This window comes from Hyphomonas sp. CY54-11-8 (assembly GCF_000682735.1).
In the GTDB taxonomy this organism is placed as follows: Bacteria; Pseudomonadota; Alphaproteobacteria; order Caulobacterales; family Hyphomonadaceae; genus Hyphomonas.
The window spans coordinates 164,404-273,932 of record NZ_AWFD01000001.1; the positions used below are offsets into that span (position 1 = coordinate 164,404).

Genomic DNA, 109,529 nt, shown 5'->3' on the forward strand with positions numbered 1-109,529 from the left:
TCAACGTGCCCATCGGGCCTTAACTCCACTCTGTTCTCCGCGTATGTACGCGGTGCGTTAGCACTCCCCAGACGCCACACCTATATGGCGAGCGTTAACGAAAAGAGGAGTCTTCATGGCCAGCGATGACAAAGCTGTAATCCCTGCGCTGACGGACGCGGAAATCGAGCGCCGCAAGGCGCTGCCTGAGGCCGCGCGCCGTGCGCTGGAAGAAGCCGATGCCCGCAAGGCCAAAGAGGCCGCCGATGCGGCCGCCCTGCCGGAAGACGAGCATGGCGGGCCAAGAAGCATCGAGCCGACCCGGTATGGGGATTGGGAACGCAAAGGCATCGCCTACGATTTCTGAACCCTTCAGAGCCCCAGCACTTTCCGTGCAATGATCGTTCGCTGGATTTCGTTCGTGCCGCCATAGATCGACTGTGCACGCCCCGCAAAATAGGTCGCCATGTCGCGCCCCGGCGAGCCGCCCGGTTCGTTCTGGCCGGCCCAGAAACTGAAATGCGGCTGGGCATAGGCGCCCGCCGCATCCACCATCAGTTCGGTGATCTGCTGGTGGGTCGTCGTGGCGAGGATCTTGACCGTCGAGGCCGCATCGCCCGGGGAGCCGCCCTGCGCGGCCGCCGACAGGACGCGGAACACCGTCATCTCAAGCCCATCGACCGCCATCTCCGCTTCGGTCAGGCGGCGGGCAAAGCTTTCATCGTCGATCAGGCGGTCGCCACCGCCATCCGGCGTGGACATGGCCACGTCGCGGATATGGCGCAGCATGGCGCGCTTGCCGCCGATACGGGCATAGGAGGTGCGCTCGAAGCCGAGCAGGTATTGCGAATAGGTCCAGCCCTTGCCGGCCTCGCCGATCCGGTTCTCCTCCGGCACTTTCACATCCTCGAAGAACACTTCGTTCAGCGCATGCGCCCCGTCGATGGAGATGATCGGCCGCACCGTGACGCCCGGCGCATTGATCGGGCAGCAGATGAAACTGATACCCTGCTGCTTCTTCTCTTCATGGGATGTGCGGGCCAGCAGGAAGATCCAGTCGGCATGCTGGGCTGCGGACGTCCAGATCTTGTGGCCGTTCAGCGTATAGGTGCTGTTTTCCAGAGTCGCGCTGAACTGGAGGGAGGCGAGGTCCGAGCCTGCGCCGCGCTCCGAATAGCCCTGCGCCCAGCCGACGGAGCCGTCCCGGATGCCGGGCAGCCAGCGCGCTTTCTGCTCCTCCGAGCCGAACGTGTAGATCACCGGGCCGACATAGATGACGCCCATGGGCGTGACCGTCGGCACACCGGCGCGTTCAAGCTCTTCGTCGAAAACGTATTGTTCCTCGATCCCCCAGCCGGGGCCGCCATATTCTTCCGGCCAGGCCGTGGCGAGCCAGCCCTTCTTGCCGAGGGCCATTTCCGAGCGGCGCACTTCCGCCGTCGTCAGGGGCAGGCCGGCCTTGTATTTCCGGATGATGTCTTCCGGGAATTCGGTTTCGAACCAAGTCCGCACTTTTTTGCGGAAGGCTTCGATCTCAGGGCTGAAGGCGAGGTCCATCTTTGGCTCCGTAGCGATCACCCCAAAAGCGTAGGGCAGGGCCTGTCCATGACAAGCCCTGCCCCGACGTCGCCTTGTTGGCGAATATTTGCTGGCCTTAAGGGGCCTTCACTTCCTCGATCCACTGGTCGACGCGGCGCTCCAGCAGTTCCAGCGGCATAGCGCCGCCGCCGAGCACGGTGTCGTGGAAGGCGCGGATGTCGAACTTGTCGCCCAGCTCTTCCTCTGCGTGCTTGCGCAGGTCCTGGATCTTGATCATGCCGATCTTGTAGGCAGTCGCCTGGCCCGGCATCACGATGTAACGCTGGATCTCCGAGCGGGCCTGGCCTTCGGTGATGGCCGAATTGTCCAGGAAGTACTGGACGGCCTGTTCCTCGGTCCAGCCTTTGGAGTGCAGGCCGGTGTCCACAACGAGGCGGATGGCGCGCCAGATCTCGGAGCCGAGACGGCCGAAGTCGGAATAGGGATCCTCATAGGTGCCCGGGAATTCCGTGGCGAGCCATTCGGAATAGAGGCCCCAGCCTTCGGCATAGGCGGTGAAGTTGATCTGGGTCCGGAACTTCGGCACGCCGGTCAGCTCCTGCGCGATCGAAATCTGCATGTGGTGGCCGGGAATGCCTTCGTGATAGGCGATCACTTCCAGCTCGCCCTTTGGCATGGATTTCATGTCCGAGAGGTGGGCGTAGTAGACGCCGGGGCGCGAGCCGTCCGGCGTGCCCGGGAAGTAGTGCTGGGCTGCGCCTGGCTGTTCGCGGAAGGCCTCGACGCGTTTCACGACGAGGTCTGCCTTGGGCAGGATGCCGAAGAATTCCGGCAGCTTGGCCTTGATGTTCTCGATCTTCGCCGTGGCGTCGTCGATATAGGCCTGGCGGCCCTCATCCGTGTCCGGATAGTAGAAGCGCTCATCGTCCTTGGAATCGCGCTGGAAAGCAAAGAATTCCTTCAGCGTGCCTTCGAAGCCGACCTTGTCCTTGATGGCCTCCATCTCTCCATGCAGGCGGTCAACTTCGGCGAGACCGATCTGGTGGATCTCGTCAGCGGTCATCGACGTGGTCGTATTGTTGGCGAGGCGCTCATTGTAATAGGCCTCCCCATCCGGCTGAAGGAAGGCGCCGACGGGCTGGGAGGAATCCGGCGAGTTCGCCATGTCCTCGGTCGCGAAGGCGATGATGTTCTCGAACGCAGTCTTGAACTCGTTCGCCATCGCATCGGTGGCATCGGCGAGGATCGCGTCGGACTCTTCCTGGGTCAGCTCGCCATTCTCGACCAGCGTGGCGAGTTCGGATTTCACGTCCGCCATCAGGTCACTGTCTTCGCCGTCGGTGAACGGCGCGCCGGTGATGACTTTCTTCGACTGGTCGATCACGCCTTCATAAGCGAACTTCGGCGCGTGGGTGCCGTGTTCGGCGCTCTCGCGGGCCACGTCCGTCGCCTCGTTCAGCGCGCGGGCGGATTCGCGGATCCGAGACACATAGGCGCGCATGTCGTCGGCGTTCTCGACATTGTGGAAGCTGATCAGGAATTGCGGGATGAAGCCCTGCGGGCCGTTCATCTGGTCATAGACGAAGCCATTGTAGCGGAACTTAGCGGCTTCGGCAGCCTGCTTGTACTGGTATTCGAAGAGGTCCCAGGACAGTTTGTCGGCATCCGACAGGTCGTCATAGTTGAACTTCGTCTTCATCTCTTCGACGGCGGCCTTCTGGCGGGCCAGCTGTTCATCGGCGCAGGCGAAGGTGAAACAGTCGATCTGGTCGTTCAGGTCCTTCCGGCCGAGGAAGGTCATGGTGATCGGGCTTTCCTGCAGCGCCTCCTCGAACTTCACATCGAACCACTCGTTCAGTTCCTTGCTGATCTCGGCCTTCTGGTCGGCGGTCAGCTCAGTGGCGGCGGGCGGAGCGGTCGTTTCGGCGGGGTTTCCGCAGGCAGCGAGCGCGAGAGCCAGCGCAAGCGCTGACACGGCAGGTTTGATCATGGGGGTCTCCGAATAGGAATTTGTCGATAAACGATAAAGCGTGGTAGCCGCTTCCGCGTCGCTCTGTCAATTGGCAAGCGGCACGCCCGGCGCTAGGGGAGGGAGATGACTGAAACAAATACCCCCAGAACGCTCCGGATCGGGACACGTGGTTCGCCGCTGGCCCTGATTCAGGCAAATCAGATCGCAGCCGGAATCGAAGCCGCCTCGGATGGCGTCATGAAGGGCGAGATTGTCACCTTCACCACTTCGGGTGACCAGCTGACGACCGAGCGCCTGATCAATTCCGGCGGCAAGGGCCTGTTCACCCGCGAACTGGATGCGGCGCTGACCCGCGGCGAGGTGGACCTGACTGTCCATAGCCTGAAGGATGTGCCGTCCGTTCTGGAGCTCGGCCAGGTGTTTGCGGCCTTCCCGGAACGAGAAGACCCGCGCGAGGGCTTCCTCTCTCCGCACGCCAAGAGCCTGATGGACCTGCCGCAGGGCGCGAAGGTCGGCACGGCGTCGCTGCGCCGTGAAGCGCAGACCCGCGCGCTGCGGCCGGACCTCGAAATTGTCACCTTCCGCGGCAATGTCGCGACCCGCATGCGCAAGCTGGATGAAGGGCTGGCGGACGCGACCTATCTCGCCATGGCGGGCCTGACGCGCCTGGGCCAGCCGGAGGTTGCAACGCCGATCCCGCTGACCGAAATGCTGCCGGCGGCGGCCCAGGGCATTGTCGGTGTGGTCATGCGCGAGGATGCCGACACGGACACAGCGGCGGTGCTGCACAAGCTGAACCACGTGCCGACGGCCGCCGCTGCGATGATCGAGCGGGCGTTCCTGCTGGCACTCGACGGGTCCTGCCGCACGCCAATCGCGGCGCACACTTTCGACAAGGGCGAGGAATGGCACCTTGTCGGCGAAGTCCTCGCCATGGATGGCAGCGCCCGCTGGCGCGCCGAGGGCACCTGCCGCAAAGGCGCAACCGAGCTGCAGCTGCAGGCCCTTGGCAAGGACATCGCAAACGAGATCCGCCAGCAGGCAGGCGGCAGTCTGCCGGCCTTCGAGGGGGACTGGTGAGCCTCTCAAAAAGCCTGCCGGTCATCGTCACCCGGGCCGAACCCGGCGCCTCCGAAACCATGGCCCGGCTGGCGGCAATGGATGTAACGCCGATTGCGTCTCCCATGCTGTCGCTTGCCCGGCTGGACGTGGACATGCCGGATCTCTCAGGCGTGCAGCATCTCGTCTTTACCAGCGCCAATGGCGTCCGCTTCTTCTCTGAGGCAAGCTCCCTGCGGGCCGCCAAGGCGTGGTGCGTCGGCCCGTCCACAGCCGCCGCCGCGCGGGAGGCGGGGTTCGCGGCGGTCTATGAAGGCGCAGGCGATGCGGCGGCTCTGGCCGCGGATATCCTGGTCGCCCTGCCGGAAGGAACGGAAGGCGTCCTGCATGTCGCGAACGAGGCGGCCGCAGGCGATCTCGTCGCCCGGCTGAAAGAGGGCGGTCTCCCGGCGGAGTTCCTCGCTCTCTACGAAACCCGGCCCTCCGAAGACCTGGCGCCTGAGGCAGAGGCAGCGCTGGCAGCCGGTCCAGCCTGCGTGCTGATCCATTCTGCGAAAGGCGCTGCGGCTTTTGCCTGGGCAGCCGGCGACCTGGATCAGGCCATTGTCGTGGCCATCTCCGAGGCTGCCGCCCGTCCGCTGCAGGGCCGCGAAGTCGCGGCGATCCATGTTGCCGAGGCGCCGAACGAAGACGCGCTGCTCGCCACGCTCGCTGCTGTGGCCGACGGCCTTTAAGCAGCCGGAATCCTGTGCGAGTGTGCGCAGATAGAAACCGGATTCGATATGACAGACGATTCTATCCCTGAAAGCTCCGTCGACCCGGGTGAACCGATCGACGCGGATTTCGAACTGGCCCCGGAAGAGGGGAAATCGCCAAAGACGGGCAGCGGCCCCGGCTGGCTGGGCGCTGGCGTGATGAGCATGATGGCGGCCGGGATCGGCGGCCTGATCGGTATCGGCGCCCATATGGTGCTTCCCAGCGGTCTCGGCGATGCAAGTGAGGAAGTCGCCGCGCTGAACGACCGGATCGGCAAGCTGGAACAGTCTGCGCCGGACGACCGCGCCGCCCTCAAGGCCGGGATCGATGCGCTGGCAAACCGGCTCGATAACCTCCCCACAGACGGGGGCACCAGCCAGCCAGTCGATCTGACCGGCATCATTGCCCGGCTGGATGCCCTCGAATCTGTGGAAGCCGGCGACACGGTTGCCCCGGAAGACCTGGCCCGTGCGCTGGGTGCCCTGTCTGACCGGCTGGACGCGCTGGAAGCCCGGCCCTTGCCGGTAGACCTCAGCGCCCGCGTTGTGGCGCTGGAGCGCGAGATCGAGACCCTGCGCGATTCCACGCTCGAACAGACGAAACAGGGCCGGTCGCTCGCCGACATGCTGGCCCGCGTGCAGACCGAGCAGAGCGATGCCCGCGCAGAGGCGGCCTCTGCCAGTTCGGTGGCCGAAGCGGCGCTGGCGCTGTCCGCCATCGAGGCCGCTTCCCGCAGGGGAGAGCCGTTTGAGTCGGACTACCGTTCGCTGCGCTCTGCCTTGCCGACTGTGGACGATGTCCGCACGCTTGGCCCTCTTGCGACGGCGGGTGTGCCGACATTGGCTGAGTTGAAAGACAGCTTCAGCGCGGCTGCCGATGCCGCGCGGCGCACCGTGCCCACCGAAGACTCCGGGCGCTGGGGCTGGATCAACAAATTCTTTGGCGGCGCGGTCACCGTGCGCAAGGCCGACGGGACGGATGCCGACCCGTTCGCGCTTCTCTCGCGTGCCGCAGAGGCCCTTGAAAAGGGTGACCTCGAAGAGGCCGTATCCTATACAAGCCGGCTGGACGGACCGGCGGGCACGGCAATGTCCGGATGGACCGACGATGCGAAACGCCGCATCACACTGGAAAACTCGCTGGAGGCCGTGCGCCTCGCCCTGGCGGATGGGGGCGCCAAGACACCATGAACCGGATCATCGTGTTCCTCGTGCTTCTGATCGTGCTGATCGCGGCCCTCGCTTTCGGCTGGTGGGCCTATACGCTGCCCGGCAAGGTGACCGTGCCGATCGGGACGGAAGAGATCTCCATCAAGTCCGGCGCTGCCGTGGCGCTGATGCTGGCCCTGTCGGGAATCATGGCCGCTGCCTGGTGGATCATTTCCGGTATCTTCGTGCTGCCGGGCCGGATCGCCCGGTCGCGCCGTCAGTCGAAATCGCGCAAAGCAAATGCCGCGTTGACCGAAGGCCTGCTGGCCGCAGAGGCTGGCGACGCGGAAGCCGCGCTGAAGCTCGCCCGCAAGGCGGCAAAGCATGCCGAAGACGAACGCCTGAAACTGCTGCTGGAAGCGCGCGCGGCTGAAGCCAATGATGACTGGGCCGGGGCTGAACGGGCCTGGAGCCAGCTGACCCGCCTGCCGGGCGGCCAGCTTGCTGGCTTGCGCGGCTCTGCCATGGCAGCCTCCGAACGCGGCGACCAGCTGACGGCAGAGACGCGCGCCCGCGAGGCCCTCGGCCTCAAATCCTCCGCCGACTGGCCATTCAATTCCCTGTTCGACCTGCAGGTCTCGAAAGGGGAGTGGGAGAAGGCGCTCGATACGCTGACCACCGGCGAACGCCGGGGCATGATCGAGGGCGACAGTTTGCGCCGCCGCCGCGCCGTCCTGCTGACGGCCCACGCCGTCGGTATGTCGCATGACCAGAAGAGCGAAGCCCAGAAGGCGCTCGCCGAAGCGATCCGCTCCGCGCCGGGCTTTCCGCCGGCCGCCTTCCACGGCGCGAAGGCGCTGATGGTGGATGGCAAGGCGAAGGCGGCGCAAGGCGTGCTGGAACTTGGCTGGAAAGCGCGCCCGCACCCGGCGCTGGCGCAGCTCTCCCGCCGTCTCGTGCCGCAGGATAGCCAGGCGAACATCGCCGCTCGCCTGCAGGCGCTTATTTCTGCCCAGCCGAACCATCGCGAAAGCAAGATCCTGATGGCCGAGATCGCCATGGACAAGGGCGACTGGGTCGGTGCCATCCGCTCGCTGGCGCTGCTGGTGGAAGAGAACCCGACCGCGCGGCTCTGCCTGCTGATGGAACGGGCGCTGAAAGGTTATGGCGACCAGTCGGAAGCCGCCCGCTGGGGCCGCATGGCCGTGTCCGCCTCGCGGGAACCGGACTGGTCCGACATCGACCCGAAGGGCAATGCGTTCGATTTCGACAAGCAGGGCTGGGCACGCCTCGTCTATGCCTTCGGCGATGTCGGCGACCTCGTGCACCCGCGCTACGAATCCTACGGCCGCGAACTGGAAGCGGGCCGTGTGCCCGCGCTGCCGGGCCCGGAACTGGAAGAGGACGCGCGGCTCGATGCACCAAAGGCGCCGGACCGTCCGCTCAGCCCGCCGCTGGATTACGCCTCCGACGACGACTGACCGCGCCTGCATCCTGGCTGTCCGGGGTGGCAAAAGCGTCTTGCGAAACAGGGCATCTGCCGGTAATAGGCGGGCCTTCAGAATGGTCTAGGCCGCTATAGCTCAGCTGGTAGAGCATCGCATTCGTAATGCGGGGGTCAGGTGTTCAAGTCACCTTAGCGGCACCATTTCTTTTTCAACTCCTTTTTCAACGCCCTCAACACCCGTATTGCAACGCTGATTTGGCTTGCCCGTGGGCTGTCCGGCGCGGCGCCCGCTCATTCGCTGAGCAGGATGCCAGCTTCCGCCAGGGCCTGAACTTCCTCTGTCTGGAGCCCCAGCCAGTCACTCAGCGCGTCCTGATTGTGCTCGCCGCGCTTCGGCGGACGCGCACCGGGGTCGATCCCGCTCCGTGAGGCGGAGAACCGGTAGGGCGACTGAACGGTGCGGCGGGGGTTGCCCTTGTCGTCGATGACATCGACCAGCACGCCATTATGCCGGACACTCTGCTGGGCATAGGACTCTTCCCCGAATTTCCGCACGAGCCCCCACGCGAGGTTCATTCGGTCGAGCGCTTTGGTCAGGGATTCGAAATCGGGATAGGAAGCGATGTGTTCCACAATGGCTTTGCGGCGATTGGCGAGCTTTGTTTCAAGGTCAGCGCCTTTGGGGGTCGGATCCACGAGACCGCCTTTGGTCGACAAGACGAGCCAAAGCCATTTCATGTCTGAGGATATCAGGATCTGCTTGCCTTCCGGCGCGTCCCAAACAAGATTTTCCGACGGCTTGGGCCAGTTATTGTCCAGCGCCCAATGGGCATAGTCATCGGTTGCGTGCAGGACGTTTATCATGGCGATGTCGATTTGCTGGCCGATACCGGTCTGCTCCGCGACGCGCAGGGCGGCGAGCAAACCGACCAGTCCGTGCAAGGAACTGTAGGAGTCTGCCAGCGAGTATTGGAGGTCATAGGCTGGGCCTTCGCTCATCTCAGCCTGGCGGGCGATCAGGCCGGCTTCGGCATGGACAACCGGTGCATAGGCAGCCCGGCCGCTTTCAGGGCCCGTTTGACCGAAACCGGAAATGGACAGCATGACGAGCTTCGGGTTGACCGCGTGAACACTCTCCCAGTCGAGCCCAAACCGTTTCATCACACCGGGCCGGAAGTTTTCAACGAGCACATCCGCCTTCCGGCAAAGATCCAGTACAAGGTCCGTGGAGCCTTCGGCCTTCAGGTCGATGCAGACATTTCGCTTGCCGATATTCTGCTGCAGGTAAAACCCTGCGACGCCGTTGTCCGTCTTGCCAAAATTCCGGGTCACGTCACCCTCTGGCGGCTCGATCTTGATCACATCCGCACCGAGGTCGGAGAGCATGCGCGTGGCAAATGGTCCGGCCAGAACACGCGACAAGTCGAGCACCTTCAATCCGGCGAGCGGATAACCAGAAATGTCCATGAATTCCTCCCGGTGATTTTTTTTGTTGGGTGTACCTTATCGTGGCCGCTGCGGGCTTTACAGCCTGACCCAGCGTCGCCTGACGCGTTTTCCCGGCCCGGGATCGGACGCGATGAATGCGCAATGGGAATTTTCAGGCCAGCTCGCCTAATCAGGTCGTTTTTCCCGCTGAACGTGCTTGCTGGCCTGTCTGCCGCGAGGGTAGGTTTTGTATGTTCAGGGCGACGTAGCGGGATATGGAAAAAGGAATATCCATGAATATGCAGACTGCGCGGAAGCGGAATGATGGCTTGTTCGGAGCCGTTCTTCTCAGGCCACTCAAAGCCATTGCTGCAGGATCGGCGCTGGGCCTCGTGGCCTTTGGCGCAGCCGCGGAAGAGGCGGCGCCTGCGCCTGCTTTCCCGGTGGAGGTGACCGACCGGATTGACCAACTCTTCACCAGCTACCAGACCGACAAGCACGTGCCGGGCCTTGTCTGGGGGATCGTGAAGGATGGGGAACTCGTCTATTTCAAAAGCTCCGGTGTGGGGAGCCTCGAAACCGATGCGCCCGTCACAGCAGATTCCCTGTTCTCCATCGCTTCGATGAGCAAGGCCTTCACCGCGCTCGGCATCCTGAAGCTGCGCGATGAGGGCAAGCTCTATCTCGACGCGCCGGCCGAATATTACGTGCCGGAGCTGAGGGATTGGACCTATCCGACCACGGACTCCCCGCGCATTCGCGTGCGCGACCTGCTCGCCCATGTCAGCGGCCTTGTCACCGATAATCCCTGGGGCGACCGCCAGCAGGACATGCCGGAGGACGTCTTCACTGAAGTGCTGAAAGAGGGCGTTCCGTTCAGCCGGGCGCCGCAGATGGAATATGAATACTCCAATTTCGGCTATGCCCTGCTTGGCCGGATCATCACCAATGTCTCCGGCATGCCGTATGAAGATTATATTCGCACCGAGATCATGCTGCCGCTCGGCATGACCTCGACCGGTTATGATGTCTATGCCGTCGATCAGGACCGCCGCGCGCTCGGCTATCGCTGGGAAGAGGGGGAGTTTTCTGACGAACCTGCTCTCGGCCCGGGTGTTTTCGGGGCCATGGGCGGCGTGATGACCAATGCCGATGACTATAAGAAATGGGTCGCCTTCCTACTGGACGCCTGGCCGCCGCGGGATGGCCCGGAAACCGGCCCCGTGAAGCGCTCCTCCGTGCGGGAACTGTCGCAAGGTCTGAATTTTCCGCGCGTCTATATGCGCGAAGACCAGCCAAACGGCGACCCTTGCGCGGTGGCGGTCACTTACGCCATGGGCTTTTCCGTCGTGCAGGAGTGCGAGCTTGGCTTCACGATGACGCATTCCGGTGGATATCCGGGCTATGGCTCTAATGTACTTCTCCTGCCGGAGGCCGGGATGGGTGTGTTCGCCTTCGCGAACCGGACCTATGCGGCCCCGTCGCGAAGTGTGCGCGATGCGGCCATCGAGCTCGCCCGGGCTGGCGAATTGCCCGCCCGCGAATGGCCGGTCAGCGCAGTGCTTGCGGATGCCTATGCGGCTGCAGGCGCGGTGTACGATCAGGGCAGCTTCATGCCGGTAGAAGGCAAGCTCGCCATGAACTTCACCCTGGATGCGTCCATCCCGGTGCGTGAGCGCGTTCTGGCGGACCTCAAGGAAGAGGCGGGTGCCTGCGAAACCGGTGCGCCGTTCAAGGCGAACGGCCGGATGAGCGGCACCTTCACCTGGACCTGCGAAAACGGAAAGATGGAAGGCTGGCTGCTCATGTCGCCCAACCATCCGCCGCTTATCCAGGAACTGGACCTACGCTTCGCTCCGGCGAGTTGATCGGCTACTCCAGCACATAGTCCGCCTCAGCCTCGTAACGGCTGGGGCGGCCTTTGGCGGAGTGGCTGGAATAGAGGTGGAACCGGTCTGCCGTGAACGGGCCGCTGCGATAGGCGTGGTGGGCCTCTACCCAGCGTCGCGTGTCTTCCAGCGTGGCATTGTGCAGGTAGGCCAATGTGACGTGCGGGGTGAAGGGGCGCCGGTCCGGTTCGAAGCCGAGACGCCGGGCCGCCTGTTCGCACTGGGCCGACAAGCTGCGCAGTTCGTCGCTTTCCCGCACCCGTGCCCAGACGGCGGAGGGTTCGCGGCGTCCGAACCAGCCGGTGCCTTCCATCGAGACGTCAAAAGGCGGGCAGCGGATGTCCCCCAGCAGGTCGTCGAGGTCCCGGGCCTGGGCGTGGGTGAGGTCCCCGAAGAAGCGCAGGGTGATGTGGAAGTTCTCTTCCGGACGCCAGCTCGCGCCATCCAGCCCGTCCTGAAGGGCGGAGAGGCCGTCCCACAATTCTTCGGGCACGGGCAGGGCGGCGAACAGTCTGTACATGGCCTGTTGTCTGCCTCCACCCGCGGCAAAAGAAAACCCGGCCAGATGAGGCCGGGTTTTTCCGTTGTCTTGTCAACCTGGATCAGCTGCCCAGTTCCGGGAGCTTTCCGAAATGCTCTGCCAGAAGGTAGTAGAAGGTTACCCGCGATTTCTGCCCGCCTTCAGCGCTCATGCGATCGCAAATCGTCTTGATGGCTGCGTCCAGTTCTCCCTGCTTCTCGGCGAGTCCCAGTTTTCCCCGGCACCATTTTTCCCGCACGCGGTCCAATTCGCCGGAGTCGCTGCAGGCGACGATGGAGCTGTCCTTGTTGCGGAGGGCTATGCCGAGATGTCCCACGATCTTCTCGGCGGCTGCCTGGTTGTACCCACCATTTGCGTATTTCTTGATATTCTCGGCGTAAGCCGATGCGTCTGCCATAATTGTATCCCCTAGTGCTTTGGCGGCTCCACTGCTGGAGCTACGCCAGATTACAAAGATTATATCTGAGCATAGGTTAGTCAATCCACTTCCGGATATGCGTGCATTCGCTTCGGAAAACAGGGCCAATAATTTGCGAATACTTATACGTCATCTGAATATTTGAAGTATATGAAGTGCCGGCTCCAAGTAAAAATTCGTGTTGCTTGAAGTGTTTTTCCAGAGTGGGTGGCCCCGGGCCCATGAACAAGCTGAAGGAATGTCCGGTTTTGCTTGCACAATGGGGCAAGCCCTCCCATATTTCGCGCATGTTCCGGGAAAATCACCCACCTGGTTAAGAGAAAGGGCTTGAAACCTATGAATGATTTCAATCGTGCTTATTCGCCGTCCGCCGGCGCAGGCTCGATGGACATGTCGGTCAATGAGGGCCTGCGTGCCTTCATGCTGGGCGTTTATCAGAAGCTCGCCTACGGCATCGCGCTGGCAGGCGGCCTGGCATTCCTGGTCGGATCCAACTCCGTCCCGGCTCTGACCGAGTTCGTGCTGTTCTCGCCGTTCCGCCTTGTCGTGCAGTTCGGCCCGATTGCGCTGATCCTGATTTCTGCCTTCGCCATGAAGCGGCCATCGCCTCTGGGCACGGCAGTCCTTTACTGGACAATCGTCACGCTGCTCGGCCTCAGCCTGTCGGTCTGGGTGCTCATGGCCACGATGAACACCGAAGCGGCCAGCCGCGCGGGCATCGTTTACAGCACTACATTCATCACCATCGCCAAAGCCTTCTTCCTGACGGCCACGGCCTTTGGTGCCCTGTCGCTGTACGGCTACACGACCAAGCGTGACCTGCAGCCGATCGGCGTGATCGCCATCTTTGCCCTCTGGGGCATCGTGGGCATGGCGCTGCTCAGCTTCCTGTTCCCGCCGTCGGGTTTCTTCGAAACCGCGATCACGGTTGGCGTTCTGGCGATTTCGGGCGTGCTGGTCGCGTTCGATACGCAGAACCTGAAGCGCTCTTACTTTGCGCTTGAAGGGGACCAGCGTGGCCTCGCCGTGATGACGAACTGGGGTGCGCTGAACTTCTTCATCCTGTTCTACAACATCTTCACGACGATCCTGTCGCTGCTGTCGCGCGATTAAACCGGATCATGTCGGACTAATAAAAGCCCCGCCCGGACCGGCGGGGCTTTTTCTTTGCGGGAAGGGTAGAATCCGGTGACATCGGCGGAAGTTCATCGCCAGTCCGGAGCGGTCCCCATGCGCAATATCGGTCCCACCATCGAAACCGAACGTCTGATCCTGCGCCCGCCGCAGGCGGAAGATTTCGAACCCATGTGCGCCATGATGGCGGATGAGGAAACGGCCCGCTTCATCGGTGGCGTGATGGCGCCATCCACCGTCTGGCGGTCGCTGTGTACGCTGGCCGGGGCATGGACGATTCGCGGCTATTCCATGTTCTCCGTGATCGAGAAGTCGACCGGCACATGGATCGGCCGCCTCGGCCCGTGGCAGCCGGAAGGCTGGCCAGGTACCGAGATCGCCTATGGTCTGACCAAAGCGGCGCAGGGCAGGGGCTATGCGCTGGAAGGCGTCTCTGCAGCCATCGATTATGCGGTCGATATCCTCGGCTGGGACGAGGTGATCCATTGCATCGATGCGAAGAACACGGCGTCCCTGAAGGTCGCGGCTCGGCTCGGTGCACGGAAGCTGCGGGAGGCGCAGGCGCCTGCGCCCTTCGAAGATATCCTCTGGGATGTGTATGGCCAGAGCGCGGATGAGTGGCGGGTCAGGCGGTAACGCCTGCGTGAGCTCACGCGCTCGTGCATCGCAAGGCAGGCAGGGCCCGGTTAGGGCTTGGAGGCAAGAAAAGGAAATGCCCATGATCCGAACTGCCTCCCTCGCTTCAATCCTCGCGCTCCTGCCGGCTGCGGCCACAGCCCAGCAAACTTCCAACGCCCCGATGGCGGCAAAATCCGCCGAAGCAGAACGCGCGGCCATGGCCGAGGAGATGCGCGTCGGCCCCGTCGTTGGCCAGCCGGCTCCGGCGGTCTCTGTCACCGGGCCGAAGGGTGAGGTTCGCTTCACCGATCTGGCGGGGGAGAAGGGGACGGTCGTCGCCTTTTTCCGGTCTGCCGACTGGTGCCCTTACTGCAAGAAGCAACTGATCGACCTGAAAGAAGCGGCTGCCCCGCTGGCCGACGATGGCTGGACGCTGATCGGCGTGTCCTATGATCCGCCCGAAACCCTCGCGGACTTCAAGGCTGCGAAGGACCTGCCATATGGCCTCTATTCCGATGTCGGGTCTGCCGCCATCGATGCTTTCGACCTGCGCAATCCGGACGTCCCGGCGGGGTCGCGCTATGACGGTATTCCGCATCCGGCCATCATCTTCATCGCGGCCGATGGCACGGTGAAGGCCGTCATGCGGGAAGAAGGCTACAAGGACCGTCCGGCCGTCGATGCGATCATGGAACTCGCTGCGGTGCTCTGATCTTTCGCAGCGGGTTTCAAGTCTCACCGGAATGGCCTAGCGTCCGCGCAAGCCATTCCGGAGAGACCTGATGAGACTGATCGCCATTGCCGCCCTCGGGGCGCTCGCCGCCAGCCACACATTTGTCGCGACCGCCGAGGAGACTGCCGACCGCGAGGCGCAGGTCCTGGAAACCGCGACATCACTGGCGAATGCCGGCACGTGGGACAATGTCGGCCTGCAATTCGTCGAGGACCTGACGACGGAAATCGGCCCGCGCCTTGCCGGGTCTCCGGATGAGAAACGTGCGCGCGACTGGGCTGTCGCGCAGCTTACCGGAATGGGTTTCTCGAATGTCCATGTCGAAGATTTCACCGTACCGTACTGGAAACGCACGCATGAGACTGCGCATGTGGTGGGGACGAGCGCCCAGCCGCTGATCATCACGGCACTCGGCGGCAGTGCACCGACACCGGAAGGCGGCCTGGAAGCCGACATTGTCCGGTTCGAATTGCTGGCCGACATGCAAGCCGCCGATGATGCGGACGTTGCCGGCAAGATCGTTTTCATCGACGAATACATGACCCGCACCCAGACGGGCGCGGGCTACGGCCTGGCCGTTGCGAAACGCGCAGCCTGTCCGAAAGCGGCAGCGGCAAAGGGCGCTGTAGCCTGCCTGATCCGCTCTGTCGGCACCGACCATTTCCGGCGTCCCCACACGGGCGGGATTGACCGGCGCGGACCGGACGGCGTGGCCAAACCAATGGGCCCAATCCCGGCAGCGGCTCTGTCCGCACCGGATGCCGACCAACTGGCCCGCCTGCTGGAGCGGGGACCGGTGACGGTCAATCTCGACATCGGTGTTGAGACGGCGGATGCTGCGCCTTCCGGAAATGTGATTGCGGAAGTCGAGGGCGGTGCAAACAAGGACGAGATCGTGCTGATCAGCTGCCACCTCGATTCCTGGGACCTTGGCACCGGCGCCATTGATGACGGGGCTGGATGCGGCATTGTGGTCGGCGCTGCCAAGCTGATCGACCAGTTGCCCGGCAAGCCGGACCGGACGATCCGCGTCGTGCTTTACGGGTCTGAAGAGATTGGCCTGTTCGGCGGTGATGCCTATGCCCGTCAGCATGCGGATGAGCTGGACAAGCATGTCCTCGCCGCCGAGAGCGATCATGGCGCGAGCTATATCTGGCAGTTCCAGACGAAGTTCGGCGAAGGCGCGCTGGACTATGCCAAGAAGATCCAGGGCGTTCTTGCCCGGTATGGCGTGGCACCGGGGGACAATCTGGCAGGCGGCGGTCCGGATATCGGCGTGCTCGCCCGCTCCGGTGTGCCGGTCGTGACCCCTGCGCAGGATGGCTGGGACTATTTCGACTACCACCACACGCCGGACGACACGTTCGACAAGATCGATCCGGATGCCTTCCGCCAGAATGTCAGCGTCTATGCGGCGTTCGCCTATATCGCGGCAGACGCCGGCTGGGATTTCCGCAAGCCGGCCGAAACCGAAGAATAGTCGCCCATGGTGCCGCGTGAGCGGATCGGCCCGGCCCTCATGGCGGTGCAGGAAGGGTTGAAGCTGGCCCGGCGGGAACTGGCCGGGAGCCAGACCGATCCGCCCCGCCGTCGGTGGGTGCCCGTTGCGCTCGTCTCGGCGCTTCAGGCCGGTCTGGTTGCGGCCCTTTCCGGCTATGAAAGTGCGGGGGAGGGGGATGTCACAGACCCCGCCCAGCCGGACCGGTTTGCCCCGATCGCGCTTTTGCTGCGCCGGGCCCGGTCAACGAAGTATCTCAATCCACCGGAATTGCTGGAACTGCCCCGACGCGTGGTGCGGGATATCGAAACGGTCGTGACCGCCCGTAACATCGTGCTGCATGGCCCGGATAGGGTGAAGATTCCGGAAGTGAACGATGCGTTCCGTTCTGTCCTGCAGGTGTTGCAACAGATCTGCCTGACCCACCCCTCCTTTCCAGTGGAAGGGCATGGGGTGATCCTCTCTCTCATCCGGGATGAAATTTGCGCACTTGAAAGACTGCTGGCCCCGACTGGTTAATGTGCAGGTCATGATCTTTCGGCAAGACTGGACGGATGATGCCCGATTCCCGCGCATACAGCTTCGGCGCCCGTGTTTTCCGGGCCATGGCACCGGCGGTCTCGCTGTTGCTGCTGGCAGCGGCTGCGCCGGACACATTCTCGCGTGAAGAGCTGGAAGCGCTTGAGTTGGAAAAGCGGGTGGCGGAGCAGAAACTCGCCGCACTCCAGGCCAGCGGCGAGGATGCCCGGAAAGACATCGACAATGTCGATGCGGAGCTGATCGCCGCGGCGATGGAAACGCGCCGGCGCGAAGAGCAGGCGGCGGAAGCCGAAAAGAGCCTCGCCGATCTCGGCACGCGGCGCATCACCGCCCAGATGCGCCTGCTGGAGGATCAGCAGGCGCTCGAAGACCTTCTCGCAGCACTTGCGGCCTCGAACCGGCGCAAACCGCCGGCCCTGGTCATCTCGCCCGGCAAGGCGAACACCGCTGTGCGCCGTGCCATCCTGATGAGCGAAACCACGCCGCGCCTCGCGGCACGAACGGAAACCGTGCGCGCTGAAATCGACGAACTGAACGCGCTGGAACGCCGGATTCGCGGCGAAAAGGCCCGTCTGGAGGCCGCTGAGGCGACGCTTGCGCTCAAACAGGTCGAGATTGAACGCCTCGCCGCCGCCAAGCGGGGCGCCTTTGAAGACCTGTCTGGCGACATTGCGCGGCTGAGGTCCCGCACGGCGGAACTGGGCGCGCAGGCAGATACGCTGCGCGGCCTGCTGAGCGCACTCGAATCCGCCGCCCCGTCGGCGCCGGGCGTGAAACCGGCGCTCCGGCCGCGGCTTGTGGCTGCCTCGCCGAGTTCGCCGAAACCGAAGCCGATTTCCCCGTCCACCCGGCCGCTTGGCAAGGCCGCTCTCGGCGCGCTGCAACAGCCTGTCGCGGGCAATGTGCTGCATTCCTTCGGCGACAGGCTTCCCGCGGGCGGAAAGGCGGAATGGGTCACGTTTTCAACGCGGAGCGAGGCGCAGGTCACCGCGCCGATCTCCGGAACGGTGGAATATGCCCGCCCGTTCCGCTCCTACGGCATGATGCTAATTTTGCGGACGAGTGACGGATACCATGTTATCCTTTCCGGAATGAGCCGAATTTACGTCACCGAAGGCCAGAATGTTGCCACGGGCGAGCCAGTTGGCCGCATGCCGGTCCGGTCTGACCCGCCTCCGGAACTCAATATGGAATTGAGACTTGGCGATACGGTGATGAATCCGGCAGACTGGTTACCGCGCCGTGGATAAGGTCGCGTAAGAGGAGAGGTTTGGGACATGCGTTCATTGCTGATTGGCACCGGGGTAGGTTTGATACTCGGAGCAACCGCCGTCGGTCTGTCCGCTATTGCCGCTCCTCAGGAACCCGCCCCGCAAAGCGATCCGCGTACCGTTACCTACCAGCAACTCGAACTTTTTGCTGAAATCCTCGCCCGCGCCCGCCAGGACTATGTGACCGAAATCGACGAGCCGGAAGCGATGGAAGCCGCCATTAACGGCATGCTGACCTCACTGGACCCGCATTCGGGCTATCTCAATGCCGAAGATTTCAAGTCCATGCAGGTCCAGACCTCGGGCGAATATGGCGGCCTCGGCATCGAAGTGATGATGGAAGATGGCTTCGTGAAAGTCATCTCGCCGATGGACGACACGCCGGCAAGCCGGGCCGGCCTGCAGCCGGGCGACCTGATCACTGCCATCGACAGCAAGCCGATCATCGGCCTGACGCTGAATGAAGCCGTCAAGCAGATGCGCGGCGAGAAGGGCACCCAGATCGAGATCACGGTGCTGCGCGAAGGGGAAGACCCATTCGATGTGACGCTGACCCGTGAAGTGATTGAGCAGAAGTCCGTGACTTGGCAGCTCGATGACAACGACATCGGCTATATCCGTATTTCGACTTTCAACGAACGCACCACGCCGCTGCTGGAAGCGGCCGTGAACGGCATTTCCGAGGAAACTGGCGGCCGGCCGCGTGGCATTATCCTGGACCTGCGCAACAATGGCGGCGGTTTGCTGGATCAGGCCGTGTCGGTCAGCGACGTGTTCCTGTCGGGCGGCGAGGTCGTCTCCACGCAGGGGCGCCGCTCGGTCGATATGGAAAGCTATATGGCGCACAATGGCGAAGTGTTCAAAGGCGTGCCGATGATCGTACTGATCAATGGCGGGTCGGCTTCGGCATCCGAAATCGTAGCTGGCGCCCTGCAGGATCGCCGCCGTGCGACCATCGTCGGCACGACCAGCTTCGGCAAAGGCTCGGTCCAGACGGTCATCCCGCTGGGCGCTGATCGCGGTGCGCTGCGTCTGACCACGGCGCGTTACTACACCCCATCCGGCCATTCGATCCAGGCGCTGGGAATCGAGCCGGATGTCACGATCTCTCAGGCCCGCCTGACGGAGGAGGAGCTTGCGAAGATCAAGCGCTTCTCAGAGGCAGACCTGCCGCATGCGCTGCAAAACGAGGAAGGCGCTGCGCGCCGGGCCCTTGCCATGCCGGACGAGCAACCGCCTGAAGATTACAAGGGCGAGGACTTCCAGCTGGACCGCGCAAAGCAGATGCTGAAGGACGGCACGATCACGGCCAGCACCGGCCTGAAGCGGGCTGGATAACAGCAATCGGTTAACCTTCGTTTGCAACCTGTTAACCGGAATGATGCAAATCTGGTCGTTCAGAGTCGACTGGATTTGATTACGAGGTTGCCACATGGCAAATCGCCGGGATGCTGAGCCATCACCGCTGCGCGCAGGCGCTGTGCATACGGGTCTCAGCCTGTTGGTGTTTGGCGGAATTGCAGGTGCGCTGGGCGCCGCCATTATCCTGATGGGCGATCCGTCCGAAGCGAGCCCGAAGCAGACGCTCGCCCTGTTCGACACGCATGATTCTGCTGCCCCGCCACTCAAGACCCGTTTGAAAACCAATATCGCCACGGCGAGCCTGGCGATCGAAACGCCGGACTATAGCGACGCGGATGGATCCGGCGATCTGCCGGACTTTGGCCCCGACCTTGGCGTCGAGTCGCCGGATGACATGCTCGTTGCGGCTGCGGACGCTGCGCCGGTCGGGGAAGGGGATGCCGACACGGCCGGCGTGCGCATCAATGGCAAGCTGGTGAAGCCCGGCGAATCCTATGGCGATGTCACCAGCATCGTTTCACTGGACCGCGCACCGATTGCGGGCATGACCGAACGCCTGAACGGCATGACCCTGCCGCGCATTTCCCCGGATGGCCGCGCCCCGGCGGATGCCTATGCCCGGCCGTTTATCAATCCGGGTAACAAACCGGTTGTTGCGATTGTGGTCGGCGGGCTCGGCATCAACGCGACACACACCAAATCCGCCATCGACGAATTGCCGCCGGAAGTGACCCTGTCCTTCGCGCCGGATGCGACCAGCCTGCAGACATGGATCAACCGCGCCCGGGCGGCCGGACATGAAGTGCTGATCGAGACGCCGATGGAAGCTTATGATTACGGCCGGATGAAAATGCATCCGCTGACCCTGCTGGCCAGTGAGAACGAAGCGCGCAATCAGGCGCGTCTCGAACGGATTCTCAGCCGCTCCACGGGCTATTTTGGCCTGATCAATTCGCAGGGCTCCAAGATCGGTGATGATGATGCCGCCATGAAGCCGGTCCTAAAGGCCGTGTCGGACCGTGGTCTCGCCTTCATCGACGATGGCAGCCTCGATGCCGGGAACATGCAGCAGCTGAGCGGCGAAGCAGGCCTGCGTTATGTGCGTGCGGATTCGGCGATTGACGCGAAACTGTCGGCCGAGGACATCTCGTCTGAATTCATGGAACTGGAAAGCCAGGCGCTGGAGCATGGCGCCGCCCTCGGCGCTGGCTATGCGTTCCCGATCACGATCGAGATGGTGAAAACCTGGACGGCAAGCCTTGAGCAGAAGGGCATAGTCCTGGCGCCGGCGTCCGCGCTGGCGGCGAAGTCCGCAAAGGCAGAAAATCCCGCCGATGATACGGTGCGCACTGGCAGTCTTGAGCCGGCTCCTGTAAATCCTCACGGGTGACACAAGTTAAGCAAGACCCCGAACGCTATCGCGCGAATGTCGGCCTGGCCCTCTTTTCGAAGGCCGGGCACGTCTTCATTGGCCGGCGTATCAATGGGCGCGGATCCTTCCAGTGGCAGATGCCGCAAGGCGGCGTGGACAAGGGCGAAGCGCCCGACGTCGCAGCGCTGAGGGAGCTGGAAGAAGAGGTCGGCGTTCCTGCCAAGCTGGTCGATACGCTGGAGGAAACCGAAGACTGGCTGTATTACGATTTCCCGCCGGACCTGAAGAAACGCCTGCCGGGGCCATACCTTGGCCAGCGGCAGAAATGGTTCGCCTTCCGCTTCAAGGGCTCTGACAGCGATGTGCGGCTGGACCGGCACACGCCCGAATTCGATGCGTGGCGCTGGGCCCGGCTCGAAGAGACGCCTTCGCTGGTGGTGCCGTTCAAGCGGGCGGTTTATGCGGAAGTGGCTGAACGCTTCGTGCGCTGGACGGAGCCGGTCCTCGGCGGCAAGGTACCACAGGGCTGAACCCGAAAGAGGGGAGACGTGGCATGGCGAAGACCCTGCTGATGATTCATGGTGTCGGATGCGGCGGCGATGTGTGGGACCGAATGATCCCCTTCTTCGAAGCCGACGGGTGGACCTGCGAGGCGCCGACGCTGTTTCCAGCCAGACGCGTAAAAGACAACCCGCCTGCCTCGCTCAGCGAGCTTGGCATTGATGACTACATCTCTGCCATGTCGAAAAAGGCGCAAGAGATAGAAAAGGCGACCGGTAAGAAGCCCGCGGTGATCGGCCATTCCATGGGCGGCCTGATCGCGCAGGTGCTGGCGGAGAAGGGGGACGTATCGCAGGCGGTTTTCCTTACGCCCGCCCAGCCAAAGGGCTGCGCCGTGATCGGGCCGAGCGTGGCGATTACCTTCCTGAACATCCTGATCCAGCAGAACCGCAAGAAGTCCTACAAGGTGTGGCGGACAGGTTTCGATTTCGGTGTCACCAATTGCGTGCCGAAGCGCCTCCGGGAAGAGATCTATTCCCACGCGCTCTACGATTCCGGCAAGGTCTATGGCGACCTGACCGATGGGGTGGAGATCGACGAGTCAAAGATCAGGATCCCCACCCTGACGATTGCTGCCGGAAAGGACCGCGCAACGCTGGCCTCGGCGGTTCGCAAGGTGGGCGAAAAGTACAAGAACGCGGCGGTCGCCGGAGACTTCATGGAATATCCGAAGAATGGGCACTGGATTGTCGATGAGCCGGGTACGGACAAGGTCGCAGCAGACATTGCCGGCTGGCTTGCCCGCACGCGCGTGAAAGAAGACGCATGATGGAAGACGACGCGCACGGCGTACACGACTACCTCACCGATCCGCGTAATGCGGACATACTGATTTCGGTGAATGGCGAACTGAAAAAACGGGACGAGGCGGTCGTCTCCGTCTTCGACAGTGGCTACATCTTGGGCGATGGCGTGTGGGAAGGGCTGCGCGTCATGAATGGTGGGATCGCCTTCCTGCCGGAACATTTGAAACGCCTCTGGGCCGGCGCCAAGACGCTCGATATGGATATCGGCCTGACGAAGGAGGAATTGACGGCGCGGCTGGTCGATTGCCTCAAGGCCAATGGCATGGAGGACGGTGTCCACATCCGTCTGATGGTCACCCGCGGCATCAAGAAAACGCCCTATCAGGGGCCGCGCTTCACGATCACCAAGCCGACCATCGTCATCATACCGGAATACAAGACGCCGGTGCCGGAAATCGTGGAAACCGGGGTCACCCTGTTCACGGTACATGTGCGCCGCACGGGGCCTGCGGAACAGGACCAGAAACTGAATTCCCACTCGAAGCTCAACTGTATCCTGGCCTGTATCCAGGCCGACAAGGCTGGCGCCGACGAAGCGCTGATGCTGGACCCGCTGGGCTTTGTGGCGACCTGCAACTCCACCCATTTCTTCATCGTTTGCGGCGGGGAAGTGTGGACCAGCCCGCCGGAATACTGCCTCGGCGGCATCACACGCGGAAACATCATCAAGACCTGCCGCGAGATTGGCATCCCGGTGTTCGAGAAGCGGTTTTCCCTGTTCGATGTCTATTCGGCGGACGAAGCGTTCATCACCGGCACGTTTGCCGGTGTGACGCCGGTGCGAGAGGTGGACGGACGCTCCATCGGCGCGATAGACGGGCCAATCTCTCGGAAAATCCGTGAGGCTTACAAGGCTATGCAAGCGCGCAGTCTGACCCCGATCGCATGAGCGTGGACATGACACAGACGATCCGCATCGCCATGTGGTCTGGCCCGCGCAACATGTCGACAACTATGATGCGCAGTTTCGGTGCCCGGCCCGAAGCGGTCTGCGTCGATGAGCCATTCTATGCCGCCTGGCTGACAGCCAGCGGCGAAGTTCATCCGATGCAGGAAGAGACGCTGGCATCGCAATCATCGGATCCGGCCGTCGTTGCAGGAGAAATGCTCGCGCCACTGCCGCCCGGCAAGACGCTGCATTACCAGAAGCAGATGACCCACCACATGCTGGAAAGCTTTCCACTGGATTGGGTCAGCGACGTGCGTCACGCCTTTCTGGTGCGTCATCCCGGCCGGGTGATTGCGTCCTACACGAAGAAAATGAGCGATGTGAGCCTTGAGGCCATCGGCGTGCCCCAGCAGGAAAGATTGTACCGGGAGATTACGGAGCGGACGGGCAAGGCGCCGCCGGTGGTGGATTCCGACCGATTGCTGGCCGACCCGCCGGAGGTTCTGCCGCGCCTTTGCGATGCACTCGGGATTGACTGGGACCCGGCCATGCTGGGCTGGGCACCGGGTGCCAAACCGGAAGACGGGGCCTGGGCACCGCACTGGTATGATGCGGTCTGGAAGTCATCCGGTTTCGGTCCGCCGCCAGGCGAAAGGCCAGCGCTGCAGGGCAGGTCGGCAGACATCGAAAAAGAGGCGCTCGAAAGTTATGAACGCCTTCTCCGGAATCACGTGTAGAGCATGTACCCGACCCTTGGACATAACCGGCCAAGCGTGCAGCAGGTCAGGTTCAATATCTGCGGGTGACCAGCAGGTGCCCGGCAGAGCTGTCGAACTTGAACCCCTCGTGCCCGTGATGATGAAAGAATTCATCCGCAGCCTTCCGGCATCCGGACCAGTCAAAATAGGCGTGCAGCGCAACCGAGCCGCCCGGAATCAGGTTCGGGACGACCTGCTCCAAAGCGACGCGAACCGGTTCGTACCAATCCACATCCACATGAGCGAGTGCGACGGGCTGGGATATTTTCAGTGTCTTTGTGACATCGCCTTTGATCAGTTCCACGGAATGGTCCTGAACCGGGTATCCGTAGCGTTTGAAGTTGTCTTCGACGACGGCTTTCAGGTCGCTTTCGTATAAATAGTATTTGCCGCCATCAATGCCGGTTGCCTGTCCGGATGCTATTTCCTGGTAGCGGGCTTTCATATCCGCGCCGTCATGATCCGAGGGCGGAGGGATCATCTCGAACATGTCGTAGACTTTCAGCGGACGGTCAGGCGCTTTCGCTGCGCACATGAGGATTGCCGAACCACCGCGGGCGCAGCCTGCTTCGATGATCAATGCATTGCTGTGGGCCGTCCGCCTGACTTCCTGCACAAGCTGGTCCAGTTGTGCGTCTGACGTGTAGGACAGACTTTCAGAGCGGATCCGCGTCCAGACGGACTTGATGGGCTTTGGCTGCTTCCAGCGGCGAATTTCGTTCCGGGCAGCGTCAGCTCTCCAGCGAACACCATCTACCACTTTCCTGGTCAAATTCATGTCCCACTCACTCCTGTCAGAACGGCCACTGAGTTCCCTGAATTGGGGAATCCGATGGAGCACTGTCGGGGTGGTCTGGCTCTTTATGTCGCTCCGTTTTTTGAGTTTTTTTGAATTGCGATATCTGATTTATGGCGAGCCACCCACACCATCACAATACTACCACATTAACCATACCTTGAGACCGGTTTTTCGAAAAGTCTGTTCCCTTGTCTGGTGAATCACCAATATCCGGGTGCGGCACGTGGAAATCTGAATATCCTAAAGTGGTAAAGTGCGTGGACAGAGAACATTCTGGATTTGTGTTCTGCCCAGACAGAAAAAACCCCGGCCTTTCCGGGGCCGGGGGTATAGTCAAATCCGGCGATAATCATCAGCTCATCGTAATTGCTGACGGATCCTCCGTTGCAGGCGACGGATTGAGCTCGAGACAACCCATATGGCGTAGTGATCGGTCGATTCGATTTTACCTCTGTTTGTTATCGACTTTTGCACCCCGTACCGGATAGGTTGTAATATTCACGCCTATTCGTTGAAGGGAAAAGCCGTTGGCCGATAAGCACTCCGCAGCGGATTCATACCTAGGTTACCTGTATCAAGGTCGCTACGCACTCCTTCGAGCTCTGCTAGAATCGAGACAGCATCCCACTCGCTCGGTATCGATTGAAAAATTTGACGATGTGGCCTTCCAGGATGGTGGTGATCCCATCGAGCTCATCCAGCTGAAGCATCACGGAACCCCAGGGGAAATTACGGACTTCAGCGTAGACCTTTGGAGGACGCTAAGTATATGGATGGACCGCATTGAGGCGGACCCGAACTCAGCCTCTGAAACACGGTGCATATTACTTACAACGGCATCCGCAGCTGAAGGTAGTGTGCTCGCTTGTCTACGTGAACACAGCGAAGATAGAGATGAGGTTGCGGCTTTGTCCAAGTTGATTTCTGCAGCCGAAAGTTCAACAAACAAAACGACCAAAGCAAGCCGAGAAAAATTCCTTGCACTCACTGAACCACAACGGGTTCTATTGGTATCAATGATCTGGGTGTTCGATAATGCTCCCAACATTATTGATGTTAGAACTGAAATCGAGGAACTACTGCACTATTCTGCGTCCGGTCATGCAGGCACATTAGTGGCGTATTTGGAAGGATGGTGGTTCAATCGGATCGTCCTTGCGCTGACGGGTGAAGCGGAAAATTCTATACCCTTGGCCTCGATTGAGCAGATGGTGTTCGAAATTTCTGATGGCTTCAAAGTCGGCGCACTTCCGCTAGACAATGCTATTGAAACAACCGCACCCCCTTCTGGTTTTGGAGACGATCGTGTTTTTACCAAGCAGCTAGGCTTCATTGCCGTCTCCAACACGACCCGCACGGCAGCTATTAGAGATTTTTATAGAGCCTACTCACAACGGTCGCGTTGGGTACGCGAAAGTCTATTGCTCGACGAAGAGGCTGAAAAATACGATCGAACCCTACAAGAAGCTTGGGCTCATGAATACGCGGCGATCTGTGAAGATGTTGATGGAACTGATGAACCAACGAAGTGCCAGAAAGGCCGCGATCTTTTGAGGTGGGCGAATCGCTACATCCGTCCCCTCCGAGGACGAGACGAGCCGTGGATCTCGAGCGGTACATTCCAGATGCTCTCCGACGTCAAAAAAGTCGGCTGGCACCCAGACTACCAATCCAAACTCGATGAGAGCAAGGGAGAGTAGAAATGCATCTGGCTGCTTGGGATAAAAGAACACAAGAGCACGCATTCATATTCAATCCCGCGTATCTCGGGAGTATGTTGTTTGAGTTTGTGAGCTCTTACGAAAAGTCGGCAAAGAAGACGACACCTTACGTTTTGCCATTTTGCGCTTTGCCACTGGTTTTGTATCCGGACAGCCGAAGAATGTTGCCAACCTCGATTAGAACCGGTCTTTATTCCTGGCTCGAACGCACTCCGGAAGTTCTTGTCGGTTATGCAGATCGTTCACGGCTTCTCGTACCCTACATCAAAGAAGCGTTGATTTATGCCACGCATCGCCACGTGCTTGAATTCAAGCAAGGCAAGATTGCGTGTGGAAGCCGAAAGGCAGCCTTCTCCGCATCAAGATTGGACTTAGTCACACCCGATATTCGAGATACGATTCGATCTACTCGAATGACTGGAAAGTGGTTTGCTGCGGCAGGTGAAGAGCAGACTATCCTTGCTTCTCTGGGAGTGCGCCCGTGAGTATGATAATTAGTTCACTGACGATATATTCTTTCGATGGTGAAAGCCGCACTATTCGCTTTAGGGAGAGCGGACTTAACATCATTACAGGTAAATCAAAGACCGGGAAGTCATCAATAATCGACATCATCGATTACTGCCTCGGTCGAGGGGAGTGTTACATTGCCGATGGCGTAATCCGCCAATTCGTTTCTTGGTTTGGACTTCACCTAAAAAACGGCAGCGATCAAATCTTTATTGCGCGACGTAACCCACCAAGAAACAGAACCACTGATCCGGACGTCTTCATACGCAGAGGCGTGATTGACGATATACCCAACTATCCCGACCTGAGATCAAACATACCTGTGAATGAACTAGAACGTTTGGTTACAAGATTTGCAGGGATATCTGAAAATGAGCACCGCCCTGAGACAGGCTCGCGGAGACCACTAAAAGCAAACATAAGCCACGCTCTATTTCTGTGCTTTCAAAAGCAAGATGAAATAGCTAGCCGAGAACGTCTGTTTCACCGCCAGGGTGATCCATTCATTCCACAAGCTATAAAAGATACGCTTCCGTATTTTCTGGGTGCAGTCGATCAAGAGTTCTTCCTTTGGCAAAGGGAACTTGATGTCGCTCAATCGGAGTTGAGAGCACTGGAGGCTCAACGAGATAGTTTGGCGGTTAGTACTCAACGGGCTCTATCAAAGGCCCGGCAATTCTTGGCAGACGGCAAACGAGTGGGGCTTGTTGAAGATACCTTCGACACTAGTGATCCTCAAATCGCGTTAGATCGACTCGTTCAAGTATCTCAAACGTCGGCAATCGCTGATCCGTCCCTTCCACAAGGACAGGACCTTATTTCCAGTTTGAGGGATGAACTTCAGAGCCTTAGGAGCTCGCTTTCCGATGTGCAGAATGACGTTCGAGCTACTCGACATTTCTTTTTCGAGCAGTCTGCATTTTCTCGGGAGGTAACCGAACAAAGAGATCGGCTGGCTTCAATAGAACTGTATAAGGACGGTGCCTGCGAAGATACCCTCTGTCCGCTTTGCGAGAACAAGCTCTCAACTCGAGTTCCAGCGGCAACCGATTTGGCGAACGCACTTGAACAATTGAACCGACAACTCAATGCGGTAACAAACGAAAGCCCTCACCTTCAGACGCGCCTCAGTGAATTAAATGAGAAGCAAAGCGAATTGCAGAGTAACATTGTTCAAGCGCAAAGAGCGATAAATCAGGCTTACATTGAAGACGAAAAAGCCCGCTCTCTCAGAGATCTAGCAATTGACCGCGCTAAGGTGATCGGAAGAATTAGTGCGTTCATAGAACAAACCTCTTCAGTGAACGAATCAGCTGATTTAGAGAAGCGAATTGAGGACGCACGACGCAAAGTATCTGTGCTGGCAGAACGTGTTAATAGCGAGGAAGTCGCTGATCGAGTGCAATCAACATTGAACTTGATATCGGATAAAATGACAGAGTACGCAGCCGACTTGAATTTGGAGCATACCGGGGGACGCATCCGACTTGATATCAAGAAGCTAACAGTCATTGCTGACACCAATACGGGGCCGGTTCAACTTAACAGAATGGGCAGTGGCGAAAATTGGGTTGGGTATCATGTAGCCACTCTACTCGCACTGCACTATTGGTTCCGCACGACAGATCGGCCGGTTCCAGGGTTCATGATTTTTGATCAGCCAACTCAAGCTCATTATCCTCCTGAGGCGGACAGAGATGGTAGAGTAGACGAGTTGCTGGATGAGGATCGCCGAGCGGTGAGAAACCTATTTGAGACAATGGCGGATGTCGCCACGGAAATTGGTTCTGGCTTTCAATTGATAGTTCTGGATCATGCCCATCTGGATGACTCTTGGTTCGAAGAGGCGATAATCGAAGAGTGGAGAGGTGCTGATGCGCTGGTTCCGCTTTCTTGGGTAGACTCTGCGCGATAGGTGGAGTTTTGAGGTCCGGCTCCTTCAATGGAGAGCTGATATTCGGACCGATCGGTTGAGAGGTGTTCAAGCCTGTGTGGCGGATCTAAATCTGTCCATGGAGTTAGAGAGTCAGCTGAAAACCTAACGCTCCAAAATATCTGCCGTCCTAGGCGCTCCGCATAGATCGAGGCACTTTTCACAGAGAACGCTGAGTGGTCCGAAAACTGGTACCTTACCCAGCTTACTCCTTTCTCCATACCGGAGACGTCCAGAGCTAATTAAGTCAGATACAATCTCCAAAATTTCTTCATCCAAATTTTCAACCTCAGCCCCCAACCCCTTGCACATCGTCCAGCAAGCCGACAAATTATGACTGAGTTTTCGGACAGCGTCCTCTTCTATGTCACGGTCAAGTAGATATGCTTTCAAAGATAGTTCTATAGAATGAGCGCACAGGGTCATTACTGGAGGTGGAGCTGCAATTTCATAGCCGGGCCAACGCCCTACACGTTCATCAGCTGACAGCGCTGCTTCGAAGTTCAGCCTCGCTAAATATTTATAATAGTTTGGACGGTTTGCTTCATTAACTGAGAACATACCACTCTCCGATTTATCTGGCATATTGAAGTGTTTGGAGCGGGATATCTGATGCTTTCTGGAAGGCTTGTTCAAGCATTTCCAACCAAGCTCCGGATCAACTCAGTATTTATCCGCACCACCCCGTTGTGTTGCAAATCAAAATCCGCACCTGACAAGTTCTCAGTTCGGACCAGTTCCAGAAGCTTTCGATCTGCATCCGGCCGCATTGGCTCCATCTGATCAAACACAAAGGCGTGCCGATCGAAGTTGGAATTGTCATGCGTTATCCCAACACTCGGATCATACCCATCCGCGATGACTTTGATACGGACCTCACTCTCGAGAAGGGCGTAGGCATAATTCAACATTGCATTTACCGGATGTGTTGCGCTCTTATTCCGAACACGGCTCTCCCCCCACTTCAGGGATGATCTTGAAAAGTATCTCTTCCACTCATCCGGTACGGGATAGCGCTTAGTTGCTTTCCATTTGATGTCGAGGGCGCGCCAGGCAAAGAAGTATCCTTGAGCCACAGTTCCTTCAATTGCACTTAGCTTTGCGATCGTGTCCGGAGGCGACTGCTTAAGTTCCGCTAATGCGCTCTTTGCCGCTTCGATCGCTTTCTCTCTGGACCGACTTTCAGGAAGCAAGTTCTCTAGATTGTAGAGTGTGCCGAGGATTTTCTGCTGAATTAGAGGAACAGCGTATTTCACGCGGGCTGGTTCGCTAGCTCGCGTTTTCCTTTGCCATGCAACTTTCTTCGGATCAGCCGCATAGCCACTCGCGGAAACAACGAATTGAACCCGACCATCAAACCGTAGCCGGATAAGGTCAATCGATTGCTCTTGCAGCCAGTCTATCGCATCCAGTGTGATGTTGCCTTTGCCATCTACGATCACAATGCGAGGCGGCAGATCCAAGCTTCCCTTAAAGAAAGTCGTCTCTGCAGGTTTTGATGGGAAGTGGGTGAGCCCGTCCTTGATGACCAGGCGACCTTTGTCGACGCGGATAGACAGGCCGTAGCCCGTCAAAATCAGTGGGTTTGATTGGCGCTCGCGGCGTTTGCGTTTTGGTAGGTTGGAATTGTATTCGGAGTGCCAATACTGGCTTCTGACAGCCCACTCGTCATATGCGTTTTCATCCGAAGCGCTTTGCGTTTGAAGTGTCATTTTGTTCCCGATTTCTGCTGCTAGTTTATAGCAGAAATCTCATCAGAATTCGACGTTGGATCGGCAATTGTAATCAACAAACTCAGCATCAGCGGCAGCCAATTCGGATCGGCAAATGCGCTCATCAGGATAGTTGGAGTTGGCTCTGGGAAAGCTTGAGCAAACGCCCCCAAAATTTCGATCACCTGTTTCAGCTCGCGAAACATTTCGACGGCGCCAAGCAGTTGGGCATCGGTCGCATTCCGAACGCGATTGGCCAACGCCAGATCTGTTTCATCCTCGATGCCAAGCATGCCCGCCATCAAATTCGGGATAATGTGTAGAGGCAGTTGCGTAGGATCAAACGGCAATCCGCCTGGAATGACCTTATTCAAATGACGTTCGACATCTGTTTGATATTCAGTCGTCTGTAGTGGATTTTCGCTAGTTCCACCGATTGCAGAATTGATCGCCGCAAACATCAGGTCTTGGGGCAACACAAACCCGGTCTCATTCAGTAACGGATCAACTTTGGATGTCAGTCGTCTTTGCGCAGTCGATAAGTTCGCGAATTCTTCTGGGTGGTCACTCGGCACATAGTTTCGAAGACCGTCACGACGCATGCGCTTGATGGACCGAACTGCCTCAACTTCCAGACTCTCTCTTAATTGCGTAGGATCAATATCGAAGCCTTCAGCAGCCAGACCCAATCGCAATTGATTTGTGCGCTTAAATCCTCTCGCCTCCATGGCCACTAAAGCGAGGCAGCGTTCGACGCTGTCGTCTGAATAAGACCAATCAGGTGCCACCGCACGCTTCTGACCTTTGGGCTTAGCGCCGGTCACAAGTTTTTTGCTCACCCAGCTTTCAAGCTTGGCCTCGCTTGGCGGCTCAACGCCATGCTCGGCTGCTTTCACAGCCAGTTCGTCCAGAAGCTCGGCCTTATTCACAGCGAAACCCAGTTTACAAATCCTACGCAAATTGGATGCAAGTCGCAGACCAAGGCCTCGCTGCGATTGGCTTTCTGTCTCCTATCCGAATTGGATGAAGAGTCCCCGTCTTAGGAGTCATGCCGGTCTTCAGTTGTTTGAACTGGAGGCCGGCCAATGGCCAAGAAGAGAGACTACAAGGCCGAATACGCCCGCCGCATTGCGCGCGGAAAGGCCCGTGGTCTGTCCAGGTCGCAGGCTCGCGGGCACCCCCGACAGGGTGAAGTGCCGATCAAGCCGGCCGCTCTTCGCCCTATAAACGAAGAAAAGATCTCGCAAGCGCTTCAGGCGATGTACGCCGGAACGTCGCTTACGGCAGCGGCGAAGTCAGCTCATGTTTCTCCGGACAGGCTAAAGCGTGCACTGGTCGCGAAGAAGCTCGGAATCAAAGAGGGGCGGCGTTGGATTGTGACCGACGCCCGTCCACGCCGCGTACAGATCATTGTCGACGCAAAGTCAAAGGCAATCATCGTTCCGACTTTTGCAGACGCAAGCCGCGTCGGAGTTTATCGCAACCGGGTTCGCCGGTTCCTGGACACGCACGACCTTACTTATCTTGAAGAGTTCGAGGGTGAGACCGTCACAGACATCAACGGCAAATCCTGGCTGCTTGAGACCGATCCCAACGTGCTGATCCGGTTCGCGCTCAAAGATGAGCCCGCATTCCACGAAATCTACCAGATCGTTGAACCATAACAGGAAAGGAACATCTTATGGACGATATCATAAACCCCAAGGAGCTGCGCAAAGAAGCGCACTTCCGACGCCTGAAAAGTCGCAATCCGATTTGCTTAAGATGCGGATACAACACATGTCCTGCTGCGCTTGAATACGCTCATGTCATACCCCGCAAATTTGGTGTTGGAGATGGAGGTGCGCTGTGTCGCAATTGTCATCGCGAGATCACTGAAGCCGAAGTCGGTCTTGGATTTACTCCTCAAGCAGAAGATCGGGAGCTTGAACAAGCCGGGCGCTATGTCCTTGCACTGGGTGAGTGGCTCGAGATCATCGCACGTACCCTCAAACACTTCGGCGCGTCCCTTTTGCAGCGAGTTGAAACCATTCCGGCACAGTCGGAGGGCGAACAATGAAACGGTCTCCATTCCGAGCCCCGATCGCCGTGCGTGTTTTTACGAAGCCGAACGGAAAGCCCCTCGCCCAGAAGAGGGCGGGTGGCTCCGATAATCTGGTATCCGAGTTCCATGTTGTGTTCGACACGGAAACAACTTTGTGCCCCGCTCAGAAATTGCGGGTCGGTTGCGCCCAAGTGCGTAAGGCAAACCATCTCGTTCGCGAACTCTTGTTCTATGCGGATGACCTGCCGACCTCCGACATCAATACGGTTCGAGAATATGCTTTCGCGAACGGACTTGATGTTTGTACAGTTGCCGAGTTTCGTACCAAAGTTTTGCTGACCCTTTGTTATGAGGCGCACGGTACTTTGGTAGGATTTAACCTACCGTTCGATATCTCCCGGATTGCTCTCGACAAAGTCATTGCTCGAGGCAACATGCGCGGCGGCTTCAGCTTTCCCCTCACACCATGGAAAAGCGATCCGCACATACGTGTGAAGCATCTTAGCTCTTCGGCCTCTTTGATTGATTGGGCGGCTCCCGGCAAACAATACACCGGACGGGGTATGCGCAATCGCGATCAGAAAGTGCCCGTCAATCGCGGTTCCTTTGTCGATGTGAAAACTCTGGCAAGCGCGATGCTGACGGGACGCTATTCTCTGAAGACTCTGGCAGAGAAGCTGAACGTTCCGACCCAGAAGCTCGAAACTTCAGAGCATGGCGGCCCAATTACGTTCGAGTATCTCGATTACCTGCGCGCAGACGTGCAGACGACTTGGGAATGCTTTGAAGTTCTGGCTGAACGTTATGCGGAATTCGAACTCACCACGCCCATCAGCCGGATTCTCAGCGAAGCTAGCCTTGGTAAAGCACTACTTGAGAAGATGGGCATTGAGCCTCTTCTGGCGGGTGGCTGGGAAAAAGTAGACGTCTCCGCTTTCGGGCATTTGCTGCCCACATATTTTGGCGGACGTGCGGAGGTCCGCATTCGACGGCAGGCGGTGGGGGTCATCCATACCGACTTCAAATCCATGTACCCAACTGTGAATGCCCTTCAGGGATTGCATGAATTCCTGGTGGCAGATGGGTTCGAAACCTACGACGCGACTGATGAGGCAAATGCCTTTTTGAAAGAGCTTTGCCTGGAAGTTCTCCAGAACAAGGCAACCTGGCGAAACCTGCATGTCATTGTCGAAATCGTACCGGATGGGGACCTGCTGCCGGTGCGGGCACCCTATGCCGGTCCCAGCAAGCCATACACAATTGGGCTCAACTACATGAAGGCTGAGTTTTCGTGTTGGTACGCACTCGCTGATTTGGCGGCCTCGAAAATCCTTACGGGTAAAATCCCTCGCATTCGTCGCGCGATCGGGTTCCGCCCCGGTCCTAAGCAAGTTGGATTGCAGCCCGTCAATCTGATGGGGCGGGAAGACTGCCTGCTGGATCCGAACGCCAGCGATTTGTTTTCAGCGATCATCAACATGCGCGACAAAGCCAAAGCGGCCAAAGACCCAATTGAGAAACATCTGAAGATCCTCGCGAACTCCACCGGCTATGGTGTCTATGCGGAAATCATCCGTGATGATGCGCCGAAGCCGGAGCCACTCACGATCGTTGGGATGGATGGTCAGGAAACTGCGTGTCAGTCAAAAGCCCTTGAAGAGCCGGGGCGGTACTTTCATCCCCTCCTGGCGACCATGATAACAAGCGGTGCACGATTGATGTTGGCCTGCGCAGAGGCCGTGGCTGAGCGGCAAGGTCTTGGATGGGCGTTCTGCGATACGGATAGTCTTGCGATTGCCCGCCCCAATGCGATGGACCGGGATGTGTTTGAAGCCTGTGTTCAGAATGTGATTGATTGGTTTGTGCCTCTCAATCCCTATGAGAAGCCGGGTTCGATCTTGCAGATCGAAGACGTGAACTACGCACCGGACACCAAAGAACATGTCCGTCTGTATTGCTGGGCCATATCAGCGAAGCGCTATGCACTGTTCAACATCGATGCGGATGGAACCCCAATCATCCGCAAAGCTTCCGCACATGGCTTGGGGCATTTGATGGAGCCTTACGGCGAAGATGATCCAGCTCCAAATGTACCGCCCCCCATATGTGACCTTCCCAAGGTCGGGGTCAAACGCTGGCAGTATGATCTCTGGTTTCACATAATAAAAGCAGCACGTAGTGGGCAACCCAATCAGGTTGGGCTCGACTATCACTCAGCGCTCTCAAAGCCGGCCCTGATGCGATACGGGGCGACGAGTCCTGCCCTCTTGAGATGGGTGAAGGCTTTCAATGAGGGCAAGCCATTCTCCGAACAGATCAAGCCGTTTGGGTTTATGGTCGCGCCTGTCGCGAAGGGAGCATCCGACCTGGAGCCGGAGGCGGAACTGATGAGCAATAGTCCTCGCGGCAGACCGCAGACGTATTTACGTCCGAAGCCGGTTGCGCCGTTCGAGCGTGATCCTGCCAAAGCTGCCGCTTGTACGTTTGATCGTGAGACCGGAGAGCCGGTTCCGCTTGAGTTGCTGAAAACCTATGCTGAAGTATTGCGACTTTATCATCTGAGTTCTGAAGACAAATTCGAGAATGGCGGACCGTGGGATACCGGACTGACAGCGCGTCGCTATATCTGCGCAGCCGAAGTCGTATTGATCGGGAAGGAAGCGAATAAGGTTGGGGATTTTGGCGAGATTGATCCTGAGAGAAAAGCAGTTGCGAAATTTTGAACCTTCGTACTTCGCTTCAGTGAAAGCTGCTAGCTATTGGACATAGCTTTGAGTACGCGCGCCATTTGCATCAACTTTTTGCGCGAGCGAGTTCGATTGATCCAGGAGCGACACTCCTCGCGTGCGGCTTCAACTGCGCCGTTTTTCTTTCTCTTTAATCGCTGCGTATCGTTGAAGAGGTCGTCTACGGTAACGCCTAACGCATCAACAATTTCCACAATCTTGGATGCGCTAACGCGGCTTTGACCGACTTCGTACTTTTGGACCTGTTGCTGACTGACGCCAATACTGGCCCCAAGTTCGGCGATGGTAAGGCCACGCTCATTTCGTAGGATTCTAATATTCCGGCCAACTTGCTCGTCGACACTTGTTGGTGCTCGAGAACCGGCGTCCTCTTTTCGACGGCTTTTTTTCATGGCTTCCATCCGCTTTCTGGAACCAAGTTAGCATTATAGTTGAAAACAACTATAAAGAGTTGGTTGCCAGATTTCTGAATGGAAGCCGTCGATAAAGAGTGCGTCTCTTCGCCGGTTGCGAAGACAGCTACGAATGACTTCGACTAAGAAATGGAAAAGCTTGTCGCCCCGTTGGTGGTTATTGCTTCTTAGATCTTAGGTGGTTGGACGCAGCATCCTTGGCGTCCTCAAGCAACTTCTGCTGATCAATCGGCTCAAGTTGTCGATAAGCTTCAAGCAATTGCTTTTCTTGGATATTTTTGGTGCGGAGATCCGAACTGATTAAGTCCAACGGATCACATTCAAACACTTCGGACAACTTCTGCAACCATGGGATTGATAGTCTTCGACGCCCATTTTCTAAGTGGCTTATTTGCTGGTTGCTCGCACCAACAGCCTCTGCAACTTCGTTCAAAGTCATTCCGCGCGCATTGCGGAACTCTTTAATTCGATTAGCCAGCGTCAATACAAGAGCCCCGCGCCCTGAAGGTACGATTCTACAAAAGTAAGATTTGATGAGGATGGCAATGAATCAAAGGCATTAGACTCCGAGCGGATTTCCTACTATATGTAGGAACTCTGTTTAGTTTGCTGTCGGCGTTCGAGAAGTGCGATGAGCGATCGGGACCAACCGCGTACGCGCCAGGAATTGTCCGGATTAGGTGCCCCTAAGGACAATAAGCTGCCAGTTGCGCAGTATTCTCGCATGTCGACGGAGCATCAGCGTTACTCGATTGAGAACCAACAAGCCGCAATTAAGAGGTATGCTGATAAACACAATATGGAAATTGTTCAGAACTACGCCGATGCTGGAAAAAGTGGTCTAAGCATTGATGGGAGAAGCGGCTTAAAGAAGTTGATCGTTGATGTCACAACCCAGAACGTTGGCTTTAAAGCAATTCTGGTTTTTGACGTTAGCCGCTGGGGGCGCTTTCAGGACGCCGACGAAGCTGCCTACTATGAATATATATGCAAGAAGGCGGGTATATCCGTTCATTATTGCGCTGAGCAATTTGATAATGATGGCAGTCCAGTTTCGACAATTGTCAAAGGCGTAAAGAGAGCAATGGCCGGTGAATATAGCCGGGAGTTGTCGTCAAAAGTATTTGCTGGGCAATGCCGCCTGATTGAGAAGGGCTTTCGACAGGGAGGCTCTGCCGGATACGGCCTAAGACGAATGCTTGTCGATGAGCAAGGCACGGAAAAGGGTGTTCTCACTCGAGGACAACAAAAGAGCCTACAGACGGACCGGGTCATACTAGTACCAGGCCCCAAGGAAGAAACTCAGACGGTAAAACGCATCTATGACATGTTCGTAGAGCAAGGCATGAGCGAAGCCGAAATTGCTGCTTCGCTGAACGCTGAGAATATCAAAACTGACCTTGATCGCGATTGGTCCAGGGGAACAATTCATCAGATCCTGACAAACGAAAAATACATCGGGAACAACCTATTCAACAGAACCTCCTTCAAACTAAAGCAACGACGTGTGAAGAACACACCGGATATGTGGATCCGTGCAGAAAATGCTTTTGAACCGATCGTTTCAGCTGAACTGTTCCATACTGCGAAGGGCATCATTCGAGAAAGGGCCCGGCGGTTTTCCGAACAGGAGATGCTGGACCGCCTAAAATCCCTGTACGATCAATATGGATACATTTCGGGAATAATTATCGACGAAGCCCCAAACACACCATCCAGCAGCGCGTATTCACACAGATTTGGTAGTCTTATCCGAGCGTATTCGCTAATTGGCTTCGAACCTGACCGGGACTATCGCTATATTGAGATCAATCGCACATTGCGGTCCTATCACGCTGAAACGGTTGCGAGTATCGTTCGTGCGATAGAGCTATTAGGGGCAACGGTTGAGTCTGACCCTGCCACGCAACTGCTGACGATAAACTCTGAATTCTCAGTGTCGATTTGTATCGCCCGGCACCTGTTCACGAATGCGGGCTCATCCAGATGGAAGGTTCGTTTCGACTCCAAGCTCCGCCCTGATGTCACTATTGGTGTACGAATGGATCAAGAAAATGAGGCGGCTCTGGACTACTATTTGCTTCCCCGTCTTGATTTTCAATCATCGTCCGTACGTCTTGCGCTACACAATGAGCTGGCATTGGACGTCTATAGATTTGAATCGATCGAACCCTTGCTGAGAATGTCGGATCGCACGCCGATTGCAGAGGTTGCATGATGCCGAGAAGCTCTGCCGACTCGGTCACGGAGATCAAAATAGAAGACATCTACGTCTTGAATCCACGCGACCGAAATCGAGCCAAGTTTCGAAAAATTGTTGAGAGTATCTCGGCAATTGGTTTGAAGCGTCCAATCAAAGTAAGCCTTTCAACAGGAAAGGCGAAGTCCAAGCCTTATGTGCTCATATGTGGTCAAGGTAGGCTCGAAGCGTTCAAGGCTTTAGGTGAAACTCGAATACCTGCAATCGTTGTCTCTCTTTCGGAAGAAGAATGCTACGTTCAAAGCCTGATCGAAAACTTGGCCCGACGATCACCCACCTCACTGGAAACCGTGCACGAAATTGGAGTGCTGTCTGACAGAGGCTTCACCTCTTCTGATATTGCGGCAAAGACAGGCCTTAGTCCGGATTATGTGTCCGGACTGTTGAAGCTGATCAATGACGGCGAACAACGTTTGTACGCAGCCGTCGAACGCGGCGATATTCCGATCAGTATTGCCGTCGAGATCGCTCGAACTGGCAGCCATGAAACGCAAGCGGCTTTAAACGAGGCTTACACACGAAAGGAGCTGAGGGGTAAGAAGCTCAAAGCTGCAATTAAGCTTGTGAGAGATCGCGAAAGGTGGGGCAAAGCTATAACGAGGGCAAAATCCGGATCGAGTAGGCCTGTAACGGCACACGCTATGGTGCGGCACTACAAAAATGAAACTGAACGACAGCGCAGTTTGATTAGGCGAGCCAACCTGACCGACGCACGCCTTGCTGTCGTCAAAAGTGCTTTAGGCGCGCTATTCCACGACGAACACTTTGTTACCCTGCTTCGGGCGGAGGGATTAGAAACCCTGCCTACACAGATTGTGGACTTTCTGGACGATGAGGTCGGCGATAATGCAGTCTGAGATAGTTCGAGCTTTCGAAGATGAGTGCCTGATGCTGAAGTTGGATGACTTGGTGCCCTCCAAGCTCGTCTCCAAACCTACTAAAGCCACGAAGAAATTCGAGCAGATCTGCTGCTCCATTGCGGAAGTTGGTCTGGTAGAGCCGATTGTTGTGCACCGAATAAAGAACGGAAAAGGCAAATACCTAATCCTGGACGGCCATATGAGGGTCGAAGCTTTACAGGACGCTGGAGAAACGGAAGTCACGTGCCTGGTATCAAGCGACGACGAAGGGTACACCTACAACAAAAGAGTAAATCGCCTTTCGACCGTACAAGAACATTTCATGGTCCTACGGGCTATCGATAATGGAGTCTCAGAGAAAAAGATCGCGAAAGCGCTTGGCCTAAACATCGAGTCCATTCGCAGAAAGAGAGACCTTCTCAAAGGCATCTGTTCAGAGGCCGTTGATATTCTCAAGGACGCCAAGTTTGCAATGGATACTGCGGGAATCCTGAGAAGGATGACCCCAATAAGGCAGATTGAAGTTGCAGAGCTTATGGTTGCAACAAACAACTATTCCAGTTCTTACGCCAAAGCATTGCTGGTTGCCACAAAGTCAGACCAGTTGCTTGACCCGACCGGCAATCGTTCGATTCGAGGGGTGTCTGACGACGACCGGCGCAAGATGGAAAGAGAAGTTGAGGAACTAAGAAGAGACATCAAGTCGGTCGAAGACCACTATGGAACCAACATGCTCAAACTTGTTGTTGCAAGCGGGTACATTTCTCGACTTCTCGATAACGGCAATGTTTCAAAATATCTGGATCGACACCATCAGGAACTACGGGATCAGCTGTATTCGTTACAGGAAAGTATTGATGCCGACCTTGGGGCAAACGCCTGATTTAGGTCATTTCCCGCGTCATACATCGCAAACCCACTAATCCAATGAGCCGAAATGTAATTTATCGCCGGAGATGACTATACCCCCGGCCTTTCCGGGGCCGGGGTTCGTTGTTCGGTTAGGCTCGAGATCAGCCGCGGCCGGTCATCCGCAGGAAGCGGTTGCGCAGGTCAGCGTCCGATTTGAAGACACCGGTAAACTGCGTCGTGATCGTGGACACGTCCTTGTGGTGCACGCCGCGGGTGGACATGCACTCATGCACGGCGTCGATAAGGACGGCCGTGCCCATCGGGGCGAGGCTTTCGGTGATGGCGTCGCAGATCTGGGACGTCATGGTTTCCTGCGTTTGCAGGCGCTTGGAGAAGATCTCCACCACGCGGGCCAGCTTGGAGATGCCGACAACGGCTTCGGTCGGCATGTAGGCGACATAGGCCTTGCCGAGGAAGGGTGCCATATGGTGCTCGCAATGGCTTTCCACGTCGATGTCGCGCAGCATGACAATGTCGTCATAGCCCTGCACATCCTCGAAGGTGCGGGAGAGGTATTTCACCGGGTCTTCGGTATAGCCGGAGAACCATTCCTTGTAGGCATTGACGACGCGCTTCGGCGTGTCGATCAGGCCTTCACGGGCCGGGTCGTCGCCAGCCCACGCGATCAGCGTGCGAACCGCTTCTTCAGCTTCTTCCTGGGATGGGCGTTTCACGGGTTCCGCGCGCGCAATTTCATTCTTTGGTGTGATGGCGTCCATTGCCATGTGTGGAGTCCTTCGACTGAGGGACGGGGGTCGAGCCGGGGCGTCCCTTGGAGGTCTTTCTTGCCTCCTGCCCGGACTTAACGCCCGCCCGGAGTTGATACCCTCAGGGCGATAATGAGGAACATAAGGGGCCAAAGCCCCGGTTTCCAGCGGATTCTACGGTGACGACGCGTCATCGGATCAGTCCCGATTGCGTTTCGCTGCGTCAACTGGTAAGGCCCGGCCCATGTTCGCGCCTGCTTTTCCCTTCTGTCGCCGCTGCTGTTGTTGCCGCTGAGGCCACAACGCGCCATTAGGGCTGCCAGAAACTGACCCTGCCGGCATTTCCCGAACAAACCCGATCCAGAGACACAAATGACCATCCGCCTTTACGACACCGCTGCGCGTGAAAAACGCGTTTTCGAGCCGCAGGACCCCAAACGCGTGACGATGTATGTCTGCGGCCCCACGGTCTATAACTACGCCCATATCGGCAATGCCCGTCCGCCCATCGTGTTCGATGTGCTGCGGCGCCTCTTGAACCGCACTTATGGTGCGGACGCCGTCGTATATGCCCGCAACATCACCGACATCGAGGACAAGATCATCAAGGCCTCGCTGGAGACCGGTGCGCCGATTGCCGAGATCACCAAGAAATATGCCGGCATCTACAATGCCGACACGGCCGCGCTGAACGTGCTGCCGCCGAGCATCGAGCCCTGGGCGACGAACCACGTTGCCGAGATGATCGAAATGATCGAAAAGCTCGTCCGCCGCGGCTATGCCTATGTCGGCAATGAAGGCGTCTGGTTCGCCGTCAAGCAGATGCCGGATTATGGCAAGCTGTCCGGCCGCAAGCTGGAAGACAATGAGGCGGGCGCCCGCGTCGAAATCGACGCGGACAAGCGCGACCCCGCCGACTTTGCCCTCTGGAAGTTCGCCAAGCCGGGCGAGCCGGAAGCCGCGATCTGGGACAGCCCGTGGGGCAGGGGCCGCCCTGGCTGGCACATCGAATGCTCCGCCATGGCGGCCAAGCATCTCGGCAAGACGATCGACATTCACGGCGGCGGGATCGACCTTCAATTCCCCCACCACGAGAACGAGATCGCCCAATCCGAATGCGCGCACGGCGAAGTCATGGCGAACTACTGGCTGCACAATGGTTTCCTCGACATGGGCGGGGAGAAGATGTCGAAATCCCTCGGCAATGTCGTGCTGGTGCATGACCTGCTGAAGGCCTGGCCGGGCGAAGTGCTGCGCCTTGCCATGCTGAGCGGGCATTACCGCGCGCCGCTCGACTGGACGGAAGACCTGCTGAAACAGGCGAAGGCGACGCTCGATCGTATCTATGGCGCCCTGCGCCGCGTATGGGACGCCGACGGCGGTGAGGCCCGCGACACTGGCGTGCTGCGCGCGCTGGAGGACGACCTCAACACGCCGGAAGCGCTCGCCGAGCTTTCCCGTCTGGCCGGTGAAGCCAACACAGCTGCCGACCAGAAAGACGAAGCGGCGATGGCAAATGCGAAAGCGAACCTGCTCGGCGCCGGCAAGTTGCTCGGCCTGCTGACGCTGACCCCGAAAGACTGGGAGCAGGGCGGGGACAATGACGAAAACGCCCGGATCGATGCCCGCGTTCAGGCGCGGGTCGATGCCCGCGCCGCCAAGGACTGGGCTGAGGCCGACCGGATCCGCAATGAACTCGCCGCCGAAGGCATCGAGATCATGGACGGGGCGGGCGGTTCGACCTGGCGCCGGGTCTAGGGAGGCTTCCGGCCCTTTCGCCGCCTTGCACTGGCGGAAGGGCAGGGCCATCTTGCCGGCGATGAGCGAGCTTTACCACAACCGCATTCTCGAACTGGCTGCAGAGATCCCGAATGTCGGGCGGCTCGGCGATGCCGAAGGCTCTGTGACCAAGGTCTCCCGCGTCTGCGGTTCGATCGTGCATGTCGATCTGAAGCTGGACGAAGCGGGTGAGACTGTCACGGAAATCGCTGTCGATCCAAAGGCTTGCGCCCTCGGGCAGGCCGCGACGTCGATCCTCGCAGAGCACGCCGTCGGGGCGCCGGTCTCCGAGATCATCGCTGCGCGTGACGCTCTCAAAGCCATGCTGAAAGACGGCGGCCCGCCGCCCGAAGGTCGCTTCTGGGAGCTGCGCCACCTGGAGCCCGTGGCCGACTATCCGCCCCGCCACACCTCCACCATGCTCGCCTTTGAAGCCGCCGTAGCCGCCATCGAGGAAGCGCTGCAGAAGCGCGCCGCCGCTCGTGCAGCCGCCGAGTAAGAGTCTGCGCCACCGGGCCGCCTACGGGCTGCTCTGGGTCTACAAGCATGGGCCGAGCCAGGTGATGTGGGCGTTCGGCGCACGGTGCCAGCACACGCCAACCTGTAGTGAGTACGGGGCTGAATGCATCTCCCGCTTTGGCTGGTGGCCGGGCTTCTGGATGACGCTGGCGCGGTTCCTGCGCTGCCGCCCGGGCGGCACGATGGGATGCGACCCGCCGCCGGACGTGAAACCGCAAGTGCCGGTCTGGCAGCCCTGGCGCTATGGCGACTGGACGGGCAGGGGCATGAAGCAGGCCTGCAAGCCAGTTGAAAAACCTCCGGAGGCATGACATATCGCCGCGATGCATTTTCGTCTGATCACCGCGCTGACCACACGAACCCGCCGGGGTGCCTGACGCGCCTTCGGCCCGCACACCCGTGCGCGCCCGCTTCATGCACCCGCCAAAAGCCCTGAAACCGAGCCACGAATGGTGCGGCCTGAACAGTGTGTCTGATCTGGCCCGAACACCATGAAGAACACCATGTATGGACCATTTAGAGCTCGGCCCATTCCCGGAAGCCGCCTGACTGCAGACCGCCCGATTTGAGGGTGGGAAAAGCGGTAAAGAAGCGCTAAGCAAGCCGCCGCATAAGGCTTTTACAACAGGCTTTCCGGGCCCTTGGAATTTGCGCCCCCTGCGGGCGACCGAAATCGAAGAAGACGACCGATGATCAAAGTAACGCTGCCCGACGGCTCAGAGCGAGAATATGCCGACGGCGCCTCGCCGCTGGACGTAGCCGAGAGCATTTCCAAATCCCTGGCCAAGAAGGCCCTCGCCGCCAAAGTGGACGGCGAGATGTGGGACCTTGTCCGCCCCCTCGAAGGCGATGCGAATGTCGCCATCATCACCGACCGCGACCCGGAAGGCCTTGAGCTGATCCGCCACGATGCCGCCCACGTGCTGGCGCAGGCGGTGCAGGAACTCTATCCGGACTCCCAGGTCACGATCGGCCCGGTCATCGATGATGGCTTCTACTACGACTTTGCCCGCGAGGAGCCGTTCTCCACGGACGATTTCGAGAAGATCGAAAAGAAGATGTCCGAGATCATCGACGCCGATTACCCGATCGTGCGCGAAGTCTGGGACAAGGACGAAGCGATCGCGACGTTCAAGAAGATCGGCGAGGACTACAAGGCCCAGATCATCGACGACATCATCCCGCCGGGCGAGGCCATCACGGTCTATCGCCAGGGCGACTGGTTCGACCTCTGCCGCGGCCCGCACCTGCCATCGACGGGCAAGCTGCCGAAGGCGTTCAAGCTGATGAAGCTGGCAGGCGCCTATTGGCGTGGCGACTCCAAGAACGAGATGCTGCAGCGCATGTACGGCACGGCCTGGGCGAACGAGAAGGACCTGAAGGCCCATCTTCACCGTCTGGAAGAAGCCGAGAAGCGCGACCACCGGAAGCTTGGCCAGCAGCTGGACCTGTTCCACCTGCAGCCCGAAGCGCAGGGCTCTGTCTTCTGGCACCCGAAAGGTTTCATGATCTGGCGCCAGCTGGAGGCCTATATCCGTCGCCGGCAGGATGAGGACGGCTACACGGAAGTGAAAACGCCGCAGCTGCTCGATTCCGTGTTCTGGGAAAAATCCGGCCACTGGGACAAGTTCCGCGAGAACATGTTTGTGGTGCCGGACTTCATTCCGAACACGGATGAAGACGAGGTGAAGATACCGGCCGAGACGAGCCTGATGGCACTGAAGCCGATGAACTGCCCGGCGCACGTGCAGATCTTCAAGCATGCCCAGCGGTCCTACCGCGACCTGCCAATCCGCATGGCGGAGTTCGGCTGCTGTCACCGGAACGAGGCCCATGGCGCGCTGCACGGCCTGATGCGCGTGCGCCAGATGACGCAGGACGATGCGCACATCTTCTGCCGGGAAGACCAGATCGGTGAAGAGACGCTGCGCTTCCTGAACCTCTTCTCCCGCGTCTACAATGATTTCGGCCTGACGGAGATTTCCTACAAGCTGGCCACGCGACCGGACGTGCGCGGCGGGACGGACGAGAACTGGGACCGTGCCGAAAAGGCGCTGGCCGACGCCCTGGCGGAAGCCGGTCTCGAATTCGAGATCGCGGAAGGCGAGGGCGCGTTCTATGGCCCGAAACTCGAATTCCACCTGACGGACGCCATCGGGCGGACGTGGCAGTGCGGCACGTTCCAGCTGGACTATGTGCTGCCGGAACGTCTCGATGCGGAGTATACAGGCTCCGATGGCGGCAAGCACCGTCCGGTCATGCTGCATCGCGCCGTGTTCGGCACGTTCGAACGGTTCATGGGCATCCTGATCGAGAACTATGCCGGGGCCTTCCCGATGTGGCTCTCGCCGGTTCAGGTTGTCGTGGCTGCCATTACGGACGCTGCGAACGAATATGCCGAGGAGGCGGCGGCTGCCCTTCGCAAGGCGGGTCTGCGCGTGGAGACGGATCTTCGCAATGAGAAGATCAACTACAAGGTCCGCGAGCATTCGCTGCAGAAAGTACCGGTGATTGCCGTCGTCGGCGGGCGTGAGGCGGAAGAGCGGACGCTGGCGCTGCGCCGGCTCGGCTCGAACGGCCAGCAGATCATTGCGCTGGACGAAGCAGCCACGCTCTTGTCGCAGGAAGGCCTTGCGCCGGACCTGAAGGCCTGAGACGATTCTGAACGGCTGGATCTGGGCAGCTGACAAACGGGGCGAGTAGAAGAAGAGTGCGACTCATGTCCTACGCGCCCGTGCTTGCAGCTGCCTTTGTGCTCTGGCCGGTCATGGGCCTGCTCGGCGGGCAGGGTTATGCCCCGCTTCTGGGGCTGGCCGCCCTTCCGGCCCTGGCGCTCGCCCGGCCGAAATGGCCGCCGGCCATTTATGCCATACCGGCCATCCTGTTCGTGATCTGGGTCGTGGTCGGGGAGGCGTGGTCGCCTGTCTCTACCGGATTTACCAGCGGCAGCCTGCTGGAAGGCAATTTTGCAGTGAAGGCGACCAGTGTGCGGGTTTTCCTCGCCGCGGCCTTCGCCTTGCTGGCCATCGGCGGGGCCATGCGCATTGCGGATGGCAGCGCGCAGGTATCGACCCGCGTCATGCTGGGCGCCTTTGCGACGCAGGGCCTGATCCTGGCGGTAACGGTGATTTTCTCAGGCCCGTTGCTGAAGGCGGTCTACGGCACCGATCCGAATGAGGTCATGTCGGGCGTCCAGAATCTGGGGCGCAACGCAAATGCCTTTGCGCTGATCCTGCCGATCCTGATCGCTTATCTCTCCGCCCGCCCGCAATTCTTCTGGAAGCCTGTGGTGGCCCTTCTGGTCGTGGCGAGCCTTCTATTCTTCACGCGGGTCGACTCGCAGAGCGCCGTGATCGGCATGGTGTTCATGATGCTGGCGATCGGCCTGGTACAGGCCCTGCCGAAGCTCGGCTTCCGGATCCTGTTCACCGGCATCGGTGCCTATGTTGCCTCAGCCCCCATGCTGATCGGCACGGTGCTGCGGCTGCTGGAAGCCTACAATCTCCACCTGCCTGGCTCGTTCCAGTCGCGGGCCTGGGCCTGGCACGTGGTGATCGAAAAGATTGCCGAACGGCCCTTCATCGGACACGGTATCTCCGCCTCGAAGACCTGGGAGGAGACCTATGCCGACCATCCGGACTGGCTGGCGCACCTGCCGGACTTCTGGGCCTATTACAAAGTCGTGCCGGGGCATCCGCACAATATGCCGCTGCAGATCTGGGCCGAGACGGGGATGATCGGGGCGATTCTGCTCGCCTTTTCGCTGGTCCTGCTGGGCTTCCGCCTGCCGGAACCGGGCAAGCTGCGCGAGGATGTCCGCTTCGCCATTGCCGGTGTCACGGGCGTCGCCTTCAGCCTGTTCAACTTCGCCTACAATATGTGGAACGAGGCATTCTGGTCGAGCGTGGCGCTGGCCGCGATCGCGATCATCCTGCTGGCAAAACGCCGCCGGGAGTCGCTGTGAGTGCGCTGCCGACCATCAGCGCGCTGGTCGTGTCCTACCGGACCGGGCCGCGCCTGCATGAATGCCTCTACGCCCTGAAAGGCGATCCGGACATCACCGAGATCGTCATTGTGGACAATGGAAACCCGCCCGCCGACGAAGCCTGGATCGATCAGTTCGTGGCCGATTGCCCGAAAGCGTTCCTGATCCGCAAGGGCGGCAATCCGGGCTTCGGCACGGCGATGAACCGGGCGGCGGAAAAGGCCGGCGGCGACTTGCTGCTCGCCTGCAATCCGGACTGCGTGATCAAGCGCGGTGCGATGGGACCGATGGTGGAGGCGCTGCAGGATGCGCCCCGGCCCGCCATCGTCGGGGGACGGATCTTCGACCTGAAAGGGCGGGAAGAGCGCGGCGCGCGCCGCAACACGCTCACCCTGTGGAACGCGATTGGCCTTGGCCAATGGGCGCTGGACGGGACGCCGGAACCGGATGGCCCGGTGTGCGTCGGCGCGATCACGGGTGCCTTCTTCCTGATCCGCCGGGACGATTACGAAGCGCTCGGCGGGTTTGATGAAGCCTATTTCCTGCATGTTGAGGATGTAGACCTGTGCCGCCGGGCGATTGAGGCAGGCGGCTCGGTCACTTACCAGCCTAAGGCAGGGGCGCTGCATTACTCGTCCACGTCAGATGCGCCTTCGGCATTTGTGCAGGGTCACAAGGTGAAGAGCCTGAAGCGCTATTTCCGGAAATTCGCAAAGACGCCGGGAGAGAAGTTCGCGACAGCTCTGATGGTGCCGCTGATCGGGCTTGCCATGCGTCTGCGCGGCTAGGCTTTCGGGCGCCAGTTTTCCGGCGCGAGTTCAAAGCCTGCAAAGTCAAAGCCCGGCGCCACGACGCAGGAGAGCAGCGTCCATGCGCCCAATGTTTCGGCGGCCTGCCAGTGATGCGCCAGTACGATACCTTGCAGCGACTGTCCCGACCGAAGGTCAGGCCCGAGCGTGACGGCACGCGGCGCTGTGCCCTCCGGGGTCGCGGTGGTCAGCACCAGCGGCCCGCCTGCCTGCCACAGCCAGATCTCGTCGGCATCCACCCGGTGCCAGGCCGAGACTTCGTCTGCCTGCAGCAGGAAATGGATCAGCGTGGAAGCCGGGCGTTGCCCCTTTGGGGCTGAGGCGCGGAACGTCTCCACATAGTGCCCGCCCTCCGGATGCGGCGCCATGTTCAGGAGGCGGATCACCTCCCGCGCACCGAGATCGCCGGAGATGGCCTGCATCAAAACCGGTCCTTGCGGCCACGGATTTCGGCGAAGGTGGCGACGGCGTCGCCGGGGTGGCCCATGGCGGCCTGGAGTTCCGGCACGTCGGCGCGCAGGAAGGGGTTGGTGGCGAGTTCCAGGTTGAGCCTCGTCGGCACCGTTGGCAGGCCCCTGGCGCGGCGGTCGTCGATCTCTTTCACATAGTCGGTCAGTTTCGCATTGCCGGTCTCGATCGTCTCGGCAAAGCGGGCATTGGCCTGCGTGTATTCATGCGCGCAATAGATCAGCGTTTCCGGCGGCAGGGCTTTCAGCTTGGAGAGGCTGTTCCACATCATCTCCATCGTGCCTTCGAAGACGCGTCCGCAGCCGAGGGCGAAGAGGGCGTCGCCGACAAAGGCCGTCTCCTGCTCCGCGAAGTGATAGGCGATGTGGCCCAGCGTGTGGCCCGGTACATCCAGCACGCGGGCGGTGGCGCGGCCAAACTCCACCGTGTCGCCTTCCTTAAGCTTCACATCGATGCCGGGGATCTTTTCCGCTTCGCCCGCCGGGCCGTAGATCGTGCAGTCCGTCGCGTCCTTGATCTTCAGATTGCCGCCGGCATGATCGGGGTGCCAGTGGGTGTTGAAGATGTGGGTGATGTGCCAGCCCATCCGCTTCGCCTCGGCCAGGTACTTGTCGGCGTCGGGCGTGTCGATGGCGGCTGTCTCGCCGGAATAGGCTTCATGCACGAGATAGCCGTAATTATCGTTCAGGCAGGGAAATCGGTGTACGTCGAGGGTGATCTTGGTCATCTTTGTCTCCTGAAGACTGGCCTAGCACAGGGAAACCCATGCGTCAGGATGCTGTCACGCTCGAACGCTTTTACTCCGCCCCGCTGGGGCAAGCGGCGACGCGCATCCTGTCCGGCAAGCTGACGGATCTGTGGGGTGAGGCGCGGGGCCTGTCTCTGCTGGGGCTCGGCTTTGCCATTCCCGTGCTGGACGCGTTCGGCGACGCGCCGTCGCGGATCGTCGCTGCCGTGCCGCTCGAACATGGGCCCGTGAAGTGGGATTATTCCGGTCGCGGCAATGCCAGCGTCGGTGTGGGCGACGACCGGCTGCCCTTTCCGGACGGCATGTTCGACCGGGTGATTGTGCTGCACGGGCTGGAGGAGACGGGCAATCCGCGCACCTATCTGCGTGAGATCTGGCGCATCACAGCGCCGGAAGGCCGTATCGTGCTGGCGGCGGCGAACCGGGGCGGGCTGTGGTCACGGGCGACGCGCACACCGTTCGGCCAGGGCCGGCCGTGGACCCGGTCGCAGCTGATGAACCTGTTGTCGTCTGGCCTGTTTCAGGTCACCGCCTCGACCAGTGCGCTCTACATGCCGCCTGTGTCGGCAGGGCTCGTCACCTCGGCGGCTGAGGGCTGGGAAGCGATTGGCAGTCTGATCACGCCCGGCTTTGGCGGGGTCGTCCTGGTTGAAGCGGTCAAGCGGCTCTATGCCCAACCGGGCGGCGGGGCGCCCGCACCTGTTACCGAAAAGGTACGGATTCCCCGTCCTGTGCCTTCTCCAAAACGCGAAAGTCATTGACGTGTCATATAAGCGGCAGATACTTCGCAACTGCAGCAACTGTTAGGGGAAGCGCCATGAAGCTTGTCACAGCCATTTTCAAGCCCAGCCGGCTCGACGCGGTGATCGACGCGCTTTCCGAAGTCGGGGCCACCGGACTGACCGTTTCAGAGGTCCGTGGTTATGGCCGCCAGCTCGGCAAAACCGAGGTGTATCGCGGTGCCGAATACGAGGTTCGCCTGCTTCCGAAAGTGAAGGTCGAGGTTGCCTGTCCGGACGATGCCGCCGAACGGTTTGCCGATGCCATCACCCAGGCAGCCAACACCGGCACGATCGGCGACGGGAAGATCTTCATCCTGGATCTCGGGTCTGTCATCCGCATCCGCACGGGCGAACGCGACGAACTGGCCGTTTCAGGCTAGGGCAAACGCCTCAGGAAGCGTTTGCATCCGCGTCGACATCGCTTGCTTTGACATCTGTCGCTTTAACCTCGGTCGCGCCGTGGTGCAGCTGCAGATTCAGCAGGATCGCCTTGGCGATGGGCAGTAGCGCCAGGATCAGGCCGATCATGATTGCGGACATCACGAGAAAGGCCAGGATCTTGAGGCCCAGCGGCATCGGAATCAGGGGCACGATGAACATGAATGGCGCGGCCAGGATCAGCACGCCGAACCCGACGAAGAAGGCCGGGCCATCAGCGGTGTCGTCATTGCTCATTTCCCGTCCGCAGACAGGGCAGGCGTCGTTCAGCTTCAGATAGCTTTTAAACAGCTTGCCTTCGCCGCAATTGCCGCATTTCAGCTTCAGGCCGGACAGGATGGGGGACGGTTTGGACATGGGCGGTCTCCGGGGGGCTCGGCCGACACATCGTGCCCAGAGGCGCAGACTTCAATGCGACAGATGGCACGCGGGCGCCGGGCGGCACTTGACGGGCGGGGCCCGATTGCCCACCAGAGCGAGCTGTAATTCGCAAGATGGAATACCCCCTGATGTCTGACCCCATTTTCGAGCGGATCGCCATTGTCGGCGTTGGCCTTATTGGTTCTTCCATCGCGCGGGCCGCAACGGCTTATGACGCCGCCGGGGCCGTCTCGCTCTATGATGTCAGTGACGATGTGCGGGCCAGCGCAGAGGGGCTCGATCTCGGAAATGTGACCGGAACGCTCGCCGAAGCGGTGAAGGATGCAGATTGCGTGATCCTGTGTGTGCCGGTCGGCGCGCTGGCACCGGTGGCGCAGGCCGCTGTGCCGCATATGAAGGCAGGCGCGATCCTGTCGGATGTGGGCTCGGTGAAGAAGCAGGCTGCCGAGGCGTTGGCATCTGCCGATGATGGGCGGGTGTTCGTCATTCCAGGCCACCCCGTGGCGGGCACGGAGCAATCGGGGCCGGAAGCCGGCTTCCCCACCTTGTTCCGCAATGCCTGGTACATCCTCACGCCGCAGAGCGGGAAAGGGGAGGCCTATGAGGCCGCGGCCGAACAGCTGAAAGCCTTTTGGCGGGCGCTGGGCTCGAAGGTGGAAACCATGGATGCCGGCCGCCATGACCGTGTGCTGGCCATCACCTCCCACCTGCCGCACCTGATCGCGTTCAATATTGTCTCCACGGCCTTCGACATGGAGACGGTTGAGCAGGGCGAAGTGGTGAAATTCTCCGCTGGCGGTTTCCGGGACTTCACCCGTATCGCGGCGTCGGATCCGGTGATGTGGCGCGACGTGTTCCTGAATAACAAGGAAGCCGTGCTGGAATGCCTCGGGCGATTTTCCGAAGACCTTGCCGCCCTGCAGCGGGCGATCCGCTGGGGCGATGGCGATTTCCTGATGCAGGAGTTCACCCGTGCCCGGACGATCCGCAAGGCCGTCATCGATGCCGGGCAGGATTCCGGCGCGGTGAATTTCGGCCGGAACCAGAATGGTGCTAAACCGGACGCATGAAACCGCTGACCCTCTCGGATGACCGGCGTGAGGCGCTTGCAGGTCACCTGCGGCGCCTGTTCGCGGAGGAGTTCGATGAGGACCTCAGCGGCTTCCGCGCCGAAGCCATTATCGAACTGATGCTGAAACAGCTGGGCCCGGCGGTCTATAACCAGGCCGTGGAAGACGTGCGGGCGCATTTCCAGGACAAGCTGGACGATCTGTCAGGCGAAGTCTGGGTCGATGGCGGCGTTTGAAGCCTCTCACACAATCTCACGTGAATTTGTGTCGCCTGCGAGGGACCTTCGGATGTAGGGAAGGGGCATGAAACCGACGACTTCCATGCTGTCCCGCCGCGGCCTCCTGTTTGCAGGCACCGCTTCTCTCGTGATTGCTGCCTGTTCCGGCGGCTCCAGCAATGCGGTTGCAGAGTCGGAAGCGAACGGCGAGGGCGGCGACCCTTATGCCAGCAGCGAATGGCGCAAGGTAACAGAGGCAGAGTGGAAAGACCGGCTGGATCCGAAGGCATTCGCCGTGCTGCGCCAGGAAAGCACCGAGCGTCCGTTCACCTCACCGCTGGAGCATGAGAAACGCGAAGGTACCTATCACTGCGCCGGGTGTGATCTGCCGCTCTTCTCTTCCGAAACAAAGTTCGATTCCGGCACAGGCTGGCCAAGCTTCTGGAAACCGCTGCCGGGCGCCATGGGTACCAAGGACGACCACACGCTATTCTATACGCGCACGGAATATCACTGCGCGCGCTGCCTCGGCCATCAGGGCCACGTCTTCAATGACGGGCCTGCGCCGACGGGCCAGCGCTGGTGCAATAATGGCGTGGCGCTGACTTTCCGGCCTGCTTGAGCCAGACAGTCTGAACCAGACCCTATTCGATGATCTCGACGCCTTCGGGGATCACGAAGGCCGGCACGGATGCAATCGCGACATCGCCATCGTCGATCAGTTCGCCGGGGCCGTTCTCGCGCCGTTCATAGGCGGCAACCAGTGACGTGTAGGGCGGGACATAATCCCAGCCGCCGCTGCCATTGTTCTGCGTGATCTCGAAATGCAGATGCAACACAGTCGGCGTGCCGCCGAAATCGTTCGAGACATAGCCGATCGTATCGCCTGCCTGCACCGTGTCGCCGATGGAAACGGAGAGCTTCTTCATGTTGAGGTGCAGGTATTTGTAGATCCGCCCGCCGGAGCGGAGGTTCACGCTGTAGGAGCCGACATTGGAGATGACGCCGTCTTCCACGGCCACGACCTCATGCGCGTCGCGATCCGCTGCGGATGTGGAGCGCTCTGACTGGCAACTGGCGGGCGTGCCGACGCGGATATCCTGGCCCTGATGGATCTTACTGCGCGGGCAATAAGCCGAATTCCGGTTCGATGTGCGTGTTTCGCAGAAATTGTCCCGCCACGGATATTCGAAATTCCGTTCGTCGCACTGGTCGCCGCCGACCATGCCGCCGCCGAAGGTGAAGACCATGGATTGCAAATAGGCCGGGGAGTCCTTGATCGGGAAAACCATGTCCGGCGCGAAGATCGTTTCCTCTCCGGCCCCCTCGCCGGTGCCTGGCAGAAGGGCGCCCGGACCATAGAAGGAGAAGGCGGGTTCGACAGGCGCTGGCGGCTCGGTTGTATCCGGCGTGTTTGTTGGCGAGGTCGTGTCGGTGTCAGCCGTATCTGTTGAATCGTCCGGTGTATCCGCGGGTGTGTCGGTCGGCGTGTCCGTGCCGGGATCGGTATCAGGCGCACTCGTGTCTGGCGAATCTGTATCTGGTGCGTCTGTATCTGGCGTGCCGGTATCGGGTGTGCCTGCGTCCGGCGTATCCGTGCTGGCATCCGTATCCGTATCGATTGGCCCTGTGTCCGGTGTGTCTGTGTCCGTGTCGGTTGGCTGGTCGCCCGCGCCGTATGGGTCTGTCACCGGCGTGCCGGGCGGCGGAGGGCCGGGCGCGCCGGGTGGCACCGCAGGACCTGCCTCCGGTGTTGCCGGCGGCGGGCCGCCGTCACCGGGAAAACGGATGAAATCGCAGGCCGAAAGGGTCAGCAGCGCGGCGGCGCCAAGCAGGAGGGAACGCGTCTGGGTCATCAGCGCGACCTCACCGCAACAAGGGAGTCTGCGATTGAGAGGGCGTCTTCCTCGCTGATGCAGTCGGCATGCTCGCCCTCGGCGACGGTGCATTCAAACTCGATCAGATAGTCGGCGCCATATTTCGTGAAGGCGACCTGCGCGCCGCTCATGGTGGGGATGAAGCGCATCGGCGTTTCGGTCGTGCCCGGCGCGCGCTCGCCAATGATTTCGTTCGTGCCATTGACGACGATGTTATAGTCCGTGCCGGGATAGAAGGCGAAATAGCCATCGCTCAGCGGCTGGAATTTTACGTCCGATTCTGCGCCCTGCGGCAGGACGATGCCGGTCGGCAGCATGACAGGCACCGGCGGCGGGTCGCCTTCCTGCGATGCGGCCATGAAATTCCCGCTGGTGCCGGAATTGGATGCAACGTCGTCGCGGGCAGCCAGCCAGTCGATGGTGGCTTCCTGGCTCATGGCTTGCGTGTAGACCGGCTTGTCCACTGCAGCGGCAGGAACGGTTTCTTCCGCCGGGGTCGTATCCACCGGTTCGGAAATTTCGGTGCCGGCATCGTCTCCCATGCCCCGAATGAACTTGTCACAGCCAGCAAGACCCAACAGGGCGCAGGCGGGCACCAATGCAATGGCAATCCGCTTCCTCATGGCAATTATTCCTTTCCGGGTTGGGCCACATAGTCCGGATCGGCATAGGCGACGCTGTCGACCTGCATGATCCGGCTCTGAATTTCGTTGATGGTTGCGCGCGTCGGCTCAAGGCCGGGCGGCAGGCGATATCCCAGCCGGATCTCGCCTGAATAGCTGGCCCCGACGAGCCGGAAATCCTGCAGCACCGGATAGCGCGACTGCAGATTGGCCCAGGCGATGTCGGCGGCGGCGCGGTCACGCTTGAAATTGCGGGAGATCACGTCGATCTCCGGCTCGCCCTTGATGCGGACGATATAGACGATTTCCGTCCCGTCCGCGCTGATCTGGGCAAGTTTGGTCTCTGCCGGCGTTCTCGTTTCAGCCGAAGCAGGCAGTTCCGCAGGGCGGACCACAGGCAACGCGTCGCCGGGGCGGAGTTCCGGAACAGGGGCGACCTTTTCGCGGGCTGGCGTCTGGACGGCCGCTTGCTGTGCGATCGGGGCATGGGCCGGTCCGCCGGACCCGGCCATGACGAAGATACCGGTTGCCCCGGCCAGCATGGCGAGGCCCACAAGCCCCAGCGGGCCGCCAAGATGGGGAGGGGGCTGGCCGCCGCTCATTCAGTCTCCACCGCCGGAGGTGCCGACCGGTTCCGGCACGTTTGCAAGGTTCAGGATGCGCCCGCCGCAGGGGCGGCGGCACATGCCGTCAGAGCCTTCGATCGGGGTCGTTCCCGGATAGTCCGAGCAGAGGCCCGCACATTGCAGGTCCGTACGCGGATCGGTGGCGGCGAGCAGCTCTGACACAAGCTCGTCCGATGTGGCATCCGGGGTGCGGGCCTTCAGCAGAGCCAGCGCTGCCGAGACGTGTGGGGCCGCCATCGAGGTGCCCTGCTCATAGGCGTAGTAGCAATCCTGCACGGCTTCGCCGGTGACCGGGTCATAACAATCGGTCGAGGCCTTGGTGGAGAGGATGCCGTCCGGGCGGGAGTCATTGTCGTCGTCCCGGGCCATTTCCCCGCCGGGAGCGAGAATGTCGACGCCGTCGCCGAAATTCGAATAGGCGGTGATCTCGCCGAGGGCGTTCCCGGCCGCAACGGAGATGACATTGTCACAGCCGCCGGGGGCGTAATAGGCCGTGTCGATGCGGGCGTTGCCAGCCGCGGAGACGACGACCGCGCCGCGGTCGGTCACCGAGTCGATCGCATCCTGCAGCGAGGCCGGGCAGTATTCGAACAGGCCGATCGACAAATTGATGATGTCGGCCGGATTGTCGTTCCAGACTTCGCTGCCGTCTTCGCCTTCGGCCGGGATCAGGCCGGCGGCCCAGCGGATGGCATCATTGATGTCGGAAAGACGCCCGCCGCATTTGCCGAGGGCGCGAACCGGCACGATCTTCACGTTCCATGCGCCGCCCGCGACGCCTGCGCCATTGTTGGAGGCCGCTGCGCCTATGGTGCCGGCGACATGGGTGCCGTGGAAGGAATCGGCAGAACCGGGCACAGCCGGGTTACAGAGATCGCCCGGATCGTTCGGATCGGAATCCCGTCCGTCGCCGTCATTGCCCATGCGCGGGTCGGAAACCATGTCCCAGCCCGGTGCGATATTGGCTGAGGCGGCAATGTCCGGATGGGTCATCTGCAGGCCGGTATCGACCACGGCGACGACGACATCGGAGGAGCCTTCGATGCCCTGCCGGGTCCAGAACTCCTGGAAGCCTGCGCCGCCCAGCGACTGGCCTTCACCGGAGCCCCTCGGTTTCATGTCCCATTGCAGGTCCCAGAGCGGATCGTTCGGGGTCACTTCCACTTTCACCGGCGTGGTGGAGCCGGTTGTGGGCGTAACGCCGCCCGAGGTGGACGGAGAGCCAGCGGGCGGACGGCGCACGAACTGGTTCTCGAAGATGAAGTCCTTCTCGACATATTCGAACTGGCCTGAGGCGCGCAGGTCATCGACGAAACAATTCGTTGCGAGCACCGGGTCTGCCTCGATCGCTTCCAGATCGTTCGGGTCCGGACATCCGGTGCCTTCGTCGATGGCAAGGAAGCTCAGCGATGGATCCTTGGCATCTTCCGGGGAGAAGAGGGTCGGCCCGGCGCCAGCCACCTGGATCACCATCTGGCCTTCGCGTGACAGGGTCACCTCGGCGTTCATCTTGTACTTGGCCAGCGTGTCCAGCATCACGGCATTGGCGTCGCGCTGGGCGACGATGGCCTCACGGTTGACCAGCGACCGGCGGGCAATCTTGCGGGCGGCCAGTTGCTCTTCGACTGGGGCGGATTCCAGTGAGCGGGGCTGCAGCGAGCGCGTTTTCGAGACAGGGGCAGGTTCGACCTCCGCCCTTGTCTGCATCGCCTGGGTTGCTTCCTCAACCCGCTGCAGGGACTGCTCACGCGCTTTCGGGTCGAGCTTCACACGCGGTGAGATCCCGACCTCCGGACGAAACAATTCCAGCGACCGGGAGGCTGGGGCGCGGGCACCTGCATCCGGTGCGGGGGCCGCTGCAACAGGCGCTTCCATTGCTTCTGCCAGAGCAGCCTCGTCCTCGATGTAGAGGTCGCCGTCTTCGATTTCCGCCATGGCCTCAGCCGGGGGGATGTCTGCCGGCTTCGCGATCACGGACAGGACGGCAAAGGCCGGCTTGTTGGTCGGCTGGCCGGAAATGTCGCTGATCACCTTGCCAGCAATCGCGCGGGCCTCCACCGGCACGGACCGCATAGGATCCTTCCTGTCGGCCTGTTCGACGATGGTCTCGCCGGTAATCTGCCTGAGGGAGACTTCTGCGATCTCCCGGGCGCGTTCGAGCCGTTCGCTCTGGCGGTCGCATGCCGAGACGAGCAGCAGGCTGGTCAGCGCTGCCCCGATCAGGAGACGGGCTGATTTGGTGGACTGGTTCGACATGAGAACGTTCCCCGTGAGTTTCTCAAACAACATCCCAGCCTGCCTAAATTAACCCTATGGAAAGATTATGACGCCGTTTCCGTCCTGTCCAACCCAAAGGCATTTATTGACAGGCTAATGTGGCGAATGATCGTCCCGCAGGCCGCCTGTCTGACCCTGGGTGATGAGCCCGCCAGATCGTTTTCCTGTCTGGACAAGCCCGATGACGCGGCAGATGAAGAGAGAATGAGCGAGGGGAGCAAGGAGCCGCCAGACCTGTCGCGCCCGGACCGCCGTGGCGCGTTTTTCCTGTTGTTCTTCTGCCTGATGGCCATCGGCGCCGGGAACACGATGCTGATCGCCGCCGTGCTGCCGCCGCTTTCGCGCGAAGTCGGCCTGCCGGACTGGATGGCCGGGGCCGTGTTTGCCCTCTCGGCCTTCTTCTGGTCGGCCTTTTCCCCAGTTTGGGGCAAACAGTCGAACCGGATCGGACGGAGGCCCATCGCGGCGCTGGGTCTGGCCGGGTATTCGGTCTCCATGCTGCTGCTCTACCTGTCCGGCCTTGCCGCCATGACGGGTGCGATCACCAGCACGCTGCTGATCTTCGCATGCCTTGCCATTTCGAGGTCCTTCTTCGGTATTTTCGGTTCCGGTACGAACCCGGCGGCGCAGGCCTATGTCGCCGACCGGACGAGCCAGGCCGAGCGGCGAGACGAGATTGCCTTCATTTCCTCGGGTTTCAGCGTTGGCACCGTGGTGGGCCCGGCCTTCGCGGCGGCGCTGGTCGCGACAGCGGGAATTCTCAGCCCGCTTCTGCTGACGGCGGTGATCGCTGCGATCATGGCGGCGCTTATCTGGTTCCGCCTGCCGGAACAGCGCGAGCCGATCACGGATGCCACGCATCTGGATATGGAGACCAATGCCCGGGGGCTCTGGCATTCGCGGGATGTGATGCCCTTCCTCGTCTTTGCGGTCTGCCTGTCATTGGCAACCGGTATCCTGACGCAGGTTTTCGTCTTTTCAGTGATGGACAAGCTGAATGTGGGCGGGCCGCAGGCGGCGCAGTACACCGGGCCGGCCTTCACCGTCGGCGCGATGGCAGTGCTTCTGGCGCAGCTCGTGCTGATTCCGCGCATGAAGATGCGCAACAAGACCCTGATGGTCGTCGGTTGCGTACCGTTGGTCCTCGGCGCGCTGCTCATGATCGTGGCGAAGGATTTTGCCACGCTCGTGATGGTGCAGTTCCTGTTGGGGCTCGGGCAGGGGCTCGCCCGGCCGGGTTTCTCCAGCGGCGCTTCGCTGGCCGTGTCGCCCCAGCTGCAGGGCAATGTCGCGGGCCTTGTCATTTCGGCGAACGGGATGGGCTATATCGTGACGCCCTTCTTCGGTCTGTTCGTCTACCAGTATGTCGGTGCGAACATCCCGTTCATGATCGCGGCCGGCCTGTTGGTGTTCATGGCGCTCTACGCCTGGTTCGCCCTGCGCGACGGCGTGGGCGAATTCGATCCCGACGAAGACCTCTGAGGGCTTAGTTGGTCGAGGCTGTGCCGACGGTCTGGCCGGTGAGCAGTGCCAGCATGCCCTTGGTCGGATAACCGTCTGCCACGACGCCTTGCGACTTCTGGAAGCCCTGCAGCGCGGTACGGGTCTTGCGGCCCGGAATGCCGTCCACCACGCCCGCATCGAAGCCGCGTGAATTGAGGTTCGCCTGCAGGATCTTGATCTCTGCCACGGTCAGCGGCTCGATCTCCGTCGGCCAGACGGCGACCGGCACTTTCTTGCCGGTGAAGGCGTCGCCCGACAGGCCGACCGCGAGGGCGTAGGAGTCGGCATTGTTGTACCGCTTGAACACCTTGAAATTGTTGAAGATCAGGTATTTCGGCCCTGTCGCGCCCGCGGGCAGCCAGAGTTCGGCATATTCGGCGCCGCCAGTATCGAAGTCGCCGCCGCGGATCGGGATGATGCCATAGCCGCGCCAGGTCTCCATCCGGCGCTCGTTTCCGTCCGCCAGCGAGAAGTCGAACCCGGTCGGCACGATCACTTCGATGCCCCAGGGCTGGCCGGGCGACCAGCCGGAAGATTTCAGATAATTGGCCGCCGAGGCGAGGGCGTCGCCCTCATTCTTCCAGACATCCTTTTCGCCATCGCCGTCGAAGTCCTGCGCGTAGGCATAATAGGTCGACGGCATGAACTGGGTCTGGCCCATGGCGCCGGCCCAGCCGGCGATCAGGTCATCCCGGTGGGCATCGCCGCGTTCGACGATTTTCATCAGGGTCAGCAATTCGCCTTCGGCAAAGGATTTGCGGCGGCCTTCCACGGCCATGTTGGCCAGCGTGTTCGGGCCATCGAAATTTCCGATGACCGCGCCGAAGGAAGATTCCATTCCCCAGATGGCGGCGATGTACTCGGCATCGACGCCATATTTCGCTTCGATGGCGGCGAAGAGGTCGGCTTCATTGTGAAGGTGGGAGGCGCCATTGGAGACGCGGCTGTTGCCGAGCGGGACTTTCAGATAGTCCCAGATCGGTTTTGCGAACTCGGCCTGATCGCCGATGCCGACGGCCGCCGCCTGGAAGGACGAGCCGAGGTAAAGGTCCAGCGGTTTGATGTTCTCCAAGAAGGATTTGACGAGGGCCCGGTCATGGCCCGCAGCGACGGCGCGGGCGGAAAAATCCGCGCGCCAGGCATCCATGTCACTGTTTCCAGTGGGTTTGTAGCTGATCGGCCCGGTGTCGGGCGCCGGCTGGCTGGGCGCGGGTGGCGGAACGGACGGCATACCAGGCGAAGCCTGCGGACTGTGGGCGCAGGAAACCAGCAGGCCGGCCAGAATTGCCGCACCGGCGATATGCGAGCGCGCGATCGCGAAGCGTGCCACTTGATATGCTCCTGAAAACAGCCGCGCATGACAGCGCGTGTCCTTGACTCTGATGACCGGATTCATTACTCGCACCGCTTTCCAATTCCTTATGACCCACGGGGCCATCCCATGAAAGTCCGTTCGTCTCTCAAATCGCTCAAGTCGCGTCACCGCGATTGCAAGGTCGTGCGCCGCAAGGGCAAGGTCTATGTGATCAACAAGACCGATCCCCGCTTCAAAGCAAAGCAAGGCTGAGCGGAACGTGAATGGGCAATAAGGCGGGAAAATGACCGCCCGGATTGCTCTTTTCGATCTTGGACGGGTCGTGCTCGACTGGGAGCCGGCCCGTTTATATTCTCGCCTCCTGCCTGACGCGGAAGAGCGCGAGCGATTTCTCTCCGAAATCTGTACGATGGCCTGGCACACCCGCCACGACGCGGGCGTGAGCTTTGCCGACAACGCGCTGCCATTGATAGCGCAATACCCGCAATACGAAACTGAAATCCGGGCCTGGAGCGGCTGCTGGATGGAAATGTTCGACGGCTATATCGACGGCACGCCAGCCCTGATCGACCGCCTCGAGGAACGCGGCGTGCCGCTGTTCGCCCTCTCCAACATGCCGTCGGAACCCTGGCCGATGATGCAGGAGCATTTCCCCCTGCTGAAACGCTTCCGCCACACGGTGGTCTCCGGCGATATCGGTCTTGTAAAGCCGGACCCGGCGATCTTCGTGCATACGCTGGAGAAACTGGGCAGCCCGTCGCCGGGCGAGGTGTTTTTCATCGACGACAGCGAGAAGAACACCCATGCCGCCGATGCGCTCGGCTTCCGGACGCACCTGTTCTGCACCGCGGAGGGGCTGGAGACCGCCCTGGAGGCAGAAGGCCTTCTCTGACAGTCTGACAGAAAGAGGACATTGCCCGGCCGTATTGGACGGTTAGTATCGCGCCATGCTGAGAGCCTTCCTCCTGTTTCTCGCTTTCGTGACCGCCAGCCTGCCCGCGCTGGCGGTGCCGACGGACGAGATGTTCGACAAGCTGAAGGCTGCGCCCAGCGAGAGCGAAGCCAATGACATCGCGCAGGACATCTGGGCGTCCTGGATGGAATCGGGCTCGGCCACGGTGGACATGATCATGCAGCGCGGCGTCGAGGCGCAGATGATTGGTGATACCGAGACCGCGCGGACGTTTTACGACCGCGCCATCATGATCAAGCCGGACAATCCGCAAGCCTGGTTCCGACGGGCGGGCATCTTCCTGGCCGAAGAGAATTTCCCCGAAGCCCTGCGCGACCTGAACGAGACGCTGAAGCTGGAGCCCCGCCATTTCGGAGCCTGGGCCGGGCTTGGCTCCATGTTCGAGACGATGGGCGCCAACGACCAGGCGCTGGAAGCCTGGCGTGAGGCGCTGGCGATCTATCCCTATATGCGGGACGGGCTGCAGGCGGAGAAACGCCTCACCAAGATCGCCGAAGGGCAGGGGCTCTGAGGCCTTGCTGACGGCTGCAGCCATCACGCTGGCGGGCCTCGGTGCCGCGGTCGGGCTTTCTTCGGGGGCCTACACTTCCCGCATTCACAAGGCGCATCCGGCGTCCGGGCGACGGATCGAAGTCGGCGGCTATGGTGTGCACGTGCTGGAGGCTGGTACGGCAGGCCCGCCGGTCCTGATGATCCATGGTGCAAGCGCCAATGCGCGCGAATTCACATGGACGCTGGCGCCGGAGCTGGAACAGGATTTCCGTGTACTGATGGCTGACCGACCGGGGCATGGCCATTCCCGCCGCCCGCCGGGGGCTGAGGCGCTGGGTGTGCAGGCCGCGCAGATGGCAGGCGTGCTGGAGAAGCTCGCGCCGGATGAGCAGGCGGTCGTCGTCGGCCATTCCTTTGGCGGCGCGGTGGCGCTGCGCCTTGCGCTCGACCGGCCGGAGCTCGTCAAAGGCCTCGTCCTGCTGGCACCGGTGACGCATGACTGGGGCGGGGACGGCCATGCCTGGTACAACCGCTTTGCCGCCTCGCGCCTGATCGGCCCGGCCTTCAGCCAGGTCGTGCCGCTGGTGGGCCCTGCGCAAGTGGGGGCGGGGATTGGCGGCGTGTTCGACCCGTCGCCCGCACCGGAAGGCTATTTCGAAAAGTCGGGCATCGGCCTCCTGTTCCGTCCACCGGCCTTCCGCGCCAATGCCCGCGACGTGCGTGTGCTGGACAGGGAACTGGCCGCGCAGTCGAAGCGCTATGGCGAGCTCGCCATGCCGATCACAGTCTTCTCCGGCAGCAAGGACACGGTGATTACGCCGGCCAAACACACCGCCCGCCTGAAGAAGCAGGCCGACATCGAACTGGTCATCCTGCCGGAGGAAGGCCACATGCCCCACCATAATCACGGAGCTGATGTCGCCGATGCCATACGGCGTCTGGCCAGCCCGCCCGGGAGCCGCTAAGACGCGGCTCCTTTTCCTTTCCAATTCCGATTCTGCCGCCCGCCGGCCAATAACTGGAGTTCCTCATGGACGACGCCCCGATCGAGAACCTCACCGAAGCCAGCCGCGAGAAACTGCGCCAGACGGTCGCCAAGATCGAGCGCCTGGAAGAAGAGAAGAAAGAGGTCGCCGAGCAGATCAAGGAGATCTATGCCGAGGCCAAGGCGTTCGGATTCGACACCAAGGCGCTGCGCCAGGTCGTGCGCCTGCGCAAGATCGACAAGTCCGACCGTGAAGAGCAGGAAATGATGCTCGAAACCTACCTCATCGCGCTTGGCGAAGCCTGAGGCTTTCTAGAACCTGCTGATCGGCTTAAACTGCGCCCATGGGCCGGGATGTCGACGAACGGAAAAAGCGAGCCGCGCTGCGCAAACTGCGCAAGGCGGCCGAGCTTGCCGAACAGGGCAAGGGCCCGCCCCTGTCCGACTGGGAGCGTGAGTTCCTGGAAGAAGTTGAAGAGCGGATCGAGAAATACGGTTCGGCCTTTGCCGATCCGATGAAGGGCGATGAGGGCGAGGCGCTCTCGGCCCTGCAGCAGCTGAAGCTGAAAGAGATCGACAAGAAAGCCCGCGGCAAGGCCCGCAAGGGCTTCAGCCAGAAATCCGCCTCCGGAAAGAAGACGCCGAAAGGCAGTTTTGCAAAGCGCGCCCCGCCGCGCGTGCGCCAGATCGGTGACGATATCGAGGAGGACGTTGCGGCTGAAGCTGTGAAGACGCCGCCGCCTGCGCCGGTGCCCCGCGGCAAGCCGGTATTGAAGGCGGTTCCCAAAAGCGATTCGTCCGAACCGGTCCCTGATGCGTACAAGGACAACACGCCCGCACCGCGCCCCGCCGGGCGGCCGGTTTTCCGCGTGATCGACGGGGGCAAGACGGAGCCTGACACCTAGCTCCGTATTCTGGGAGCAAGGCCATGAATTCTGTCGTCATTACAGGTGCCTCCACAGGAATCGGGGCCGGCGCCGCGCGCCACATGGCCGCGAAGGGCTGGAGGGTCTTTGCGGGCGTCCGCAAGCATGCCGACGGCGAGATGCTGAAGGTGAAGGCGACAGGAGACCTTCGCCCGATCCTCCTTGATGTGACGAAACCGGACCAGGTGGCACAGGCCGTGGAGACAGTTTCGGCTGCGCTGGCGGGCGAACGCCTGGCTGGTCTCATCAACAATGCGGGCATCGCGAAGATGGGCCCGTTGGCGATCCAGCCGATGGAGGATTTCCGCGCACATTTTGAGGTGAACGTGTTCGGCCTGCTGGCCATGACGCAGGCCTTCGTGCCGCTGCTGGGCTCTGACCCCTCCCGCACAGGCACGCCCGGGCGGATCGTCAACATCACCAGCGTCGGCGGTCGGCTGTCGTCTCCTTTCCTCGGCGCCTATGCCGCGACCAAACATGCTGTTGAGGCGATGACGGATTCACTGCGCCGGGAGCTGGTGATCTATGGCATCGATGCCATCGCCATCGGACCTGGCTCTGTAAAGACGCCGATCTGGGACAAGGCCGAGCAGGACAATACCGAAGGCCCCTATGCCTCCAGTGACTGGGGCGAGTCGTTGAAACAGTTCGAACAGGTCATGCTGTCCGGCGGGCGCTCCGGCCTGACGCCGGAGGAAATTGCCGGATACATCGAAACCGCGCTTGCCGCAGACAAGCCAAAAGCGCGCTATGCGCCGGTGCCGGACAAGCTGACCAACTGGACCATCCCGACCCGCCTGCCAAAGCGCATGCTGGATGGCATTTTCTGGAAACGCTTCGGATTGAAAAAACCGTGACGCCCCTGTCAGGTTTCGCTTGACGGACCGCACGGAACCCCCGTGCATGATGCCTTTCACGATAAGGGAGGAAACATCATGGCGGATCTCAGCGGCAAGGTTGCCGTAATCACGGGTGCAGCAAGCGGCATTGGCCTGGCAGGCGTGGAGACCTTTGTGGAGGCCGGCGCGAAAGTCATCGCAGCCGACATCCAGGACGAAAAGGGCCGCGCGCTGGAGGCGCGCTTCGGAACGGATAAAGTCCGCTATATTCATTGCGACGTGATGGACCTCGCTGAGCTCGAAGCCCTGATGGACGGCGCCGTCAGCCATTTCGGCAAGATCGATGTGGTGTGGAACAATGCCGGCAGCGGCGGCACGCCCGCGACGGTCGAGGAGCTCGACGAAGAAGGCTATGACATGACGATGGACCTGCTGCTCAAGCAGGTCTTCTTCGGTACGAAATACGCCGTCGAGCGCATGAAGGAGTCCGGAGGCGGCGCCATCATCAACACGTCCTCGATCAGCGCACTGGAAGCCGGCTGGGCCCCGATCACCTATTCCGTGGCCAAGATCGGCGTGGCGCACTTCTCGCGCATCGCTGCGGCGCAGGTCGCCAAATACAAGATCCGCGTAAATGCGATCCTGCCGGGCTTCATCGCCACATCCATTTTCGGTGCCTCGCTCGGCATGTCGCGTGAAGTGGCTGACCAGATGGCCGAGATGCTGGCCCAGCAGGGCGGATCGATGCAGCCGGCCGGCCGGACGGGCCAGGGCAAGGATATCGCCGAAATGGCAGCTTTCCTCGCCTCCGACGCGGCAGAATTCATCACAGGCAGCCAGTTCACCGTCGATGGTGGCATCACCGTCGGTCCGCGTCATTCCTGGGATGAGACGGCTGGCGGTCCGGTCCTCGAAGCCCTGGGCATCACGCCGGAACAGGCCGAGCAGATGGCCGCGGCGATGCAGGCCCAGAAGTAAGGGCTCAGCGGCGGCGCCGGTCCGGGTCGAGGCCGGGCATGGCCTCGACAGCGGACAGCAATTCCTGCAGGGAGTCGGCTCGGATCACCCGGCGGCCTTTCTCGTCCGACAGGGCATAGCCCTCATCGGCCTTGAACAGCGGGAAGCGGCGCCAGTGGGCGCGGGTGCGGAAGATCCAGATCTGGTCGGGGGACTCGCCCGCAGCGGCCCATCCGGTCCACATATGATCCGGCGGCAGGCTGCGCCACAGGGCGTCGATCTCGTCGACTTCGGAAGGCGTAAAGGCGGTCATGGCAGTCAGTCCAGATCAATCAGGTCTCGCCGAGGTTAGTGCGGCTGAAGCGCCCCGCAACCTGGAAGGTGCACTCTGGATGACGGCTTCGGGCCTCGTCTTCACCGTGTTCCTGACCTTGTCCAAGGTTCAGTCGGCCGAATACGACCCCGGCTTCCTCGCCTTCTTCCGCTCATTCATTGCCTTGATCCTGACCCTACCGGTGATCATACAGCAGGGCTGGGGCATCATGCGTATCCACCAGCCGGGCATGGTGCTGCTGCGCAGCCTGTTCGGCACGATGGGCTTCATCTTCGGCTTCTACGCGGTCTCGGCCCAGTTCGGCCTGCCGCTGTCGGAGTTCAACGCGATCAGCTTTTCCCGCGCCATGTTCATTACGGTGTTGGCGGCGGGGCTGCTGAAGGAGACGGTTGGCTGGCACCGCTGGGGTGCGACGCTGGCAGGGTTCATCGGCGTCCTCATCATGACCCAGCCGCAGGCAGGCGTCAGTCTCGGCACATTGCTGGCGCTGGCGGCGGCCTTCTGCATGGCCGGGGCGATCACGCTGGTGAAGCTGCTCTCCCGTAATCATCGGCCGGTTACATTGCTGATCTGGGCGAATTTGCTCTCCTCGGCGATGTTGCTGCCCTTGGCTCTCTGGAAGATGCCCGAGGTGATGCCCTCCTGGCAGGATTGGGCCATGATCACACTGATGGGCGGCTGCGGTGTGGCCGGGCAGTATTTCTATATCCGCGGCATGGCGATCGGGGACGCCTCGTTCCTGTCGCCGATCGACTATTTGCGCCTGCCCATGGCCGCGACAGTGGACTGGCTGCTGTTCAAGGCCTTGCCGGGGCCGTGGACCTGGGTCGGTACGTTCATCATCATCGGTGCGACGGCTTATATTACCCTGCGGGAACGCCAGGTGCGCCGCGGCGCCAGAGGCGCCTGAAGGTCATTTTCGAAGTCTTCCCTTGTGAATAATGGCGAAATCGTTCATTGATCACGCCTGAAAAGGGAGACTCGCATGGCCAAAGTTCTTGTCACCGGTGCCACCGGCTTCATTGCCGGTCATGTCATCCACCAGTTGCTGGAAGCCGGACACGAAGTGAGGGGTACGGCCCGTTCCGTTTCGAGGGAAACACCCCTGAACACGATTTTGAGCGACTATGCCGGCAAGCCGGTCCATATCGAGATCGTCGAGGCAGACCTGACCAGCGATGTCGGCTGGGCGGAGGCCGTTGAGGGCATGGATTATGTCCAGCACCTCGCCTCACCCTTCCTGGCCGTGATGCCAAAAGACCATGAGGAGCTGATCCGGCCGGCTCGCGACGGCGCCCTGCGCGTGCTGAAGGCCTCCAAGGCGGCCGGTGTGAAGCGCGTGGTGATGACTTCGTCCATGGCGGCGATTGCCTATGGCTGGGGCGACGCCCGGCCCAATCCGTTGACCGAGGAACACTGGTCCAACCCCGACAATCTGAAAGACAATACGGCCTACACCCGCTCCAAGACGATCGCCGAGAAGGCCGCCTGGGACTTTATGGCCGGGGAGGGCGCCGGCATGGAGCTCTCGGTGATCAATCCCTCCGCCGTGCTCGGCCCGGCGATGAGCGCGGATGTTTCCACCTCGCTCCAGATCATTACCCAGCTGATGACGGGCAAGGCGCCGGCCTCGCCGCGGGTCGGCTTCTGTGTGGTCGATGTGCGTGATGTCGCCGATGCGCATGTGAAGGCGATGACGGTGCCGGAAGCCGCTGGCGAGCGCTTCCTGGCGTCCGGCCGCTTCATGTGGATGGGCGAAGTGGCCGACGTGCTGCGCGAGCAATTCCCGGACTACCGCAAGAAACTTCCGAAGGGCGAACTGCCAGACTGGCTGCTGAAGGCGCTGACGCTGGTGAACCCGCCCCTGAAGGCCGTTGTGCCGGAGCTTGGCCGGGAGCGGCATTGTTCGAACGAGAAGGCCCGCCGCATTCTGGGCTGGACGCCGCGGACCGAAGAAGAAGCGATCATCGAAAGCGCGCAGACGCTGATCGACCTGAACGTGATCTAGGCTTCGTTGCGGCCCCGGAAGGTCGCCCCGGCCGCGATAAAGCTGGCTGCGGCGAGGATCGCCGAGATCACGCCGTTCCACCCGGCCATGGACAGGCCCAGAACATAGAATGGCGCATCGGTGCAGGACGGCACGGTCATCGGCCGGTCCAGCGCGTCCATGTTCATGAGATCAATCGGGCCGCTGCCGGTACATCCGGCCGGGGGCGGGAAGATCTTCCACTCGACACCGGAATGATAGAAGGCGACGACGACGCCAACGCCGAAGACAAGCCCGATCAGCACGTTCAGTGCCACCAGGAAACGCCGGGTCGGCCGCAGTTTCCAGAGGGCGAGCCCTGTCAGGGTCATGGCGATGAGGGCCCAGTACACCTCCCGCTGGCGCAGGCAGAGCGGGCAGGGATACAGCTTGCCGAAAGTTTCGAAGGCGTGGGCCGCAGCAAGCATCAGGGCGGACACCACAACCGCGGCGACCGGCCATTTCCAGTCCTTGAGAAGACTTTGAAGGATGCTCATCGCCGGCACGCTAGCATGCTGCCCCGCCAGCAAAAGTGCGGCGCAGCGTCACGAGCTGAAATTTCCCAGGACCCACATCAGGGCGAAGTGAATGGCCGCCAGCGCTACCGGCAGGGCCAGAACGAGCAGCATCGACACCCAGAGGATCCCGAGAACGCAACCGATAATGACGAGGATGCCGTCCCGGTTGATCAGGCCGAAGGCAGCCAGCGCCACCGCAAATCCGGGAACCGTGTTGGTCATCGGCAGCGGCACCAGGATAGACGCGCAGAAGATGCAAAGCACGAAACCGAGCAGGCGTTCAGAGCGCGGACCTGTAATTTTGGCGAAGCGGGGTTTGGAGAAAGTCTCGATCCAGCCCAGCCATTTGCGGCCGCCCTGGGCCATGGCGGTCAGGCCTTTGCGGTCGATCTTCCGATTTCCAAGGGCATCCGGCAGCCAGGGCTGCTCATGGCCGAGGGCCATTTGTGCCGCCAGCGCCATCATCGGCAGCGAGACGATTTGCGGCACGCCATAGAGGAAGGGAATGCAGCAAGGCAGGGCCAGCAGGAACAGGCCCGCGCCGAACGCGCTTTCATCCAGACGGTCGAAGATTTCCCGCAGCGTATACCCGTCTTCCGGTGCGCCGGCGGCCATGGCCTCGACGATTTGAAGCAGGGTTTTTTCGGTTCCGGCGTCGGTGACACTCATGTGCGCTCAGTACGTCCTGTTAATATGCCGCCCGGGGTAGATTGACGGGCAGGCCCGGCTCGGGCAGGAGAGCCTTCCCGATAAGGGCCTCTGTGGCGGAATTGGTAGACGCGGCGGATTCAAAATCCGCTTCTGGCAACAGAGTGCCGGTTCGAGTCCGGCCAGAGGTACCAGCCCTGTATCGCGCCATCAGTATTCGTATTTCTCCACCCGGGTCAGATCGATGATGTAGGCAGCGTCCGCGAGGTCGCTTTCCTGCTTCTGTGCATGAAGCGTGCCTTCGATCCAGACGGCCTGTGGCAAGTCCTTCAGAAGGATCGGATCTTCGGTACGCACGAATATGGTCTGGTTCGGCGGCGGCGGCGGCGCGTGGATGCATGCGCCGAAATAGGGCACCAGCAGGAATTCGCGGATCTCGGCCTTGGCATCGTATGAGAATGGCACGGTGTAGCCCGGCATGCGGATCTTCTTGCCGTCATAGGTGTCGACCGTGTTGAACGAACCGATCTGCGTGGCCGTATCGGCGGCGGAGCCTTCCTGAATGGAATAGAGCGTTGCCATCTGGGCTGCGTACATTTTCTGCAGGCGCTCTTCCTCGCCTTCCGGCATCAGGTCTTCCCAGCCGATCTCGGTGACGCCGCGGGCCTTGATTTCTTCCTGCTCCTTCAGGGCTGCAGCCGCAGCTGCGGCAACAGAAGAGTCCTTTGCGGCCTGTTCGGCTTCGCTCTCGCCGATCTTGTCACCAACCTGCGGGCCTGCTGGCTCAGCCGTGCTGACGTTCACTTCGGCAGGCGTTTCCGCGTCGGCGGGGGGCGCAGTGGCCTGGCCACAGGCGGGCGACAGGCTGATCAGAACGAGGGCGGGGAGGAGGAGAGAACGCTTCATGACTGTTTTCTTAGGCTTTCAGGGAGGGATGTGCCAGACGGGTTTGACAACCTTGCTACAACTTCACGGACAGGCCGTCAGCGAGGGATCTGCGGAAAGCGGCCCAGGCCGGAATGGCCCCGGCCAGCAGGGAGGCGCCAGTGACGGCCAGCAATGTCAGAAGGTCTGTCATGCCGGGTCCTGTGCCGCCGAGGGAAATGCCATAGCGCTGCATCACGATCGGCCCGGCTATCAGGATCAGGCCGTGCACGATCACAATGCCGAGCAGGGCGCCGAGGAAACCGATCAGTCCGGCTTCCAGTGTCAGCAGACCGAAGATATGTCCCGGGCGGGCGCCGACGGCCCGCAGGATGGACATTTCACGCCGCCGCTCGTTCAGGCTGGTCAGGATCGATGTCAGGATCGAGACGACACCGACGGCGATCACGAAAATAGAAACCGCCAGCAGGGCGCGCTCAGCCATGGCGGTGACGCTCCACAGCTCGGCCAGGGCCTCACCGGGAATGATCGCCATCAGCGGTTCGCCCTTGTTGGTATTGATCTCGCGGCGCGTGCGCAGGATCGTGCCCTTGCGCTTCAGACCGGCATAGACGGCGGTGATCGTCTTGGGCGTCAGATTGAAGCTGCGGATCATGTCTTCGGTGATCGAGTCCGCCATCGGATTCTTGGCGCCGGTTTCCCAGCCGACGTGAATGGCCGTGATGGCTTCAAGGGAGACTATCACGGTGCGGTCGACCGGCGTGCCTGTCGGCGCGAGGATACCAACCACGCGGAAGGGCCGGTTCTCGTGGCCCGAGCCGAAGTCTGCCTTGCCGAGCCCATGCGAGAGAACCAGCGGGCTGCCGATGTCATAGCCAAGTTCGCGGGCGACGTCGGCGCCGATCACGGCATCGAACAGGTCATCCATCTCGACGCCTTTGGCGAAGCGGAGCGGCTGGCCGCGGCCATATTGGTAGTGCTCGAAATAGGCATGGTTCGTGCCCATCACGCGGAAGCCGCGATGGCTGTCGCCCAGAGAGATCGGCACGGTCCACGCAATGTCATCTCGCGCGGCCAGTTCCTGATAGGTCGGCCAAGAGATCTCCGCCGTCGCATTGCCCATCCGGAAGACCGAATAGAGCAGAAGGTTCACACTGCCCGTCGGGGCGCCGATAATCAGATCCGTACCGGAGATCGTGTGGCCGAAGCCTTCGCGCGCGCCGGTGCGGGCCTTATCGACGCCGAGGAACAGAGCGACCGACAGGGCGACGGCCAGCAGGGTCAGCAGAACCGAGGCGCGCCGGTTCAGCAGGCTTTTCCAGGCAAGGGCAAACAGGGCCTTCATGCGCTCACCCCCGCCTTGTTGATTTCGGAGAGGTCGACCGCCCGGTCGAACAGGCGGGCGAGGCTTGCATCGTGGCTGACGAACAGGAGCGCGGCACCGGTGCGCCCGGCCTCTTCGCTAAGGAGTTCGATAAATTTGTCTCGGGCATCGGCGTCGAGGGCGGAGGTCGGCTCATCGGCGATCACAATGTCCGGCCCGCCCATCAGGGCACGAGCGGCGGCGACGCGCTGCTGCTGGCCAACGGAGAGGTCAGAGACGCGCCGGTCGAGCAGGGTTTCATCCGTCAGGCCCAGCCGGCCAAGCAGGCGGCGGGCTTCGCCTTCGGTGTCCTTGCCGACCTTTGCGCGGCGGGCAGGGGAGAAGTGCAGCGGCAGCGTGACGTTCCCGGTGACAGACAGGTAGGGCACCAGATTGAACATCTGGAAGATGACGCCCAGATGATCGGCCCGCACGCGGTCACGTTTCGCCGCGCTGAGCATCGCCATGTCATTGCCCAGCACATTGATTGTGCCGGTTTCCGGGCTCAGCACACCGGCGATCAGGCCCAGCAGGGTCGACTTTCCGGACCCGGATGGTCCGCGCAGGAACAGTTTTTCGCCCCGGCCAAGGGTGAAGCTCTCGATATCCAGGACGGGCGGATGCCCCGGCCAGGCAAAACGAAGGCTGTCTACCCGGATGGCATCCGTGCCGGGGGTCTCAGGCTGCATCAGTCGAAATCGATCTCTGTGTCGCTTGGGGTGAGTTCCTTGGCGACCTGCTGGCCTTCAGGGCCGAGATAGATCGCGTCGATATGTTCAAACGCCGGGTAGAGCTCGAAGACATGCACAAGCATGCCCTCCACCCGGTCGATCTTCCTGCAGCGCCAGACGACCGACACGGTCATCGCGCCATGGGCGCCGTCGGTGCGGCCAGTGATGGAGCGTTCCGTTTCTTCGCAGACCGTCGGTCCGATCGGCTCAACGATGCCTTCGGCGTATCTCTCGGCTTTGGCGCCTTCCGGCACTTTCGCTTCGGAGAGGCCGAAATTGGCGAGCGGGGCATCGAGACTGACCGTCAGGAAGTCATCCTCCCGCGTAATCGCGAGCTCTCCGCCGCCATGTACATGCGCTTCGCCGGCATGGCCTTCTTCGTGGTCATGGACCTCTTCGATTGATTCGACGGCGGCTGGCGCAGCGAGGCTTGTCGCGTCATCTGCCGGTGCCGCCTCAGGGGCTGGTGCGGGCGGCGGCTCATAAGGCGCGCCGGCCGGACTACACGCAGCAAGTCCCAGCAAGGTGGCGGCGGACAAGGCCGCAACCGGCCAGAAACGGATTGAAATCATTGTGGGCCTCCGGTGCGCCACACAGTGGATTAGTGCAGAAAGGTCAATATTTTTTGTCGCGAACCCGATTGTGATACTATATCACATTTAATCAAGGCGGGGCTTGCAGAAGTCCTTCTGCCATTTTCACGAACGCCGCCGGTTTACGCACACATGCTCGAATCCCTCCAGGCCCCTTTGCTGTTCGGCTTGACCGCCGCCTTTATCACGACGCTCGGCCTGATCACCGTGTCGGTGCGCGGGGACTGGAGTGCGCGCTATTCCGGCCTGTTCGCGCTGGCTGCAGGGGGCATGCTGGTCAGCCTGACCCTGCTGCACATTGCGCCGGAAGCTTTTGAGCTCAGCACCCATACGCCGGTCTTCCTGATGGTCGGTTTCTTTGGTGGTCTCGTTCTGCATTTCGGGATCGGCGCGGCGTTTCCCGAACACTCCGACCGGGGGCGGGCCGCAGCCATCACGCCGTTGGCGGCTGTGGCAATCCACTCCCTGCTGGATGGCATGATCTACTCGGTCACCTTCGCCGCGAGTTTCTCCTCGGGCGTTTATGCCGCGGCCTCTCTGATGCTGCACGAGTTTCCGGAAGGCGTGATCGCCTTCGCGATTCTGCGCCGCCACAGCTTCTCGAACCGTGAAGCGTTTATCTGGGCGTTCATCGCCTCTGCGGCGACGACCCCGCTGGGCGTCATCGTCGCAACGCCGTTCATGTATGGCCTGACGCCTGACATTGTCGGCAGCCTGTTCGCGGTCTCCGCCGGCCTCCTGCTCTATGTGGCCACCGGGCCGCTGATGGAGCCGCTGGAGGAAGAGCCGCCCCTGCGCAGCCTGATCGCGCTGAGTGCCGGTGTGGGACTGGCCATCCTGATGGCGCTCATGCCGCTGCACCCGCATGAGGACGAGGGCGGCCACATCGTCCCGGCGCCGCACGAAATCGACCACTAAGGACGCTGCCCGGCATGCCCTTTGCAGCCTCTCCCCGGCAAGGCGGGAGAGGTTGAAAACGTATGCATTCCGGAGGGAAGGGCCCTGTTTACGAAATCAGCGGAGAAACAGGTTTTCGGACAACCGGAGACCGCCGCCCCATGCTGACCCTGTCCATTCTGGCGAAGATGTCATCGGCCGCGATCGCCGCCGGCATTACTGCCTGTCTCACCTATGGCCAGTACAATGTCGCGAGCGGCCCGAACGGGTCCGGCCTGATGCCGCCGGCGAGTGTGCTGCATTCGAATGCGCGGCCGGAGGCAGTGCTCGATCCGCTGGCCGAAATGGCGGACGCCTTCGCCACCTTGAAGCAGGAGCGGGCCAAGGCAGACCGGAACCGCGCCATGGTCGACTGGCTGACCAGCCTGCAAACCCGCTTCACGGTACAGCGGCTCGAAACGGGCCTGGTCTACAAGGTCCGCTACGCGCCTGCTGGCAATGCCGGTGCGGTGCTCGAAGATCTTGTGGCCGTGCCCTATGGAACCGAATTGCCCTTCGCGGTCAGCCTGCATGCCGCTGAAGATGGCGCCGTCCGGATCGAGGGCCTGTCCTGCAGGGGGCAGGAAAATCTGGGCCGGGTCGATGCGGCGGCCGGAGACGAAGCCGCGCAAGCCGCTGCCATGGCAGAAGCCGAAGCTTACCTTCGCACGCCGGATCCTGCTGATCCGGGCCTGCCTGCGGATTGCCTGACGGTACGTCTGAAACGCAGCTAGTGACGGTCCAGCGCGGCCTCGTCCAGCTCGCGCTGGGTGAAGCGGCGGGTGAACTCGGTTACGCGCGGGGCGATCTCGGTCCGGAAACGATTGCCGTTGAATACGCCGTAATGACCAACGCCCGGCTGGATATAGTCCAGCTGCATCTCCTTCGGCAGGCTCGTGCACAAATCATGCGCGGCCTGCGTCTGGCCGATACCGGAAATGTCGTCCTTCTCGCCTTCCACCGTCATCAGCGCCACGTCGTGGATCTTTTCCGGACGGATCTGGCGCGTGTAGCGGTATTTCATGATACCGCGCGGCAGATGGTGTTCCTGGAACACGCGCAAGATGGTCTGCAGGTAGAATTCTTCGGTCAGGTCGAGGACCGACAGGTATTCGTCGTAAAATTCTCGGTGCTTGCCGGCATTGTCACCATCGCCTTCAACGAGGTGGTTGAAGAAGCGCCACTGCGCATCGACGTGCCGGCCCCAGTTCATGTTCATGAAGGAGGCAAGCTGGACAAAGCCGGGATAGACGCGCCGGAATGCCCCAGGATAGGGGCCCGGCACCGTGTGGATCATGTTCTCCTCGAACCAGCTGAAGTCGCGTTCCTCGGCCAGTTCGTTCGGCACGGTCGGGCTTCGGCGGGTGTCGATGGGCGAGCCCATGAAGGTCATTGAAGCCGGGCGGTTCGGATCATCATCCTCGGCCATCATCGAGATCGCCGCCAGGACCGGCGGGCCGGGCTGGCAGACGCCCAGCACGTGCGCACCCGGGCCGATATGGGTGATCATCTTGCGGACATGGTCCATGTAATCGTCGAGATCGAACCGGCCGAGCCAGACCGGCGCCATGCGCGCATCGGCCCAGTCGGTGATGTAGACATCATGGGTCGGCAGGAAACCTTCCACCGTTCCGCGCAGCAGGGTGGCATAGTGGCCCGACAGCGGCGCCACGATCAGCATGCGCGGCAAGGGCGCAGCGCCGGGTTTGCGGGCGAAGGCCAGCGCGTCCGGATCCTTGCGGAAATGCACCAGATTGCACCAAGGCGATTTCCACGCGACCGTTGGGGTCACGCCCACCGGGGCACTGTTGATCTTGACCGATTCGATACCCCATTCGGGCTTTCCATAATAGCGGGTGGCGCTTTCGAACACGTCGGCAAACGCGATCAGCGCCTTGCCGTAATCTGTGTTCGCGATGGGATTCATCGAGGAGTGCAGTGCCATACGGCCTGCACGCGCGGCCAGACGCATCGGCGCCATTGCGGCACGGTTCAGTTCGACAAGGGAGTACAGCATCGCCTTACCAACCTTTCATGTTGCGCTGCAGCATATGGCCGCAATCCGGATGTGGCAAATGGATTCGCCAGCCAGGCGCCTTACCGGCAGGTTAACGCAGTCGATTGAATTTGCCTGAAACTTTCAATTTCGTGCCCGTCTCGGGTTAAGGAGCAGCTGCTAGTTTTTAGGCCTTAACCGCCGGAGAGGCTGACCCATGTTCCTTAAATGCGAACCCAATCCGCATCAGGGCGGGCGTATGACCCGGGCGGTGTTGTTCCATCATGCCGACCAGCGCTTCGCGATCGATGCTGAGGCCTTGCACAAGAAGCCGGACCTGCTGAACGAGTTCGGCCCGCATAACAGCCTGCGTTTCCGCACGCTGGATGCCATCGCTTACGGGCTTTGCTTCGTTGGTGGGGTTGGCACGATCACCGTGGCCTGGTGGATGTTCTTCGTCGGGCTTGCGGCCTGCGTGCTGATGCTGGCGGCGAACCGGAAATCCGCCGGTGAAGCGGCGCGCAATGCGGCCCGGCGTTCGACGGATAATTTCCGCCGCCTGCATGAGCTTGGCTGTATGTGGCTGGTCTACGAATAGGCCCTGAAAACAGTCAGGGCTCAGATCCCGACCATTCCAAGGATCGCGGCGATGATCGCGACCAGCATGAAAATCAGTGACAGGCTGACCGAGACGGCTCGCTGGCCCTTGCGGCTGGTGCGCGATCCATGCGGGGCCTTGCCGGTTTTCGGGGCCAGCATCCAGCGATTTGAATAGAAGCCGAAGGCCGCGAGCAGGGCGGTCACGCCGGCGGCCCAATGGGTTGCCAGCAGGAAACAGGCCCCGGCTGCCAGCATCATGCCGGCGATGGGGGTGGAGGTGGCGTGCAGCAATTCCCGCACGTGCCGGTCGGCCCGGCTGCCATCCAGTTCCTCAAAACTGCAATTCGGCGCCGCAATGGCCGCCACCCATGACGAGCCGATCGCCAGGGCAGAGAAGATAAGACCGAGATTGGACGCGAGCGCAGCAAGGTTCTGAAACATCACCGGAATATGCGCCGGATTCGCGGATCAGCCTAGAGCCTGATCCGTTTAGAGAAAGCTCGCAACGATCACCTGATCGACCAGCGCTTCGTCCCGCGGGACCTGTCCGTCCAGCATTAGCATGGCCAGGCCATGCACCATGGACCAGGCCTGCAGGCGCTTGATCTTCCGGTCTTCCTTCGAGGCCTCGGCCGGCATCAGACCGCTTAACGTGTCAGACAGCATGCCGAAGGGTTTGTCGGTGGCGCAGGGCGTCTCGTTGCGGTCACCTTCCGGCGGGCGCTGCGTCATCATCAGACGGAAAACCGATGGATTGCGCAGGGCAAACTTCACATAGGCCCGGCCCATGGCGCGGAACGCCGCCCGCTGATCCTCAGCGCCGTCCATCGCTTCCCGGAACGCTTCGGCCAGGCGCTCGCCGCCGACGCTGCAAAGCGCGTTCAGGAGCGCGGCCTTGTCCGGGAAGTGCCGGTAGACTGCCGTCGCCGATACGCCGACATTGCGGGCGATCTCACGCAGGCTGACGGCATCCGGGGCCTTCACGTCGAGCTGAGCGAGGCCTTCCTCGATGAGGGCCGAGCGCAGGTCGCCATGATGGTATCGCCCGTCGCGCGACTTCATGTTGACAGTGTTATCATCCGATGTCATGTTAGCACTGTAAACATAGTTTCTCTTTCCCGCAACGCGACACGGAGTCACTGATCATGCCCAGCCCTGTAGAATCTGCCATTCGAGGCGTCGTCACCAAAGGTGTCGTGGCCATCGCCGACTTCAATCGCGAACGCAAGAAGTCAAAAGGCCCCAACCCTTTCCTGGAAGGCCTGCATACGCCGGTTACGGAAGAAGTGACCGATACGGCGCTGAAGGTGACGGGTGAAATTCCCGCAGCGCTGAACGGGCTCTATGTTCGCAACGGGCCAAACCCGCTGGCCAAGGTGAACGCCGCGACGCATCACTGGTTCATTGGCGATGCCATGATCCACGGCATCCGCCTGCAGGATGGCAAGGCCCTTTGGTACCGCAACCGCTGGGTCCGCTCCAATGCGGTCAGCGATGCGCTGGGGGAGCCGCGTGCCCCTGGCCCGCGCCATCCGCGTACGGATGTCGCCAATACCAACATTGTCGGCCATGCTGGCAAGCTGTGGGCAATTGTCGAAGCGGGCGGCTATCCGGTCGAGATGGCGGACGACCTGACGACGGTCGCGCATTCCGATTTCGACGGCACGCTGGGCGAATCCTATTCCGCCCACCCGCACGTCGACCCGGACACCGGCGAGATGCATGCGATCTGCTATGAGGCGCAGCACCCGGATACGATCTGGCACACCGTGGTCGATACGAGCGGCCATGTCCGCCGCAATGAGCCCATCGCCGTCAAGAACGGCCCGATGATCCATGACTGCCAGATCACGCCAAACTATGTGATCGTGATGGACCTGCCGGTAACCTTCTCCATGTCGGCCCTGATGGGCGGAGCGAGCTTCCCCTTCCGCTGGAACCCGAAACACAAGGCCCGCATCGGCCTGTTGCCGCGCGAGAGCAGGGGGGAGGACATCATCTGGTGTGACGTCGATCCCTGCTACATTTTTCATCCCGCAAACGCTTACGAAACCGAAGACGGCAAAGTGGTCATGGATGCCTGCGTCTATGAAACCATGTTTGATACGGACGGACACGGGCCTGACTCGCCAACGGCGAAGTTCGAATCCCTGACCATGGATCCGGTCGCGAAGACGGTGACCCGTGAGGTGGTCGACCCGTCGCCGCAGGAATTCCCGCGTTATGATGAACGCCTGACGGGCAAGCCCTATCGCTATGTTTATGCCGTGGCCTTGCCGGATCAGGCAGATGACGGCTTTGTCGGCGCGACCTGTCTGTTCAAGCATGATCTTGGTACAGGCAAACGTGACGTCCATGATTTCGGCCCGGGCCGGGTGCCGGCGGAATTCGTGTTCGTGCCAGCGCATGAAAACGCTGGTGAAGACGAGGGTTGGGTGATCGGCTATGTCAGCAATGTCGAGTCCGGCACGTCAGACTTCGTGGTGCTGGATGCGGCGAACTTCACCGCGCCGCCGGTGGCAGAAGTGCACATACCTTACCGCATCCCGCCCGGCTTCCACGGCAATTTCGTTCCGCAGGCTTGAGGGGCCTGGCCCAGATGAGTTGGTCGTCAGCCGACGCTCAAGGCGAGCAGTCGGCTGATCTGGGCGCGTGGCAGGCCGCTGTCATCGTGATAGGCGTTGATCGCGTTCTGAAGGGCGGTGAGGTCGCGCTTTGACGTGGCCTGCGGCTTGTCCAGCACGCCTTCGCGCACCAGCGCTGCGCAGACATGGGAAGAGGCAATCCAAGCATCCCAGCCCGCAAACCGGAGGAAATATGCACCGGTCGCCCCGCCAAGACGGGAGCCACGCTTGTTCAATGCTGTCATCAGGCCGAGCTGGTCATTCGCCGGCCAACTGGCAAGGAAGTTCCCGAAGCCGCCTTCCTTCGCCTCCACGTCCGCAACGAATTTCGCATTCTCCAGCGTGGCCTTGATCTTCTGGCCGTTGCGCACGATGCGTTCGTCCGAGACCAGACGGTCCAGCATCTCGTCGCCGAAGAAAGCGAGCCTGCCGGGATCGAAGCCTTCGAAGGCCGCTTCGAACCCGTCCCACTTCGCGTCGATGACTTTCCAGTTAAACCCAGCATTGAACACACAGCGTGTCATGACCGAGAGCAAACGGTCGGCGGACACTTTCGAAAGGTCCGCCACCGTGTGCGAGTTTTGCGACATCTCCAGCGCGTTCGCCCTTCCGCCATGATGGCCGGCGGCCATCTTAAGGATCGGGGCGAACTTTCGCGCCATGAGTGAGGCTCCTTATCCGAGCGCGGTCTCGTAGACCTTTGCGTAATCGTCAGCACTCATAGGCTTCGGATTTCCGAAGTGCGCAAGGTCTTTCAGTGCGTATTCCACGATGCCTTCGGCGTCTTCCATGCCAAGGCCCAATTCCTTCAGCGTGGCGGGAATGCCGATGTCTTCATTCAGTTTCGCAATCGCGTCGGCGAGGTCTGCGCCTTCCTTCAGGCCCATGACCTGGCGCAGGCGGGCGTATTTTGCGTCTGCAGCCCCTTCATGGAAGCGCAGGATGTGCGGCAGGAAAATCGCATTCAGCGTGCCATGGTGCAGCTTCTTGTCCTTCAGGCGCCCGGCTGCATGAGACAGCGCGTGGACACCGCCAAGCCCCTTCACGAAGGCGAGCGCGCCCTCATAGCTGGCCATCATCATGTGCCAGCGGGCATCTGGATCGGAGCCGTCCTGAACGGCTTTCTTCAGCCAGCCGCCGCCAAACGCACGACAGGCGCCATCATAGCCAATACCCTCCGCAGGCGGATTGACGGCCGGGGCCAGCACCGCTTCGATACAGTGGGTGAGGGCGTCCATGCCGGTCGCGGCGGTCAGGATGGCCGGCAGGCCGAGCGTCAGGTCCGGGTCGCAAATCGCAGTGGCCGGGATCAGGTTCGGGGACACGATAGTTTCCTTGCGCCCGTTCTCCAGGATCACGACGGTACCGACAGAGACTTCAGAGCCCGTGCCCGCCGTTGTCGGAATGGCGATCAGCGGCGGGATTTTCTTGATCTTTTTCGCGCCGCCGGTGATTGCGGCATAGGTTTCCAGTGGATCGGGATGGCTGACCAACAGGCCGATGGCCTTGGCATGGTCCATGGACGAGCCGCCGCCAACGGCGATCAGACCATCGGCGCCGCTGGCCTTGTAGGCTTCCGCCGCCTGCTTGGCCTGGGATTCCAGCGGGTTGGGAACAGTGTCGGCAAATACGCCCGCCGGAGCCATGCCGAGCGCGTCTTCCACTTTCGCCAGGATGCCGACGGCCTTGATGCCGGGATCGGTGACGATGAAGGGGCGGGTGATCCCCAGAGTCTTTACGACATTCGGCAGCTGCTTGAGCGCGCCGGAGTCAAAAATACAGGTGGTCAGGAAGTTCAAAACAGGCATGGGTGCGGCTCCTCAAATACAGCGCGCGCACTCTTGCGGAGGGAGGGGACAAGACGCAAGCCCCCGGCAGATGGATGCGGCGTTCCGCCCTGACGAACACAATAGGGTTCACCGGCGTTAACACATCCCATCTCGGGTTGCGTTCTGTGAATTTGCATGAGCGCAAAGCCCCTCACAATTCGGGGAAATACCTAATTGCGCGGCCGTGTCGCGCGGCACCTCGGCGCGCGTCAAACTGGCTAATTATATCTAAAAAAACAGGGGTCTATCTCCTGCCCATCGGCATTCTTTTCATGGAGGGAAAGACATGAAACGCCTCTTCTGTGCCGCGCTCCTGGCGAGCGCAACTTGGACAACTTTTGCGGGGGCCGCAGCGGCCGAAGGCAATCCGTGGATGATCCGCGGCCGTGTCATCGGTGTCATGCCAAGCGAGTCGGCTGACCTGTCGGTCGCCGGTGCTGCGCTCGGCGGCAGCGTCGACATCAGCGACGAATACGTCCCTGAACTCGACATCACCTACTTCTTCAACAAGAACATCGCTGCCGAGCTGATCCTGGCGACAACGCAGCATGACGTGACCGCCACGAACGTGGCTGCCGTTGGTGGTGCTGACGTGAAACTCGGCGATGTGTGGGTTCTGCCCCCGACGCTGACGCTGCAATACCACTTCGACAATGGCGGCAAGTTCAAGCCGTATGTCGGTGCCGGCATCAACGCCACGCTCTTCTACAATGAAGACGAAGGCTCCACCGCCGACAGCATCGACTATGACTCGAGCATTGGTCCGGCGCTGCAAGTCGGCTTCGACTACGACCTTGATGGCGTACCGGGCGGCTGGGCATTCAACGCCGACGTCAAGAAGATCTGGATCAACAGCGACGTCACCGTCGACTTCACCACCGCCCTCGGCGCCACGGTGAAAGCCGATGTGGACATCAACCCGACGGTTGTTGGTCTCGGCTTCGGCTACAAGTTCTAAAGTCTCCCTGAGCTTCCGTTTATATCCCTTTTCTTTGCGGAAGACTTGGTAACTTGGCCGCGTCCCTCCCCGGACGCGGCCATTTTTCTGCGCCCGATTGTTGCGCGCCTGTCCGCGGCCGCTACAGATGAAGGCCATGAGCATACTCTCCGTGAAAGACCTACGGGTCACGTTCGACACACCCGATGGCGCCGTGAACGCCGTCAAGGGCATCAATTTCGATCTGGCCGCCGGCGAATGCCTTGGCATCGTCGGGGAAAGCGGCTCCGGCAAGAGCCAGTCGGCGCTTGCGACGATGGGGCTTCTGGCTGGCAACGGGAAGGCCACCGGCGAGATCCTGTTCGATAGCACCGACATGCTGACCGCCCCGATCCAGACGCTGCGCCAGATCCGAGGCGCGCGTGTCTCGATGATCTTCCAGGACCCACTGACCAGTCTCACGCCCCATATGACCGTCGGTGCGCAGATGCGCGAAGTGCTGGCACTTCATACCGGCGAGAAGGGTGAGGCGGCCGACAAGCATTGCGTCGAATGGCTTGAGAATGTGCGCATTCCTGAAGCCGTCCGCCGCTTGAACCAGTTCCCGCATGAGCTATCCGGCGGCATGCGCCAGCGCGTGATGATCGCCATCGCCATGCTGTGCAATCCGGAAATCCTGATCGCCGACGAACCGACCACGGCGCTGGACGTCACGGTGCAGGCGCAGGTGCTGGAACTGATGGACGAGCTGAAGCGTGAGACGGGCACCGGTATTGCGCTGATCACGCACAATATGGGCGTCGTCGCCCGTATGTGCGACCGGGTCATCGTCATGCGCCATGGCGAGATCGTGGAAGAGGGGAGCACCGACGAGATCTTCTACGCGCCGAAGGCCGACTATACGAAGATGCTGCTGAACGCGGTGCCGCGCATCGATGAGGCAGACCGTCCGGGCCGCGCGGCCCTGATGCCGCCGCCGGCAGACAGTGCCGAACCGCTGCTGCGGGTCGAGGACATGAAGATCCATTTCCCGATCCAGGTGAAAGGCGGCCTGTTCGGCAAACGCAAGCCGCTGAAAGCGGTCGATGGCGTGTCCTTCGACCTGAAGCCCGGCGAGACGCTGGGCGTCGTCGGCGAATCCGGTTGCGGCAAATCCACGCTTGCGCGCGGCGTGCTGAAGCTCATTCCGCCGACGGACGGAACGGTCGCCTGGCTGGGCCGCGACATCACCAAGGCGGGGCAGAGCGAGATGAACAGCCTGCGCGACGATCTCCAGATCGTCTTCCAGGACCCGCTGGCCAGCCTCGACCCGCGAATGTCGATCGGCGCTTCGATTGCCGAGCCGCTGCAGGTGCACCAGCCGCAGCTCTCAAAGGCCGAGCGCGAAGCGAAAGTGCGCGAGATCCTGCCGCGCGTCGGCCTCGATCCGGCCCTCATCAACCGCTATCCGCACGAACTCTCCGGCGGCCAGAACCAGCGCGTCGGCATTGCCCGCGCGATGATCCTGAAGCCGAAACTGGTGATCTGCGACGAGGCCGTCTCTGCACTCGACGTGTCGGTGCAGGCGCAGGTCGTGGACCTGCTGATCGAGCTTCAGAAGGAGTTCGGGCTGGCCATGATCTTCATCAGCCACGACCTCGCCGTTGTGCGCCAGATCAGTCACCGCGTCATGGTGCTCTATCTTGGCCGTGTGGTGGAGCTGGCCGGGCGCGGCGCGATCTACACCGATGCGCGCCACCCTTACACGAAGGCCCTCATCGCCGCCGTGCCGAATGCGGACCCGAAAAGCGAGAAGGCGCGCGAAAAGCTGAAACTCTCCGGCGACCTGCCAAGCCCGCTCGACAGCCGCGCGGCCCTGCGCTTCATGAAGTCCAAACTGGTCGATGATGCAGATGCGGAACAATACCGCCCGCAACTCGTCGAGGTTTCCCCCGGCCACCTGGTGGCAGAACATGACGCGATGCTGGGCACCGAAGGGCTGGTCGCGGGCTGACGCTCAGCCCCCGGTCTCGTCCGTCTCCGGATAACACGGGCCGTCATAGACCGGCAGGCGAATGTCCATGACAGAGCGGTTGGCGTAGGCGATGCAGGCCTGTCCGAACCCGCGGATCACGTCCGTCGCCTTGTTCTCGGCCCAGGAATGCGCGCAGGCGGCCTGGTCGGCGGCGGGGCTGTCGGCTGAAGTGCCGGGCTGCTGCTGCGCGGTGATGAAGTCCGACACACAGCGTCCATACACTTTCACGCCCAGCAGGAAGCCGTCGCGCAGCGATCGGGCATCTTCCATCTCGCCGGCAGACTGGAATTCCACGCCTGAAAAGTCCGGCACGGCCAGCGTACCGCAGGATTTGGCCACGAGGCCGCGCCCCTCTTCACTGATCTCCGCCGGGCAGGTGCGATAGTCACCCGCCGCCTGCACCGGCTCTGCCGCGGCGGGCAGGGTGGCCAGAAGACAGATGGCAAAGGTCGCAACGCGCATGACGGAACTCCACTCGGGTTCTGTTTTTATAGACATAATCGCGCGCCGGGGCACGCCCTCTTGCTCATCCGGGCGCAACCTTGGCTTAAGACCCCCGTGCGAAAGTGGTGTATTCTTCGCGAAGGAATGCGTCCTTGCCTCAGCTGATCGGCCTTGTCCTTGTTGTCGCGCTCGTCTTTGGCGGCCTTGTGTTCACGGGCGGCCACATGGCGATGGAGGCGCTGCCCCTCGAACTCGCCCTGATTGGCGGGGCCGCCGTGGGTACGCTGGTCATCGGCAATTCGCCCGCCGTCGCCAAAGAGGCCGGGGCGGGGGTGCTTAAGGCGTTCACCGGCGCCAAATGGCGGCAGGAGGACTACCAGTCGATGCTGGTCCTACTCGGCACGCTGATGCGCAAGGCCCGAAGGGGCGGCTTTGTCTCCATCGAGGCCGACATCGAAAACCCCATGGAGTCCGAAACCTTCGCCGCCGCGCCCACCATCCGCGACGATGAGGCGGCCCGCTCCCTCATCTGCGACGCCTTCCGCCTGATGGCACTGGACCTGTCGGACCCGGCCCGCGCCGAGGCGCATATGGACCAGTCGATCCATCAGAACCTTGGCCGCCGTATGAAGGCCGTCGCCGCGCTGCACACCGTGGCTGACGCTCTGCCGGCGCTCGGCATCGTGGCCGCCGTACTGGGCATCATCCGCACCATGGGCTCGATCGACCAGTCACCTGCCGTACTGGGCGCGATGATCGGTACGGCGCTGCTCGGCACCTTCCTCGGCGTGTTCCTCGCCTATGGCGTGGTCGGGCCGCTGGCCGCGCGTTTCGGACAGGTCGTCGAAGACGAAGCCGTCATGCTGGAAACCGCCCGCACAACGCTTGCCGCCTTCGGAAGTGGCATCCAGCCCGGCATCTGCGTCGAACTCGGCCGCGCCTCCATCCCCGCAGACTTCCGCCCGGATGCGGGAGCAGTAGAGCGCGCCTCGACTGCTGCGCGCTTTGCGGGGCGCAGGGCGGCATAGATTGACCCCGCCGGCGACGCACCTAAACACTCCCCGGAATGCCTGTTCTCCGCCTTGCCACGTTCAATTGCGAAAACCTGATGATGCGCTGCGATTTTGCCCATACGGGCATTGCGCGGGCCCGCGAGCGGCTGACCGAGGTCGACGATGCGGTGGTCGCGGAGCAGGTGGATTCGGTCTTTGACGTCCTTTCGGAGGATGACCGGACGCTGACCGCCGAGGCGCTGGCGGTCACGCAGGCCGAGGTTTGCGCCCTGCAGGAGGTGGAGAACCTTGTCACGCTGACCGCGTTCGACACGCGCTACCTGGCGCGCTGGTCCGGGGCCGAGTTCGATGAACGCGTCCTCCTGGAGGGGAATGACTCCCGCGGCATTGATGTCGGGCTCCTGTCGCGCCTCCCGGTGATCCACTATCGCAGTCATGCGCGGGAGACCTATGGCACGCTTGGGCTGAAGCCGCCAAATGGACTGAGCGTCAACGACTATGCCTTCCGGCGCGACTGCCTTGAGGCGGATATCCTGAAGGACGGGTGCGTGCTGACGCTTTTCGTCTGTCATTTCAAGTCAATGTTCGGCGGCCGGCACAGGACCCGCGCCATCCGGGAGGCCGAAGCGCAGGCCGTGCGCCTGATCATTGAGCGCCGCTTTCCGGATCCCGCCTCTGCCGAATGGGTGATCCTTGGCGATTTCAACGACTATTTCGAACGCGACGGGCAAGCCCTGCACGATCATGGCCTCGGCCCCCTGATCGATGACGGGTTTGCTGTCGACCTCGTCACCCATTCCGTCGCCGACCCGTATGACCGGTGGACCCACCACTATAATGGCGACGACACATATGGCGCGCTGGACCATATCTTCCTCTCCCCGGCACTTGCGCAGCGCAATGCGAGACCACACGTACGCATCGTTCGTGCGGGAACCCCTTTTCGCGCGCGGCGTTATGAGGGGGCACGTTTTCCTGGCGTAGGCTGGAGCGAGCCGAAGGCTTCGGACCATTGTCCGCTGGCCACGACACTGCAGTTTGAAGGACGCCCGCTGGAGCCGTAAGATCTGTTCCGGTAACGCACTTTCCCGAATGTTTGGAGGCCCGCAGCCATGTCCCGTTTAGACAAGCTGGTCGAGACCGTTGAGATCTATCAGGCGCTGGCCACCGAGAATTACGACCGGATTCGCGGCCTCGCCGAACAGATCCGTGGCGGCCTGTGTGATTATATCGGCATGGGCGAGATACCCTGCGTCTACCTGGTGCCGCCAACGGGCCAGTTCGAGCCGAAAGCCTATGGCGATGCCGCGTTTTCGATGCCGCCACGCGGATTCCGTACGCTGTCACCGGTGGCATTCGGCCTGGCTGTGCGCCTGTCCCGTGGCAATGACTGGCTGCGCATCACGATGGAATGCCGGAAAGTGGGTGAGACCTTCAAGGTCAGCATCGAGGACGGTTCGGAATACGAATTCAAGCTGCCAATCAGTTTCGAGACCCAGCTGCCTTTCTATGATCACATCTACTCCCACATTCTGAACTGGTTTACCGATCAGATCGAACGCTACAAGAATGGCGAATACGGCAGCCGGGTGATCGGCTTTGACTTCGCAGATGACACGAACCAGCAGGACGTTTAGGTTTCCGCTGGGGCATCACCTGAGATGGGATACATATGAACGGCTTTGAGATTGCCCTGGCGAGTGCGGGGTCAAGCGAGCTTATCTTTGCCTGCGCCCTGATCGGCGCGCTGGGGATCGGCGCGCAATGGCTCGCCTGGCGGCTGCAGGCGCCGGCCATCGTGCTGATGGCGCTGGCAGGCCTTGCCGTCGGCCCGCTCTGGGCCGTGATTTTCGGTGAGGCACTGCTGGACCCGCAGCGCGTGTTCAATGGCGGCGGCAAGGAGCTGCTGCGCCCCATCGTGTCGCTGGCTGTGGCCGTGATCCTGTTCGAGGGCGGCCTTGTCCTGAAATTCGAGACCCTGCGCGAAGCTGGCGCCGCCGTGCGCCGGATGGTCTTCCTTGGCGGACCTCTGGCCTGGTTTCTGGGTTCGCTCGCGGCCCGCTATGTGGCCGGACTCGATTGGGGCAGCGCCGTTGTGTTTGCGGGCGTACTGGTGGTTACCGGGCCGACGGTGATCATGCCGCTGCTGCGCCAGTCTAAGCTGGGTGGCCGGGCAGGGGCCTTCCTGAAATGGGAGGGCATCGTCAACGACCCGGTGGGCGCCTTGTTCGCCGTTGCCGCCTTTGAAATCATCCGAGTTGCCGCGACCGGCGAGTCCATTCTCGGCAAAGGCGCGATGATCGTCTTCGCCGCGGCACTGGGCGTCGGCCTCGGCATCGCCTTTGGCCTCGGCATGGTGCGCGCCTTCCGTCAAGGCTGGACGCCGGAATACCTGAAAGCGCCGATCATCTTCGCCTCGATCATCCTCTGTTACGCCATGGCCGAGATGATCGAGAAGGAGATCGGCCTCGTCGCCGTCACCGCCTATGGCATGACGCTGGCCAATTCGCGCCTCGCTGGCCTCAATGAGCTGCGCAAGTTCAAGGAAGATATCGCCGTCCTGCTCGTCTCCGGCGTGTTCGTGATCCTGACGGCAAACCTGACGCCGGACGTGATCCGGCGGGCGCTGACCTGGAACACGCTCGCCTTCCTGATGGTGATGCTGTTCGTTGTGCGCCCGCTGTCTGTCTGGATCTCGACCTTCGGCACGCTGAAGCGGAACGAGGCGCTGCTGCTCGGCTGGATTGCGCCGCGCGGTGTGGTTGCCGTGGCCGTCTCCAGCCTGTTCGCGACCCTGCTCGCCGATCTCGGCCGTCAGGGCGATTCCAAATTCTACTTCTCCGGCGCCGAACAGATCACGCCGCTGGCCTTTGCCATGGTGTTCACGACTGTCGTACTGCACGGCTTCACCATTGGCCCGCTGGCCCGGCGTCTGGGCCTCGCCCGCAAGGAGCGGCCAGGCGTGCTGCTGGTCGGCGTCAATCCGTGGAGCATCGATTTTGCCCGCACGCTCAAGGATATCGGCATCGAGCCGATCCTGGCGGACAATACCTGGCGGCGCCTGCGCCCCGCGCGCGAAGCCGGCCTCAGCACCTTCTTTGGTGAGGTCCTGTCGGAAGATGCCGAAGTGCGGCTGGACCATTCGGCCTTTGACCAGGTGCTCGGCCTGTCGGCGAACGAGCCCTATAACGCGCTTGTCTCCAGTCATTTCGCGCCGGAACTCGGCCGCCACAAAGTGTTCCAGCTATCGGCCCAGGAGACCGAGGAAGACGATCACCGCACACTGGGCCTCTCCACGCGTGGCCGCACGCTGATCCGCCGGGGCCGCAGCTATGATAGCTTGATCCGCGACCATTATCGCGGCTGGGAATTCTCGAAGACGCGCCTGACCGAAACTTACGATATCGAGCACTTCAAGCGCGACCGCCCGAAGGCCGATATCGTTGCAGAGCTCCGTCCGGACGGCACGCTGAACTTCCTCGGCCCTCATCGTGAGGTGAAGGGCGGTGAAGGCGTGATGCTGATCAGCTTCGGCCCACCGCGCGAAGCAGAGACCCCGGCAGCCGAGGCTGTGGAAGAATCCTCCGAGTCTCCGGCCACCGCCTAACGCAAGTAGAGTATGGAATCCGTATTGTGTACTGAGGTGGGTTCTGCGCACGAGTTCTCCCGCCGCTGGCGCACCTTCCCAAGGGGCCGGGTCTTTGTTTTTATGCGGATTATTCTCCGGCGGCCTGCAGGCCTGCCCCATGGGTGCGCAGCCAGGACCTGTGACGCTTCCAGTCCGGGCAGCATCTGGCCACCTGTGCCCAGAATTTCGGCGAGTGATTCATCTCAAGGATGTGAGCGCATTCGTGCGCGGCCACATAGTCCAGCACGTCCGGCGGGGCCATGATCAGGCGCCAGGAAAAGGAAAGCTGCCCGTCATGCGTGCACGACCCCCAGCGCGAGCGCGTATCCTTCACCGAAATGCTCTTGTGGACGACGCCAAGTGTGGCCGTGTGGCGCTTTACCGCGCGGGTCAGGTCCGCCCGGGCCTGCTTCTTGAGGAAGCGCATCACACGCAGGTCCATCGTCTCCGGGTCACCCGGAACACTCAGTAATCTCGGGGAAATTTCGTCTTCAGGCCAGATTTTCGCGATCCGTCCCTCGCCTTCCGAGGTGAGCTGGAGCGGGGCGCCTCGATACTGGATCATGGCGCCTTCCTCGAACCGGACAGGTTCCGGCAGGTGCTGCAGGCGCATCGAGATCCAGTCGGCGCGTTCTGCAGCAAAGGCTGCAGCATCCTTGATCTGTCGGCGTGACGGGGCGACGGCGACGGCCTCGCGGCGGCGTTCATCGAGGCGCAGAATCAGCCGTCTGGCCTTGGCATTTACCTCAAACCGGACCCGCACACGATGCCCGTTCGGGGCACGTAGTGTCATTGTCTGGCCATTGTTGTAGGTCATTGCTAAGACTTCCGCTCAAACGCCGGATTCGCGTGCATTCCAATACCCAATTATTCAGAGGGCCAACATATGAAATATTTGCTGACGGGCGTTGCCGCCATCACAATGCTTACGGCTTGCGGGCAGAAAGACAAGCCGGATGACGCCGCCGTGCCGTCAGGAATTGTGTTCTCCGAATCCAAGATTCCATCCTACTCAGTCCATAAAGGAGATGCAGGATCGGCTGCCGCCGCCCTCGCCGCCATGTCGCTGGAAACTTCCGGCTCCGGCAATGTCACCTGGGACAAGCGGGCCCTCAATGGCGACAAGGCCGTCTTCACCGGCGTCACCATCGTCACGTCCGCCTATGAGGCCGACGATGAGGACGAGATCTCCGAGCTTGATGGCGCGGACCTGACGGTTGCAACGCTTGAACTGGACGGTCTCGCCATGCTGGACGGTGAGCCGAGCTTCTCCCGTATCCTGCTCAACGACATCACCTTCGTGCCGACAGATCCGGACGAGGCCGAAAATGGCTCCGGCAAGATCGGCTCCATCGACCTCGTCAATCCGTCTCCGGAAACCGCCAACTGGGTCGCCAGCCTGTTCTCCGAAGATGAAGTGCCGGACCTGCCGGAAGGCGACGCCCTCGCCTTCGACCATTGGGCCGTCAAGGATGTCGATTTCCGCATCGACGATCCCGATGGCGAAGAGGGCACCTTTACCATCGGCACAATCGAAGTAACGGGTCTCAAGGAGCAAGCGGCCGCCCTGATGAAGCTGGACGGCCTGACCTTCGATATGTTCGACCCGGTCGAAGATACCAAGATGAAGCTCAATCTCGCCTCTATCGAGATGCGCGGCGCAGACCTTGGCCTGCTGACCGATGCATCAGAAGACGCGGCAGACCCGGAAGAGGTCTCGCAGATGATGAATCTGGCGGGGCAGGACCCGGCCAATCCGGGCTATGAATCCCTGACGCTCAACGGCTTCGACATGGACATGGCCGGCGTGAAGATCGACCTGCCGAAGCTCGTCTCCGCCGTTGGCCGTGACAAGAAGAACGGTGTCGTCGCCGTGAAGACCGAGCCGTTCAAGGTTTCTCTCACCACGGATGAAGGCAAATATGGCGAGCAGCTGGCCGGCCAGCTGGCCATGCTGGGCTATCAGGAGCTGGAACTGTCCGGCGCCGGATACCAGACCTATGACGAGGCCTCCGATCTCACCACCTATAAAAAGGGTGAGAACTTCTGGGAGCTGAAGGACGGGTTCCGCATCGATTTCGGTGCGCAATATGCCGGCGCCAAGGCCATGGCCGAGGCAGACGCATCCGACGATCCGGCGGACATGCTGGGCGATACGCTCGACAACATGATCATCCACAATATGGAACTGTCGATCGACGATGACGGCTTCATGGACCGGGCTTTCAACGCTTATGCCGCCCAGTCCGGGCAGGACCCGCAGGAGATCCGCAACCAGCTGACCGGTCTCCTGGCCATGGCGCCAATGATGGCGGCTGGCAGCGGCATCGATCCTGAGCTGCTGACCGAGGCCTCGACAGCGCTTTCCAGCTTTGTGACCAGCCCCAAGACGCTGACCATCAAGCTCGCTCCGGCCGAGCCGCTGGCCATGTCCACGCTGGCCGACATGGAAGACCCGTCGGCCCTGACGAAAGAGAAGCTCGGCTTCTCCGCCGCCAACGAATAGGCTTCCTGACCACATGAGGAGCGCGCGCATCCTTCTGGGTGCGCGCGCTTTTCTTTTTTGCGGGCCGGGTGCATAGCGTATCGCCATGAAAATCGCATTCTTCGGAGACGTCGTCGGAAAGCCCGGCCGCCAGGCCGTGTTGGACCATCTGCCGGGCCTGAAAGCCCGCCTGCAGGTCGACTTTGCCATCGTCAACGCAGAGAACGCCGCCGGCGGCTTTGGCCTGACGAGCGCCATCGCGGAAGAGTTCTTCAATGCGGGGGCGGACTGTCTGACCCTTGGCGACCATGCCTGGGACCAGCGCGAGGCGCTGACCTATATCGAGCGGGAGCCGCGCCTCCTGCGCCCCGTCAATTATCCTGCCGCGGCCAATGCGCCGGGGAAGGGGGCGCATCTCTTCGCCCTGCCGGATGGCCGCCGCATCGGCGTGATCCAGGCGCAGGGCAATGTGTTCATGAAACAGACGATGAGCTGCCCGTTCGACGCCGTGGACGCTGCGCTCGATTCCATGCCGCTCGGCGCCGTGGCCGATGCCATCGTGGTCGACATGCATTGCGAGGCGACGTCAGAGAAAATGGCCATGGGCCACCATTGCGACGGCCGCGCCAGCCTCGTTGTCGGCAGCCACACCCATGTGCCGACCGCCGACACGATGATCCTCGAAGGCGGCACGGCCTACCAGACCGATGCCGGCATGTGCGGCGACTATGACAGCGTCATCGGCATGCAGAAGCAGATCTCGCTCTATCGCTTCCAGACCCAGCTGCCCGGTGACCGCTACCAGCCGGCCCTCGGCGAAGGCACGCTCTGCGGCACCTATGTCGAAACCGACGACCGCACCGGCCTCGCCATCCGTATAGAGCCGATCCGCATCGGTGGCAGACTGAGCGAGATGGTTCCGGGCTGAGTCTATCCGGCGAGGATTGTCCGCAGGGCGCTTGCAATCACAATCGGGTTGCGGTCTGTCCGCTTCACGGGTGGCGGCGGATTGCCGCCGGCCAGCCTGTGCACGGCCGTCATGGCGGAGCGGACGGAGTATTCGACCGTGAAGACGACATCGTGCGGTTGTTCGCAATACTGGCCGAGGCAGGCGAAGTTGCTGGCGCCTGCAGGCACGACATCCGGCCGGTCGCCAGCGCGTCGCGGCATGAACTGGCTGGTGATCAGCGGCATCATGCAGGGCCGGACGATGGCATCGCAGAACATTGCGTCTGCCTCGTCGCCGAGCCGTAACTGGCCCGCAAGCTCCGCCAGGATCTCGTCGCCCGAGCACTCTGCCATCGGCTTCTTCACGAAGTCACCCTCCCGGTCGCCGAGCAGGCCATAGCCCCAGAAGACATAGGTGCCATCTGCCTGGCGACGGAAGTGCGGCTGGTGGAGCATAACGAAGCACAGCATCCAGCCAGAATCGGCGATGGTCACCAGGCCGCCCGTACCAGTCCGGTTGCCGGAAAAGCGCTCCATGTGATCGACGAAGGCCGGATTCTTCAGGGTCACCGTGAAGGATTCCCAGCGTGTGCGCGTAACGTCCGGGCAGAACAGGTCCGGCCGTCCGAATACGGGCGTCTTCGCCGCGAGGTTTTGCCACAGCGTCCAGGCGCTCTCCGTCTCCGGGGCGGGCGGGGGCGCCGTGTTCGACCCCTGAACCGAATTGGCCGTCATCGAGCCGAGCGTAAAGAAGACGCGGTCATGTTCGGAAACCGGCATGGTCTCGCGCCGCCCGGCCCGGTCGAGAATGAGTTCGGCGACGCTGAGCGCCTCTCCCGGCCCGTCAAGGCTCGCATCGACAATCTCCGTGCCCGTCGCGAACGTCACGCCCCGTTCTGTCAGCCAGTCCACGATGGGCGCGATCAGCGAGTCATACTGGTTGAACCGCGTCCTCAGAACGCCTTCCATACGGGTGAAGCCTGGGAAGAGGTGGATGAAGCGCTTCAGGTAACGCGCGAGCTCAATCGCGCTGTGCCATGTCTGGAAGGCAAACATCGTGCTCCACATGATCCAGAAGTTCGACTGGAAGAAGGCCGCATCGAAGCAGTCCTCAATCGCCTTTCCATCCAGCGTCTTTTCTTTCGCCAGAATCAGGCGAGCCAGGTCCCGCATGTCGCGCAGGCGCAGGCCGAGGCGCGTGTCGGCCTTCGCGCCATTCCGGATAAGCCGGCAGCGAGAAGATCCGGGTACGTCCCGGTTGAAGGCGAATATGTCCTCCTTCGCTGACAGACCGTCCGGCAATCTGCTCGGAATGGATTGCAACAGGTCGAAGGTGCAGATGAAGTTCGGCTCGAACATCCGCCCGCCGCGCACGAGATAGCCTATGTCCGCATCGCCGGACCCGTCGAGGCTGCCGCCGAAGCGGTCTTCCTTCTCGAAGATCGTGACCTGCTCGCCTGCAACGTTAGCATCGCGGATCAGGAACACCGCCGCCGCCAGCGAGGCGATCCCGCCCCCGGCGAGATAGTAATGCGCAGGCCGTTCCGGTTCGCGTGTCATCTGCCGCCCTCCCTGACGGGTTCAGCTGCCGCGGGCTGTGTTATTTCTTCAGCGCGGCGCTTATCGGATCAGACAGCGTTTTCGCCGCCCTGCCAAGTCGGCGATCGCTGTTAGGGAAGCGCACTTGTAAAGCATCATCACCTCCCGCGCCGCTGAAGCCCAAAGGAAATCGTGCAGGGTGATTGATGGTGCTATTCAGGTGCAGATTGCAGGGCGGTGAGAACGGCGGAATCTCTGTCATAGATATCATCCAGGTAGCGGATGCCTCCCAGCCCATCACTGACCGTGGTGAGGTAAAGGATATGGACAGGTATGCGCGTGCTGAGCGTGGCGCGTGTTTCTTTGCCCGACGCAACTGCGGCGTCCACCTTTGCAGCATCCCAGCCGGATGTTTCCGACAAGAGCCATTTTGACAGCTCGATCGGGAACTGCGTCCGCAAGCAGCCGGACGAGAAGGCCCGCTGCCGTTCAGCGAACAGCCCCCGCGTTGGCGTGTCGTGCAGGTATACATTGTACGGATTGGGAAACATGATCTTCACCTGACCAAGCGCGTTCATCGGTCCCGGTGCCTGTCGCAGTCGATAGGGGAAGTTCGACGGTTTTAGTGAGGCCCAGTCTATGCTTGCGGGGTCCACAACCTTGTTCGACCGGTCAAGTACCTGGAAGCCCAGTCGTCCTATGGTGCCGGGGTCTTTCTGGAACATGGGCAGTTTGTCCGCTCTGGCCAGACTGTCCGGCGTTTCCCACCAGGGATTAAACACGATGTATTCGATTTCGTCAGAAAACACAGGCGTCCGCCGGTAGGGCTTGCCGACAATCGTCAGGTGCGTACTCTGAGCAATACCGTTTTCGAAGGCTGTTACCTCGAAGGATGCGATATTCGCCCGTAGATGCCGGCGGCCGAGGGAATCGGGCAGCCAGCGCCAGCGCTCGAGGTTGACGCGTAATTGTGCAATCCGAGCCTCAATTCCCTTGTTCAATAGACGAATTGTAGCAGCACCGGCTACACCGTCTGAGTCCAACCCTTCCGAAGCCTGAAAGGTTTCGACTGCGGTTTTTGTGGCTTCGTCAAAATTATCGCTTCCCGCCCTGGCTTCCAGCCGGCCAAGTTGAGACAGGCGGGCGCGCAATGAGGCGACCCTCGGGCCTGACATACCGGATTTCAGTGCCGGCCCTTCTTCCACGGTGATGATTTTCAATGCTTCGGCCGCCTGCTGAGCTGCCAATTCTGCCCGCATCGCCTGATAGACCGGCTGTTGCGGGGCGAGCGCTTCAAGCGTGGCTGATATCTCTCCACTCTCCAGCGCGCTCGACAGGCTGGCTGAAATATCTGCTTGCCGGGCAGGAATGGTCCAGCTTGGCTCGATACTCACAGGATTCAGCTTGCCTTGCAGCAGGTGGGAGGCGGCCATCAGCCATGCGGCAGTGGCCAGCCGGTCACGCTCTGCGGGGTCTCCGCGCGCAGCTTCCAGCGCGCCGAGATTGTAATCTTCCGGATTCAGACCATGACTCGAAATGCCTTTCAGGGCGGAAAGCAGCTCGTCGAAATTCTCATCGGACCAGACCTGTTCGATCCCGGCCTCTTCATAAAAGGTCTCGGTCACGATGGGCGCAATATCTGCCGCGTGTGCAGTCTCCTGAACCGGCTGGGTTTGCGTACAGGCAGTCAACAGCAATGCGGCAGCCGCCTGGATGATAATAATGGGCTTCGGGCGCATGGAGCTTCCTCTTCAACTGACCGCTTTTCATTCTGGCGGTGAATACGCCGCTTCGTCCAGTCTTAGCTGATGGAGGAGCGGCAGACTAACGTGTCCGGAATGATCCGTTATAGTCAGGCCAGATCATGGCGTAGTCGGATTTCGTCCTGTGGCAGTTATCCCCCGCACGCATCACGCCTCCAATCCTGCCGCCATCATTGCCGCGAAAAGAATTCCATCCGACACCTCTGTACCCGGAGTTATAGTCCGGCACATGTCGCTCTTTCACCCACCCGCCTGGTTCCCGCCGCAGCTCGCCTTTTTCTGGCCTCTGATCTGGGTCCAGGTGCTGATGCTGCGCGCGCATTCCAATGACCGCCTTACCGTCGCGTGCGACGGGCGGGCCGCAGTGCCGGCATATCTCAACTTGCAGCCCCTCTCCCTCTGGAGAGGGGGGATGAGGGGGTATAGGCATTGCCGTATGCCATGCACTCGCTTGTGTTTCGTGGCCCCTCATCCCCAACCCCTTGTCCCAAGGGAGAAGGGGCCTTCACCTGCCGCTGCCGGATACCTGACGCGGCGGCTGACCCCCGAAAACCAAACCCACCTCACCAAGCGCCGTCACGGGCGCCGCACGTGCTGGTGATCACGCTTTTGCGAGCGCTCTTGTTTTGAACCGAACGATCGGTACATAAGCCGGGTCGAAAGACAATAACCCTTCAAACGACCCCTGAAGTCACCCTGATCAAACAAGGAAATTCAAATGTCCCGTATCCCGACCCCCGCCACCGTTGAAGATGCCCCGGCCGCGGCACACGCTTCGCTGAACGGCGTGAAAGCCGCGCTCGGCATCGTGCCGAACCTCTACCGCCTCACCGCCAACAGCCCGGCCGCCCTGGACGGCCTGCTCTCGTTCAACGGCGCGCTCGGCAAGGGCCAGCTGCCGGCCGCAACTCGGGAGCGCATCGCGCTCGCCATCGCGAACGTGAACGGCTGCTCCTACTGTAACTCGGCCCACTCCTACATCGCGGCCAACATGCTGAAACTGCCGGAAGACGAGATCATCCGCGCCCGTGGCGGCCGTGCCTCCGATGCGAAAGCTGATGCGGCTGTGGTACTCGCCCGCAAGATCGCCATCGCCCGCGGCGCCGTGAAAGACACCGATATCACCGAAGCACGCGCGGCTGGCCTGTCGGATGGCGAACTCGTGGAAGTCGTCGGCCACGTCGCCCTCAACGTCTACACCAACTACCTCAACGAGGTATTTGGCACCGAGATCGACTTCCCGGTCGTCACCGCCGAGCGCGTGGCCGAGCCGGCCTGAAGCCAACGCTGAGGAAGCGCCTGACGGGCCCAAAAAGGCCCGGAAGGGGAAGGACGGGGACTCTCCCACTCGTCCTTCCCCGAACGCGCGTCTGAAATCCGCTTTGATTTTACCGGTCAGTTGCGGAAGGGTACACCCATGACCGCTGCTGCCAGAACTTCCCATTCGCGCGACGAGATCGTCCGCAAATTGTTCGACCTCTTCCGCCATCGCGGTTTCGAGGGCGCGGCCCTATCGGACATATCGGAGGCCACCGGCCTTGGCCGCTCCAGCCTCTATCACCACTTCCCGGGCGGGAAGGACGAGATGGTTGCCGCCGTCGCAGACTTCGCCCACGGCCAGATCGAACAGAACATCCTCGCGCCATTGGCCGGGGAAGGGCCGCTGGCGGACCGGGTCGCGGCGATGCTGGAAACGACCAGCGCGATGTATGATTGCGGGCGGGAACCCTGCCTGGTCGCCAGCCTCATGGTCTCGCCGGGCCTCGCGCCGGACTCTGTCGGAAAGGTGCAGGCCATCCTGAATGACTGGATCACGGCGCTGGCTGCTGCGCTGGAAGGCGCGGGGCTCCCGGCGGCCGAGGCGAAGCGTCGGGCGACCGCGGCTATCATCGATATCCAGGGTGCGCTCCTCGTCGCCCGGGCCAGCGGCGATACCGGCGTTTTCACCGATGCCATGGAAACCGCCCGCCGAGACCTGCTCGAACCGGCCTGACTTTCACGCCTGAACCGTCCGGCTTGGCCTGCGGCGCCCCATGCGCTAAAGCCCTGCCTTTCCAGTTTCGAACCGCTGCCGAGAGGGTTTTCATGGCCGGCCACAGTAAATGGGCAAACATCCAGCACCGCAAAGGCGCCCAGGACAAGAAGCGCGCCGCGCTGTTCTCGCGTCTGTCCAAGGAGCTTACCATCGCGTCGAAAATGGGAGGGCCCGATGCGGACGCCAATCCGCGCCTGCGTCTGGCCATCCAGAACGCCAAGGGCCAGTCGATGCCGAAGGACAACATCCAGCGCGCCATCGACAAGGGCCAGGGCGGTGGCGGCGAAGACTATATGGATATCCGCTATGAAGGCTTCGGCCCCGGCGGCGTCGGCATCATTGTGGAAGCCTCCACCGACAACAAGAACCGCGCCGCGACCGATATCCGCACGGCGTTCTCCAAGAATGGCGGAAACCTCGGCGAGACGGGCTCTGTCTCCTTCGGCTTCGACCAGGTCGGCGAGATCGAATACCCGCCGGAAGCCGGCAGCGAAGACGAGATCATGGAAGCCGCCATCATGGCCGGTGCCCAGGATGTCGAGTCCGACGAGAGCGGCCACTTCATCTACACCGCTCGCGAAGACCTGCAGACGGTGGCCGATGCGCTGACCGAACATTTCGGGGACGCGGTCGAAGCCAAGTCGACCAAGTTGATCTGGAAGCCACAGAACACGGTGCCGATCGAGGGCGACGCGGCTGACACGCTGATGAAGCTGCTCGACGTGCTGGATGACCTCGACGATGTCTCGAACGTCTACGACAATTCCGAACTGTCGGATGAGGAAGCCGCCCGCCTCGCTGGCGAGTGATCCGGACAGCAAACTGGTTTAAGGGCTGACGAGGCGGATCTGGCTGCGGCCGCTGTCTTCACCGGCAGAGGCGGCGACATGCCAGCCGAGCGCCTCGTAAGCCTTGCGCGCGCCGAAATTCTGCGTGTCCACATCCAGCGTCAGCGGCTGGCCGGCCTCTTGCCGGGCAACTTCCAGCAGGCCGCGGCCGACGCCGCAAAAGCGCCAGTCCTCATGCACGAAGATGTGGTCGACATAGGCATCGGGCGGCTGAAGCGTGAGGAAGCCGATGATGCCGGCACTCGGCTCTTCGGCGACCCAGATCTTCGCGCCGGGCAGGGACCGGATCAGCCGCGCCACATAAGGCCGGGGGGCTCCGCGCCACGGGAACTTGCGCAGACAGGACATGAAGATCGACATGCAGGCCTGCCCGTCGCTCGTTTCATAGTCCCGTATGTGCCAGCCGGCTCCGGCATGAATGTACATGCCCTAAAAGTAGCAACGGAATTCTGTGCGTCCACTGTTTCTCGGCTGTGAACGCTGCAAAACTACATCTGCATCGTCCAGCCTTCGACGCCCATGGCCGCCTGACGGATCGCTTCCGACAGGGTGGGGTGGGCATGGCAGGTGCGGGCGACATCTTCCGAGGCCGCGCCGAATTCCATGGCAACGCAGATCTCGCCGATCATCTCGCCAACGCACGGGCCCATCATGTGGGCGCCCAGAATGCGGTCGGTGTTCTTGTCGGCCAGGATCTTCACGAAGCCAGTGGTTTCATGGTTCGTGCGCGCGCGGGAGTTGGCCATGAAGGGGAACTTGCCCTTCTTGTATTCGATGCCGGCTTCTTTCAGCTGGTCTTCCGTCTTGCCGACCCAGGCGATCTCCGGGTTCGTGTAGACGACGCTCGGCACCAGATCATAGTCGACATGGCCCGCCTTGCCGGCGATCAGTTCGGCGACGGCCGTGCCGTCATCCTCGGCCTTGTGGGCCAGCATCGGCCCGTGGATGCAGTCGCCGACCGCCCAGACGCCGTCAGCGGCCTTGAAGTGACCGTCGGTCACTTGCACGACACCGCGCTTGTCGGTGGTCACGCCAACATTCTCAAGACCCAGGCCATCCGTGTACGCACGGCGGCCGACGGCCACGATCACGACATCTGCGTCGAGGGTTTCGGTGTCGCCGCCCTTGGCCGGTTCCATGGAGAGTTTCAGCTTCGACTTCATCTTCTCGACGCCGGTCACTTTCTGGCCGAGGCGGAAGGTGAGGCCCTGTTTCTTGAAGACGCGCTGGGCTTCCTTGGCGATCTCGCTGTCGGCGCCCGGCATGATGCGGTCGAGATACTCGACCACGGTCACTTCAGCGCCGAGGCGTGCCCAGACCGAGCCCATCTCGAGGCCGATGACGCCGGCGCCGATCAGGATCAGGCGCTTTGGCACAGCGGTCAGCGACAGGGCGCCGGTGTTCGTCACCACGCGCTCTTCATCGATCTCGATGCCTGGCAGGCTGACCGGCTCGGAGCCGGTGGCGATGACGATGTTTTTCGTTTCGAAGGTCTGGGTGCCGCCCTCGTTCAGGGTCGCTTCGACTTTGCCCGGCCCGAGGATCTTGCCGCGGCCCACGATGTAGTCGACCTTGTTCTTCTTGAAGAGGAATTCGATCCCCTTGGTCAGGCCTTCGACGGCGTCGTCCTTCTGCGCCATCATCTGGGTGATATCGATTTCCAGCTTGCCGGTCTTGATTCCCATGCCGGCGAAATCTTCCTGCGCACCGCGATAAAGGTCGGACGCGTGGAGGAGGGCCTTGGACGGGATGCAGCCGACATTCAGGCAGGTGCCGCCGAGTTTGCCGCGGGATTCGATACAGGCAACCTTCAGCCCGAGTTGTCCTGCGCGGATCGCGCAATTGTAGCCGCCGGGGCCGCCACCGATGATGACGACGTCATAGGTCTCTGCCATGGGAAATTCTGCCTTGCGAAAAGGGGCCTGAGGATTCGAGCGCCAACCTAGGCATTTGCGCCCTGAAATCAATGCGCCCTTGGTAGGGAGAGCAGCTTCAGTTGCGTTGCAGGATAAATAGCAGGCCCATCAGCACAATCAGAATGCCCGAAAACACGGCTTCATCCATCCAGAGCACCGAATTTGCCCCGGAAAGCGCCATCGTGGCCGCCAGCAGCGCGAAAACGCCCACACCAATCAGGCTGAGCAGGGCGCCGAAAGGTTTGCCGAAGCCTGCCAGCAGGCCGCCGATCACAGCGACAAAGGTGCCGAGTATGCGCAGCAGGCTGGTTGGCGGGGAGAGAAGGGCATCAGACAGGGGGCTGCCGCGCGAAACGATCACGTTCACTGTGTGAATGCCGCCCCAGAGCAGCCAGGCTGCCAGCACGGCCAGTGCAAAGCCGGCGAGATTGCGAACGGTCATAACAAGCCTTCCTCATTATCATTCTTGAGGGGACCATACGCCATGTCGGCGTAAAGCGAAGTAAATTCAGGGTCTGCCGGTCTGGCCGGGCGTCAGGCGAGGCCTCGGGCTTCCAGCACTTTTTGCCGACGGGCAGCGGCCTTGCGGCCATGATGGGCAAAGCTGGCCCGTTGGCGCGCGACGGCGGCTGGGACGAAACCGGGCCGGGTCTTGGGCTGGCCGAACACATGCTTGCGCACGACAATCGGCTCTTCGCCCTCAGCAGATTGCTGGACGACGATGGTCTGGACCACGGGTTGCCGCACCTCTTCGGGCTGGGCTTCTGCCTGTTCAACCGGCCGGGCAGGGCGGTAGCGCAGCTCCCAGACGGCGATCAGCAGCAGAACGCCGACGGCGCCGAGCCCGGCCACACCGCCTTCGGCAATGCTCGGGTTTTCCCACCAGCCGGGTTCGAAGGTGACGAGGTAGAAGACCGGAAAGCCTGCGCCCATGCCGCAAAGATACCAGGCAACCCCGCCGCGGCGGCGCGCAGCCACCATGGCGGCAGAGCAGTAGAAGCAGAGCGCGGCGAGCAGATAGGGTCCGCCATTGTCGATGCCGAGCTGGCGCCAGTTCACCGTGGCGAGGCCATCGGCCAATTGGTCATGGGCCAGCCAGCTGACGGCCATCATGATCGACGGCCAGCGCACGGCTGTCAGCGCGCCAAAGGCAAAGGCGATCGCAAAACAGGTAATCAGGATGGCGATAAGCTGGCGGAGCATGCTTAACGCCGTACCACGCGCGTGGTGACGATCCGCTGAACGGAATCGTTGAAATTCGTTCAGTTTTGCCTTTTAGGGCGATTATTCCGCTTTGCTCTCCAAAGCGTCATACATGAGGGTCACGCAGATTTCCTGCTCATACTCGAAATCGGGCACGTAGGCGCCTGACGCCGGGTCGAGCGTGTAGGTCACCAGACGATCTTCGCCTTTGATCTCGCTGGTAAATTTGTAATCGACCAGGAAAGAGTCGGCGCTTGTTCGGGAGGGCTTGATCCGGCCTTCCAGAACGCAGGGCTTCAGCTCTTCATAGGCGGCGCCAGTCGTGTCATCCCGGGTCGTCACACTGGCGCGGAATGCAGGCCCGTCCGGTGTGATTTCGATGACGTCCTCTTTGGCGACCACATAGCCCTGACCCATCCAGCCGGCTTTGACCATCATGGTCGGATAGTTCAGAAGGCCGGTGCGGAGCGAATAGTCTGGCGGTTGGCCGAATCCATTGCCAAAGGCAAGATCTTGCCAGGTGCCAATCACCTCACCATCCTTGATGTAGTGGGCGCTGATACGGCCGGCAGCCACATGCGCATCTTCCTTGTTGGTCCCCTTGGAGACCAGGGCGATATAATCATCGAACCTGACGGCGAAGGCGGGTTCGAAGGTAAACGTCTCCATCCGGCCGCCAAACTCTTCACTGGCTTTGATTTCAACGGTCGCCTTGCCAAAGTCGCCATAGGCGGCGGCGAAGGCCTGATCGAGATCACTGCCGCTCATCACTAGTTCGAAGGGTTCAGGCCGCTCGGTAACGGCCGGCTTTTCGCAGGCGGCAAAGCAGAACTCGTTGTAAAGAAGATTGTTGGTCCAGGGCAGCTGGCTGCGATTGGTGCGCCCGGCCACCCGGCGCTGGGCGGCGGCGAAGGCGTCTTCGGCTTTCTGGCCAGGCCGGCGGATCTCCTCGGCCAGCACCGGCGCATAGACGCCCTCCTTGGCCACATCGTCGAGGCCGGTGGCATAGGCGATCAGCATGTCCGGGCGTGCCTCCACGCGGGAGAGGCCTTTGACGCCGGCCTTGTAGCCGGAAAAGCCCGGCACGTTCCGGCAGGCATCGAAGACCAGGAAAATCGCACGGGCGCCGGTGGCGGCAAACCCGTCGCGCTGGGTCTGCATGTCGAGGCCGTAAAAGGCAAGGTCGGAGGCGGCAACCAGTTCCGCATCCACGCCCAGAAGGTAGGAATCCCCGCTTTCGGGGTGCTGGGCGCCATGGCCGGTATAATAGACGAACGCCACCGCATCGGGCCCAGCTGCATCGACCTTGCGGCGGAAGGCGTTGAGCGTCGAGGCAAGGTCACGCTTGTTGAGGTCATGTGCGCGGGTGACGTCGAAACCGGTCTCGATCAGCGCGCTGGCAATCGTGTCGGCCTCCTGGCTGGCGCTGGTTACCCGGGAGAGATCTCCGGTGTAGTCGGTCTGGGAGATGACCAGGCCAAGGCGGGTTTCAGCGATTGAGGCGGCGGGCAGCAGAAGAAGGCAAGCGCAGGCCAACGCCACGCGGGCCAGACGGGTCTGACAGAATTGCTTTATTCGGTTCACCGGATCAGGTCCTCCCACACCGGGGAAAACCTAGCCTTATGGTTAAACCGCGTCGAGAGGGAACGGCTTTTCCGATCAGGCTTCAGCGAAGGGCACGATCCGGGTGGCGAGGAAGGTCGCAACGATTGGCAGCAGCAGGCCACCAGCGACCATCCAGGTCGGGTGGGAGACCGACAGAAGCACAGCAATGGTCAGCAGCAAGACCGCCCCGGCGACCACGAGCGCCGAACGGCGGGCGCCTTTTGATATCCGCAAAGCGGCCCAGACGCCGACGAGTGCCCCGAGGAACCAGGACAGCACAACCATGGCCTTCGCCCCGACGGGGGCGGCTGCAACCGCATCGCGAACCTGCTGTGGAGAGGGGTTCGCGGGAAGCTCAGGTTGCGGAAACAAGAAATGGCCCACCATCTGGATGAGGGCGACGACCATCATGGCTAACACGATACCTACGACGGCGCCTGCCAGCTTGCGCGTCATAATTCAGCCTCCCAGCTAAAGTGGCTGAGTAAATGCCACGGTAAAGGCTAGCCCGCAAATGCCTTTTCTATAACAAATTCAGCGGGTGAGGCGTTCGAACCCTCTGTCAGACCGGCCTTGATCATGAGGGCTTTGGTGTCCTGGATCATTTCCATGGAGCCACAGATCATGCCCCGGTCCGTGGCAGGGTTGAGCGGCTTAACCCCCAGATCTTCAAAGAGTTTTCCGGATTCTATGAGGTCCGTGATACGGCCCTGATGATCGTGCGGTTCCCGCGTGCAGGAGGTGTAGAGACGGAGCTTTCCTTCGACCATTTCCCCTACGAGAGGGTCGTTAATCAAATCGGCCACCAAATTTCGCGAATAGGTCAATTCTGCCGCTTCACGGCATGTATGAGTGACAATGACCTCATCATATCGCTCATACGTCTCGGGATCGCGCACAAGGCTCGCGAAGGGCGCAAATCCCGTCCCGGTTGAAAACATGTAGAGCCGCTTGCCTGGAAGGAGAGCATCCAGCACAAGCGTGCCGGTCGGTTTCTTGCCCAGCAGCACCTTGTCGCCGGGCTTGATGTGGCACAGGCGCGAGGTCAGCGGACCGTCCGGCACTTTGATGGAATAAAACTCCAACTCGTCGTCCCAGGCAGGGGAGGCGATTGAGTAGGCGCGCAGCAGCGGTCGGCCGTCTTCCTTGGGCAGGCCGATCATCACGAATTCGCCCGAACGGAAGCGGAAGCTCCGCGGGCGGGTGATGCGGAAGCGGAACAGGCGGTCGGTGTAATGTTCGACCGCAAGGACGGTTTCTTCCGTCGGCGCATTCGGATTGACTCGAGCGGCCCCAGCGGCGGCTCCGGTCGCGTCAGCGGACATGGCAGACCCCTTATCGATATCAGTCAGCGGCAGATGACTATCACACGGCTGGATTGCAATGTGGCAGAAGAACGCTTCAGATTTCCTCAACAGTCCGCCGAGTCTGCAGGAAAATCGGGGGCACAAAAAACCCGCCGATTGGGCCGGCGGGTTTCTGGTTCAGGTGCCTGGCCGGGTCAGACCGAAGGCTCGGCGGCTTCCCGGCAGACCACAGCGCGCACGTCTTCTTCGGTGTGCGCAGCGCGCAAGGCGTCGCGTACGGCGCCCTGGCGGAAGACGCGGGAGACCTGGGCCAGGGCGCGGAGGTGGTCCGCACCAGCTGATTTGGGCGCCAGCAGCATGAAGATCAGGTCGCAGGGTCGCTCGTCGATGGCCTCGAAATCAACGCCATGGTCAAGCCGCAGGAAACCGCCCACCGGCTTCTCGAGGCCCTCAATGCGCGCATGCGGGATGGCAACGCCCTCCCCAACGCCGGTTGAGCCCAGCCGTTCGCGTTCCATCACGGCGTCCTCGATCTGGCGTGCGCCAAGGCCGGTCGCCTCGGCCAGGCCTTCTGCCAGAGCGTGTATCGCCTGTTTGCGGCTCGTCGCGTCAAACGACGGCAGGATAACCCCGCCTTCAAGCAGGGAACTCAGATCGGTCGCCATGTAACTCGCTTCCGTTGGCCGCCTCAGTTTCTGGAGGCGTCTGCTGGATCCACCCAACCAATGTGCCCGTCCGGGCGGCGGTACACCATATTCAGGCGTCCATGGCCAGCATTTCTGAACATGAGTGCCGGAACTTCCTGCAGTTCCAGCTGCATTACTGCCTCGGAAACGCTCATTGTCCGAATGTGAACAGCGGTTTCGGCGACGGTCAGCGGGGCGTCGTCAGAAGCCTCCGGGAGCTCTTCATCCGTTTCGGCATCGTATGCATTTACCTGGATAACAGACTCCGCCGCCGGTTCGACGGGCATGGTGGTGTTGCCTGCATGATGGTCTTTCAGGCGGCGCTTGTAGCGGCGCACGCGCTTTTCCATCTTGTCCAGGCTGTCTTCCAGCGCCGCATAGGGGTCGCCCGCCTTGCCGGTCGATTGCAGAATGATGCCCGAGGGCAGGTGGACGTTGCAGTCCACTTCCACGAACGGGCCCTGCTGGGATACGAAAACACGGGCATCGCCAGTTCGATTGAAATACTTACTGACCGCCGCCTCCAGCCCCGTTTCGATCCGGCCCCGAAGAGCTTCACCGAGATCCATATGCTTGCCAGTAATCTGTATCTGCACGAGCGGTCTCCTTCTTTATGGCTCGCCATTATGGCGCAGAAAATCGCACGACGCGACTCCTACTGAAGAGATGGGCGAGACTTGGGCGGGCAAAAAGAGGGTGCGGCGTTACAAACCGTCAATTCGCGTCTCAGGTGTACAGGCCCCGGAAAATTTCCCGATTTGACAGGTGCGCCGGGACATCTCACCATTTAACCAATGACTCATTCGTGGCGGGCTAAGCAATTCGAATAAAGTGTGATCGTTCATGAACAGGTCCACCGCCCAGCGGATCGATGACTCGTCCCTTCCTCCTCTCGATGAAGAAGGAATGACGAACCCGTTGGCATATGGTGCGGTCGGCATTGCCCACATCGATTCTGACGGCACGATCCTGCGGTGCAATCTGCGTTTCGCCGAAATGCTGGGTTACAAGCCGGAAGAACTCGCCGGCATGCACACCGATGCCGTCACCGATGCCGATGATCTCGAGCTGCAGATCATGCTGTTCCGGGAGATGCTCGCTGGGAAGCGGCGCTCCTTCCAGATGAACAAGCGCTATGTCCACAAGGATGGCAGCATCGTCTGGGCAATCCTCACTGTGGGCTGCGCGCGTGACGCGGATGGCCGGGTTGAGCATTTTGTCGCGATCATCAGCGACGTCACGGAGAAGCATAATGCGTCCCAGGCGCTCGCCGAGAGCGAAGCGCGCTTCCGTGCGACATTTGAAAATGCAGCCGTCGGGATGGCGCTCGTCGGGACGGATGGGTCCTGGCTGAGAGTGAACCAGCGGGTTTGCGACATTGTCGGGTACAAACCCCATGAGTTGATGAAGCTCACCTTCCAGGACATTACCCATCCGGACGATCTCAATATCGATCTCGGCCTCCTGCAGGAGGCCATCGACGGCAAGCGCGATACCTATTCGATGGAAAAGCGCTACTTCCACAAGGATGGCAGCATGGTCTGGGCAAAGCTCACCGTGGGCTGTGTCCGTAATGAAGCCGGGGAAGTCGACTATTTCATCTCGGTGATCGAGGACATCACCAGCGAGAAACGCAAGGATGACGCACTTCATCAGAGTGAAGAGCGTTTCCGCGCCACATTCGAGAATGCGGCCATCGGGATGGCCCAGGTTGCTCCGGATGGAACCTGGATACATGTAAACCGTAAAGTCTGCGAAATCCTCGGCTATTCGGAAGCTGAGCTGATGCAGTGCAATTTTCAGTCTCTGACCTATCCGGAAGACCTTCCACTGGGCGTCAGTCAGATGCAGGAAATGTTCGCCGGCAAGCGCAGCTCGATGCAGATCGAGAAGCGTTATGTCCACAAGGATGGCAGCATTGTCTGGGCCAACCTTACCGTCGCCTGTGTGCGCAACAAGGCGGGCAGTGTCGATTACATGATCTCGGTGATCGAGGACATCACCGAAAAGAAGCAGATGCGCCAGGATCTGACGGCAAGCGAAGCGCGCTTTGGGGCGGTTCAGCAAACCATGCCGGACGGTTTCATGATTTTCAAAAGCGTCCGGAACGAAAGCGGTCAGATCGAGGATTTTGCGTGTGAATATGGAAACCCTGCTTCCAGTGAGCTTCTGTCGATAGACCCCAAAGACATGCCCGGTCACCGGATGCTGGTGCGGAATCCCTTGAACATCGATGTCGGATTGTTCGACATCTACTGCAGTGTCGTGAATACGGGGCGAACGGCACAGGGTGAGCTCAAGTTTCCATTCATGGACGGCACCTCCAAATGGTTCCGCTATTCGATCGTGAAAGTCGATGACGGGTTTGCGGTCACGTTTTCGGATGTCAGCACGGAGAAGAAGTCAGAAGCGGAGCTGCGGAAAAGCGAGGCGCGTTTCAGAGCGGTCCAGCAGACCATGCCGGACGGCTTCATGATTTTCAGCAGTATCCGGAGCGAAGACGGGGCGATCGAAGACTTTTATTGTGAATACGGGAATCCGGCGGCCCAGAAAATCCTGTCTATCGGACCTGAAGAAATCCCTGGCTACAAGATGCTCGAGCGCGATGCCAACAGCGTACAGCTTGGTCTGTTCGACTTGTATCGCGAAGTGGTCGAAACAGGGGAGACGGCTCAGGGAGAGTTGAAATTTCCGTTCCGGAGCGGCGCTATACGTTGGTTCCGCTATACGATTGTCAAAGTCGAGGATGGATTCGCGGTCGCATTTGCTGATGTCAGCGATGCCAAGGAATCCGAGATCCGGCTTCGCGAAAGCGAGGAACGCTTCCGGGCGGCCCAGCAGACGACGCCCGACGGCTTCGTGATGTTCCGATGTGTTTACGACGATCAGAACAATGTCGCTGATTTCGTTTGTGTGTATGAAAATCCTGCGGCGGCGGCGATCATCAATCTTCCCGGTCAGAAACTTGTCGGGCGGACCATGCTGACCGGTGCGCCGCCGGATATGCGGCGTCCTTTGTTCGATGCTTACGCCAGTCTGGTGGAGACAGGCGAGCCATTGGATATGGAAATGTTCTTCCCGATTACCAATAATGGTCTCTGGCTCCGGATAGCTGCAGTCAGGATCGAGAATGGCGTCGCCGTAACCTACTCTGACATTACAGAACGCAAGAAGGCAGAGTTGCGGTTGCGGGAAAGTGAATCCCGCCTTCGCGCCTTCCACCAGACGACGCCGGACGGGTTTGTTATTTTCGAAAGTATCCGGAACGCTGAAAACGAAATCAAGGATTTCCAGTTTGTCTATGCAAACCCCGCGGCGGTGCGCTTGTCGGGCCGTGATCTGGAGCAGTTGTTTAAAACGACGATGTTGAAGGACGCGCCGCTACTGAAGGAAGTTGGTGCGTTCGACCAATATGTACGGGTCGTGGAGATGGGCGAGCCTTGGCGGGGAGAGTTCTTATATCCGGACGGGCGTGCTGGCGGGGTCTGGTACAGTGTTACCGCCGCCAAGGTCGATGATGGCGTCGCCATTTCATATTTGGACATATCGAGAGAGAAAGAGGCTGAGGCAAGGCTGCGGGAGCAGGAAGAGCGTGCGCGCGCCATCCTGAACAGCCTGATCTCTTTCGTCACGCTGCTGACACCAGATGGCATCATCCTCGACGTCAACGCCGCGGCGCTGGCCACCGCGAACCTCGACGCGTCTGATGTTGTCGGGAAACATTTCTGGGATACCTATTGGTGGTCCCATGATGCCGATGCCCGCGAGGAGCTGCGCCGGTGTGTCCTGAGGGCGGCCAAGGGAGAGCGCGTTCTTCATGACACCACTGTTCGGGTTTTGGGGGATGAGCGTATTGCAGTCGCAAACCTGCTCGCACCAGTCGTGGATGAAGTTGGCGTCGTGACAAATGTTGTTGCCTCCGGATTCGATATTTCCGACCGCAAGAAGGCCGAGCAGCATCGGGAGATGTTGGTGGGGGAACTCAGCCATCGGGTGAAAAACTCTCTGGCAACCGTTCAGACCATTGCCTCGCACTCGCTGCGTGAAGCGTCCGATCTGGACTCCTTCCGGGAGACGTTCGTCGGCCGGCTTATGGCGATTTCCAAATGCCATGACCTGCTGATCAGTTCGACGCGGAGCGACGCCGATATTTCCCAGCTCGTGCGTGATCAGGTGCTGCCGTATTCCCAGGGCGGCGTCGACCAGCAGGTGACGATGTCCGGGCCCCCATTGATGCTTGGGCCAGAAGCGGCGCACACATTCGGCCTCATCCTGCACGAACTGGCGACCAACGCGGCAAAGTATGGCGCTCTGTCGACAGACGAGGGGCGCCTCGATATCCGATGGCGGCGCGGCTCCGATCCGTCGATTGCAGACGCAGAGTTGACCTGGGTCGAGACGGGGGGGCCGCCTGTGGAGCCGCCGAAGCGCCGGGGTTTCGGCAGTGTGCTGATTGAGCAAAGCCTGTCTCATGCGCTCGGCGGGCAGGCGAAAATTGAATACCGCCCGGAAGGCCTTTGGGCCGAGTTCAGGTTCCGCAGGAGGGGGCAATCATGAGCTGTGATGAGGGTGTAATTCTCCTCGTTGAAGATGAGTTCCTGATTGCACTGGATGTGCAGATGCGCCTGCAGGAGGCGGGCTACAAGGTCCTCGATCCGGTTGCCAGTGTAGAAGATGCAATGGCCGCGCTGGACAAAACGCAGGTCTGCGCGGCGATCCTCGACATGAATATCAGCGGATCGACATCACTCCCTATTGCCCAGCGGCTGGAAAGCGAAGGCAAGCCTTTTATCTTCCTGTCAGGCAATGACACGTTCCACCTTCGGGAACGGTATCCACATCACATGGTGATGACCAAGCCGATCAATTACGAACAGCTGATCGGCGCGGTCAGGCAGATCTGCGGCGGCTGACGCTTACATTGCCGGGCGGGGGGTGCCGCTGAGGGGCGTGCCTTCCTCATCGTCTTTCGGTTTGCCGGGCTTTTTTCCGTAGTCGTGCTTTTTCAGGAGACCGCGGAACTGGTGATAGGTCAGCCCCAGTGCATCGGCAGCCTGGCCCTGATGTCCCTTCGCCCAACTGAGCGCCTCATCGATCAACCGCATTTCAAAGGCTGCGACCTGCGCCTGGAAGTCGGCTGTGACCGATG

At 61.0% G+C, this 109,529-nt stretch carries 112 protein-coding genes and 2 tRNA genes (2 of these 114 only partly in view); 68 read left to right on the forward strand and 46 right to left on the reverse strand.

Annotated features, from left to right (window positions below; translation table 11 throughout):
* Nucleotides 1–13, reverse strand: the beginning of a protein-coding gene (htpX, locus tag HY17_RS00895; protein ID WP_034761210.1) for a zinc metalloprotease HtpX. 887 nt of this gene lie to the left of the window's left edge; 13 of the gene's 900 nt are visible here — the first part of the coding sequence; it begins with the start codon at nucleotides 11–13; its stop codon lies beyond the left edge, outside the window.
* 102 nt (nucleotides 14–115) lie between these two features.
* Here htpX and HY17_RS00900 point away from each other — a divergent pair, with 102 nt between their 5' ends.
* Nucleotides 116–346: a DUF1674 domain-containing protein gene (locus HY17_RS00900; RefSeq protein WP_112074274.1), complete on the forward strand. Its 231-nt coding sequence runs from the start codon at nucleotides 116–118 to the stop codon at nucleotides 344–346.
* Between the two features lie 5 nt (nucleotides 347–351).
* Here HY17_RS00900 and HY17_RS00905 read toward each other — a convergent pair whose 3' ends face one another.
* Together HY17_RS00905 and HY17_RS00910 are read right to left on the reverse strand one after the other, a co-directional pair.
* Nucleotides 352–1,536, reverse strand: a complete 1,185-nt coding sequence (locus HY17_RS00905; RefSeq protein ID WP_034761213.1) for an acyl-CoA dehydrogenase family protein — start codon at nucleotides 1,534–1,536, stop codon at nucleotides 352–354.
* 97 nt (nucleotides 1,537–1,633) lie between these two features.
* A complete protein-coding gene (locus tag HY17_RS00910; protein ID WP_034761215.1) occupies nucleotides 1,634–3,508 on the reverse strand; it encodes a DUF885 family protein in 1,875 nt (624 codons plus the stop codon).
* A 105-nt stretch (nucleotides 3,509–3,613) separates the two neighbouring features.
* Here HY17_RS00910 and hemC point away from each other — a divergent pair, with 105 nt between their 5' ends.
* From hemC to HY17_RS00935, 5 genes are all read left to right on the forward strand, one after another.
* A complete protein-coding gene (hemC, locus tag HY17_RS00915) occupies nucleotides 3,614–4,570 on the forward strand; it encodes a hydroxymethylbilane synthase (RefSeq protein ID WP_034761218.1) in 957 nt (318 codons plus the stop codon).
* Complete coding sequence (locus tag HY17_RS00920; protein ID WP_034761220.1) at nucleotides 4,567–5,283, forward strand: uroporphyrinogen-III synthase; 717 nt, start codon at nucleotides 4,567–4,569, stop codon at nucleotides 5,281–5,283. Before hemC ends, HY17_RS00920 begins: the two co-directional genes overlap by 4 nt.
* 48 nt (nucleotides 5,284–5,331) lie before the next feature.
* Entirely contained in the window at nucleotides 5,332–6,495 is a 1,164-nt protein-coding gene (locus HY17_RS00925; RefSeq protein WP_034761223.1) for a COG4223 family protein, read from the forward strand.
* Nucleotides 6,492–7,934, forward strand: a complete 1,443-nt coding sequence (locus tag HY17_RS00930; RefSeq protein ID WP_034761225.1) for a heme biosynthesis protein HemY — start codon at nucleotides 6,492–6,494, stop codon at nucleotides 7,932–7,934. Before HY17_RS00925 ends, HY17_RS00930 begins: the two co-directional genes overlap by 4 nt.
* 91 nt (nucleotides 7,935–8,025) lie before the next feature.
* Nucleotides 8,026–8,101, forward strand: a tRNA-Thr gene (locus tag HY17_RS00935).
* Nucleotides 8,102–8,191: 90 nt separating this feature from the next.
* On the opposite strand, the gene HY17_RS00940 is transcribed toward HY17_RS00935, so the two are convergent.
* A complete protein-coding gene (locus HY17_RS00940) occupies nucleotides 8,192–9,367 on the reverse strand; it encodes a CaiB/BaiF CoA-transferase family protein (protein ID WP_034761228.1) in 1,176 nt (391 codons plus the stop codon).
* A 254-nt stretch (nucleotides 9,368–9,621) separates the two neighbouring features.
* Here HY17_RS00940 and HY17_RS00945 point away from each other — a divergent pair, with 254 nt between their 5' ends.
* The gene (locus tag HY17_RS00945; RefSeq protein WP_175354479.1) at nucleotides 9,622–11,196 is read left to right on the forward strand and encodes a serine hydrolase; all 1,575 of its coding nucleotides are present in this window, start codon (nucleotides 9,622–9,624) and stop codon (nucleotides 11,194–11,196) included.
* 4 nt (nucleotides 11,197–11,200) lie between these two features.
* Here HY17_RS00945 and thpR read toward each other — a convergent pair whose 3' ends face one another.
* Complete coding sequence (gene thpR / locus HY17_RS00950) at nucleotides 11,201–11,737, reverse strand: RNA 2',3'-cyclic phosphodiesterase (RefSeq protein WP_034761230.1); 537 nt, start codon at nucleotides 11,735–11,737, stop codon at nucleotides 11,201–11,203.
* Nucleotides 11,738–11,819: 82 nt separating this feature from the next.
* The gene (locus HY17_RS00955) at nucleotides 11,820–12,155 is read right to left on the reverse strand and encodes a DUF2853 family protein (protein WP_034761237.1); all 336 of its coding nucleotides are present in this window, start codon (nucleotides 12,153–12,155) and stop codon (nucleotides 11,820–11,822) included.
* A gap of 357 nt (nucleotides 12,156–12,512) precedes the next feature.
* Between HY17_RS00955 and HY17_RS00960 the strand changes: the two genes are divergently transcribed.
* From HY17_RS00960 to HY17_RS01015, 12 genes are all read left to right on the forward strand, one after another.
* Nucleotides 12,513–13,289 (forward strand): Bax inhibitor-1/YccA family protein, encoded by a 777-nt coding sequence (locus HY17_RS00960; RefSeq protein WP_034761240.1) that lies wholly within the window; start codon nucleotides 12,513–12,515, stop codon nucleotides 13,287–13,289.
* A 117-nt stretch (nucleotides 13,290–13,406) separates the two neighbouring features.
* On the forward strand, nucleotides 13,407–13,946 hold the full coding sequence (locus HY17_RS00965) for a GNAT family N-acetyltransferase (protein ID WP_034761243.1): 540 nt from the start codon (nucleotides 13,407–13,409) through the stop codon (nucleotides 13,944–13,946).
* A gap of 82 nt (nucleotides 13,947–14,028) precedes the next feature.
* Entirely contained in the window at nucleotides 14,029–14,640 is a 612-nt protein-coding gene (locus HY17_RS00970) for a peroxiredoxin family protein (protein ID WP_175354397.1), read from the forward strand.
* Between the two features lie 70 nt (nucleotides 14,641–14,710).
* Nucleotides 14,711–16,141: a M28 family peptidase gene (locus tag HY17_RS00975; protein ID WP_034761245.1), complete on the forward strand. Its 1,431-nt coding sequence runs from the start codon at nucleotides 14,711–14,713 to the stop codon at nucleotides 16,139–16,141.
* Nucleotides 16,142–16,147: 6 nt separating this feature from the next.
* Nucleotides 16,148–16,678: a hypothetical protein gene (locus HY17_RS00980; protein WP_034761248.1), complete on the forward strand. Its 531-nt coding sequence runs from the start codon at nucleotides 16,148–16,150 to the stop codon at nucleotides 16,676–16,678.
* 35 nt (nucleotides 16,679–16,713) lie between these two features.
* A complete protein-coding gene (locus HY17_RS00985) occupies nucleotides 16,714–17,949 on the forward strand; it encodes a murein hydrolase activator EnvC (RefSeq protein ID WP_034761251.1) in 1,236 nt (411 codons plus the stop codon).
* 27 nt (nucleotides 17,950–17,976) lie between these two features.
* Nucleotides 17,977–19,308, forward strand: coding sequence for a S41 family peptidase (locus HY17_RS00990; protein WP_034761255.1), 1,332 nt, complete (start codon nucleotides 17,977–17,979; stop codon nucleotides 19,306–19,308).
* Between the two features lie 94 nt (nucleotides 19,309–19,402).
* Nucleotides 19,403–20,722 (forward strand): divergent polysaccharide deacetylase family protein, encoded by a 1,320-nt coding sequence (locus tag HY17_RS00995; RefSeq protein WP_051599491.1) that lies wholly within the window; start codon nucleotides 19,403–19,405, stop codon nucleotides 20,720–20,722.
* A complete protein-coding gene (locus HY17_RS01000; protein ID WP_034761259.1) occupies nucleotides 20,719–21,234 on the forward strand; it encodes an RNA pyrophosphohydrolase in 516 nt (171 codons plus the stop codon). Before HY17_RS00995 ends, HY17_RS01000 begins: the two co-directional genes overlap by 4 nt.
* Nucleotides 21,235–21,257: 23 nt before the next feature.
* Nucleotides 21,258–22,034, forward strand: a complete 777-nt coding sequence (locus HY17_RS01005; protein ID WP_034761262.1) for a carboxylesterase — start codon at nucleotides 21,258–21,260, stop codon at nucleotides 22,032–22,034.
* Nucleotides 22,031–22,960, forward strand: a complete 930-nt coding sequence (locus HY17_RS01010) for an aminotransferase class IV (protein WP_034761265.1) — start codon at nucleotides 22,031–22,033, stop codon at nucleotides 22,958–22,960. Before HY17_RS01005 ends, HY17_RS01010 begins: the two co-directional genes overlap by 4 nt.
* Before the next feature lie 8 nt (nucleotides 22,961–22,968).
* Nucleotides 22,969–23,697 (forward strand): sulfotransferase, encoded by a 729-nt coding sequence (locus HY17_RS01015; protein ID WP_233348562.1) that lies wholly within the window; start codon nucleotides 22,969–22,971, stop codon nucleotides 23,695–23,697.
* A gap of 52 nt (nucleotides 23,698–23,749) precedes the next feature.
* On the opposite strand, the gene HY17_RS19065 is transcribed toward HY17_RS01015, so the two are convergent.
* The gene (locus HY17_RS19065; protein WP_051599492.1) at nucleotides 23,750–24,496 is read right to left on the reverse strand and encodes a TylF/MycF/NovP-related O-methyltransferase; all 747 of its coding nucleotides are present in this window, start codon (nucleotides 24,494–24,496) and stop codon (nucleotides 23,750–23,752) included.
* A gap of 548 nt (nucleotides 24,497–25,044) precedes the next feature.
* Between HY17_RS19065 and HY17_RS01025 the strand changes: the two genes are divergently transcribed.
* Genes HY17_RS01025 through HY17_RS19795 form a run of 3 tightly spaced genes read left to right on the forward strand, consistent with a single transcriptional unit; the run spans nucleotide 25,045 to nucleotide 28,663 of the window.
* A complete protein-coding gene (locus tag HY17_RS01025) occupies nucleotides 25,045–26,217 on the forward strand; it encodes an ABC-three component system protein (RefSeq protein WP_034761268.1) in 1,173 nt (390 codons plus the stop codon).
* A 2-nt stretch (nucleotides 26,218–26,219) separates the two neighbouring features.
* The gene (locus HY17_RS20105) at nucleotides 26,220–26,723 is read left to right on the forward strand and encodes a three component ABC system middle component (RefSeq protein WP_139068744.1); all 504 of its coding nucleotides are present in this window, start codon (nucleotides 26,220–26,222) and stop codon (nucleotides 26,721–26,723) included.
* Between the two features lie 2 nt (nucleotides 26,724–26,725).
* Entirely contained in the window at nucleotides 26,726–28,663 is a 1,938-nt protein-coding gene (locus HY17_RS19795) for a DUF3732 domain-containing protein (protein WP_081812905.1), read from the forward strand.
* A gap of 650 nt (nucleotides 28,664–29,313) precedes the next feature.
* Here HY17_RS19795 and cas1 read toward each other — a convergent pair.
* Nucleotides 29,314–30,393, reverse strand: coding sequence for a CRISPR-associated endonuclease Cas1 (gene cas1 / locus HY17_RS01035; RefSeq protein ID WP_034761275.1), 1,080 nt, complete (start codon nucleotides 30,391–30,393; stop codon nucleotides 29,314–29,316).
* A 20-nt stretch (nucleotides 30,394–30,413) separates the two neighbouring features.
* Entirely contained in the window at nucleotides 30,414–31,322 is a 909-nt protein-coding gene (locus HY17_RS01040) for a hypothetical protein (protein WP_065382695.1), read from the reverse strand.
* Nucleotides 31,323–31,478: 156 nt separating this feature from the next.
* On the opposite strand from HY17_RS01040, the gene HY17_RS01045 reads away from it, so the two are divergent.
* The 3 genes from HY17_RS01045 to HY17_RS01055 are packed head-to-tail and all read left to right on the forward strand — an operon-like array spanning nucleotide 31,479 to nucleotide 35,160.
* A complete protein-coding gene (locus HY17_RS01045; RefSeq protein WP_034761280.1) occupies nucleotides 31,479–32,057 on the forward strand; it encodes a hypothetical protein in 579 nt (192 codons plus the stop codon).
* A 17-nt stretch (nucleotides 32,058–32,074) separates the two neighbouring features.
* Complete coding sequence (locus HY17_RS20110) at nucleotides 32,075–32,452, forward strand: HNH endonuclease signature motif containing protein (RefSeq protein ID WP_139068743.1); 378 nt, start codon at nucleotides 32,075–32,077, stop codon at nucleotides 32,450–32,452.
* A complete protein-coding gene (locus HY17_RS01055; protein ID WP_034761288.1) occupies nucleotides 32,449–35,160 on the forward strand; it encodes a hypothetical protein in 2,712 nt (903 codons plus the stop codon). Before HY17_RS20110 ends, HY17_RS01055 begins: the two co-directional genes overlap by 4 nt.
* Before the next feature lie 29 nt (nucleotides 35,161–35,189).
* On the opposite strand, the gene HY17_RS19080 is transcribed toward HY17_RS01055, so the two are convergent.
* Both HY17_RS19080 and HY17_RS19085 read right to left on the reverse strand, forming a co-directional pair.
* Complete coding sequence (locus tag HY17_RS19080) at nucleotides 35,190–35,576, reverse strand: helix-turn-helix domain-containing protein (RefSeq protein WP_065382694.1); 387 nt, start codon at nucleotides 35,574–35,576, stop codon at nucleotides 35,190–35,192.
* Between the two features lie 178 nt (nucleotides 35,577–35,754).
* Nucleotides 35,755–36,081, reverse strand: coding sequence for a helix-turn-helix domain-containing protein (locus tag HY17_RS19085; RefSeq protein WP_139068742.1), 327 nt, complete (start codon nucleotides 36,079–36,081; stop codon nucleotides 35,755–35,757).
* A gap of 147 nt (nucleotides 36,082–36,228) precedes the next feature.
* Between HY17_RS19085 and HY17_RS01070 the strand changes: the two genes are divergently transcribed.
* Genes HY17_RS01070 through HY17_RS01080 form a run of 3 tightly spaced genes read left to right on the forward strand, consistent with a single transcriptional unit; the run spans nucleotide 36,229 to nucleotide 39,600 of the window.
* Nucleotides 36,229–37,815, forward strand: a complete 1,587-nt coding sequence (locus tag HY17_RS01070) for a recombinase family protein (RefSeq protein WP_255342719.1) — start codon at nucleotides 36,229–36,231, stop codon at nucleotides 37,813–37,815.
* Nucleotides 37,812–38,714 (forward strand): plasmid partitioning protein RepB C-terminal domain-containing protein, encoded by a 903-nt coding sequence (locus HY17_RS01075; protein WP_051599499.1) that lies wholly within the window; start codon nucleotides 37,812–37,814, stop codon nucleotides 38,712–38,714. Before HY17_RS01070 ends, HY17_RS01075 begins: the two co-directional genes overlap by 4 nt.
* A 31-nt stretch (nucleotides 38,715–38,745) precedes the next feature.
* The gene (locus tag HY17_RS01080) at nucleotides 38,746–39,600 is read left to right on the forward strand and encodes a plasmid partitioning protein RepB C-terminal domain-containing protein (protein WP_197020206.1); all 855 of its coding nucleotides are present in this window, start codon (nucleotides 38,746–38,748) and stop codon (nucleotides 39,598–39,600) included.
* 130 nt (nucleotides 39,601–39,730) lie between these two features.
* Here HY17_RS01080 and folE read toward each other — a convergent pair whose 3' ends face one another.
* Nucleotides 39,731–40,348, reverse strand: a complete 618-nt coding sequence (gene folE / locus HY17_RS01085; protein WP_034762298.1) for a GTP cyclohydrolase I FolE — start codon at nucleotides 40,346–40,348, stop codon at nucleotides 39,731–39,733.
* Nucleotides 40,349–40,708: 360 nt separating this feature from the next.
* On the opposite strand from folE, the gene cysS reads away from it, so the two are divergent.
* From cysS to HY17_RS01115, 6 genes are all read left to right on the forward strand, one after another.
* The gene (cysS, locus tag HY17_RS01090; protein ID WP_034761294.1) at nucleotides 40,709–42,094 is read left to right on the forward strand and encodes a cysteine--tRNA ligase; all 1,386 of its coding nucleotides are present in this window, start codon (nucleotides 40,709–40,711) and stop codon (nucleotides 42,092–42,094) included.
* 61 nt (nucleotides 42,095–42,155) lie between these two features.
* Complete coding sequence (locus tag HY17_RS01095; RefSeq protein ID WP_034761297.1) at nucleotides 42,156–42,614, forward strand: iron-sulfur cluster assembly scaffold protein; 459 nt, start codon at nucleotides 42,156–42,158, stop codon at nucleotides 42,612–42,614.
* Nucleotides 42,598–42,945 carry a membrane protein insertion efficiency factor YidD gene (gene yidD / locus HY17_RS01100; RefSeq protein WP_034761299.1) on the forward strand — a complete coding sequence of 116 codons (348 nt, stop codon included), beginning with the start codon at nucleotides 42,598–42,600 and terminating at the stop codon, nucleotides 42,943–42,945. The genes HY17_RS01095 and yidD overlap by 17 nt, the downstream gene beginning before the upstream one ends.
* Nucleotides 42,946–43,323: 378 nt before the next feature.
* The gene (gene thrS / locus HY17_RS01105; RefSeq protein WP_034761301.1) at nucleotides 43,324–45,288 is read left to right on the forward strand and encodes a threonine--tRNA ligase; all 1,965 of its coding nucleotides are present in this window, start codon (nucleotides 43,324–43,326) and stop codon (nucleotides 45,286–45,288) included.
* Nucleotides 45,289–45,353: 65 nt separating this feature from the next.
* Nucleotides 45,354–46,598, forward strand: a complete 1,245-nt coding sequence (locus HY17_RS01110; protein ID WP_034761304.1) for an O-antigen ligase — start codon at nucleotides 45,354–45,356, stop codon at nucleotides 46,596–46,598.
* Nucleotides 46,595–47,407 (forward strand): glycosyltransferase family 2 protein, encoded by an 813-nt coding sequence (locus tag HY17_RS01115; RefSeq protein WP_051599500.1) that lies wholly within the window; start codon nucleotides 46,595–46,597, stop codon nucleotides 47,405–47,407. The genes HY17_RS01110 and HY17_RS01115 overlap by 4 nt, the downstream gene beginning before the upstream one ends.
* On the opposite strand, the gene HY17_RS01120 is transcribed toward HY17_RS01115, so the two are convergent.
* Complete coding sequence (locus HY17_RS01120) at nucleotides 47,404–47,850, reverse strand: cupin domain-containing protein (protein ID WP_034761305.1); 447 nt, start codon at nucleotides 47,848–47,850, stop codon at nucleotides 47,404–47,406. The two genes, HY17_RS01115 and HY17_RS01120, sit on opposite strands and share 4 nt — an antisense overlap.
* Complete coding sequence (gene gloB, locus HY17_RS01125; RefSeq protein WP_034761308.1) at nucleotides 47,850–48,623, reverse strand: hydroxyacylglutathione hydrolase; 774 nt, start codon at nucleotides 48,621–48,623, stop codon at nucleotides 47,850–47,852. The genes HY17_RS01120 and gloB overlap by 1 nt, the downstream gene beginning before the upstream one ends.
* A 38-nt stretch (nucleotides 48,624–48,661) precedes the next feature.
* On the opposite strand from gloB, the gene HY17_RS01130 reads away from it, so the two are divergent.
* Both HY17_RS01130 and HY17_RS01135 read left to right on the forward strand, forming a co-directional pair.
* Complete coding sequence (locus HY17_RS01130) at nucleotides 48,662–49,405, forward strand: class I SAM-dependent methyltransferase (protein ID WP_034761312.1); 744 nt, start codon at nucleotides 48,662–48,664, stop codon at nucleotides 49,403–49,405.
* A gap of 56 nt (nucleotides 49,406–49,461) precedes the next feature.
* The gene (locus HY17_RS01135) at nucleotides 49,462–49,806 is read left to right on the forward strand and encodes a P-II family nitrogen regulator (RefSeq protein ID WP_034761314.1); all 345 of its coding nucleotides are present in this window, start codon (nucleotides 49,462–49,464) and stop codon (nucleotides 49,804–49,806) included.
* A 10-nt stretch (nucleotides 49,807–49,816) separates the two neighbouring features.
* Here HY17_RS01135 and HY17_RS01140 read toward each other — a convergent pair whose 3' ends face one another.
* Nucleotides 49,817–50,221, reverse strand: coding sequence for a DUF983 domain-containing protein (locus HY17_RS01140; protein WP_051599501.1), 405 nt, complete (start codon nucleotides 50,219–50,221; stop codon nucleotides 49,817–49,819).
* Between the two features lie 152 nt (nucleotides 50,222–50,373).
* On the opposite strand from HY17_RS01140, the gene HY17_RS01145 reads away from it, so the two are divergent.
* From HY17_RS01145 to msrB, 3 genes are all read left to right on the forward strand, one after another.
* Nucleotides 50,374–51,315, forward strand: coding sequence for a prephenate/arogenate dehydrogenase family protein (locus tag HY17_RS01145; protein WP_081812908.1), 942 nt, complete (start codon nucleotides 50,374–50,376; stop codon nucleotides 51,313–51,315).
* Nucleotides 51,312–51,551: a DUF2164 domain-containing protein gene (locus HY17_RS01150; protein WP_034761321.1), complete on the forward strand. Its 240-nt coding sequence runs from the start codon at nucleotides 51,312–51,314 to the stop codon at nucleotides 51,549–51,551. The genes HY17_RS01145 and HY17_RS01150 overlap by 4 nt, the downstream gene beginning before the upstream one ends.
* A 67-nt stretch (nucleotides 51,552–51,618) precedes the next feature.
* A complete protein-coding gene (gene msrB, locus HY17_RS01155; protein WP_034761324.1) occupies nucleotides 51,619–52,155 on the forward strand; it encodes a peptide-methionine (R)-S-oxide reductase MsrB in 537 nt (178 codons plus the stop codon).
* Nucleotides 52,156–52,177: 22 nt separating this feature from the next.
* Here the strand turns inward: msrB and HY17_RS20455 are convergent, their stop codons facing one another.
* The 4 genes from HY17_RS20455 to HY17_RS19095 are packed head-to-tail and all read right to left on the reverse strand — an operon-like array spanning nucleotide 52,178 to nucleotide 56,915.
* Nucleotides 52,178–53,389 (reverse strand): M23 family metallopeptidase, encoded by a 1,212-nt coding sequence (locus HY17_RS20455; RefSeq protein WP_051599502.1) that lies wholly within the window; start codon nucleotides 53,387–53,389, stop codon nucleotides 52,178–52,180.
* Complete coding sequence (locus HY17_RS01165; RefSeq protein ID WP_034761326.1) at nucleotides 53,389–54,033, reverse strand: hypothetical protein; 645 nt, start codon at nucleotides 54,031–54,033, stop codon at nucleotides 53,389–53,391. Before HY17_RS01165 ends, HY17_RS20455 begins: the two co-directional genes overlap by 1 nt.
* 5 nt (nucleotides 54,034–54,038) lie before the next feature.
* On the reverse strand, nucleotides 54,039–54,635 hold the full coding sequence (locus tag HY17_RS01170) for a hypothetical protein (RefSeq protein ID WP_034761330.1): 597 nt from the start codon (nucleotides 54,633–54,635) through the stop codon (nucleotides 54,039–54,041).
* Nucleotides 54,636–56,915 (reverse strand): S8 family peptidase, encoded by a 2,280-nt coding sequence (locus HY17_RS19095; RefSeq protein ID WP_065383203.1) that lies wholly within the window; start codon nucleotides 56,913–56,915, stop codon nucleotides 54,636–54,638.
* A 225-nt stretch (nucleotides 56,916–57,140) separates the two neighbouring features.
* Here HY17_RS19095 and HY17_RS01180 point away from each other — a divergent pair, with 225 nt between their 5' ends.
* Nucleotides 57,141–58,418, forward strand: a complete 1,278-nt coding sequence (locus tag HY17_RS01180) for an MFS transporter (RefSeq protein WP_034762309.1) — start codon at nucleotides 57,141–57,143, stop codon at nucleotides 58,416–58,418.
* 4 nt (nucleotides 58,419–58,422) lie between these two features.
* Here the strand turns inward: HY17_RS01180 and HY17_RS01185 are convergent, their stop codons facing one another.
* Nucleotides 58,423–59,769: a lytic murein transglycosylase gene (locus tag HY17_RS01185; protein WP_065383202.1), complete on the reverse strand. Its 1,347-nt coding sequence runs from the start codon at nucleotides 59,767–59,769 to the stop codon at nucleotides 58,423–58,425.
* Nucleotides 59,770–59,880: 111 nt separating this feature from the next.
* On the opposite strand from HY17_RS01185, the gene ykgO reads away from it, so the two are divergent.
* The 8 genes from ykgO (at nucleotide 59,881) to HY17_RS01225 (ending at nucleotide 64,947) form a co-directional block, all read left to right on the forward strand.
* Nucleotides 59,881–60,006 (forward strand): type B 50S ribosomal protein L36, encoded by a 126-nt coding sequence (gene ykgO / locus HY17_RS01190; protein ID WP_034762314.1) that lies wholly within the window; start codon nucleotides 59,881–59,883, stop codon nucleotides 60,004–60,006.
* 31 nt (nucleotides 60,007–60,037) lie between these two features.
* Nucleotides 60,038–60,646: an HAD family phosphatase gene (locus HY17_RS01195; RefSeq protein ID WP_034761333.1), complete on the forward strand. Its 609-nt coding sequence runs from the start codon at nucleotides 60,038–60,040 to the stop codon at nucleotides 60,644–60,646.
* A gap of 55 nt (nucleotides 60,647–60,701) precedes the next feature.
* Entirely contained in the window at nucleotides 60,702–61,238 is a 537-nt protein-coding gene (locus tag HY17_RS01200) for a tetratricopeptide repeat protein (protein WP_034761336.1), read from the forward strand.
* 4 nt (nucleotides 61,239–61,242) lie between these two features.
* A complete protein-coding gene (locus HY17_RS01205; protein WP_034761339.1) occupies nucleotides 61,243–62,184 on the forward strand; it encodes an alpha/beta fold hydrolase in 942 nt (313 codons plus the stop codon).
* Between the two features lie 65 nt (nucleotides 62,185–62,249).
* Nucleotides 62,250–62,510, forward strand: coding sequence for a DUF2312 domain-containing protein (locus HY17_RS01210; protein WP_034761343.1), 261 nt, complete (start codon nucleotides 62,250–62,252; stop codon nucleotides 62,508–62,510).
* 38 nt (nucleotides 62,511–62,548) lie between these two features.
* Entirely contained in the window at nucleotides 62,549–63,109 is a 561-nt protein-coding gene (locus HY17_RS20120; protein ID WP_065383201.1) for a hypothetical protein, read from the forward strand.
* A gap of 23 nt (nucleotides 63,110–63,132) precedes the next feature.
* Nucleotides 63,133–63,987, forward strand: a complete 855-nt coding sequence (locus HY17_RS01220; protein WP_034761347.1) for an SDR family oxidoreductase — start codon at nucleotides 63,133–63,135, stop codon at nucleotides 63,985–63,987.
* A 78-nt stretch (nucleotides 63,988–64,065) separates the two neighbouring features.
* Nucleotides 64,066–64,947: an SDR family NAD(P)-dependent oxidoreductase gene (locus HY17_RS01225; RefSeq protein ID WP_112073526.1), complete on the forward strand. Its 882-nt coding sequence runs from the start codon at nucleotides 64,066–64,068 to the stop codon at nucleotides 64,945–64,947.
* A gap of 4 nt (nucleotides 64,948–64,951) precedes the next feature.
* On the opposite strand, the gene HY17_RS01230 is transcribed toward HY17_RS01225, so the two are convergent.
* A complete protein-coding gene (locus tag HY17_RS01230) occupies nucleotides 64,952–65,239 on the reverse strand; it encodes a hypothetical protein (protein ID WP_034761350.1) in 288 nt (95 codons plus the stop codon).
* Here HY17_RS01230 and HY17_RS01235 point away from each other — a divergent pair.
* Nucleotides 65,238–66,170 carry a DMT family transporter gene (locus tag HY17_RS01235; protein ID WP_034761353.1) on the forward strand — a complete coding sequence of 311 codons (933 nt, stop codon included), beginning with the start codon at nucleotides 65,238–65,240 and terminating at the stop codon, nucleotides 66,168–66,170. The genes HY17_RS01230 and HY17_RS01235 overlap by 2 nt on opposite strands.
* A gap of 75 nt (nucleotides 66,171–66,245) precedes the next feature.
* Nucleotides 66,246–67,268, forward strand: a complete 1,023-nt coding sequence (locus HY17_RS01240) for an aldehyde reductase (RefSeq protein WP_034761356.1) — start codon at nucleotides 66,246–66,248, stop codon at nucleotides 67,266–67,268.
* Here HY17_RS01240 and HY17_RS01245 read toward each other — a convergent pair.
* On the reverse strand, nucleotides 67,265–67,783 hold the full coding sequence (locus HY17_RS01245) for a disulfide bond formation protein B (protein ID WP_034761360.1): 519 nt from the start codon (nucleotides 67,781–67,783) through the stop codon (nucleotides 67,265–67,267). The two genes, HY17_RS01240 and HY17_RS01245, sit on opposite strands and share 4 nt — an antisense overlap.
* Nucleotides 67,784–67,831: 48 nt before the next feature.
* Nucleotides 67,832–68,473 carry an exopolysaccharide biosynthesis protein gene (locus HY17_RS01250; protein ID WP_051599504.1) on the reverse strand — a complete coding sequence of 214 codons (642 nt, stop codon included), beginning with the start codon at nucleotides 68,471–68,473 and terminating at the stop codon, nucleotides 67,832–67,834.
* 86 nt (nucleotides 68,474–68,559) lie between these two features.
* Here HY17_RS01250 and HY17_RS01255 point away from each other — a divergent pair.
* Nucleotides 68,560–68,646: transfer RNA gene (locus HY17_RS01255), tRNA-Leu, on the forward strand.
* Between the two features lie 16 nt (nucleotides 68,647–68,662).
* On the opposite strand, the gene HY17_RS01260 is transcribed toward HY17_RS01255, so the two are convergent.
* The 4 genes from HY17_RS01260 to HY17_RS01275 are packed head-to-tail and all read right to left on the reverse strand — an operon-like array spanning nucleotide 68,663 to nucleotide 72,003.
* Nucleotides 68,663–69,358: a DUF3299 domain-containing protein gene (locus HY17_RS01260; protein WP_034761364.1), complete on the reverse strand. Its 696-nt coding sequence runs from the start codon at nucleotides 69,356–69,358 to the stop codon at nucleotides 68,663–68,665.
* 55 nt (nucleotides 69,359–69,413) lie between these two features.
* The gene (locus HY17_RS01265) at nucleotides 69,414–70,682 is read right to left on the reverse strand and encodes an ABC transporter permease (RefSeq protein ID WP_034761368.1); all 1,269 of its coding nucleotides are present in this window, start codon (nucleotides 70,680–70,682) and stop codon (nucleotides 69,414–69,416) included.
* The gene (locus HY17_RS01270) at nucleotides 70,679–71,389 is read right to left on the reverse strand and encodes an ABC transporter ATP-binding protein (protein ID WP_034761373.1); all 711 of its coding nucleotides are present in this window, start codon (nucleotides 71,387–71,389) and stop codon (nucleotides 70,679–70,681) included. The genes HY17_RS01265 and HY17_RS01270 overlap by 4 nt, the downstream gene beginning before the upstream one ends.
* Nucleotides 71,389–72,003, reverse strand: coding sequence for a DUF2796 domain-containing protein (locus tag HY17_RS01275; protein ID WP_034761378.1), 615 nt, complete (start codon nucleotides 72,001–72,003; stop codon nucleotides 71,389–71,391). Before HY17_RS01275 ends, HY17_RS01270 begins: the two co-directional genes overlap by 1 nt.
* A gap of 153 nt (nucleotides 72,004–72,156) precedes the next feature.
* Here HY17_RS01275 and HY17_RS01280 point away from each other — a divergent pair, with 153 nt between their 5' ends.
* Nucleotides 72,157–72,942 (forward strand): ZIP family metal transporter, encoded by a 786-nt coding sequence (locus HY17_RS01280; protein ID WP_051599505.1) that lies wholly within the window; start codon nucleotides 72,157–72,159, stop codon nucleotides 72,940–72,942.
* A gap of 140 nt (nucleotides 72,943–73,082) precedes the next feature.
* Nucleotides 73,083–73,694, forward strand: coding sequence for a hypothetical protein (locus HY17_RS01285; protein ID WP_034761381.1), 612 nt, complete (start codon nucleotides 73,083–73,085; stop codon nucleotides 73,692–73,694).
* Here HY17_RS01285 and HY17_RS01290 read toward each other — a convergent pair.
* Complete coding sequence (locus HY17_RS01290) at nucleotides 73,691–74,977, reverse strand: polyhydroxyalkanoate depolymerase (protein ID WP_034761383.1); 1,287 nt, start codon at nucleotides 74,975–74,977, stop codon at nucleotides 73,691–73,693. The genes HY17_RS01285 and HY17_RS01290 overlap by 4 nt on opposite strands.
* Nucleotides 74,978–75,173: 196 nt before the next feature.
* On the opposite strand from HY17_RS01290, the gene HY17_RS01295 reads away from it, so the two are divergent.
* Nucleotides 75,174–75,554, forward strand: a complete 381-nt coding sequence (locus tag HY17_RS01295; protein ID WP_034761387.1) for a hypothetical protein — start codon at nucleotides 75,174–75,176, stop codon at nucleotides 75,552–75,554.
* A gap of 20 nt (nucleotides 75,555–75,574) precedes the next feature.
* On the opposite strand, the gene HY17_RS01300 is transcribed toward HY17_RS01295, so the two are convergent.
* Both HY17_RS01300 and HY17_RS01305 read right to left on the reverse strand, forming a co-directional pair.
* Entirely contained in the window at nucleotides 75,575–75,997 is a 423-nt protein-coding gene (locus HY17_RS01300; protein ID WP_051599506.1) for a hypothetical protein, read from the reverse strand.
* Nucleotides 75,998–76,045: 48 nt separating this feature from the next.
* Nucleotides 76,046–76,645 carry a TetR/AcrR family transcriptional regulator gene (locus tag HY17_RS01305; protein WP_051599507.1) on the reverse strand — a complete coding sequence of 200 codons (600 nt, stop codon included), beginning with the start codon at nucleotides 76,643–76,645 and terminating at the stop codon, nucleotides 76,046–76,048.
* A gap of 56 nt (nucleotides 76,646–76,701) precedes the next feature.
* On the opposite strand from HY17_RS01305, the gene HY17_RS01310 reads away from it, so the two are divergent.
* Nucleotides 76,702–78,141: a carotenoid oxygenase family protein gene (locus HY17_RS01310; RefSeq protein WP_034761390.1), complete on the forward strand. Its 1,440-nt coding sequence runs from the start codon at nucleotides 76,702–76,704 to the stop codon at nucleotides 78,139–78,141.
* Between the two features lie 26 nt (nucleotides 78,142–78,167).
* Here the strand turns inward: HY17_RS01310 and HY17_RS01315 are convergent, their stop codons facing one another.
* Both HY17_RS01315 and HY17_RS01320 read right to left on the reverse strand, forming a co-directional pair.
* A complete protein-coding gene (locus HY17_RS01315) occupies nucleotides 78,168–78,842 on the reverse strand; it encodes a DNA-3-methyladenine glycosylase I (protein ID WP_034761392.1) in 675 nt (224 codons plus the stop codon).
* A 12-nt stretch (nucleotides 78,843–78,854) separates the two neighbouring features.
* The gene (locus HY17_RS01320) at nucleotides 78,855–79,988 is read right to left on the reverse strand and encodes an iron-containing alcohol dehydrogenase (protein WP_034761394.1); all 1,134 of its coding nucleotides are present in this window, start codon (nucleotides 79,986–79,988) and stop codon (nucleotides 78,855–78,857) included.
* Nucleotides 79,989–80,295: 307 nt separating this feature from the next.
* On the opposite strand from HY17_RS01320, the gene HY17_RS01325 reads away from it, so the two are divergent.
* Entirely contained in the window at nucleotides 80,296–80,967 is a 672-nt protein-coding gene (locus HY17_RS01325) for an OmpW family protein (protein WP_034761396.1), read from the forward strand.
* Nucleotides 80,968–81,103: 136 nt separating this feature from the next.
* Nucleotides 81,104–82,939, forward strand: a complete 1,836-nt coding sequence (locus HY17_RS01330; RefSeq protein ID WP_034761398.1) for a dipeptide ABC transporter ATP-binding protein — start codon at nucleotides 81,104–81,106, stop codon at nucleotides 82,937–82,939.
* A 3-nt stretch (nucleotides 82,940–82,942) separates the two neighbouring features.
* Here HY17_RS01330 and HY17_RS01335 read toward each other — a convergent pair whose 3' ends face one another.
* On the reverse strand, nucleotides 82,943–83,422 hold the full coding sequence (locus HY17_RS01335) for a hypothetical protein (RefSeq protein ID WP_034761400.1): 480 nt from the start codon (nucleotides 83,420–83,422) through the stop codon (nucleotides 82,943–82,945).
* 134 nt (nucleotides 83,423–83,556) lie between these two features.
* Here HY17_RS01335 and motA point away from each other — a divergent pair, with 134 nt between their 5' ends.
* From motA to HY17_RS01355, 4 genes are read left to right on the forward strand one after another with little or no spacing between them, the layout of a single operon-like run.
* Nucleotides 83,557–84,432 (forward strand): flagellar motor stator protein MotA, encoded by an 876-nt coding sequence (gene motA / locus HY17_RS01340; protein ID WP_034761402.1) that lies wholly within the window; start codon nucleotides 83,557–83,559, stop codon nucleotides 84,430–84,432.
* A gap of 38 nt (nucleotides 84,433–84,470) precedes the next feature.
* Complete coding sequence (locus HY17_RS01345) at nucleotides 84,471–85,481, forward strand: endonuclease/exonuclease/phosphatase family protein (RefSeq protein ID WP_034761404.1); 1,011 nt, start codon at nucleotides 84,471–84,473, stop codon at nucleotides 85,479–85,481.
* A gap of 48 nt (nucleotides 85,482–85,529) precedes the next feature.
* Nucleotides 85,530–86,054: a hypothetical protein gene (locus HY17_RS01350; RefSeq protein WP_034761406.1), complete on the forward strand. Its 525-nt coding sequence runs from the start codon at nucleotides 85,530–85,532 to the stop codon at nucleotides 86,052–86,054.
* 35 nt (nucleotides 86,055–86,089) lie between these two features.
* Nucleotides 86,090–88,024, forward strand: a complete 1,935-nt coding sequence (locus HY17_RS01355) for a sodium:proton antiporter (RefSeq protein WP_051599508.1) — start codon at nucleotides 86,090–86,092, stop codon at nucleotides 88,022–88,024.
* Between the two features lie 109 nt (nucleotides 88,025–88,133).
* Here HY17_RS01355 and HY17_RS01360 read toward each other — a convergent pair whose 3' ends face one another.
* Nucleotides 88,134–88,862 (reverse strand): M48 family metallopeptidase, encoded by a 729-nt coding sequence (locus HY17_RS01360; protein WP_034761407.1) that lies wholly within the window; start codon nucleotides 88,860–88,862, stop codon nucleotides 88,134–88,136.
* Nucleotides 88,863–88,931: 69 nt separating this feature from the next.
* Here HY17_RS01360 and HY17_RS01365 point away from each other — a divergent pair, with 69 nt between their 5' ends.
* Both HY17_RS01365 and HY17_RS01370 read left to right on the forward strand, forming a co-directional pair.
* Complete coding sequence (locus HY17_RS01365) at nucleotides 88,932–90,551, forward strand: hypothetical protein (RefSeq protein WP_034761413.1); 1,620 nt, start codon at nucleotides 88,932–88,934, stop codon at nucleotides 90,549–90,551.
* 85 nt (nucleotides 90,552–90,636) lie between these two features.
* On the forward strand, nucleotides 90,637–91,458 hold the full coding sequence (locus HY17_RS01370) for a TIGR00282 family metallophosphoesterase (RefSeq protein WP_034761414.1): 822 nt from the start codon (nucleotides 90,637–90,639) through the stop codon (nucleotides 91,456–91,458).
* Nucleotides 91,459–91,460: 2 nt separating this feature from the next.
* Here HY17_RS01370 and HY17_RS01375 read toward each other — a convergent pair whose 3' ends face one another.
* Together HY17_RS01375 and HY17_RS01380 are read right to left on the reverse strand one after the other, a co-directional pair.
* Nucleotides 91,461–93,038: an oleate hydratase gene (locus HY17_RS01375; protein WP_034761416.1), complete on the reverse strand. Its 1,578-nt coding sequence runs from the start codon at nucleotides 93,036–93,038 to the stop codon at nucleotides 91,461–91,463.
* Between the two features lie 191 nt (nucleotides 93,039–93,229).
* Nucleotides 93,230–94,756: a murein L,D-transpeptidase gene (locus HY17_RS01380; RefSeq protein WP_051599509.1), complete on the reverse strand. Its 1,527-nt coding sequence runs from the start codon at nucleotides 94,754–94,756 to the stop codon at nucleotides 93,230–93,232.
* A 742-nt stretch (nucleotides 94,757–95,498) separates the two neighbouring features.
* Between HY17_RS01380 and HY17_RS01385 the strand changes: the two genes are divergently transcribed.
* The 3 genes from HY17_RS01385 (at nucleotide 95,499) to HY17_RS01395 (ending at nucleotide 97,624) form a co-directional block, all read left to right on the forward strand.
* Nucleotides 95,499–96,059 carry a carboxymuconolactone decarboxylase family protein gene (locus HY17_RS01385; RefSeq protein WP_034761418.1) on the forward strand — a complete coding sequence of 187 codons (561 nt, stop codon included), beginning with the start codon at nucleotides 95,499–95,501 and terminating at the stop codon, nucleotides 96,057–96,059.
* A 138-nt stretch (nucleotides 96,060–96,197) separates the two neighbouring features.
* Entirely contained in the window at nucleotides 96,198–96,773 is a 576-nt protein-coding gene (locus HY17_RS01390; RefSeq protein ID WP_034761420.1) for a TetR/AcrR family transcriptional regulator, read from the forward strand.
* Between the two features lie 92 nt (nucleotides 96,774–96,865).
* Nucleotides 96,866–97,624 carry a YebC/PmpR family DNA-binding transcriptional regulator gene (locus HY17_RS01395; RefSeq protein ID WP_034761422.1) on the forward strand — a complete coding sequence of 253 codons (759 nt, stop codon included), beginning with the start codon at nucleotides 96,866–96,868 and terminating at the stop codon, nucleotides 97,622–97,624.
* An 18-nt stretch (nucleotides 97,625–97,642) separates the two neighbouring features.
* Here the strand turns inward: HY17_RS01395 and HY17_RS19100 are convergent, their stop codons facing one another.
* The 9 genes from HY17_RS19100 to hpf all read right to left on the reverse strand — a co-directional run bounded on the left by HY17_RS19100 (nucleotide 97,643) and on the right by hpf (nucleotide 104,976).
* The gene (locus HY17_RS19100; RefSeq protein WP_051599510.1) at nucleotides 97,643–98,089 is read right to left on the reverse strand and encodes an N-acetyltransferase; all 447 of its coding nucleotides are present in this window, start codon (nucleotides 98,087–98,089) and stop codon (nucleotides 97,643–97,645) included.
* Nucleotides 98,090–98,151: 62 nt separating this feature from the next.
* Nucleotides 98,152–99,558 carry a dihydrolipoyl dehydrogenase gene (gene lpdA, locus HY17_RS01405; RefSeq protein ID WP_034761424.1) on the reverse strand — a complete coding sequence of 469 codons (1,407 nt, stop codon included), beginning with the start codon at nucleotides 99,556–99,558 and terminating at the stop codon, nucleotides 98,152–98,154.
* A 97-nt stretch (nucleotides 99,559–99,655) separates the two neighbouring features.
* Nucleotides 99,656–100,021: a hypothetical protein gene (locus HY17_RS01410; RefSeq protein ID WP_034761426.1), complete on the reverse strand. Its 366-nt coding sequence runs from the start codon at nucleotides 100,019–100,021 to the stop codon at nucleotides 99,656–99,658.
* Between the two features lie 92 nt (nucleotides 100,022–100,113).
* Nucleotides 100,114–100,782 (reverse strand): hypothetical protein, encoded by a 669-nt coding sequence (locus tag HY17_RS01415; protein WP_034761428.1) that lies wholly within the window; start codon nucleotides 100,780–100,782, stop codon nucleotides 100,114–100,116.
* Nucleotides 100,783–100,863: 81 nt separating this feature from the next.
* Nucleotides 100,864–102,366, reverse strand: coding sequence for a caspase family protein (locus HY17_RS01420; RefSeq protein ID WP_034761430.1), 1,503 nt, complete (start codon nucleotides 102,364–102,366; stop codon nucleotides 100,864–100,866).
* A gap of 75 nt (nucleotides 102,367–102,441) precedes the next feature.
* Nucleotides 102,442–102,843 carry a hypothetical protein gene (locus HY17_RS01425; protein WP_034761432.1) on the reverse strand — a complete coding sequence of 134 codons (402 nt, stop codon included), beginning with the start codon at nucleotides 102,841–102,843 and terminating at the stop codon, nucleotides 102,442–102,444.
* A 47-nt stretch (nucleotides 102,844–102,890) separates the two neighbouring features.
* Nucleotides 102,891–103,712, reverse strand: coding sequence for a ferredoxin--NADP reductase (locus tag HY17_RS01430; protein WP_034761434.1), 822 nt, complete (start codon nucleotides 103,710–103,712; stop codon nucleotides 102,891–102,893).
* Nucleotides 103,713–103,888: 176 nt separating this feature from the next.
* Nucleotides 103,889–104,359 carry a PTS sugar transporter subunit IIA gene (locus HY17_RS01435; RefSeq protein ID WP_034761436.1) on the reverse strand — a complete coding sequence of 157 codons (471 nt, stop codon included), beginning with the start codon at nucleotides 104,357–104,359 and terminating at the stop codon, nucleotides 103,889–103,891.
* A gap of 23 nt (nucleotides 104,360–104,382) precedes the next feature.
* On the reverse strand, nucleotides 104,383–104,976 hold the full coding sequence (gene hpf, locus HY17_RS01440) for a ribosome hibernation-promoting factor, HPF/YfiA family (RefSeq protein WP_034761439.1): 594 nt from the start codon (nucleotides 104,974–104,976) through the stop codon (nucleotides 104,383–104,385).
* A gap of 247 nt (nucleotides 104,977–105,223) precedes the next feature.
* On the opposite strand from hpf, the gene HY17_RS01445 reads away from it, so the two are divergent.
* Both HY17_RS01445 and HY17_RS01450 read left to right on the forward strand, forming a co-directional pair.
* Complete coding sequence (locus HY17_RS01445) at nucleotides 105,224–108,937, forward strand: PAS domain S-box protein (RefSeq protein ID WP_081812912.1); 3,714 nt, start codon at nucleotides 105,224–105,226, stop codon at nucleotides 108,935–108,937.
* Nucleotides 108,934–109,293, forward strand: coding sequence for a response regulator (locus HY17_RS01450; RefSeq protein WP_034761443.1), 360 nt, complete (start codon nucleotides 108,934–108,936; stop codon nucleotides 109,291–109,293). The genes HY17_RS01445 and HY17_RS01450 overlap by 4 nt, the downstream gene beginning before the upstream one ends.
* A gap of 3 nt (nucleotides 109,294–109,296) precedes the next feature.
* Here the strand turns inward: HY17_RS01450 and pspF are convergent, their stop codons facing one another.
* Nucleotides 109,297–109,529: the 3' portion of a phage shock protein operon transcriptional activator gene (gene pspF, locus HY17_RS01455; protein WP_051599511.1), read on the reverse strand. Its footprint extends 868 nt past the window's final position; only the last 233 of its 1,101 coding nucleotides appear in the window; the start codon falls outside the window, past its right edge — the gene reads right to left on this strand; its stop codon occupies nucleotides 109,297–109,299.

What these genes read in the sequence shown, in the direction of transcription:
- HY17_RS00900 (WP_112074274.1), top strand. Translation starts at nt 116, where the DNA reads ATGGCCAGCGATGACAAAGCTGTAATCCCTGCGCTGACGGACGCGGAA.
- HY17_RS00905 (WP_034761213.1), bottom strand. Translation starts at nt 1,536, where the DNA reads ATGGACCTCGCCTTCAGCCCTGAGATCGAAGCCTTCCGCAAAAAAGTG.
- HY17_RS00910 (WP_034761215.1), bottom strand. Translation starts at nt 3,508, where the DNA reads ATGATCAAACCTGCCGTGTCAGCGCTTGCGCTGGCTCTCGCGCTCGCT.
- hemC (WP_034761218.1), top strand. Translation starts at nt 3,614, where the DNA reads ATGACTGAAACAAATACCCCCAGAACGCTCCGGATCGGGACACGTGGT.
- HY17_RS00925 (WP_034761223.1), top strand. Translation starts at nt 5,332, where the DNA reads ATGACAGACGATTCTATCCCTGAAAGCTCCGTCGACCCGGGTGAACCG.
- HY17_RS00930 (WP_034761225.1), top strand. Translation starts at nt 6,492, where the DNA reads ATGAACCGGATCATCGTGTTCCTCGTGCTTCTGATCGTGCTGATCGCG.
- HY17_RS00940 (WP_034761228.1), bottom strand. Translation starts at nt 9,367, where the DNA reads ATGGACATTTCTGGTTATCCGCTCGCCGGATTGAAGGTGCTCGACTTG.
- HY17_RS00945 (WP_175354479.1), top strand. Translation starts at nt 9,622, where the DNA reads ATGAATATGCAGACTGCGCGGAAGCGGAATGATGGCTTGTTCGGAGCC.
- thpR (WP_034761230.1), bottom strand. Translation starts at nt 11,737, where the DNA reads ATGTACAGACTGTTCGCCGCCCTGCCCGTGCCCGAAGAATTGTGGGAC.
- HY17_RS00955 (WP_034761237.1), bottom strand. Translation starts at nt 12,155, where the DNA reads ATGGCAGACGCATCGGCTTACGCCGAGAATATCAAGAAATACGCAAAT.
- HY17_RS00960 (WP_034761240.1), top strand. Translation starts at nt 12,513, where the DNA reads ATGAATGATTTCAATCGTGCTTATTCGCCGTCCGCCGGCGCAGGCTCG.
- HY17_RS00965 (WP_034761243.1), top strand. Translation starts at nt 13,407, where the DNA reads ATGCGCAATATCGGTCCCACCATCGAAACCGAACGTCTGATCCTGCGC.
- HY17_RS00970 (WP_175354397.1), top strand. Translation starts at nt 14,029, where the DNA reads ATGATCCGAACTGCCTCCCTCGCTTCAATCCTCGCGCTCCTGCCGGCT.
- HY17_RS00975 (WP_034761245.1), top strand. Translation starts at nt 14,711, where the DNA reads ATGAGACTGATCGCCATTGCCGCCCTCGGGGCGCTCGCCGCCAGCCAC.
- HY17_RS00980 (WP_034761248.1), top strand. Translation starts at nt 16,148, where the DNA reads ATGGTGCCGCGTGAGCGGATCGGCCCGGCCCTCATGGCGGTGCAGGAA.
- HY17_RS00985 (WP_034761251.1), top strand. Translation starts at nt 16,714, where the DNA reads ATGATGCCCGATTCCCGCGCATACAGCTTCGGCGCCCGTGTTTTCCGG.
- HY17_RS00990 (WP_034761255.1), top strand. Translation starts at nt 17,977, where the DNA reads ATGCGTTCATTGCTGATTGGCACCGGGGTAGGTTTGATACTCGGAGCA.
- HY17_RS00995 (WP_051599491.1), top strand. Translation starts at nt 19,403, where the DNA reads ATGGCAAATCGCCGGGATGCTGAGCCATCACCGCTGCGCGCAGGCGCT.
- HY17_RS01005 (WP_034761262.1), top strand. Translation starts at nt 21,258, where the DNA reads ATGGCGAAGACCCTGCTGATGATTCATGGTGTCGGATGCGGCGGCGAT.
- HY17_RS01010 (WP_034761265.1), top strand. Translation starts at nt 22,031, where the DNA reads ATGATGGAAGACGACGCGCACGGCGTACACGACTACCTCACCGATCCG.
- HY17_RS01015 (WP_233348562.1), top strand. Translation starts at nt 22,969, where the DNA reads ATGACACAGACGATCCGCATCGCCATGTGGTCTGGCCCGCGCAACATG.
- HY17_RS19065 (WP_051599492.1), bottom strand. Translation starts at nt 24,496, where the DNA reads ATGAATTTGACCAGGAAAGTGGTAGATGGTGTTCGCTGGAGAGCTGAC.
- HY17_RS20105 (WP_139068744.1), top strand. Translation starts at nt 26,220, where the DNA reads ATGCATCTGGCTGCTTGGGATAAAAGAACACAAGAGCACGCATTCATA.
- HY17_RS19795 (WP_081812905.1), top strand. Translation starts at nt 26,726, where the DNA reads ATGATAATTAGTTCACTGACGATATATTCTTTCGATGGTGAAAGCCGC.
- cas1 (WP_034761275.1), bottom strand. Translation starts at nt 30,393, where the DNA reads ATGACACTTCAAACGCAAAGCGCTTCGGATGAAAACGCATATGACGAG.
- HY17_RS01045 (WP_034761280.1), top strand. Translation starts at nt 31,479, where the DNA reads ATGGCCAAGAAGAGAGACTACAAGGCCGAATACGCCCGCCGCATTGCG.
- HY17_RS20110 (WP_139068743.1), top strand. Translation starts at nt 32,075, where the DNA reads ATGGACGATATCATAAACCCCAAGGAGCTGCGCAAAGAAGCGCACTTC.
- HY17_RS01055 (WP_034761288.1), top strand. Translation starts at nt 32,449, where the DNA reads ATGAAACGGTCTCCATTCCGAGCCCCGATCGCCGTGCGTGTTTTTACG.
- HY17_RS19080 (WP_065382694.1), bottom strand. Translation starts at nt 35,576, where the DNA reads ATGAAAAAAAGCCGTCGAAAAGAGGACGCCGGTTCTCGAGCACCAACA.
- HY17_RS01070 (WP_255342719.1), top strand. Translation starts at nt 36,229, where the DNA reads ATGAGCGATCGGGACCAACCGCGTACGCGCCAGGAATTGTCCGGATTA.
- HY17_RS01075 (WP_051599499.1), top strand. Translation starts at nt 37,812, where the DNA reads ATGATGCCGAGAAGCTCTGCCGACTCGGTCACGGAGATCAAAATAGAA.
- HY17_RS01080 (WP_197020206.1), top strand. Translation starts at nt 38,746, where the DNA reads ATGCTGAAGTTGGATGACTTGGTGCCCTCCAAGCTCGTCTCCAAACCT.
- folE (WP_034762298.1), bottom strand. Translation starts at nt 40,348, where the DNA reads ATGGACGCCATCACACCAAAGAATGAAATTGCGCGCGCGGAACCCGTG.
- cysS (WP_034761294.1), top strand. Translation starts at nt 40,709, where the DNA reads ATGACCATCCGCCTTTACGACACCGCTGCGCGTGAAAAACGCGTTTTC.
- HY17_RS01095 (WP_034761297.1), top strand. Translation starts at nt 42,156, where the DNA reads ATGAGCGAGCTTTACCACAACCGCATTCTCGAACTGGCTGCAGAGATC.
- thrS (WP_034761301.1), top strand. Translation starts at nt 43,324, where the DNA reads ATGATCAAAGTAACGCTGCCCGACGGCTCAGAGCGAGAATATGCCGAC.
- HY17_RS01110 (WP_034761304.1), top strand. Translation starts at nt 45,354, where the DNA reads ATGTCCTACGCGCCCGTGCTTGCAGCTGCCTTTGTGCTCTGGCCGGTC.
- HY17_RS01120 (WP_034761305.1), bottom strand. Translation starts at nt 47,850, where the DNA reads ATGCAGGCCATCTCCGGCGATCTCGGTGCGCGGGAGGTGATCCGCCTC.
- gloB (WP_034761308.1), bottom strand. Translation starts at nt 48,623, where the DNA reads ATGACCAAGATCACCCTCGACGTACACCGATTTCCCTGCCTGAACGAT.
- HY17_RS01130 (WP_034761312.1), top strand. Translation starts at nt 48,662, where the DNA reads ATGCGTCAGGATGCTGTCACGCTCGAACGCTTTTACTCCGCCCCGCTG.
- HY17_RS01135 (WP_034761314.1), top strand. Translation starts at nt 49,462, where the DNA reads ATGAAGCTTGTCACAGCCATTTTCAAGCCCAGCCGGCTCGACGCGGTG.
- HY17_RS01140 (WP_051599501.1), bottom strand. Translation starts at nt 50,221, where the DNA reads ATGTCCAAACCGTCCCCCATCCTGTCCGGCCTGAAGCTGAAATGCGGC.
- HY17_RS01145 (WP_081812908.1), top strand. Translation starts at nt 50,374, where the DNA reads ATGTCTGACCCCATTTTCGAGCGGATCGCCATTGTCGGCGTTGGCCTT.
- HY17_RS01150 (WP_034761321.1), top strand. Translation starts at nt 51,312, where the DNA reads ATGAAACCGCTGACCCTCTCGGATGACCGGCGTGAGGCGCTTGCAGGT.
- msrB (WP_034761324.1), top strand. Translation starts at nt 51,619, where the DNA reads ATGAAACCGACGACTTCCATGCTGTCCCGCCGCGGCCTCCTGTTTGCA.
- HY17_RS20455 (WP_051599502.1), bottom strand. Translation starts at nt 53,389, where the DNA reads ATGACCCAGACGCGTTCCCTCCTGCTTGGCGCCGCCGCGCTGCTGACC.
- HY17_RS01165 (WP_034761326.1), bottom strand. Translation starts at nt 54,033, where the DNA reads ATGAGGAAGCGGATTGCCATTGCATTGGTGCCCGCCTGCGCCCTGTTG.
- HY17_RS01170 (WP_034761330.1), bottom strand. Translation starts at nt 54,635, where the DNA reads ATGAGCGGCGGCCAGCCCCCTCCCCATCTTGGCGGCCCGCTGGGGCTT.
- HY17_RS19095 (WP_065383203.1), bottom strand. Translation starts at nt 56,915, where the DNA reads ATGTCGAACCAGTCCACCAAATCAGCCCGTCTCCTGATCGGGGCAGCG.
- HY17_RS01180 (WP_034762309.1), top strand. Translation starts at nt 57,141, where the DNA reads ATGAGCGAGGGGAGCAAGGAGCCGCCAGACCTGTCGCGCCCGGACCGC.
- ykgO (WP_034762314.1), top strand. Translation starts at nt 59,881, where the DNA reads ATGAAAGTCCGTTCGTCTCTCAAATCGCTCAAGTCGCGTCACCGCGAT.
- HY17_RS01195 (WP_034761333.1), top strand. Translation starts at nt 60,038, where the DNA reads ATGACCGCCCGGATTGCTCTTTTCGATCTTGGACGGGTCGTGCTCGAC.
- HY17_RS01200 (WP_034761336.1), top strand. Translation starts at nt 60,702, where the DNA reads ATGCTGAGAGCCTTCCTCCTGTTTCTCGCTTTCGTGACCGCCAGCCTG.
- HY17_RS01210 (WP_034761343.1), top strand. Translation starts at nt 62,250, where the DNA reads ATGGACGACGCCCCGATCGAGAACCTCACCGAAGCCAGCCGCGAGAAA.
- HY17_RS20120 (WP_065383201.1), top strand. Translation starts at nt 62,549, where the DNA reads ATGGGCCGGGATGTCGACGAACGGAAAAAGCGAGCCGCGCTGCGCAAA.
- HY17_RS01220 (WP_034761347.1), top strand. Translation starts at nt 63,133, where the DNA reads ATGAATTCTGTCGTCATTACAGGTGCCTCCACAGGAATCGGGGCCGGC.
- HY17_RS01225 (WP_112073526.1), top strand. Translation starts at nt 64,066, where the DNA reads ATGGCGGATCTCAGCGGCAAGGTTGCCGTAATCACGGGTGCAGCAAGC.
- HY17_RS01235 (WP_034761353.1), top strand. Translation starts at nt 65,238, where the DNA reads ATGGCAGTCAGTCCAGATCAATCAGGTCTCGCCGAGGTTAGTGCGGCT.
- HY17_RS01230 (WP_034761350.1), bottom strand. Translation starts at nt 65,239, where the DNA reads ATGACCGCCTTTACGCCTTCCGAAGTCGACGAGATCGACGCCCTGTGG.
- HY17_RS01240 (WP_034761356.1), top strand. Translation starts at nt 66,246, where the DNA reads ATGGCCAAAGTTCTTGTCACCGGTGCCACCGGCTTCATTGCCGGTCAT.
- HY17_RS01245 (WP_034761360.1), bottom strand. Translation starts at nt 67,783, where the DNA reads ATGAGCATCCTTCAAAGTCTTCTCAAGGACTGGAAATGGCCGGTCGCC.
- HY17_RS01250 (WP_051599504.1), bottom strand. Translation starts at nt 68,473, where the DNA reads ATGAGTGTCACCGACGCCGGAACCGAAAAAACCCTGCTTCAAATCGTC.
- HY17_RS01260 (WP_034761364.1), bottom strand. Translation starts at nt 69,358, where the DNA reads ATGAAGCGTTCTCTCCTCCTCCCCGCCCTCGTTCTGATCAGCCTGTCG.
- HY17_RS01265 (WP_034761368.1), bottom strand. Translation starts at nt 70,682, where the DNA reads ATGAAGGCCCTGTTTGCCCTTGCCTGGAAAAGCCTGCTGAACCGGCGC.
- HY17_RS01270 (WP_034761373.1), bottom strand. Translation starts at nt 71,389, where the DNA reads ATGCAGCCTGAGACCCCCGGCACGGATGCCATCCGGGTAGACAGCCTT.
- HY17_RS01275 (WP_034761378.1), bottom strand. Translation starts at nt 72,003, where the DNA reads ATGATTTCAATCCGTTTCTGGCCGGTTGCGGCCTTGTCCGCCGCCACC.
- HY17_RS01280 (WP_051599505.1), top strand. Translation starts at nt 72,157, where the DNA reads ATGCTCGAATCCCTCCAGGCCCCTTTGCTGTTCGGCTTGACCGCCGCC.
- HY17_RS01285 (WP_034761381.1), top strand. Translation starts at nt 73,083, where the DNA reads ATGCTGACCCTGTCCATTCTGGCGAAGATGTCATCGGCCGCGATCGCC.
- HY17_RS01290 (WP_034761383.1), bottom strand. Translation starts at nt 74,977, where the DNA reads ATGCTGTACTCCCTTGTCGAACTGAACCGTGCCGCAATGGCGCCGATG.
- HY17_RS01295 (WP_034761387.1), top strand. Translation starts at nt 75,174, where the DNA reads ATGTTCCTTAAATGCGAACCCAATCCGCATCAGGGCGGGCGTATGACC.
- HY17_RS01300 (WP_051599506.1), bottom strand. Translation starts at nt 75,997, where the DNA reads ATGTTTCAGAACCTTGCTGCGCTCGCGTCCAATCTCGGTCTTATCTTC.
- HY17_RS01305 (WP_051599507.1), bottom strand. Translation starts at nt 76,645, where the DNA reads ATGACATCGGATGATAACACTGTCAACATGAAGTCGCGCGACGGGCGA.
- HY17_RS01310 (WP_034761390.1), top strand. Translation starts at nt 76,702, where the DNA reads ATGCCCAGCCCTGTAGAATCTGCCATTCGAGGCGTCGTCACCAAAGGT.
- HY17_RS01315 (WP_034761392.1), bottom strand. Translation starts at nt 78,842, where the DNA reads ATGGCGCGAAAGTTCGCCCCGATCCTTAAGATGGCCGCCGGCCATCAT.
- HY17_RS01320 (WP_034761394.1), bottom strand. Translation starts at nt 79,988, where the DNA reads ATGCCTGTTTTGAACTTCCTGACCACCTGTATTTTTGACTCCGGCGCG.
- HY17_RS01325 (WP_034761396.1), top strand. Translation starts at nt 80,296, where the DNA reads ATGAAACGCCTCTTCTGTGCCGCGCTCCTGGCGAGCGCAACTTGGACA.
- HY17_RS01330 (WP_034761398.1), top strand. Translation starts at nt 81,104, where the DNA reads ATGAGCATACTCTCCGTGAAAGACCTACGGGTCACGTTCGACACACCC.
- HY17_RS01335 (WP_034761400.1), bottom strand. Translation starts at nt 83,422, where the DNA reads ATGCGCGTTGCGACCTTTGCCATCTGTCTTCTGGCCACCCTGCCCGCC.
- HY17_RS01345 (WP_034761404.1), top strand. Translation starts at nt 84,471, where the DNA reads ATGCCTGTTCTCCGCCTTGCCACGTTCAATTGCGAAAACCTGATGATG.
- HY17_RS01350 (WP_034761406.1), top strand. Translation starts at nt 85,530, where the DNA reads ATGTCCCGTTTAGACAAGCTGGTCGAGACCGTTGAGATCTATCAGGCG.
- HY17_RS01355 (WP_051599508.1), top strand. Translation starts at nt 86,090, where the DNA reads ATGAACGGCTTTGAGATTGCCCTGGCGAGTGCGGGGTCAAGCGAGCTT.
- HY17_RS01360 (WP_034761407.1), bottom strand. Translation starts at nt 88,862, where the DNA reads ATGACCTACAACAATGGCCAGACAATGACACTACGTGCCCCGAACGGG.
- HY17_RS01365 (WP_034761413.1), top strand. Translation starts at nt 88,932, where the DNA reads ATGAAATATTTGCTGACGGGCGTTGCCGCCATCACAATGCTTACGGCT.
- HY17_RS01370 (WP_034761414.1), top strand. Translation starts at nt 90,637, where the DNA reads ATGAAAATCGCATTCTTCGGAGACGTCGTCGGAAAGCCCGGCCGCCAG.
- HY17_RS01375 (WP_034761416.1), bottom strand. Translation starts at nt 93,038, where the DNA reads ATGACACGCGAACCGGAACGGCCTGCGCATTACTATCTCGCCGGGGGC.
- HY17_RS01380 (WP_051599509.1), bottom strand. Translation starts at nt 94,756, where the DNA reads ATGCGCCCGAAGCCCATTATTATCATCCAGGCGGCTGCCGCATTGCTG.
- HY17_RS01385 (WP_034761418.1), top strand. Translation starts at nt 95,499, where the DNA reads ATGTCCCGTATCCCGACCCCCGCCACCGTTGAAGATGCCCCGGCCGCG.
- HY17_RS01390 (WP_034761420.1), top strand. Translation starts at nt 96,198, where the DNA reads ATGACCGCTGCTGCCAGAACTTCCCATTCGCGCGACGAGATCGTCCGC.
- HY17_RS01395 (WP_034761422.1), top strand. Translation starts at nt 96,866, where the DNA reads ATGGCCGGCCACAGTAAATGGGCAAACATCCAGCACCGCAAAGGCGCC.
- HY17_RS19100 (WP_051599510.1), bottom strand. Translation starts at nt 98,089, where the DNA reads ATGTACATTCATGCCGGAGCCGGCTGGCACATACGGGACTATGAAACG.
- lpdA (WP_034761424.1), bottom strand. Translation starts at nt 99,558, where the DNA reads ATGGCAGAGACCTATGACGTCGTCATCATCGGTGGCGGCCCCGGCGGC.
- HY17_RS01410 (WP_034761426.1), bottom strand. Translation starts at nt 100,021, where the DNA reads ATGACCGTTCGCAATCTCGCCGGCTTTGCACTGGCCGTGCTGGCAGCC.
- HY17_RS01415 (WP_034761428.1), bottom strand. Translation starts at nt 100,782, where the DNA reads ATGCTCCGCCAGCTTATCGCCATCCTGATTACCTGTTTTGCGATCGCC.
- HY17_RS01425 (WP_034761432.1), bottom strand. Translation starts at nt 102,843, where the DNA reads ATGACGCGCAAGCTGGCAGGCGCCGTCGTAGGTATCGTGTTAGCCATG.
- HY17_RS01430 (WP_034761434.1), bottom strand. Translation starts at nt 103,712, where the DNA reads ATGTCCGCTGACGCGACCGGAGCCGCCGCTGGGGCCGCTCGAGTCAAT.
- HY17_RS01435 (WP_034761436.1), bottom strand. Translation starts at nt 104,359, where the DNA reads ATGGCGACCGATCTGAGTTCCCTGCTTGAAGGCGGGGTTATCCTGCCG.
- HY17_RS01445 (WP_081812912.1), top strand. Translation starts at nt 105,224, where the DNA reads ATGAACAGGTCCACCGCCCAGCGGATCGATGACTCGTCCCTTCCTCCT.
- HY17_RS01450 (WP_034761443.1), top strand. Translation starts at nt 108,934, where the DNA reads ATGAGCTGTGATGAGGGTGTAATTCTCCTCGTTGAAGATGAGTTCCTG.